Below are 91406 nucleotides of genomic sequence, written 5' to 3'. Positions count from 1 at the left end.
ATAAAAAACCTCCTATTTACATAGAAGGGCACTTTTAACATCGAACTCTCTAATTGGGGAAAATTACAATCTTATTGCATCTTTATATAAGCCAATATAACATTGACAAACAAAATGTAGAAGATTATAATTAAATTAATAATAATAGGAATTAGAGAGGAGTTCGATTACTTGGCGGTTGTCGGTGCTCCTTCTTTTTTTATATTTTTTTATATTTTTTACATCTTTATATGTTGTTTTTTTACAAAAAATAGCAAAGATACAAATTAGAAATCATATCTTTGCTAACGAGTATATCATATTTTGTTGAAATATGGGATTGTTTTTTTACTGATAGTGGTGAAAAAAGCCTAAAAGGGTATTGGTGGTTGATAAGAACGCTTTTAAAAAGCGTTCTTATCAACCTGAGCATATAAATCATCTTCACTAGAACTCTGTACCTCTTTAGGGACAGGGTTCTTTTTTGCTTCCTCAATGGTTTTAGGGGAAGTAGTTATATTATTTGTTTGCTTAGATATATTATCAGGTGTTTCCTCTATTTTTTCTATAGGTTCAGAAATGCTTACCTCTTTTGTAATACTTGTGAGAGGAAACTCTTGATGTAGTAATTTTTGAATATCGTGATCGGTAATATTTTTATAGCCGAAACGGTCTATCATATGAAGTACTAAGCTCGTTAATGAAACTTGTATTTTCTCTTGCTGATCACACCACTTATTTATTTTGTTTCTTGCTTCTTCATCTTTAATATCTTTTATCTTCCAACTAACGTTGGCTCTTGACACTGTTTATTCACCCCTTTTTAAAAAAGATTTTTTTGTTTAATATGGATAGCCCTTCCATGTTCATATCAACAGCATATTCTTTTGGAATCCATAATAACTTACAATTTACCTCTTCACAAAACTCTAGTAAATCTTCATAAAGTAAAGCTTCAAATTCTATACTTCCACCACCGTATACACAAATGAAATCGGCATCACCGGCTATTTTTTCTGTGTACTTTTCTTCAATATCTTCTAGTATTTTTTTAGCTTGAATGTATTTGCTGTTTTCTAAAAATCTAGATGCATCTTGATACAAACGGTGAGTAGGATCATTTAGGATATTCATGTATTGTTGGCGATTTAAAAGAACACGTCCGTTTGTATCTTCTTTTAATAGCTTGATAGCATCTTCAGTAGCATGTCCAACCCCACGACGTTCACCTGTACAGTTTTTTGGAATAGGATTTAAGCCTTGTGTGTAAACATATTCTGTTGTACCGTCACCAATATCAGCGTGCAAGATTTTTTTGTTTACAAAATCTTTAGGTTTGGCGTTTTCTTGGTATTGTTCATTGTATTTATTGAGAATATCGGAATCCGCTTCAATTAAAGCATAAAGTGATGGTACACCTTCTTTAGTCACTTTTACACTTTCGAATGTAATAAAAACAGTAACAGTAAGCTTACCTACGTAAACTACAACTACATGTGTATTTTCAGCGAATCGTCTCTCTAAAAACTCAGCTTTATCAACTGTATATTCACTCATAGGAATTGCTGAACTTAAATTAGATTTGATATTAATTGTAGAAGGGAGAACTCCGTCTTCTGTAAATGCGTTTTTGACAGCTTCACAAGCCATCATACCCAATGTCATAGCAACAGGGATTGTATGTTTGTGTTTTTTCCCTAATCTTATATTCATATTTTCAACGTTTGAATCAGAAGTTAGAGTTGCACTTTTTCCAATGTTATATAAGCCATTACGCTTAATGCCATTACTAGTTATATGTACTGTTAAATCATCATCTAAATTAGCGACAAGTTTTGTTAAGTTTGTTTCAGTAACAGGCGGTTGCTCTAATAAATATTGAATTACAGAAGGTTGTTTTAATTTTTCTCCATTGATCTTAGCTTTGATGCTTGCATTTCCAATATCGAAAGAGGAATCCATTTCGTAATTCTTAGTTCGTGTTTCTAATTCTTGTGTTTCATTAGCATTTGACATGTTATTCACCTCATAGTTTATTTGGTTGTTTAAATCATCCTTGAGTTAATTATACAACAAAATAAAATATAAAACAACTCTTTTTTGAATTCATTTTGAATTCTTTTTGTGGGCGGTAGACCTTTTTAGAAATAAGGTGTAAAAAAGATTTAAAATGAATTCTTTTTAGATATACTTTTGAATTTCAATTATTTTATTCAGAAAGAGAATCAAAAAGAAACTCATAATAAATTTATTTAGAATTTATTATGGATTTATATAAAGTTCATTTTAGGTTTATTTATTTTTTGTAATAAAGATTCCATTAATGAATTCAAAAAGAATTTGTTTTGTTTTTGAGGTGTTGTCTTTTTTGACTTGGAGCACATTTATCTAAGGGAGAATTGTATTTTTGTTTTAAGGGGTTAAAAGAGGCGTGGGCGTGAGTTGGATATTTTGGTAAGGGGTAAGTATTTAAATGGAGTAATTGTCTTGTGAGAGCCTTTAAAAGGCGTGAAAAAAGAGAAGTATCTACTATATGTAGATGCTTCTCTTTTTTCACGAGGGTTTAAAAGAAGTGTAATAGGCTTATCAGCCTATTTAAAATGGTGTTTTTAAAATAGTGAAGCTGGATCTTCTTTATCTTTCATGTATTGAGCAATCATGATTATTAGCATTTCTTTAAACTCTAGTTGAGGTAATTTAGTAAGAATTGCTTTGTGAATCTTTCTAAAATACTCTTCTTGTGTGAATAATTCATTTTTAATTGTTATTGTAACTAAATCTTTCTTTAAATCATTAAGTTGATCGTAATTATTTATAACTTTATCGGCAAATAATTCTACAGAAATTTTTTCATAGTAATTAAAAATTCCTTGTAGTTGTTCAAGATAACTTCTTTTGGATGATTTTTTAATTTCCATAATTTTATTTTTGTCGGTTCTTTGCAATGGAATATCTAAATTTTGTTTCAAAAAAATTCAGCCACCTTTTAAAAATATTATATTAAATTTATTTTGCTTTTATATGTTTTTAATTTTTTTTTATTATACTATAAATGTATATCAAATTAATTGATAATTGTATAGAAAAAGGAGGAAATAAGCTATGAATAATGCTGAACAAACAAGAGATGATTTTAGTGAAGCAATGTATGAACTAATGAGTAGAATATGGAAAGCGATTTTTAAGAAAAGAGAGTTATCAAAAATAAAACGTGATCCGGAAGGGAAAGAAGAGAAAGATAACGATAAAGATAAAGATAAAGATAAAGAAGGAAAAGAAAAAGAAAAAGATATTGATAAAAAAGCATTGGAAAGTATTAATAAAGAAGAATTGAATGGTAAAACAAAAAAAGTATATGAGTATTTAGAAAAAAATCCTGAAATAGCAAAACAAGTAATTTTAAAATATTTAGATGAGAATATAAAAATGCAATCTGAAGAATTTAAAGAAACTAATAACGAAGTTATTGAGGAAATACAAAAATTAAGAAAAGAAATGAATATGAATCATGAAAAAACAAATAAAACATTAGAATCAGTAAATAAAATTGAGAAAGATCTAATAGAACAACAGAAAGAAATGGAAGATTTAAAGCGAAAAGGAAAAGATATTAAAGTTGATGAAATTGAAGAGGTAAAAGAAGAGAAGAAACAAAATTCAATTTCAGATGAAATGTTAAAGATCTACAAAGAAGATTCTCAGTTTTATCAGAAACATGGAAGCCCATATGTATATTTAGAGAAGAAAGAAAATGAATATTGGAGTGAATTTGAAAAATACAATTCATTCGATAAAAAAATTCAGGCTTCACAAAAAGAAATGCTACCTAAAATGGTTGCTTTAGGATGGAATCCTGAAAAAGATAAAGAAATGAATATTGTTGTTTTTAATGTGGAAACAAATAAAAAAGAAAAATTAAAAATTGATTTATCTAATAGTGAGTATGACAATGATAAAAAAGTATTTAGTCTAAAAGACTCAAATGGAAAAGAAATTGATGGAGGAATCAAAACTTTATTTAATCAAGATAAATATAGACTTATCCCTGAATCTTTTAAAGACCATGAAAAAAATAACATGAAAAATTTAGAAGGTATCAAAGAAGTTTATACATTGAGCAAAGGAAGTAAAAATCAGAATGAATTAGAAGAAGAAAATCCGCAATTCCGTCACATGAACGCAAGTACCAAGAATATGGACAATAAATTCCTAGAATTTGCGGAAACAGGTGAAACGAATTGGGGAAAAAAATATGAAAAACCATATGAATCAAAAGAAGAAAATAATAAAGAAAATGAGAAAGAAAGAGAAGAAGAAAATGAATTAGAACTCTGATAAAATTAGAAATATTTTTCTTTAATACCACAAAGTATTCATGAATACTTTGTGGTATTGATAAAGACACCTCTTTTAAAAAGAGGTGTCTTTATTTTTTAAAATGATTCGGTTTATTAGCTTTTATGAAACTAGAAAAGATTTTGAAAAGATCTTCACGCTCAGAAATATCAAGATTGGTAATTTCAAAATATTTTTCAGCTAAAGCGCCTGTCTCAATTAAACGTCTAGCTCTCTCTTTTCTGAGGTTTTGTGATTTTTTTCTCTCAATAGATTTTTTTGTATCATGATGTAACTTTTTTAAATCTTTAATTTTCTGATCAATTTTCTTTAATTGATCATCCTTAGTTTCCATTAGAACCTTCACCGTTTAGTGAAATATTTCTTAATTTTTCTTTTGCTTGTTCTTTAAGTATATTGATCAAAGTGATTGCTGTTTGTTCGTCTTCTATTTCCCAAGACTCAAATAAGTGTTTTCCAACGTTTGTATTCTTTTGTTTTTCTAGGTTTTTCTTTTTTTGTTGGAGTTTTTTTATTTGTTCTTCAATATCATTTAGTTTCTCGTCTGTACGTAACTTTACCATGATTACACCTCCTATTTGAATTATATAGAAAAGAAATAGAGAATAAAAGAGAAATCTAAATATAAGACCACTATGAAACTTGTTGGGGGAAAAACGAAGTGGTATAATGATCACGAAGAGAAACGAGTGCCCATTTACACAGTCAGTTTCCTAACTGTTTCATGGGTAATCAAAACTTTTCCAAAGTTATGATTCAAACGTTGTCTGGCGACAATAGCCCTACGGGGGAAATGAAAGGAGGAAGAATCAAAATGAGTCTGTTTTATTTCAATGTGAGGAATATTAATAAGTCTAGTCAATCCGCTGTTGCTTCGGCTTCATATCGTAGTGGTGAGAAGTTATATTCTGAGAGAGATATGGAATTTAAGTCTTATAGAGGTAGAGAAGTAAAACCCGATTCTTTTATTCTTGCTCCTAAACATGCTCCAAAATGGGCTTATGATCGTGAAAAGTTATGGAATGAAGTTGAAAAGGTTGAGAGGAACTGGAATAGTAGATTATCACGAGAACTTTTAGTTGCACTACCTGTTGAACTTACTAATGAACAACAAAAAGAAATGCTAAAAGAATATGTTAATGGGATGTTAGTAAGTGATGGAATGGTAGCTGATATATCTATACATAGAGATCGTGAACATAATCCACATGCGCACATTATGTTGACAGTTAGACCTTTCAACGAAGATGGGAGTTGGGGGAAAAAAAGAATAAAAAATGAAGATGGAAAATGGATACATTCTGTTAATTGGAATGATAAAGAAACATTGTTAAAATGGCGTGAATCTTATGCTGAAAAAGTGAATGAATGGTATAAAAAAATGAATATTCCTGAACGGATTTCTCATGAAAGTTATGAAAAGCAAGGCCTAAATAAAATCCCTCGATTGAGACTTACAAGAGAAGAATATCAATTTGAGGAAAGGCAAAAGGAAATTTCAAAAAAAGAAGGTAAAGAATATCAGCCATCTTCACATTATGCTCAGATAAATAAAGAGATTGAAGTTGCCAATAAAAAGATAGAAATTATTGAACAAAAAGTAGTTTCGTTATCTGATTATCGTCAAAAATTTGAGAATGAAAAGTTAAATGAATTTAATCAGATTCGTAGATCAATGGATTTATCAGAGTTTGATTGGGAAGTACTTAAAAAAGTAGCTGGACGTGTCGGTGGTTTCCTTGATTATCAGAGTGCAAAAGAGAATCTAAAAAAATTAGATAATTGGAAGAAAAAAATTGATTATAAAAAACTACAAATTGATGCTGAAGAAAAGGTTTTATCAAAAGCCAAATTATCCTTTGAAAAGAATCCTAAAAGTGTTCTAGCTTATGGATTCATTCCAAATAAATTTGAAGATTTATTATTGGAAAGAACTAATGAGTTAGATAGTAAAAAAGATGAATTAAATCGAACAATTTCTTATTTTGAAACGATATATGATGAATCTTTAAGAGCCTATGAACTTCAAAAGGAATTTACTAAAGAGGAATTTAAGTTTTTATATCCTGAGTATGCACAAGAATTCGATGGATCTAATGTGGATCTTTATGATATTAAGTTTTCATACACGCAACAATTTAGAGAGAATACTATAATCCATGAATCGCTTCCTGATTTTAATAGGGATAATCCTTATTTGAATGATGAACATCATAATTTAAAAGATGTATTGAATGAATGGGATAGTGTAAATAAGGACTTGCTAATTTTAGAAAGAACTAAGACTAAAATTCAGAAGGATTATAAACACACATTTGATAATTTTAATGCGGAAAAAGTATATGATTCATCAATTAAATTTACAGCAATTAGTGAACAAATTGCTGATAAGGAAAGTAGAAAAGAAGCCTTAAAAGAAAAACTATTTAATATGATGAAAATTTACTATCCAAATATTGATGATGTAACAATTAAGGTAATCCCTCCAAAGGTTCAAAGCCAATTACTACTTCTACATTTAACAGGAGAAAGTACAGGTATATTATCTGAAGATTTATTACTACTAAAGCAAAAGAAATATAATGATAAGTCTTATGAACAAAATCATTACAGACCTTCAGATAGAAAAGGATTTGAGCCAAGAGGAAAACATGAATTTGAAGAACAAACGAATAATAATGTCGCAAGTGATTCAGGGCAATTATTTAACACTCTAATTCAAATGGCTCAAAGTCAAGAAACCAAAGATAATGATTTAGAAAGAAAACGAAAAATGAAGAAAAAAGCTAGAAAAAATTATCTTGGAGGTCATGAATTATAGGAGAGTGAAGATGAAAGGAAAAGGAAGAAATAAATTTGTTCAAATTTTATGTGGTTTAACTATAGGCGGTATACTTGGATATTTCTATGCTGGATTACTTAGAGTGCTGAAGGAACACAATAATCTTCAGGATAATTTAAAGGATTATGAGGGCACAATTCAGTTCATGAAAACAACTGATAAGCAAATGCAAATTTTATATCTTGTAGTATTAGTTATATCAATGGGCTTTGTGATTTCTAAAATGGGATTGAAAAATAAGGAATATGAGGATGCTAGTGATTTCGGGGTTCATGGTACTTCAAGATGGGGAACAATTCTAGAGTTACTTAAAGGAGGAGCAATTGCTAAAGACAGTAAATACTCCGAAAAAGACCCTTTTAAAACTTTAAAGGCTGAAAATGGGATAATTCTAGGTAGAGATATTAAAACAAAGAAGTTAATCATTGTTCATGATGAAACTACGGTAGATAATCAAAATGTAAATGTCGTGGGATCTTCAGGATCAGGGAAAGGTCAAGCTTTTGCGATAAATAATTTAATAAACAATAGAGAGAGAACCATTATTTGTACAGATCCTAAAGGTGAGTTGTATAATTTAACTCATAAAATAAAAGAAGATCAAGGTTATAAAGTATATCAAATTGATTTTATAAATTTTGAGTCTAATGCGTATAATCCGCTGGATTACGTGAAAGACGATCAAGAGGCATTACAATTAGCTAAAACAATATCAAAAAACTCTAAGAAAGATGATAAAGAGGATTATTTCTTTAATACGGCCAAAGATTTACTAGCTGGATTAATTATCTATTGTAAGAGTGAAAATCCTAATGCGAATTTACCAAAAGATGTTAAGAGGGAATTTTATCGTGTATCAGATGATGAAAATTATTTGAGAGAATTGTGTGACGCAATTGGAGAAGATCACCCAGCATACAATTTGTTGAAAGATGCCAGCATTGCTGAAGGTAAAACAAGGACAAGTATATTGTCTTCTTTTGCGCAACAAACAGGTATATTTTCACTACAAAAAGTTGCAAGAATGACTACGCATAGTGATTTTAATTTTAGGGAATTTCAAAAAGAGAAAAGTATATTGTATATAAAAATTCGTATGGATGAAAATCCGTTCACGCCATTAACAGCAACTTTTTTCGATCAATTGATAACTGTATTTTATGATATTGCTGATCGTAATGATTCTAAACTACCTATTCCATCCATCTTTTTGTTAGATGAATTTGCGAATATTGGAAAGATAGAGAAGTATGGTAGGGTTTTATCTACTTGTCGTGGGTTAGGCATGAGTATGATTACAATTATTCAAGATAATGCACAATTAGAAAATTTATATGGAAAGGAAGTAGCACGAACTATTATTAATAACCATGACTTTACGCTATTCCTAAGAACCAAAGATCCTGAGACAGCAAAATATTACTCTAATTTAGCTGGTGAGACTACAGTTCGTATGACATCCGAATCATTAAGTAGTCCGTCAGGGATGTTTAGTGGGAAGTCTTCAAGTTCTAAGTCAGTACAAGAGCAATATGTAAAACGACCTTTAATTACTGAAGGAGAATTAATAAACATAGATAAGCAAGATTGTTATGTGTTTATTTCTGGATATTACCCTTTGAAATTGAAAAAGGCATGGCAATTTGTTATCTATAAAGATTTCTTGAAAAATTATGATGAATATAGAGAAAGATATCGTTCGCTATTTAATCATAATGATAAGAAAGTTGAGGAACTAACTGATAATGAGTTAGAAAAAGATGTGAAAGTTAATTTACAAAAAGAGAAGATCGTTCAAGAACCTGAACCGCAAATGGATAAAAAAGAAGAAGTTGAGTTGAATATTCATGAGGAAAATGAAGCTGATAATTTGAATGATGATATAAATACACCTCAGTCGATAGAAAAATTGGCTAGAGATTACTTGGATGGTAAATTTACATTAAACGAATATCTACCGAGAGAAAAGATTGAGTCTATTAATATGACACTTTTTGAAGAAGAACGGGAATATGTAGATTATAGTGTAGAACTTGAAACAATTATGGAAAATGCTGATTTTTCAAGTGAAAGCATCGAATCCGTTATAAAAATTAAACAGGGTATGCAAAGTATGGAGGACAATAAAACTGAAATAGCCAAGAACGTTGAATTGGCTAACAATATTGATGATATTGAAAAGTTACTTTCACAGGACATAAAAGACATTGAAAAAGATATTGATGAAGAGTTAAACTTTTTAGTCCAATAAGAAATAGCTTTTAAAAATATCTTAAATACCCTAATTGCCTTAATTATTTTAATAGGGGTATGAAGTGAGGGGAAAGATGATTTTATGAGGGGGAAATAGTAGTGGAACAAGTTATAAAGATTGAAGAGAAACCATTTGCTTTTATTGAAGGTTGTATAAATGCATTGATTTTAGTTATTCCATTTTGGCTAATTATTGGTTTTGTTGTTTATGTAAAATTATAAACAAAACTGATGCTTTGAAAAAATGTTCAAATAAGAAAGGAAGATGAAAATGAAATATCAATTAGAGTACGATAAAGTCTTGTTAGCAAAAGACAGAATTATTTTGGAAGAAACAGGAGAGATTATTTCATCTGTTTCAATATGGATTCGTTTTGGGAAGGTATTTGATGGGGATATCTCTTGCCCTGAACATATGATTTTAGTTGATGGGGAAGAAAAGTATTTATCTGAATTGTTGAGGGTAGCGTATGATCCTAAAACAAAAGAGTTTAGTTTCTACCCTCATGATGCCATTGGCGACAATTATGAAGTTGTTGATTATACAAAAGATGTGGGAGAAGTATTTGTAGAACCTCAACCTATCAGTAAAAAAGAATTCTTCTCGATTATCGAAAAATACGGACATTTATTTGAGATGGATAATAGTTTGCAAAATTGTGCATACTCGTCTTATAAAATTGAAAGTAAGCTTTAAATTTTGGATTTTGATGTTATGAACAGTCTAACAAGACTTATATCATATAGAATTTAGGATAAAGGAGAATGAATTATAAATGGGATATACTTTAATCTTAGCGGAGAAGCAAAATCAGGCTGAAGCCTACGAGGAAGTATTCATGAATACCAAAAGAAAGAAAGGATATATAGAAATTCCAGCTTGTCCTTTGTTTCCGAATTCAGCAATTTTAACGTGGGCTATCGGTCATTTAGTAACACTTTATGATCCTGTAGATTACGATGAAAAATTAAAATATTGGAATTTAAAAGATCTTCCAATTATTCCTTCAGAATTTAAGTTTAAGGTATCAAATAATAAGGTAGAACAGTTCAATACTATTAAAAAACTAATGAAAGACGCTTCAGATGTGGTTATAGCGACCGATTCGGATCGAGAAGGGGAAAACATTGCTTATAGTATAATTCGCTTGGCAGGAGGCGGAGAGAAGCCTTTAAGAAGATTATGGATTAATAGTTTAGTTGAAAAAGAAGTTAGAAAAGGATTCGAAAATTTAAAAGATGCTAATCAATTTGTGAGCTATTACCATGAAGCGCAGGCGAGACAAGTTTCAGATTGGTTAGTCGGACTAAATGGCACACGTTTATATAGTGGATTGCTTCAAAAAAAAGGGATTAAAGGCACGTTTACAGTTGGAAGGGTTCAAACACCAACGTTAAATTTAATTTATGAGCGTGAAAAGGAAATTACCAATTTTAAACCGACTTCTTTCTATGAAATAGAGGGGTGTTTTGAAAAAGATAATCAAAGTTTTTGTGCCAAATACAAAGAAAAATTTGATTCTGAGTACCTGTTAAAAGAAAAACTAAAAGAGCATAACATATCTTTGCATTCGAAAAATACAGCGATTGTAGAAGAAGTGAAAACGGAAGTGAAAAAGGTATCTTCACCGAAATTACATTCTTTATCGAGCTTACAGGCTCTAATAAATAAAAAATACAAATATAGCCCTAAGGAAGTTTTAGAAACGGTTCAATCGTTGTATGATAAACCGTTAACCCTAGTTACGTATCCAAGAACAGATACGCCATATATTACAGAAAACGAGTTTGAGTATTTGAAAGAACATTTAAAAGAATATCAAAAAATTGCTGGTGTAGATTTTGAACCATATTCATTAGAACCCAATTCTAGATATGTAAATAATAAAAAAGTACAGGAGCATTATGCTATTGTACTGACTGAAAAAATCCCAACAGAAAAACAAATAAGTCAATTAACGGACAAGCAAAAAAATATCTATTTTGAAATTGTTCATAGCGTACTAGGAATGTTCCATCATCCTTATATTTATGAGGAAACGAAAATTGATTTGAACCTTCAAAATTTAAAGTTTGAAAAAGTAGGGAAGGTGGAAGTGAGTAAGGGATGGAAAGTCTTATTCACTACAGATCATGAAGATAGTAAAGAAGAGGATGAAAGAGGAAGTTTACCCAAACTTAATCGTGGTGATAATTGTGCGGTTGTTTTGAAAACAAAAGAAGGGAAGACAAAAGTTCCTAAAAGATACACTGAAGGTGAGCTTATTATACTCATGAAAACCTGTGGTGGAAGTAAAGTGTTAGACAAATTAGATCAAGAAGAAAAAAATGCTTTGAAAGAGACAGAAGGATTAGGTCAAGAAAGTACAAGGGGTAATATCATTGAAAATTTAAAAAAACAAGAGTATATAGAAATTAAAAATAACCGGACGTATGTTACTAAAAAAGGAGCGATTTTATGTGATTTAGTGGAAGGGACAATGTTAGCTAATCCAAAATTAACAGCGGGTTGGGAAAAATATTTAAAGAGAATAGGAAAAAATGAAGGCACAAAAGAAAACTTTATTGCCAATACAGAACGGTTTGTACAACATTTAGTTACAACCACGAAAGAACAACTAGAGGAAATGGATATGTCGGAACAGGTAGAACAAATAGCTTCTCAGGATTATTTAGCCCTTTGTCCTACTTGTAAAAAGGGACACATTGTAGAAAAAGAAAAATTTTATGGTTGTACCAATTATAAAGAAGGTTGTAAGCAAACATTTCCTAAAGAGAAATCAGGAAAGAAACTTACAAAGACACAGATAAAATCCTTATGTGAAAAAGGGAAAACTAGTAAGATAAAAGGTTTTAAAGGCAAAAAAGAATTTGCTAGTGTACTTGTTTTTAATGATGGGAAAGTTTTATTTGAATTTCAATGTAAATAGGAGGACTAAAGATGTTAGAAAAACATGAGATTTTAGGGACAGATAAATCAATTTATGAGAAACAAGGGGAACAACATTTTGATTATGAAGAAATAATTCATTTGAATGAGGATATTAATGATTATGTGCTTGATGGTTATGTAAGCATTAATAAATTTGATAAAGAATTCTTTAAACCAGTATATGTGAAAAGAGTGTGAGAAGGATGCAAAACTTTATAACAGTTGAAGATACCAATAAAAAATTAGAAAAAGGCCTTGAAGAAATTTTTAAAAATGATCGTTTTCAGCATTTACTAAAAGTAATGTCGCAATTTAAAGGTTATTCAACTAATAATACAATATTAATTATTGCTCAAAAGCCACATGCTACTATGGTGCAAGGCTTTAATGATTGGAAGAAGATTGGGAGAAGTCCGAAACAATATGAGAAAAGTATCCGTATCCTTGCTCCACAAAAGCAAAAAATAAAAGTTGAAAAAGTAGATCCTGTGACAAAAGAACCTATGCTAGATAAGAATGGTAAAGTTCAAACTGAAACTGTAGAAAGAACCGTTGGTTATAAAATGGTAAGCGTGTTTGATGTTTCCCAAACTGTAGGTAAAGAAATTCCTAAAGTGCGTGATTTTATTAAAAATAGTTTGTCAGATAACCAATCAATGGATAATTTATATAAAGATTTCTTTAAACATGTGAAGGAAACAACGCCATATGATATTAAGGAGAGTGTTACTGATCAAGGAGTTGGGGGATATTATAACAGGAACACAAATGAAATTGTAATAAGTACAAACGAAAATAAAAATACAAATGACAAATTTGCTACTTTACTACATGAATATGCACATGCGAAGTTACATCATAAAGAAAGTGAAATGAAAGACCTTCCGAGAGGACATAAGGAAGCGCAAGCGGAAAGTGTTGCTTATGTAGTTTCTAGTAATTATGGACTAGAAAGGGATGATTTTTCTTTAGGATATATAGCTACATGGGCGAAAGATCTAAACTTAGCTAAAAATGCAATTCGTGAGATTCAGGAGGTTTCAAGAGATATAATTTCTACTCTTGATGAACTACAAAAAGACAAAATTCTAGATTTCTATCAAAATAACGATAAACAATATTATGAAGCTGTAGAGTTCTTTGAAAAAGATTTAGGATTAAAACTAAGTAATAAAGAAAACCTAAATACTAATCAATTTGAATTACTTAACAAACAAAACAATATTATTCTATCAGCTAGATTAGAGCATTCACCTAAAAATGATAAATTCTATTTGAGAACCAATAAAAATATGATTATTCCATTATCTGAAGTTCATAAACAAGGAGATTACCATTTATTAAATAAAGAAATTACTAATAATAAACTAGTAGAAGCATCTCAATTTAAGCATGTTGAATCCTTGCTGGAAGTACACAAGATATCTGAGGGTAAGTATGCTGTTGCAAGTATGGGTGGAACAGACATTGTATCTAAGGAATATACAAATAGAAAAGATGCACAAAATCAATTGTTGAGAATAGCAATCTCTCAATCTTTACACAAAGAAACCGTTTTAAAGCAATACATGAAAGAACAATTAAATGAAAATCTTGAAGAAAAAGTTCAAGATATTAGAAATGATATAGATAAAAGGCTAAATGATATTAAAATAGATACCAATTTTCATGTAGGACAATATTTATCCTATGGTAGCCAAAAAGAAATACTCCTTTCAGAAAATAGTGGGAATGTAATAGGCTGGACATTATTAAAAAATAAAGAAATTCAAACTATGGATGAATTAGTTGATTATGCATTTAATAAAACTAAAAATCTACCAAGAAATAATGGATTAAGAGAAGAAATTACTAATAATGTTTATGTTGCCGAAAAAGAAAAAAGCGAGGATTTAAAAGTAATAAATTCTAAGGACGGTTGGTATGTAGGGAAGTTAGACAAATATAATGGCGTTGAAAGAGTTACAGAATTTTACTCTAGCGAAAAACAAGCTCAAAATGAATTCAATTCTTTAAAAGGGCTGGAAGATAAGCCGAAGGAAAAAGAAAAAGAGGAAGAGCTAGAATTAGAGAGATAATAAAGTAGTTTATGAGAATTATCATAAGATTAATGGAAAGGCTTACTATCGTAATAGTAAGCTTTTCTAATATTAAAATATGCTCTAATTCGGATATTTAAACATTTTTGTTTAAAAAATACACAAAAATTGTTGTTTAATTAAACACAAGATGGTACAATTTTCTTGTGATGAAAGAACGTTGATTAAATAAACATAGTCCTTTTTTTAGAAAGGACTTTTGTTATAAATTTTGTGAATAAAATACACAAAAGAGTAGGTGGAATTATGAAATTAGCGATCTCGATGAAGTCCAATTTTGCTTTTGAGAGATTAGTCGCAATTTTAGAGAATCATGAATATGGAAAGGAGGTTGAAATATATCAAAAGAATGTACAGACGGTAACTGATGTAGAGGATGTAGTTGAATTTTGGAAGGTAGATTATATTGTTGTAGATTCAAAAGTGATTGATTCAAAATCTATATGTGATTTTTTAAACAGAAATGACATTGAATTTACTGTTTTTGAATCCGATTTTGAACTAGTTATTGAACAAATATTAAACTTCTTTTCCCTACAACCCAGTGAAGAAGATCCTTTACAAATCAAAGAAGTGAATGCAAGTGTAATAGCTACTAAACCACCTGTTGAAAAAAAGGAAAAGATAATTTATCAAGAAAAGGTTGTAGAAAAAGAAGTATTTAAAACATCTTATACATCTATTCCTAATCAACTAATTGTAGTAGGCTCTATGTGGTCTGGGGCTGGTTCTACAACATTTGCACATAATTTAGCTAAAGCAATAGCTGGACGAGGATTAAAAGTATCTTATGTTGAGTATCCAGTTCTAAAACCTTACACCTTTGATTACTTGGCTATTCCTGTTAAAGAACAAGAAAAGGAACAGGAATATGTAGATGTAGCAAGAGAACTTCTTATGAATAGATCATTTAAAAAGCATGGAGCTGTATGGAATGAACATGGTGTGGATTGGTATGTAATAGATTCACGTTTAGAGCCTATAGAGTCATTTGGATACGAAGAAATGCTGAAATTTGTTTATTCGATTAACTCGACAATTACTATTGTAGATGTTTCGAATCGTTTGAATGATCCAACAGTACAAAGTTTATTACACCATGCTGATCATATTTATATTTGCATAGAGCCTGATCCAATCAAAATAGATTGGCTATCAACCATTAAGAACGGTGGAATTGATGCTGAGGTACAAAGGGAAGAAAAAAGGGCTATTGATTTCCTAAATGAGATTGAGGAAACAGAGGGAGTAACTTATCAATTTATAAATATGAAATATACAAAAAAGATTGATACTACTACATGGCTTGAATCTCTTGGAGATAAGAAACCGTTAGTTCTTTTTCCGACAATTCCTTATGAGGATTTAATAGAGTTAACGTGGAAATCTGAATTCTTATATGATAATGAGCAATATAAAATGAAAATCGAAAAAGTGCTAAAACCCGTTCTAGTACAAATATTACCTCGTCAATTTTATGAATTACCTAATAATGGTGTGAAGAAAAGGTCTAGATTCATACCTAAAATATTTTAAGAAGGGGAAGAAGAAATGAAGTTGAAAAGGAAATTAAAGGTACTATTACCTGTTTCAATGATGGTATTAGGAATTGGTACAGTGGGATCTTATGAACTAGTTTTTAAAGACAAAATTAATACAACTGATGTAATTGTTGCAAAGCAAGATATCAAATTCAAATCGGAAATTACTAAAGATGACATAAAAGTAGTTTCTGTAAGAAAAGATATAGCTGTACATGATGCGTTAAAACCTGAAGATGTACAACTTCTTTTAAATAAACATGCTTCAATTGATATTAAAAAAGGAACTCAAATTTATTCCAAATTAGTGGATACATATAATCTAATTCCAAATGAGGAAAAGGGAGAATTTATTGCTCCGATTCCTGATAGTTGGTTGTTTGCGGTTCCGGGATCATTACGAAAAACATACATTGCAGACTTTTATCTTGTGCCTGATAAAGATCAAGCTGTAATTCGTTCCCTTGTTCAAGATTCTAAGGGAAATGAAGGGAAAAATGATAAAGAGCCATTAAAAACTGATGAAGACTCAGATGTAGAAGTTATGAGGTTAGCCAAACCGATTTTACAGAATGTTCGAGTAGCTTCAGTAAAAGATAACGGAAATAAAGAGGTAACGGAAACACAAGAAGATCAGCAGAATGCTACAGGCTCAGTATCTAATATTGAAGTTATAGCTGATCAAAAAATGTTGAATAAATTAAAAGATTATACAAGTCAAGGATACAAAATTTATGTTGTCTATAAGTTTGGGAGATAACAAGAAAGGGGTTATGCAAATATGAAATTATTTGTAATGTCTTCCGATGAAGCGCTAATTAATAAAATTAAAGAACGAAAAGTTTTTACTTCGGTACAACAGATTAATGATGTTGAAAAGTCTAGTAAAGATGGATATTTATTAATTTCAGATCGTGTATTACCTTATAGTGAATTATCTACTATAGAGTTTGAAAATAAAAAGGTATTTTACATGTTAGAGAATCAATACAAACCTCAACTTGAAAGTACAGTAAAAGCAATTTGTAATAGTAAGGATATTTATTTAATTCCACCTAGATTAGTAGTAGAACAAATTGTTGATTTTATTGATCAAAATCTTAATCTAGCAATGGTACAGAAAACTAATATCATAACTTTCTTCTCTTCAGTTTCTAACATAGGTACTACTTCAACCTGTTTAAGCGTAGGAAAAGCGTTAAGCCAATATACAAATGCAAAAGTAGGAGTTTTATTACTGAATGCATGGGATAGTGGGACTGATCAACTAAATTTTAAAGGAAATTATATGGATCAGGTTAAAAGTAAGTTAGCATCTAAAACCATTAGTTCTGAACAGGAATTTCTGTCACAATTCCATATGGTTAATCCCAACCTATATATATTAGGTGGTAATCGTGATACTAAAATGGAAAGATTATTTACTAAAGAAGAAATTAACTATTTAATTGAACACTCTAAACAGACATTTGATGTAGTCTTAGTTGATGCTGGATCGCATTTTGATAATGCAAATATGGTTCAAGCATTAAATGAGAGTAATTTACGATTTTTAATTATGAACCAACAAACAAAGGCAATAAGAAAATTTAATCAATTTCATCGTGATATTTTATATCCACTTGGTTATGAAAAAGAGGATCTGTTAATGATTATTAATCAGTTCGAAGACTTATCGCATTTGCCTACTACAAAAGATATCCATAAAGATATTGATATTCCATTATTAACAACAATAGAAAAAAGTGAAAATGGTATGCTTTCTGAGATTGAACGAACTGTACTTTATGATTATGAAGATATCGGATACAAACAGTCAATTAATGCTGTTGCTAAGTCAATCGCATCCAGTGTTGATTTAATTTTTAATGATGAACTTCAATTGCCAAGAAGAAGGAAATTTTTTGGCATCCTGTAAAAAAAGGAAGGAGGTAAAATAAATGTCAACAGTAACACCGAAATTATTTGATATAAACTCCCATTTACAGGAACGTGGAGTGGCAGACGTTATTAATTACACTGTGGAAAAAGCCAAAAGTGTAAAACAAACGCATGAATTCTCAGAGGTACTAGAAATCGTCAAAAAAAGTATAGAAAATATATATGAAGACAGAGGTATTAGTTCCGATGAAAAGATAAAAAGGCAAGAAATAGAGCATAATGCAATTTTAGGTGATCATGAAGCCGAAAAGATTTTAACAAAAGAAATTGAAAAGTGTCTTAGGGAACAGAATCTACTAGATGTAAAGTATCCTGACTTCTTTGATTCGCTTGCTCAAGCGCTATTCCATGAAATTTATGGATTCGGAGCGTTTTATAAGTGGAAAAAGTATCCTGAATCAGTATCAGCATCTATCATCGGTAAAGAAATATGGTTCAAAATAAATGGTAAATTTGTAAAGCAAGAAGAAGAATTACGAGACGAGGAACATATCTATGAGATTTTTCGTGCATTGGAAGTAGGCCATAAAGGATTGAAAATTAATCATGAAAATCCAAGGGCTGAAATCGAAATGAAGGATGGAACAAGGGTTAACATTATTCGTCCACCAGCAAATTTATTCCCTGTAATTGTTTTTCGAAGATTTATAATTAAAAACTTCTCTTTTGAGGAACAAGCGAGAAGAAAAACAATTTCTTCTGAAGATGTAGAACTAATGGAAATCATATCACAGCTGTATCTTAATATGATTATAGCTGGACATGTTGAATCAGGAAAATCTACTATGTTAAAAACAATATTTGCTAGTAGGAGTCCTGAAAAGATTGCAATTTGTATTGAAACAAGTCCGGAAAGTTTTCTAAAAAAAGATTTTCCTGATCGACTCGTATATGACATGTATACCATTAATGGAAATATTGAAGATGTAATTTATTCGGCTTTAAGAACAGATCATGATTACATAATCTTCCAAGAGGTACGTGGAATTGAAGCCGATGGTGCTATGAAGGGGGCAGAAAGAGGGACAACTGGAATGATGATGACCTATCATATTACTGATCCGTCTAGAACGCCTGAACAATTAGCACAACATATTGTTGATGCATACGCAAATAGAAAGCTAGAAAATGAAATTAGACGAGTAGCAAAAAACTTAGATCTTGGCATTATTATGAAAAATGATGAACCAAAAAATGAAAAGAGATTAATGAGTATTTATGAAATTTGTTACGACTATAAAGGCGATAAAGCTTGGATCAACTATTTAATGAAATATAATGAACTGGATGAAAGATGGGAATACAATTCAGAAGTTTCCGAAGCACTGATAAAGAAAATGAAATCTGTAGATCGGAAAAAGGCTGAAAGATTTATCCAATTATTACAAGAAAGAAGTGAACGTTCACCAATAACTACAACTATAAAAGAAGAGATTATATTTTAGGAGTGAATAAGCATGATTTTGTTTATTGAAGCAATTTCTAAGATTCTTGGATACTCCCTATTCTTTTATGGTTTATGGGCTTTATTAGGTGCTCCCTTCTTACAAGGTGAGTTAGAAAAGAACTTTAGAAGATGGAAAAATAGACGAGAAATTAAAAGATGGGAAGAAGTACATCAAACAGCAAAAAGGAATGACGGAGTACACCCATTTGTTAAACATCTAGAATTACTACTTTCGAGTATCTCTAAAAATAGTAAAAAAATAAATGTGTTTAATTTCTTGTTTGCATCAATGCTTGTTTTCGTAATAACTGTTTCAGTTTTATACTTTTTGATTCATGATCTAGTGTTTGCTTTAGGTATTGGTATTACTTTTGGAATCTTACCGTATGTTGCAATTAGATATAGATTAACAATGTTACGATTAAAAACACAGTATGCATTCTTAATCGAATATCATGTTTTATTCCAAAATTATCAAAGTACCTCAAAAGATATATATTATACAATGCTAAATGCTGTAAAAGAAACAAAAAATAAAGAATTAAAGCATATCTATATGAAACTATTATCATCACTTCAAAAGGATAGAGGGAATTTAGAATTTGAAAGGGCAGTAAATGTATTTTCATATTCAATAAATTCAACATTTGCGAAACGTTTCGCAAAATTATTAAAGAAAGCACATATAGATCGTGGTGATATCACTATGTCTTTAATGGATTTAAATGCTGATATAAAGAAAAGGAAACAAGATATCCAAACTGATAAAACAAGAAAATTAGAAACAGTAATTTTAGGATATTCACCAATGGTCTTATTTCCTTTAATGATCTTTTTAGCGTATAGGATCTCAGGAGTAGTAGATTTTTGGTATGTTTTCCAACAGAAAACACCAATAATACTATTTACGATTAGTTTAGTAATGTCAATCTTTTCAGTCCTTACAGCCATTGTTATGAGTAAACCGAGAGCCGATATCTAAAATAGGAACTATTACAGCCTTAAAGTATTCTTGAATACCTAAATTGTATAATTCTAATTTTAGATATTAAATACATTTGCTAAATAGATGGGAGTGTAAAAGATGTGTCTATAGATTTATTGGTAAGTTTGTTTGTCTATCTATTGGTACTCATATTCTTTGGAATAGGAGCATATCAAACTTATGCTCTATGTACTTCTATTGAAGAACGAAAATTACAAAGAACAAAAATTGCTCAAAGTATCCAACAAAAGAAGAAAAAGTTCATTTTAGTTAATAATAAATCGAAATTCCAGCAAAAATTATCAACCGCAGAAATTAAGTATATTAAAGCTTCTCATTATCAAATTACAAGAATGGTAGTATTACTTTTCTTGGCAATCTATTACCTAGCTATTCCATATGTAACGCTAGGAGAATTTTCTGTAATGAGCCTACTTGTGGTTTGGAGTATATATCTAGCCACAGAGCCAATTTTTAAATACTCAATTATCTCGATGATAATTAATTATTTAATAACATTAAAATATCAAAAGAAAATAACAGAAGTATTTACATTGTTTGATGTTTTAAAAGCTGATTTATATTCATTAAATCCTTCACAAGAAGTTAATATATATGGAATTATTAGGGACTCTCTACCAATGTTTGAACATATTAACGGTACAATTGCTAGATTTCTTTCATTATGGAAATCTGATCCTGAAAAAGCTAAAGATGTGTTTTATGAGGATATTGGTGGGGAAGGAACAAAAGCGTTAGGAGATATTATTTTTAAAATGGATCAAACTTCAAAAGAGCAAGCATTAGAAACAATTAATGCTGAATCTAGCGTATTTGCTTTTTCTTACTATGAAGCACAAATGCAACAGAGTGGAAAACGCAAAACGTTAATGTTTGGGATTTTTACTACAACAAGTTTGTTAATCATATCATGGTTAGTTATTTATATCTTTGCCATGTTTAATGATATTTTAGGAAAAAGTCATATTTAAAGGGGGTGAATGTGCATGGAATCAGTAATTTCAAAAATATTATTAATTGCCGCAACACTTGTGGTAATTGGTGCTGTTGTATGGAATCAATTAACACCTTCAGTTCAAGGAAAAGGAACAGAAATTAAAACTCAAATTGATGGAACAAAAGTAAAATAAAAATTCAAATCATAAAGGAGAAAAAGAAAATGGAATCAGTAATTTCAAAAATATTATTAATCGCCGCAACACTTGTGATAATTGGTGCTGTTGTATGGAATCAATTAACACCTTCAGTTCAAACTAAAGGTGGAGAAGTACAGAAACAAATTACTTCTACTAAAGTAGCGCCTTAATATCTACAAATTTAAAAATAAGTATTGAGCAAACTTTTATGATAATCCATTGAATATTCAATGGATTATCATTTTATCGAGAGCATTATTTTTGAGAACATTTTATCGAGAACATTATTTTTGAGAACATTATTTTGAGAATAATAAGAGTTAAGAAGGTGTGATGTATATGTTTAAAGTGGAAAGACAAAATGTGTGCGCATTAGCTATCCCTATGACAATTGCTGAACAAGTAATCGAATATAGAAATCAGTCTGGGATGGCTGATTTAGAAGAACTTTCTACAGGATATGAAGATACAGGATATGTTGTCAAAGCAAAGGTAGTGCGTAACCTTAAACAACATATTAAAAAAGGAAAAAACAATTTAAATACAAAGGAAAGAATGTATTTACTAGAGATTTTTAATTATTTGCCGATCTGTGGAATTCAATTGAAAGTAGAACATTGGAATTTAGCTTACTTCTGTATTTGCGCTGATCTAGAACAATCTTTAAATGAAAAAGAAATTGAGAATTTAATAGAATTCATTGAGCTTGCGGAAGGTAACATTTTCCCATCTGAAGAGGAAGAAAAGAGGGAGAAAATGTTGTATTCCAAGATTTATGGTGAGGGTGGTGAAGTTACAGAAAAAGAAGAACAAGAGTATAAGAACTTACTAGAAAAGTATACAAATAACTTTTACCAAGCAATCTTTTAATAGTAAATAATTAAAATATGAAAGGGGTGTGCGTATGAATCAAGTTCTTTCATATGTATTATTGATGCCATTAATCCTTTGGTCAATTTTTCAACCAGCTTTATTTCTCAATGCATCCCAAGTCGATGAAACTATTAATTTAGCTATATATGAGACTCAAAAGAAAGCAAGTTTACAAGGGAAATATGATTCAGCTTTATATAAAGAAATGAAGGACTATCTTGTAAATATCCATCATTATAAAGCGGATCAAATAAAAATTAAGGGAACTGAAACAGTAACCACTAGAGGGGAAAAAATTTATATTGAGTTTGAAATTCCTCAACCTCCATTAACAGTTATTGATGTATTTAAGATTGATAATTCTAAGCCCTATAAGATTAAGAGAACTGTTAGAAGCGAATATACAGGGACTACATAAGGAAGAGTGATATTGTGGGAGATCTTATCAGAACTTTATTTATCGTATTAATGGCTGTTATGGGATTAACTTTGAATATGAATATTGCCACATACGCAAAAAGCTCTAAGTATTTAAAAGAGGATCTAGAGGTAGCTGTACATGATGCAAGTTTAGAATTGAAAAAAGATGAACTTGCAAATGGAAAGCTAGTGTTTGACCCTATAAAAGCAAAACAAACATTTAAAGAAAGTTTAAAAGATAACACTGGATTCCAAGAAGGGACAGATTATAAAATCCTTGAATTCCAAGTGCTTGATCAATCTAACTCCAAATTTCCAGTGAAATATAAAGCGAATACCCTGAAGTTTCAAGATACATTTCAAAACCCTACCCTAGTAGCGATAATTGAAACTACTACAAAGAAATATTTTTTAAGTAAAGAGGATCGGGTTGTTAGAAGGGTTGCTTCTTACACATATAAAGTAAAGACTCCTAATCCAATAAATCAAAATCTAGGACAATTACAAAACGTTACCGCAAATGAAAAAGGGTTAGTATTTCCATTGTCATTTACTCAAAATGTAACTTCTAATTTTAATCCTGAACGAGTTCACCCAATCACAGGAAAGGTAGAAAAACATAACGGAGTCGATATATCAGCGCCTAATATTATGAATCAACCTGTGGGGGCTGTAAAAGATGGAACTGTGACATTTGCTGGTACTATGGGTGGATATGGAAATCTAGTTATTTTGGATCATGGGAATGGTTTTGAAACTAGATATGCACATTTAAATTCTATTACTGTATCAAAAGATGCAAAAGTAATAGCTGGTCAGATTATTGGACATGTAGGATCGACAGGAGATAGTACAGGGGCACACTTGCATCTTGAAACTAGAATGAATGGACAAGTCCTTAATCCATTAAGCTTCTTTAATAAGGAATAGGGGGACGGTTAGGATATGAAACGTAAATTACTTATTTATATATGTATGGCCTTAATAGTAATGGGTGCTTCGGTGTATTGGTTTGTAAATCATAATACAGCATCAAAAGAATCCACAAAGCAAACTCAAAGTAAATTTTATATAGCCCCACCAGAAAAAGCGGGAATAAATAACGATTTAAGAAAAAAATTAGGTGTGTTTAACCGTTATGATGGTGTGAAAAAAGAGTATTTTGATCAACAATTAGAAGCTATGACAAAAAAGGAAAAATCAGTAGAAGAAGTTAAACAGGAAATATATCAATTGGAACTTTGGGAAGATGCAAATAAGAAAATACCTGAAGATGTACGATGTGGAGTAGATACAGTATATACAGCAATTTACGAAACGAAATCAAATGATTATAGCGAAATTGATAAATTAATAAAGAAAGATTTTAATGGGAAGTACGCTGATGTAAATATTTATTGGGATGATAAAAATAAGATAAATCGTATCGGTGTATTAGCCATTCAATTTATGTATCAGTAAGTAAGCTAGAACTTTGGAAGATAGAGATTTACTTGTTAAATCTCTCGATTCGAGAGTTTTAATTTTAATGTATCAAAGTTGGGAGGAAAACTATGAAAATAGACTGTGAATGTCAAGAGTGTTTAGCTGGTTTATTACAAGATTTAGCGGAGGAAAAAGGAAATTGTTTTACTTGCAAAGGGAAAGGTTATATAGTATTTGACTTTTCTAAAGAAGAGGATATTTTAAAATTTGTACAATATATCCCTGAAGGATATCATTGGCTAAAATATCATTTTGATCTTAATGAGTTGTCACAAATCGAATTAGAAAAACTAAAAGAAGTGCTTGTTAATCAATATAGGGAAACAAAAGCAATCAATTTAGATCATTTTATAAATCAAATTGATGAAGAATTATGGGACACGTTAAAACAAGAAAATACAAAAGAAGCGATTGATATGTTTGTATCAATGTATAAGGGCTGGTTAAAAACTGGTGAAATTGTATCGCCTGATGAAGAATTGGAAGTGGATCAAGAAGACATAGATGTTATGAAAGCAGTATTTCAACAATTCCATAATCTATCGGTAGAGCATTCGACTTTGAACAAGAGCAAGGAAACTATTAAATCATAAGGGGTATCCTATATGGAAAAGATAGAAATTGCAAAAGAATTACTGAAAAATAGCTTGAATATCTATATAAAGATAAAAATAGAAGAATATATTTCTCATTTTGAAGAAATTGAAGAGGGGAGTTACTTCAATAAAAAAAATCATGAGGATGATTCATTAATTCGTTTTCATAACTGTATTACTTATATCCAAGAGAAAGGGTTTGATATAAAGGGTTGGATGCTGTATGAGATCCCTATCTATTATTCCCATTGCTTTTATAACGAAACTACGGATCAAAGGTTTGATCTAATGGTATTAAATATTGGTAAGGTAATACCAGCTTATATAGATTATTCAGAAGAAAAAGATGCTAAAACAATAGAAGAAGCTATAAAAAAATACGCTGTATAGAAATTTCTAAGGGGTATTAAAATGAAAGTTATTCAATCTGATATTTTAGTAAAAGGTTATAGAAATGGAAACTGTTACATTATTATCAAAAATGAAAATGATAATTTTAATGTGTATCAATTGTTTTGTGATGTAAATAAAGATATGAAAGTCAAAGATATTAAAAAGATTATACCATCTTTAAAACACTTGCCTGATGTTGAAATTATTGTTTCTTTTCCTAACGAAAAGTTTGAAGCTTTTTTATTACTTCATGATATTGATGTTAAGAATATGAATGTATTTAGAATCGGATTAAAGAATAAACAAATCCTTCTATAGTACGGAAATTAAAGAATAAAGGAGAATAAACAAATGAAATATACCAGTGTTTTTTTTGAAAATCCTGAACAGGCAAAAACAATGAGTATTCATGAATACGATAACTTTGTAATTCAATTACAGCAAGAAGCACATATAACCCCTTCTGTTATCCGTCAGGTGTTTTTTAAAACACAATTAAATGAAGAGGAAAGAAATGTACTGGAATACACTGAAGAGGATATTTCAAAGGTAAGAACAATAGAAGGGGATTTATATAATTATTTGAAAGATAAGCACCCTCTGTTTTTGGGAGAAATAGAAGATCTATTTCATAAGGCAATGGAGAAGTACAATCCTTTTTTACCTATTGTACAAAATTTCTTAAAAGGTAAAAGGCTATATGGAAATACATATAAGGGAATTCGTATTTATAACAAGGACTACACTGAAGAGAAATATATTTTAACAAATTTATCTTTAGAGAAAATAGAACTTGTTCTTATGTTTGTTGAAAGTTTGTTTGATAAGAATCTAAACCTAGATGAACTTATTTTTTATGCATCTATGTTCTTTGATATATACGAAATGGAAGGAACAACTTTCCGAGAATTTGGGGAATCTAAGCTAGAAAATATAAATCTATCAAAAGTAAAAATATATAAAGTATGTTTGGATGCAATCCGTTCTAGACATGGAAGTCATAAAGAATTATTACTACACTCAAAGTTATTATGGGAAAACATGTCATTAGGAGTGCGGATCTTCCGAGTAATCTATTATCATGCTGAAAAATTCCTTTTAGATTCTCAAAAAAATTATCAGGAGAATCAAGTCCAATACACTGAAAAAATATATGAACTTAATCCTAATAAGGGTGAATTAGATAAAAATGTAACTATGAGTATTCAAGTGAAAATGCTAGAAAAACAAGAAATGAATAATAGTACACCTATTATGGATATTGCCTTTGAAGTGGAGGTATGGGATATAGAAGATTTAAAAAACAGGGGACTTACTATTAATATCGAACCTCCTAGCGAGCAAATAGATTTATCAGCTTATAAAGAATGCTCCGATCAATATACAGAATTTGCAATCGGATATAAATTTTCTCCTTATTTTAACAAGTGAAATTTAAAAGTTAGGAAGAGATATCATGAAACATAAAGTATTAAAAATCGCTTTGTCTTCTCTCATAGTAAGTAGCATATTTCAATATCCTGTCAAAGAAGCACATGCTGAAAAACAAACTACAAGATGGATACATTATGGTGAAATTCAGAAAGATATGCGTTGGGAAAATCCGAAAATTGTTCCCTATCCAAATCAAGAATACGGTGATTATCCTGATAGCATCGCTTATGATCAAGATGGTCAAACCGGTATTCTAAAGGCTACACGTATTAAATTAACACCAAAAGAAAAGGTACATCATAAGGATAGTATCTATCGCACAGAAACCAAAGAGTTTACAAAAACAGTTAGTAATACCTACCATACTAATGATCAATCGTTAGTGCCAAAAGAAGTGACAATTAATGAAGATGGGTATCAAGGGAAAATCCCTCTAGTGGGAAATGTCGAGTGGTCAAAAAATTGGGAAACAAATAGAACTGTTAACCTAGATGGACATTGGGAAGACAACATATTTAGAAGGTATTCGTGGCAAGCGCCAGCACCATCTAGTATATCGAAGAACTATTATGATGAAAGAAGTGGACAAACCCTTAATTTCCAAGTTCCTCAATTGGGTGATAAATATTCGGTGGATTCTAAAGGAATGTGGATACAGAGCCGAAGTGAGGGACGAGCTGAATACTATGATGGTGCTGGAAATAGTCGTTTAGGATTTATGTCATATAACCCGTATACTTATTATGGTGATATGTATAACTTCAGTGATTCTAAACCCCTTAAACCTGATACATATTACGGATTAGAGCCTGATAAGGAGAATTGGATAGTTGAGGATTGGGGATGGGATGAATGGGACGTACAAGATGCTGAAGATCCAAGATGGCATTATAAAACAGCACAGTTCGGTTATCGTTGGAAATCAGAATCGGGGAGGACTAATAGATATCGTAAAGGTGTATGGATTGATTATATAAAGCAAGTGCAAGGATATAGATATGCTCAGGAATATAGAGGAACATTTAACTTGCCTGATATTCTCAAAGATTTCACTGGAAAAGCAACTTATAAAGGTAAACTTTCTAAGGAAGTATTTGATCATTGGAATGAGTATGATACAAGCGGAAAATGGGATGTAGAAGTTGAGTATGTTGGAGATATTCGGGCGACAAACTTAAAAGCGCAATCTATTACTATTTTAGATTCAAATAACAAAGCTATTAATCATTTAGTTAAAGGCCAAGAATATAAGGCGAAAGTAGACTTTATTAATGATGGTGAATTAGATGTAAAAGCATTTAAAATAGCATTTTACCAAGACAATAAAAAGCTACAAACAATAGATATTAAGAGCATGAAAAAAGGAGAAAAGGCTACAAAATATTTTACTTTCAAGGCTGAAGATTCAGGGGATCATACATTTCGAGCAAAAGTAGACGATGAAAATGTGATTAAAGAGATAAATGAAAACGACAATGAAGTTTCCACTAACCCATATGTAAATACAGTACCTAAAATTGAATTGAAATATAACCCTAATCCAGTATTTGAAGGAGATAATGTCACTTTAGAAATGTTACCGAGTGATGAAGATCCTAGAGATAAAGAAAAGCTACAAGTTATCCTAGAAATGAAAGAGAATCAAGGAAACTGGAAGAAAGTATTTGAAGAAAAGAAAGCTATATCAGGGAAGACCTTACAATATAAAATAGATTCGATAAAAGATGGATCGTATGAATTTAAAGCAACAGTAACAGATCCTCATGGTGAAAAGGGAGAAGCGAAAGTCTCTTTTAAAGCTGAACCACTTAGTATTAAAGGGAAAGTGGATCATACAAAAGAGTGGCAAGAAATTCATAAAAAGCTAAACCATTTACCGGAGCAATTTGTATCAGGGGAAAAATTTGTTACGTCAGCCATTGTAACAAATTATCCGATTGAATTTGTTACATTAGAATTCAAAGGAATGCAAGTAAACAAACAGGATCTCATTATTAGAAAGCCTTTAAATTCAAGTCATCCAATATATAATCTTGATATTTTTGAACCATCCATGACTGATCCGAGAACGAAGTTAGAAAAAGGTAATATTTACTTCATGTTCACAGCGAAATGGAAAAATGGTATTATCAAAAGAGATATCGTTACTGTTGAGATTATAGAGGATGCTTATAATACCTTTGATTTTTATCGAACTAATTGATTGTTAAAGGAAACAGTAACTCGTTATTGTTTCCTTTTTTTATTTTATATGTATTGGAGAGGTAGGAAAAATGGATACAAACAATACAATACCTAACAAATCGTACAAAATAGATCCTGTCATGAATTATGTTTTCCTTGCAACTTACATGATATATAAGAGATCTAAGTTTACTGAATTTCTAATTATAAAACATTTTAATTACCCTACCATTACTGAATTATCAACGACTAATAAGCCTGAGTTTTTGAAAATGATGATTGATGATGTATTTAAACAGACAAATAATGTAGCATCATTAAAACCGTTTTTACAAAGTAAAAGAATGAAGGAATTGAAAGAAATCATCCATCAAGAAGTTAGTGTCTCACATAAAAGAGTCGTATTGAATGTGAGAATTGATGAAACAGAAAGACAAAGAATCAAAATGTTAGCAAAAGATGTAGAAACAGTTGGCGAAGTGATAGAAATTGCGATTGCACATTTCGTTTCCAATTGCCCTGAGAAATTATTTGATGTGATTACATTCGCTCTTATTTCTACTATTAAAGCGGAACAAACAAAATAGGTGTTTTATCTAAATATAGACTTGAAATAAAGGTTGATTGATCTTTATTTCAAGTCTATATTTTATTTTATTACTTTAATTCGCTTCAGTAATTCCATTCTTCCGATGCTCTCATACTGTGCGTTAACATGTTCTATTACAGTGTTTAAGTATTGAGATAATGCATAGAGATAGTTTTTAAAATTATTAAATGTGATATCAGGTATTGGTTTCTTTTCCTCAAGTTCCCAAAAAAGTTTCCACCAATCAAAATGTATAGGTATTGGAAAACCTAGTTTATTTAAATTTTTCTCTAAATCATCTAAATAACGCAATTGTGCTATGTTTTCTACATTACTAGCAATATACAAGGACTCTTTTTTTTCTACTTTACTTAATTCTTCAACATTATTTAGTATTCTAGGTAAAAAATAAAATGGATCAAAAGATGTAGGGACATTTGTGAATTCGCTTTGTTCAAGCATTTCCCCCATGAATAGTTTCCGTATCTTTGAAACAATTTCTTTATTATTAAAAATAACACCACATTCGTAATTATTATTACTACTAAAACTAAAATTAGCTGAACCAATGTATGCGAAATTATCTGTAATAAACATTTTCGAGTGATTGGCTTTTAGCTGTGCACACAACACGAAATTTTTAAATATTTCTTCTATCTCTAATTTATCCTCATTAGAAAAAGTCATTATTGAATATAGTAAGCTAACATCAATTCCTAAATTAGCAAGTTTAGATAACTCCTTATAAAAGGATCTTTCGTATTTATTCTTAAAATTAAAATTGTATGTTGCTATATTAATCGTTTTTGTTTCTTTTTTGCATCTTTCAAGCAAATCGTTCCACAAATTCGCTTCTTTAAAAAGAATTATTTCGCCTTCTTGAAATGGAATTTCTTTTATCATATACATTCTTCCATCCTTTTTTGAATATTTACCTACCCATAACCCTGTATATGAATTATACATGACGGTTAATCAATATTTCAAAGCAACAATATAAAGTGAACATAATGTTTTTATAAACAACTAGAATTCGGTATAATAGTTATGATTCGTCATTTTAGACATATCCCTAGATAAAAAAATAGGATATGTCTTTTTTATTTCAGAATATTCTGTTTATTTATGAGAAATCTTGTAGTAAAATTCATTGTACCCAATTCCTGTTATTATCGAATTAAGACTGTATATAGAAAGAAGGGGGATATTATGAGCATTCAGACAAAAGGAAGAGAGCAATTAATAAGATTATTGAATGAATGGTATGAAGAAATCCGTTTGTATCATGTCGAGAAATCCAATCAGTTAAAAATGAAAATAGAAGAAAATTTAAAAGAAATTGAAACAGATCAATATCTTTCACTCTATTATTCACTACTTGATTTTAGATGTAAAGTGTTAGTAGAAGGAATTAATATTACAAAGGAATCGTTTGAAAAGGTAGAAGAACTTTCGGGAATCAAGGATCAATATTTATTTTTGGCTTACTATTATCATTTCTTTAAAGCAATACATTCTACAATTTTGTCCAATTACAATGATGCAAAAGCACATTATGATAAAGCGGAAGAACTTTTAATTTATATTCCTGATGAAATCGAAAAGGCTGAATTTGAATATAGAATGGCAAGTTTTTACTATCATTCATACCAACCATTTGAAGGTATTCAGCATGTATTAAAGGCTAAAGAAATGTTTTCAAATCATATAGGATATGAAATCAATCATGCATTATGTGATAACCTATACAGTATAGCTTGTATAGATTTACGGGAATTCGGAAGGGCTGAAGAATGTCTGAATAAGGTAATAGATGTTCTTAAAAAGAATGATGAAGAACATTTGTTAATAAAGGTACGTTACAATTTAGGATGGTTATACCATATTGAAGATTTATATGAATTGGCTATTCGACATAGTTCTGAAATCGTAAATAAAATTCCGAATCATTATAAAGCATTATTTGTTCTAGCGAGAGCATATTATAAATTAGGTGATATTGAAACAGCAAAACAACATATAGAACAAGGAATGAAAAGCGCAATTCAATCAGGAAATGCAGAATATAAGCATCGTTTTGCAGTTATAAATGAATTAGTCACAGAATTACCTAAAGCACGTTTAGAACAAGTTGTTACAGATGCAATTTCTTATTTTGAAAAAGAAGGAATGTGGGATTGCGTAAAAGAATATGCCGAAATGTTGGCCATTCAATTCTATGAAACTGATGATCATGTTAAAGCAAGTAAATACTTTTATATCAGTAACAATGCAGACAAGAAACATTTGAGAAAAGGGGCGTTGAAATAATGATTAAAATAAAGAAAATTGTATTAGGCATGGTATTAGTAGGTACTTTAGCATGTAGTATCAATAGTTTTAGTAGTTTAAAACAAGCGTCACTTAATGGTGGAGAAACACCATCACCAGCAAAACCGAGTTTATCTGTTGAAATACCTAATGATTAAGTAGGGTAGATATTTTTTATGATAAATAATTAGAATATTGGCACTTGTTCTTTCTAAAAGGGAGAATAAGTGCTTTTTTAGGCTTGGGCGGTGGCACTTACTCCTTATAACCTTCTGAAAGCCTGTACAGGCGTTTCAGAAGCTAACAAGGAGATATGTGTCGCTCACAGCATTAAACACAGGGATAACTACAGAGAGTACGCTCACGCTACTCTCTGTAAGTTCCTCCTGAGTTTGCCAAGGAAGGCACATGCTGGACGAACCGGAAAAAACAAAAGATCAAAAGCGGAGAGTAGGCTAACGCCTACTTTTTTTATTTATATTATTTTTGCATTTGCACTACGCACTGTAACATACCGCAGAATCACTAAGCAAAAAACAGGTCAAAGTTTCCCCTTCGGTTTAACCTGTTTTTTGCTAAGTGATTCAGGAAAATTGGCAAGGGGCTGAAAAATTTTTATTCCGATGAAAAAAATTCGGACATAAAATTTTTTCAGCTAAAACCCTTGCCAACTTTCCTATGCGGATGTTCCATGCTTCATGTCAAATGGCAAAAATAATTCCCTTTGGGAAGATCATTTGCGTAATGCAAATGCAAAAAAAAGGAGAGAAAAAACATGAAAACATTAAAAAACATGCAAGAACAAATCTTTCAAGATCTAAAAGAATTTATGGAAAGACAAAATACTTTTGAGATCCAAGACATTGTATATCAAAAGTATGAAGCTGGATTCTTTTGTTATAAGGCTTTTGCTAAAGAAATGAATGAGGACGTGGTTATTAAACTAAATCCTTATGATGGAGAAGTAAATTTAATTTTCAAATCAGATAAAAATCAAGAATGGCATGTAGGGTATATATTAGATTCTATGAAAAATACAGAAATTATTGTTGTAAAAGAATTATGGAATCTAGAAGAATCAAAACAGCATGTGCATTTATTCACCGAATGGGATAATGCTATGGATTATACGAATCAACAAATAGAATTGTTTGCGAGTATGTGCGATCAACGTGAGAGTATTGTTGTTACAGGACAAGAGATTGAAGAAGAATTATATGAATGGATAGGGGAAGAAAATATGAATCGAAAATTAGAGATTATAGCATGTTATTTAGGATTTGAAGACGGACAAAAAAAGGAGGTGAGATAATATGTATACAGTAAAAGAAAGATCACGTACATTTATTGAACGCTTTTTTGAAGAAAAGCACATTCCAAGTGATATTTTTGTTATTAAACATAAAGGACTTACACATGTAATTGAAAATGAAATTGTTATAGATATGATTAAACAAGCACCAATAGAAGAACAAAAAGTAATTGAAAAGCAAATACGAAAAATAGATTTTTATAATAGAGATATCAATCATTACTTGGGGTTTTTAGCAAATGCATATGTTCAATATCACTATTAATAAAAAGAAAAAGGAACACGAGCATAGGGATTTTATTTTTATTGAATACGTGTGTGAAGAATGCAAGGAAGGTGATTGGAGTAGTGAAATCATACCCAAAAAGAAATGCCCGAAATGTGAAATGTATATGGACTTCATTGAACATAAATAAAAGAGTGCAAGAATCGACCCTCACACTCTAAACAGCATTGGCAAAAGGCAAGGTTGCAACTTGTCTTTTGCTATTATCTTAATAAGAATTATACTATTGGTAGTATGTAAAGTAAAGTTTCTATGAAAAGCCAAATGAAAAAATGATTTTATGGGGGAATATGCACATGAGTTTCAATCAGCATAAAACACCTAGTACAAAGCACCAATTAATATTAGGGAATGTATATTATGAATTAAGAAAACAATTAGAAATGAAGCATGTCAGTATTTTTGCGCCCTACACTGTCTATTTAAGAAATGTAAAAGGACGTTTTGGACATGCCAAACCTCAACCTGATCTTTCAGTTGTTGTTTCTGATCATAATATAGTAAGAGAAAATTGTATTGTGGGCGCACCGGATTTAATTGTAGAAGTATTATCTCATTCTAATATGGATAAAGATCTAGTGGAGAACGTAAAATTATATGAAAAGAATGGTGTAAAGGAATATTGGATACTGGATCAGTTCAAAAACAAAGCATATGTTTACAAACTTACAGAAGGTGGACAATATATAAAAAGCGAAGATTCATTTATAATAGAAAGTGATCTCCTTCAGTTAGAGTTAGATTTAGAAAAACTATTTTAAAAGGAGTGTAAAATAATGCAATTAGGAAAAGTATTTTTAGATGATGAAAAAACCGAAATTATGGTTGAGTTGATTCATGATATGGAAAACGGGAAAAAAGTTTTAAAAGGATTTGTTTATGAATTAAAAGATGAAACAGCCGATGAATTTAATTATGAAGAAAGATATGCTGATATTCCTGTATTCAGTAATGTCATGGACTATCAACCAAACCAAGATAAAGAAATTGAAGATTGGGCGGAAGAATTGGTTCAAGAGTATCAGTTGTACTTACAAAGAAAAGAAGATGAAAAACAAATGATTCAAGAAGCCTTTGATGTATTAAGTAGAACTGTGAAAGAGCCGAAGAAAAGATTAAAGCGAGCATAAAAATGGAATCTAATGATTCCATTTTTATTTATTAATATAACTAAATGTGTTTTAAATAAACATTTACTTTAAACTATATTTATTGTATGTTTTTTATATAATAAATAAGATATAAGATAGGGAATAACTGTTACAATGTAGCCTATTCTCTTATATATCAAAATAAAAAATTAACAAAGTAGGTGGTCATTATATTTAGCTTACCAAAAACAATAACTAATATTATTTTTAAACCTTTTGTGGTTACTTTGTTTGTGTCATTTATTTTTTTATGTGTAATGCCTATCTCTAATGTAGAGATAATAGACCGTTTCTTGGTGGATCTTAACCATGTGACAAATACAACTGTAACAAACTCTATTCTTAATTTGTTATGGACGGTACTTGTAAAATTTTCAATTCCTACATACAAAATTTTATTTATGGTATTTTTAAATTTAGAACTTGTAATGCCTATGCTTAAAAAATGTATATTGAAAAATTTAGCTTTGGAGAATATATCAAGTAGTTATAAAAAATGAGAATGAGATAGAAAATCTTGTTCTCATTTTTTATATAAAGGCATTGAAAATAAGCTACGCTTATTCTTTATATCAATACCCACCACCCACCCCTTTAAAATAAATGTAGTTTACATTATTTTTATCAATAAACTATATTTGTTTTATTAATAAAATATGATATAATAAGATAGTCGGTTAGATAAGCGAATTTTTGGATGTTTAAAAACGGAGGTATTCAAGAATACTTATTGGAGGGATAAGAGAAATGAGAGTTAGAAAATGTAAATCTTGTAATGGAAAAGGGTTTGTCTTTAGCAAGAGTTATTCAATCAAAGAAGATAGATTTGGTTTTGGATTACAAGAAACAGGTATAAAAATTCCTTGTTTAAAATGCTTTGGAAAAGGCGTTAAATAGAAAAAATTAATAGTTTTAGAATTTATTATGAAAGTAGTGGTTTTAATGGAAGCTGTTGATCTTAAAGAAATTCGTAAGAAAGTACATAAGTTGTCTTATGAATTATGGCGTAATTTGGATACATTAGAAGAAGCAAGCGTTCTTCACGACAATGAAGAGTATTGTAATAGCAACGAAATGAAATTATATGATGCTCTTGAAAGGTTTTTAAAAGCTGAAGGTGTATTTACTAGTAATAATTTAAATAAAAAATGAAAGGATTGATATGAGTTGATGAAATTAGAAGAATTAGAAAGGTACATGAGGTTTCTTGAAAATAATAGAGATATTTTAGGTCAAAAAATGAGAGTAGACGATATGTTGGAAGCCTTAGAAAATATGGTGAAAGAGATAAGGGATCGAGGACTTCTAGGTGAAGAGAAAAAAAGGATATTAGATGAAGGTATGATATGGAAGCATTGTTCAGATGAAGAATTGAATAAACTAAGAGAGTTCAATAGGGAGTTTTATAATGCACAAAACCCTAATAAGAACGTTAAATATCATAAGCAAGAAGCTAAGGATTTTAATTTAGAAAATATGAGTATGGAAATACCGGAAGTTATACTATCCTCAAAAGCTATTAGAGAAATGCTTACTGAACGGATTAATGAGTTTATAAGAATAGAAAAATCAGAAAATGATGGGAAATATCATGTAAAATCCAGTTTCGTTAGAGGACAAATTAATGTAATTACTACCCTTTTAGATGAAACATGGGACTATAAAGAATCGGGACAAAGTTATTTTGATTTCTTAAAATATCTTGTTAACAAGTACCAACTAGAGGGAGTATGGAGAATTAAAGAACTCTCTTAAAATCAAATTTTATTTGGAACTAGGAGGATATAAAATGAGTAAGTTTTTTAGTATATTTGGTTTCATGGTTTTAATGTTTCTTGCTTTATCATCAATGGGTGATTTATTACAACAAGCTGGATTAACGAATGAAATGGCTATACAAGAGGTGGTTTCGGGGATATTTGCTCCTTTAAGAAAGTGGTATATTGGTATACCTGTAGCTTTATGTTTATTAGGGTTTAATGCTAGTGTTCTTTATAGAATGCTTAATGGACATAGTGAAAAAAATAACGAATTTCTTAAGATGTTTGCATTAGCTGGTTTTATGATATATCTGACAGGCACAATGCTTATAGCAATACATGGTATAACGATATAAAAAGTAATTAGTTTTGAATGGAGAAAATAAATGAATTCATTATCAATCATACCAATAATGTTTCTTGGATCTTTAGCTCTATTTATATTTTTGGCAATAATAGTGAATCTAATATTTGCTATTTTGGAGAAAGAATTACCGGATGAATTAAAAATTATGCTACCAGCAATGCTTACTTGCTTAATTGTAATTTGTATTCTTCAATTTATAAAATAATTTTTTGAAAAGGTGGAATGAACATGAAAAAAATAAATAACATGAGTTTGATTGAAAGACCTATCCATAATATCAAACAGATTGATTGGGGGGCTGTTGTTTGGATTGGTGTGTTTTTTGTAATACCGATGACATTTTGGGTGTTCCCAGCACAGGCTAGAATGGGATTAATAGAAGCTATTACTTATCTATTTTCACTGGATTTTTATACAGAACCTACTGTATCAACAAATATAGTTAGTGGAATGCAAAATAAAACATATCTATTGCTTAATATTGGTAAAGTAATACTTTGGATTTGGACAATTATAATTGTATTACGATTTTTATTTAAAAAACCTAATGAAATTAAATCTTAGTATAATGGAGAATGCCAAAAGTTTTAGTGTTTGAATTTTATATCAAAAAAAACGGGGATTTTGGAGAAAGGGATGAATTATTTTGAAAGATATATATTCATTTGTAGCAAAGAAGGATAATACTGTTGTAGATTGTGATAGCTATCTATTAGAAAACCAAGAGGAAGCTGGTTATATGGCAAATACCATCTTATGTAATTATCTAGAGGTAAATGAAGAAGGAGTTAATAAAATAGAAATTTTCAAATATGATAATGTCAACTTTATGTTTATTGGGACTATAGAGAATGTGACGGAGTGAGAATATGAAAAAAGAGTTTGATATAAAAGGAAAACGTGTAAGAAATATCATCTCAAAAAATGAAGGTGTAGCCCTATGTGTAAAAACTATAAACAGAGGGTTAGATAGTGAACGTGACGTTGTTATATGGATAAGGGATGGGAAAGAACTTGAAACAGAATCCCCTATTAAAAATATGTTATTGCTAGAAACGGAATAAAATTCATTAAGAAAGGAAAAATAATCAGTGGAAGATCATAAAAGTATGTCCTTTGGTAAATGTCTAGTGTTTGGATTTGCATTTGTTTTTGCGCTTTTTGCTTATTTGTTTATAGGAATATGGATTTTTGGATAAAAGATTAAGAACACTATAAAAAGGAATGATTATATGTTTGCAAAATATGAAGCTTTTAATAACGATGAAAACAGTGGTAAATTTACTAATCGGATGCTTGCTTTAATAGGTATGCATGATTTTATTAGTAATGCAGGTAAAAAAAGTGAATATGAAAGAGGATATATTACTTCAGGTTTACTTCAGGTAGAAAGTGAGTTGTGTTTTTTATTGTCTCTTTTAACATCAAAAGAGTTAGAAGAATTTTATAAAAAAGTAAAAATAAATTGGTCTGATAATGTTGAATTTGAAGGGAATAGGCCAACTATGAAAAAACCGAAAATTTATGAGGATTTCCGTATTGATGAATTCGAATAGTGTGTAAATAAGATTCAAATGAAGGGAGCATGAAAATATGGAAAATCTAGCATTTGATTGGTTTTTACTAATAAGAATTTTTGTTTGGCTCGGTTTGGTTGTTTTAATGGGATATTTCTTCACAAAAGGATTGTCGCTCTTTTTTAAACAAGAGGAAGAACCTATTATGGGAAAAGACGTAGATAAAGTTGTAAATTATATGAAAGATAAAAATTTGAAATCTTGTAAAGTAAGCATGGATAAAAAAGAAATTGAAATATCTAGCGACAAAACCAATATAGTTAGACGTTCCAATAGACAATCACACGTACATCATTTTACTGAGGAAAAAAAACATAGAAATACTAGTGATCTAGTAGATCCCTTAATCACAGCAAGCACTATTAATAACATAATACTAGACAATGATAATGGATCGGACAAATCAAGTGGGATGTGTTCACCTGATAATTCCTCGAATAACTATAATGATAGTAGCAATGACAATAGCTCAAGTTGTGATTAATTAAAAGGACGAGGTTATATCTCCTCCTTTTAATTATGACACTAAAAATACACTAAATACAGTTTATAAAGTTGTTTATTTTAAACTATATTTAGTGTATAATGTAATTATGATATTAAAAGATTGTAGGTTCTATTAACCATAAAGTATTCATGAATACTTTATGGTTAATAGATTAAGAGTTTTATAGAACAAATGTTTACAAGATTATTAGTTAACAACATTACAAAATTAATATAAAAGGAATGTATAATATGAAACTAGTAGAAAAAAATTTACAAACTGTAACAGAAAAATCAGTAGATATGCTAAAGGCTCTAGGGCATCCCATCCGTCTTCAAATAGTACGATACCTTATTTCATGTAAGATTAGCAATGTAACTCAAATACAAACACAATTAGATATACCACAATCTACTGTATCTGTTCATCTAGCAAAATTAAAAAGTACGAGAGTATTAAAATCAGAAAGACGTGGCTTAGAAATGTATTATCAAGTAGCGGATAATACAGCAGTAGATATTGTTACATTACTTTGTAATTAAGGGAGGGATCAGTGTGAAGGATATTCTTAACATTTACACTGTGGTTTTATATAAAGACAATAAAGAGGTTGGATGCGAGGTTATATACGAAGCATCTACTAAAACTGATTCGTTTCAAGAGAAGATACATTTATGTATAAAGGGGTACAATGCGGATCGTGCTAACATACATTGTCTTGATAAAAAGACCTCTAAGTTTAATTTATTGAAGACAATTCTCACAAAAGAGTGGTTACAAATTTAATAGACTTTCCTTATATCTTTCAATGATTAAAGCGAGATCGGAGGGAGTAAAAATAGATAAGTTTATGAATGAAATATATCTAAGTATGTACCTAGAAATTATAAAAAAAGATAAAAAAAATAAAAAGCGTACAGGATTTATTCAAAAACAAGAAAACGAGAAAAGGAGAATGAGAGATGGGAAACCAAGAAACATTAGTTGTTTTGAATGAAGATCAAAAGGCGGTCACTTTAAAGAGATTAAAAGATTTATATTTTACAGCACAACAAATGCATGAATGGTTATCAAAAGATAAGTTAACAGAGGAAATGAAGGGGACACTTATTTCTTTATCAGAAAGTCATATTTCAGTTATAGCTAAAGAAACAAATTACGAATCTGACTTGGCTAGGGAACGAGAAAGACGTAGTAATGATCTTAGGAATGCAAATTTACGTATTAGAGAACTAGAAAAAAAGATGGCTGATATGAAGCCTATTGATGGTTTGAGTGAACAACTTAATGCATTAACTAATAAAATTAAAGGCTGGTGGAGAGAAATTGGATTTAATCATATTTCTGAAATGACCTTCACTGAGTATGGTGGATTGAATGTAAAGTTCGCTTTTAGTTTAACCAGACTTAGCAGAATCTTTAGCAAAAAACCAATATCAGATAAAAAAGATGAAGTAGATAAAATCCAACAATTACGTGATCGGGGATTCGTCCTTATAAAAGAAGATAACGAATTGCAATTAGTAGATAACGATACTAATAAAAAGTTATTGATAAGCTTATTGGAAGAAAGATTTCCAAGTATAAGCATAGACCGAATAGAGACATGTTTCGGAAAAAATAATCAAGAATCTCATATTCAATATGTTACAGCTTATATCGGCGAACTACATGAAATTTAAACAAAATAGTTATTTGTGCGACACGTTTCCTCATAAGTGTGCAAACACGAAATAGGAGGGTTATCAATTTGATAACAACAACTGATTGACTGAAAGTAGGAATGAAAGCCGTCAGGTTGAGCTGAAACTACTTATCTGATACTCCTACATGCAAAGCGTGATAGTAGTCACAAATTGTATGAAGCTAGGTGAAGTCGACTGAACAAAACCTAAGTGAGAAATCATATGGTAATGGATAGGTCGGGATGCTACAAAATATCTAAGGTGAGAATGTCCTAACGGACTGGCGAACTTGCGAATGTACGGGTCTAAACTATTAATACATTAGAAATGTGTATGTCGTCAATGACGACGTTATCTACCGAAAAGTAAGAGTAAATGATATGAAATTCGGAACATCTAACAATGAGGATGTAAAGATAACAGGCTTAAAGCAAGCACCTAAGGATATATGTATAGCTAGGTCAATCGGAACGTGGTAAGCAAGAAACTGTCATGAACGTCTACTAGTGGACAGATGCATATAAGGTTCTAACGAACCGAAATTGCTTCATTCTTGTGAAGGTGGGGACACAGTACCGACGAAGCATGTAACGAATGTGGAGGGATAGTCCCTAGTCTTGTTCTTTGAAAACTAAATCAACTGGATGTAACTCACAGGATCGAGTAAGATGATGTGACTTTTCGTAAGAAAAGGGAATGAATACGTTGGTGAGTACAACATTGTTTGTAATCTAGTTGCTTTAGGATAGAAGAATAAGATGGGGCGCTGTATGCGATGAAAGTCGCACGTACAGTGCTAAGCGGGGGAAAAGATGGAGATAACTTCAAAGTCTTACCTATCGCAACTTGGAAAAGGAGAGGAATGAATCATGGATACAGTAACTACGAAAGTGATTGTACCACCCGAAGCGGAGTTTAAAGGATTAAATTTTAAAATACCAAACTATTTAATTCAAGGTAGAGATGGAGATGATTATTCATTATATAGGGAAATTGAGCAGGATGAAAAGTGGGATTTTGAAGGTGAATTTGTAATAGCTTATCAGGGTAAATGTTACCTAAAGATAGCAAACGTACCTGATGAAGAACATGCAATGTCAGCTATTCGTTCTTATTGGAGAGCAAGTAAAGAAATTAGAAAATTGGATGATGTTGAACAAAATAAAAAAAATTCCACTGAAGAACACGTCAATTATATAGAAGAAAGTAAAGGGGAAAATAAGAAGATAGCATATGGATATATTTTTAATTGGGATGGTTTTACTTATAATGATTTGAAATCAGATTATTCTTTTGATGCGACAATTAAATTTAATACTCATAAATTTGAAGAGGATGCTCTTGATGGTGTAACGAATTATTTGTCTGTAAAAATTGATATAGACAATGAGAAGTTAATTACAGAAATAGACTCGAACTCTTTATTTGATAGTGTTGAAATAATTGAATTCTTTATTGATGATATAAACAGTAATTTCTACAAAATATTAAGTATCGAAGAAGGAATGACACTTCTTAAAGAGTTTTGTAGACAAGCAAAAGCGAATGAGCTTCCTTATCTTGAATTAACAGCTTCCCCAGTTGCGTTTAAATACGTAGATTAAATCTATTTTAAGCTAGGAGATAGAGAGAATGATTGAAAAGGACAATTGAATTTTGTATAAAACGTAGGGAGGAATAATTTATGGGAGTAACTTGGACTTATTTCAAACAATTTGAAATCGTAGAACATGAAGAAAATGATTTTAATGAGATGATACGATATTTTGATCAAGGCGAATTAAGATTTACTTACGCAACAAGTGGGACATTAAGAGCTGTATACGCAAATTATGGAATACATATTCCGATATATAGTCAATTTGAACCTCCAAACTCAAAGAAATTAGAATTAGTTTCTCCTGAAGATCTAGTTCATGCTTGTGAAGATGCCATAAAAGTTTTAAAAGAAGGAATTAACCCAGAATTTAAGGGTTTTGATGGTGAGAAAAGTTTGCTATGGGAATTGGATGATCTCGATGGACGAAATGGGGGAAGTAGAACCATAGTAGAATTAAATGCAAGGATAATTGATGATTTAAAGCGTATAAAATCAATTTCTAGCCAAGGATATTACATTATTGAAAATGAACAATAAATAGAAGAATCTTTGCAGAGTTTTAATCAAATTTGAATGTTATAGAAAAAAAGGCGGAAAATAATATGATGGTGGATCTTAGTTCTTGGAATGTTTTTTGTAGCTTGTTAGGTTTAGGCGCAATGTTTTTCCTTTTGCGTTTTTTATTATTCGGTTCAACTAATCACAAATCTGAAAAAAAAGAAAAGATAAATAGGCTTCGAAATTCTTCACAAAGAAGGGGGCGCAGATAATATGAATAAAGATGATATGAGAATTTCATGTGTCTATTTTTTGATATTTTTGATTTTTATGGTTATGTTTTTTGCGCTGATTTTTGAAGCCTACTGAATTAGATAGTAGGGTTTAATCAAATTTAAATTTTATTAAGAAATGGGGAGGAACAATGGATAAACTTATGACTGATTATAATAAAATAATTGAAAAATTTGGTGGCAAAATAATAAATTTAAATCTAGAAAATAAAACCTCTACAATTAATCCTCTTGACATTAATTTAAATAGTAAATTGAATAATTGTGTTGTCGAACCGTATATTGCAGAAACAGATATTAAAAGAGAGGATATTCAACTAAGCGAGTTAGCAAGATGGATGGAAAATAAAGTGAAGCATGAGGATTGAATAAAAGAGTTATTCTGTAGAATTTAATTCAATTTTAAAGATTTAAACATTAGATCCTTTGGGCGGTGGCACTTACTCCTTATAACCTCCTGAAAGCCTGTACAGGCGTTTCAGAAGCTAACAAGGAGATATGTGTCGCTCACAGCATTAAACACAGGGATAACTACAGAGAGTACGCTCACGCTACTCTCTGTAAGTTCCTCCTGAGTTTGCCAAGGCACATGCTGGACGCACCGGAAAAGAAAAAACATAAAAAAGCAAGTAGGCAAATGCCTACTTGCTATTCAAATGCTTTCGTATTTTCTTTATGGAGGGTACATATGAAACCGAAAATTAGTAATCGAAAATATTATAGACAACTAGATGAATTAAAAAAAGAAAGGACTGGATACATACATATAATTATAATCTCTCTTTCAATTATCCTCATACAAGGAAGTTTCATTTATATGTATCTAGCGGATCTAGACTCTCTTATTGCTAGAATTATTCTTTCTAGCATCATTCCTTTTATGGGACTTCTTCTCTTTTCAATTTATTATCTAGTAAAAAGTACACAACAATATAAAAAGTATATAAATAAAAATAAAAGAGTGTATTATAAAAACAAAATATAAATTACAAGGAGGATCATAATGAAAAAGCTTTTAAAATTTTTGTTGAACAATTTAATGATGGCAATAGCTATCTTATGTCCCATTGTACTTGTTTGTGTAGCTACTGTAAAAATGAATATAGATATATTGACATTCAGGCATAATATCATAACAAAACCCGAGCAAGCCCAAGAAATCATGCGGGATTTTGCTGTAGAAAAATTTACACCTTTTTTAATACTTTTTTGTGTAATAGGTTTGTTTTATGGTTTAGCAAAACTATGTAGTGTAATGGAAAAAAATGAAATTAGAAATAGAAAGTCAAATTAAGTAACAACTACTCTCATTTTCTTTATATACAAAAAACGAAAGAGATAAATCTTTCGTTTTTTTTGTAGGAAAAGATACTGTATACATCAAAGGGCTTTCCTTTCATCAAGAAACAGGTAGTATTTTTGAGTAAAGAACACTCAAAAATCTCCACCTTTGTTCACGCTGTTCACATTCTTGACGAAAGAAATTCGGCATACTTTTTGGCTTTTGCCAAGCTGAAGACCAAAAAGTTACTAAGGTTTTCTATCAGCTTGTGCAAACTATTTTAGTATGCCGAACCGCTAATCACTTCCGATCCTTAATTATTCTCTACTCTATATGTTCATACGCTAAGATCGTGCGGTTTCGTCCGCACACCACGAGCCAGCCTCTACCAAAAAGCATAAAACCCCTTTAAAGACAACGAAAAAACAATATCTTTTTATTTATATTTTTGAATTTATTTTGCTTAAACCTATACTTTTTTTAGGTCAGGTATGGTATAATAGAATCAAGGAGGTGGAGATAGGTGATTGAAATAGCAACAAAAGTTGTAGTCTTTATTGCCAGCTTTTTGGGGATTATCAATGTAAGTTTAGATATACATACCAAAATAAAGGCAAAAGCTAAAGCTAGAAAAAAAGCTAAGAAAAAGACTACAAAACAAAAAAAGTGCCAGCGTAAAGAACGCAAGCACCGATAACCATTTATCTGTGGGGAAGGTTGACAGCCAGTTCCCCACAGAAATATTATAACACACTAATCACCTAATTTTAAAATGAAGAACATCAATACATTAAAAATTAATAAAACAGATAGTGGGATACTTCTTACTAGTATCCTCTATCTTGCAACAATGGATCTTGGCAAAGTAGATAAATTTGATTTAGTAGTAATTTCTATGATTAGTTTATATATGGTATTAAGAACAATAAATTTTTTCTTAGGAAGGGATACGGATGAATTGGAAATTTAGTTCTAAAGAAGAAATGGAGAACTTTATTAAAGATGAAGTTCTCACTACTTCTGAAGTAGCCGAAATTTTGGATATTGGAAGAGATAGAGTAAATAGATTAATTCGTGAAGGTAAGCTAAAACCCTTGAAAAAAGTCGGGAGTGTGTGTTTGTTTATGCGCTCTTATATTTTAGAAAAAGAATTAGAGTATAAAAAGTTACGCTTGAAATATAGACCTTATGATTAAAATAATGGCTGTATAAAAGAGGTGTGAAATATGGTAGCTAAATATTTAACGCAGACGGAGAGAGATATTCTATTTAAAGAATTATCAAATGTACAACAAGAATATTTGACGAATTTTTTAAAAAGAGGAAAGAAAACCGCTTTTGCTAGTATATTGGCACAACAAAAAGGAGAAGGATCAGAGGAAGACTACAAGCACATTTCAACAAATTGGCGTTTAGTTGATTATATAGATGCAGGTGTTGTTACAGAGACACTAAAATGTGAATGTGGACGCTCTTTACGTTACCAATACATTGTAAAAAATTTAAAGACAAATAAAATTTTAAAATTCGGTAAAAGTCACTTTGAAGAACATACTAATATTCCAGCCGAAATAGTTAAACAAGTTATAGAGGGAATGACTAAGATAGATTATGAGTTAGATGAAATATTAATAAAACTTAGAAACAATTGGTCATTAGAAAATAATGAAGGAATTCAACTTCCATTAAATATTGAGATTCCAAGGGATATAAAGGAACATCTAGAACTCAAATTACCCTTATTAGATAAGCAAGTAAATAAATTAATAGGAATCTTGTTTGAACATACTAAGCATGAAATAAATCTTCAATCTGTTGAATTTAACAATACAGAACCTAATCAAATTTCTTTATTCGATGAAGTAATGACACTAGGGATCGAGCAGGGATTTAACACTAAGCCAATTTATAATAAAGTATTACATAATTTCTTATCAGAATCAGAAAAAAGTTTTATTAAATCTTTTATACAACAACATGAAATTATTAGTACCAGACAATTATGTGAATTCTTAATAGAACATAAAGGAAGTAACGCAAAACGTTATCTTTCGGGAAAACCGCTTATATATCCCTATGTAGCCAATTATCTAGAGAACTTAGAATATGAGGGACTTGTATTTTTCGGAGAGAATCTTGACTATAGGGATAAAACATTTATATCAATTTGCTATAATATACAAATGGTCTAATTTTATAATAAATGGAGGAATTTATAATGAAACACAAATTATTAAAAACAACGACAGCATTTTCAATTATGGGTAGTATGTTCTTTGGTGCAAGTTTATCTAGTGCAGAAACACCAGTATTTAAAGATGTACCAGCAAATCATTGGTCTACGGAAGCTATAAATGATTTAGGAAGTAAACAAATTTTTCTTGGTTATGGAAATGGCATCTTTGGTTTTGGTGATAATGTAACACGTGGTCAAGTTGCTAGAATGTTATATAACTTTTTAAAACCAGCAGATGTAGACGGAAGCTTTAGAAGTTCATTTTCTGATATTAGAGGTCATATGTTTGAAAAAGAAATTAAAGCTTTAGAAAAAGCAGGTATTATGAATGGGTACGGAAATGGTACTTTTGGCGCAGAAAACATCTTAACTCGTGAACAATTAGCATCTGTTTTGACGAAAGCATTTAAATTAAAACCAAAATCTATGACTACTTTTGATGATGTAGAAAAAAATTATTGGGCTACAGATTCAATTAGTGCGGTGCAATCAAATGGTATTTCAATAGGGATGGGAAATAACACATTCGAGCCAAAAACACTTGTGAAACGTGAACAATACGTACAATTTTTATACAATACTATGAAAAAACAGCCGGATCACAACGGAAACAATAATGAAAACAACAACGGAAACAATAACGGAAACAATAATGGAAACAATAACGGAAACAATAATGAAAATAACAATGGAAATAACAATGATGAAGTGAATTCACCATATTATGTTGCACCTCCAAAAGAGTCTTCAGAAAATAGTGCATTACGTCAAAAGCTTGGAAATTACGGTAGCTATACAGGAGTAAAGAAATCATACTTTGATAGCTTGAATCAAGATATTGCAAGCGGTAAGATCACAGAGGAAGATGCAAAGGTGAAAGCTGGAACATTAGAACCTTGGGAAGATGCAAAAATCCCTTCATTTTTACCTAAAGGAACAAAAGTTGCTGTAGAATCAGTAAACATTCAAAAATTCAATACATCTTCTAATGATTATAAAGTTATTGATAAAATGATCCAAAAAGATTATGGTGGAACTTATTTCGGAATTAATGTTTACTGGAATGCTGAAACAAAACAAAATACTGTTTCTGTATTACATGTTCAATTTATATATCAGTAATAAAGCGTTTGTATTAAGTCATTTGTACCTTTAAAACAATAAAGGGAGGAAAAGTGTAATGGACTTAAAGACAGATGAATTTTTTAAAGAAGATATTATTAATTTAAAAGATACAACTCATCAAAATAATGAAGTGGTATTCTTTTGTGAAATTGGTGAATATAGATTAGAAGTACAAGTCATTCGAAAGGATCATGAGGATTGCTTCCTACAAGTCTATAAAAAAAATAATATAGAAATTGATGTTCCTATGTGGCTTTCTCCTACAATAATTAATTTTGAAGTAAGAAAACAAAGATGGAAAGATCTAATTTCGGTTATTAATAGGCTGGAAGATATATCGTTTGAGATTAAAGAGACAGATGAATTAAGTAACGAATTCAAGATTGTAGCAAGAAATCAACCAATTATCGTAATGAAAGAAAATGAGTATAAAGAATATCAAAAGATTATTGAAGAATTAAATATAAGGAATGTCAAAGTAATCGAAAAGAGTGTCAGAGTAATTGAAGAGACAAGTGAATTAGACAATAAATTCAAGATTATAGAAGGAGAACAACTAGTTAAAGTAATAAAGCCTTAAAAGATTTTATCACTTTAACTACAAAAATAAGCATTGAATCAGATTCAATGCTTATTTTTTAGGACTTATCTTCATAATATATAAAATTTCACGTACCACTAATTTATAAATAAATAAGAAAACCAAATAATCATTAAGGGATTATTGTCATTTCAATTTTTTATATGAATCTAACCAATCATTTATTAATTGAGCAACATTAGTCGTTCCTGTTTTAATTTCATCCATTAAAAATGATAATAAAGCCCCCCACGATACTTCTTCTTCATATGGATTATGTTCATTTACATATTTTATTACCTTTTCTAATTCTTTTATACGTTTAAGATCCAAGTTTTGTTCAAGATAAGATCTAGCGTTTTCATTGACATAATCTGAATATAGAAGGCATGTTTCTAATAAAATAGCAGTTGCCATAGTTGGTGTAACATCTAGAGCATAGTTCAATTTACAAATGTTTTCATAAGTTGTTTTTGAAACACGTAAAGAAATTCTCTCTTTTGGGTAATCTTCCTTCTTTTTTACCTTTGCTAATGATGTTCTATTCAAATCACCCATATACAGAGTATTGGGGGTTCAGCCGAGATACGTGTAAAAATGGGTCATAGACTGGTTTTTATTTCCATGTTATGACCCTATTATCTTTTATACAGGTATATTCTCTTCTATTGGTTGTGGAATGTTTTGTAAATCAATCACATAATCGCCAAATCGTTTTATATGTTTCGTCATATATGGACTTAACATCACCAGATCTTCTCGTGAGAATCGATAACCTTCTCTTTTGAGTTGCCATAAAATCATGGTAATATCAACGACATTTTGAAAAATGACTGCATTGGCAACGAGATCATTATATTTAATACGTTTTTCTTGTTCTACTGGATCATTTTCAGTAATAATCCCATCCCCACCAAAGAATAACCACTTTGAAAAACCATTATATGCTTCCACTTTATTTGTACTAGCTGTAATTTGCTCTCTCAATTTCATATCTGAGATATATTTAAGAAGAAATATCGTTCGAATGACTCTGCCTAGCTCTCGAAATGCTTGGTACAGTCGATTCTTTTTACTATCACTTCTCAGTTTTCTGAGAAGTGTTGAGGGTAGTATCTTTCCAGCTTTTATAGACAAAACAACTTGAAATAAATCTTGCCAATGAGTCTCAATTAACTTCCAATCGATTACATCACTAAATAAAGGATCTATATGTTTATATTGAATATGTTTGCTTGGTCTAAAGAATTTTAAGTCTTTCCAATTCCTAATTCTAGGCATTAAATTGATTCCTAATAGATAAGAAAGTGCAAAGACAGGAGTAGACTGGCCTTGTGTATCAGCATGAATCGTATCAGGTTGGATATCTGACTTATTTTTTAGCAATCCATCAATAATATAAACAGCTTCCCAAACCCCACAGGGGATAAAATGGCTAAATAAAGCAATATAATTATCCGAAACATGATGATAAGCTATTCCTCCATAGCCCCCATATCTGATGTGGTATTCTGACAGTAAGTTTTCTTCATATAAATCGTATTTTGTTCCATCAGCGGCGGCTGTTTTTCCACTCCCCCATAGTTTTGGAAGGCTAAAGAGGTTGTATTGATTTAAAATGTCTTGAATTGAGGCATCTAATTTTTGGACACTGATATGTCTACGATTCACAAAAGAAATCATATGAGGTGTTACTATATTTCGCATATGTTTAGCGGTTTGGGCTGGCCCTAAATTACAGCCATATCCAAATGAAGTAATAATATAACGTTCAATTGGATGCTCTAATTTAGGTTCAGATCCTGAAAATGGGCCGAAATGTCTTGTACAATGAGTCCAGTGTTCAACGTTACAAAGTATATCAAGAATCGTTCGTTCCGGTAGTCGTTGTATAATTTCTTTTTCTAACATTTTACTACTCTTGGAAGACTCTTTTCGTACCAAACGTTTCAGGATTGGTTCTCCATCTTCAGTTATGATAACTTGTCCATTATTAGGATAGTTTAGGTCAACAGTTTTTGCAGCGGATGTTAGCCAAATTTTTAACCGATTAACAAAATCAGTAGGTGAGGAAGGTAATTCTAGTTCATTACAATAATCTTCAACCATCGGTTGGCATTCTTCCCATGGAAGTAATTGTTGTCTATAATCAGCATATTTCTCAGAACCTTTTACACTAAGGTCTCCCGTCTTTAATTCAGAGGCTAAATAAGAAAATATACAGATTTCAAGACGTTTACGGTAAAGTAAATTTGTGCTTTTTTCAACGCGAATTGTATGTTTCCACTGTTCACTGGCGAATGATAAATCAATATCACTAGGTAGATGTTCAACCTTACGGTTTTCGTTCTCTAATAAAAATTCCAGGGCATTTATGAGGGAATCGTCTTGAGTTGTTGAGTCAATTTCTAATAATGTGATGAGCCGAAATAATGTTTTTCTATGATTCTTATAGAATTTTTCTAAAAGTGGTAGATAATTATTTCCGTTGTATGAGGATATTGCTGTACAGTCCTGTTTTAAAAATTCTATACCACCTTTAGCTTCAAATAGCTCAGTAATTTTGCTGCCAATTTGTGTATTATCATCATGCATAGCTGTTGTTTCTAAAACTTCACTCAGTACAGAAATAAGATTTTCACTTATGGAACGATGTTGCTCCCTCAAAAGAGCAAGTTCTTCTTTTCCTTTTTTATGAATGATTCCCATCCTTTTTAGAAACATTTCTACAAGGTTATCCCTAGTTGTAATTTGTGACCGATAAATAGTTGATAACAACAGCATATATCTTTTGTGAGGAGCGAAGTCCTTTATTTCTGAAGCATCTAAAGAATTCGCTTCAGCAGCAAAGTGCTTCAATTTAGAAATTGGAATGCCTTCTAATAAATCATGAATGTTTGGAAGGAAAGACGTAATAAATGAAAGTCTGTTTTGTAAATCTTTCATATGGGGTACCGCCAGCATTTCGGAAAAAAACCACGCTAAGGATTTTTTCTATAAAAAGAGCCGTTATATTAAGAATAAAACGGCTCTTTTATACGTAAAGGACGTAAATTCATTTGCCCAGTGTCATGTAATCCTTCAAATTTGTATTCTCCAAGAAAATTGATATGTTCCCATCCTAACGGCCACGCATATGGCATTAAATCTTCTCTAAATTCTCCTCTTGCTTTTAATTCTTCTACGGCTTTTTCCATATATACAGTGTTCCACACACTTATAGCGTTAATAATTATGTTTAGTGCACTAGCTCTTTGTAACTGGTCTTGGAGAGCACGTTCTCTAAATTCTCCACGTTGTCCAAAAAATATAATTCTAGCTAATGCATTGATTGCTTCTCCTTTATTTAAACCTTTTTGAACCCGTCTCCTTACGGCTTTATTAGATATGTAATCCAGCGTAAAGAGGGTTTTCTCGATTCGTCCCATTTCTCCAAGTGCTGTTGCGAGTTTATTTTGTCTTGCATATGATCCGAGCTTCCCCATGATAAGAGCGCTAGATACTTTTCCTGTTTGAACCGAGTATGCCAACCTTCTAATATCTTCATAGTTTTCTTTTATTAACTTTACATTAATTTTTCCTTTTAAAAGTGCTTGAACATTTTCATATTCTTCTCCACCAGGTATAGAAAAAAGCTTAGTATCTGCCAAATCACGAATACGAGGAGCAAATCGAAATCCCAACAAGTGTGTTAAAGCGAAAACTTGATCTGTATATCCAGCTGTATCTGTGTAATGTTCTTCAATTTTTAAATCTGTTTCATGATGAAGAAGCCCATCTAATACATGAAGAGCATCTCGTGCATTGGTAGTAATGACTTTCACATGATAGGCAGATAGCTGATCACTTACAAATCGATAAATGGTTCCACCTTTTCCCGTTCCATAGTGTGGATTGGAATCTGCATGTAGAGAACGTACAGCAATGGATAAACGCATACCATCAGAAGAAGAAGTTGTCCCATCTCCCCAATAGGATGATAACTTTTGTTCCTTTTGGAAATTCACGAGAATAGATTGAGCGCGAACCATTGCATCATCATACATTCTCCATTGTGAAGCATTTGCCATTTGTCTATAGGAGATTCCAGGGGTAGCTTCCGCCATTTTTGTAAGACCTATATTTGTCCCCATTGCCATCAAAGTAGCTAATACAATATTCTGTTCCTCTTGATCAGGAGATTGATTGGTAGAGGCGTGGATAAATTGATCATGAAATCCAGTCCAACTGGCCACTTCTATTAGTAAATCTGTCAGTTTTATTCTGGGTAACATACTATGAAGAAGTTTACTAAATGCTTTTGCTTCTTCTGGAGTTCCTCTATCCAATCGCTCAACATGTAGTTTTCCTTGACTAATATCTACTCCTTCTAATTTCTCGCTATTTTTTGATAACCATTCTAAATGTTCATTTAATCGGTTTATTCGGTCAGTTATATAATCTTCAGCTTTTAAAGGGGCTGTAAGGCCATTTGGAATGTTTGAAACTTCGTTCCATTCATCATACGGTATAAGATAATCATCAAATGCCTTATGATGTCTACTGCCTGATACAAAAATATCTCCTGAACGAATATGATTTCTTAACTCGGTTAAAGCTGCCAATTCATAATAGTGCCGATTAATGTTTCCGTCATCATCATATACATGTTTTTGCCAACGGTTAGATACAAAGTGTAAGGGAGCGCCATGAGGCACTTTTCGTTTACCTGTTTCATTCAATTCATGAATCGTATCAAGTGCTTGTAAAACGGGTTCTCCAGATTTCGTCGCTCTAAAATGAAGACTGCGTAATAAAGTAGGTGCATATCGTCTAACATAGGAATAACGAGTATTTAACAAATCCAAATAGTCATAATTTAAAGGCCGTGATAGTTGTTTTGCTTCTTCAACAGATTCGACCATCTCATTCCATGACATTACTTCATCTAGGGCTGCAAAAGCATCTTTACCCGTTTCTTTTGCCTCAATTAGTGTCCCGCATACAGTAATAAATTGTAAAATCTTCTCGTTTAATTTTTTCCCATTTGCTTGCTGTATTTCGTCTTGTTCTTTTTTCCCTTTTGTTTGAAGATTCATCATAAGACGATCATGAATTTCAATTGCGTAATCTATAAGGTCTTGTGTAATCTCCAATAAAAATGAGACTAACATACTATATCTTTTTACTTCATTGAATCGTCTAAAAGCATATGGCTCATATTTTGATCCTAATCTAGCGAGCTGCCGAAGACGATTTGTATTAATTTTTGTGGTATCAATAGTAAGACCAATTTTTTGAACAAATTGTAATCGGTCTATTACTTTTAAAAATGATTCTGGTGAAGGCTGGGCCGGTACATCTTTTAGCCATGCTAATGGAGATTTACCATTTATAGTTGGTAAAAGTAACGCATCTAATTGATCTTTTTGTTCTTGGACCAAACCGTCATGTAGTATACTATACACTTTCTGATCTGCTTGTTGCTTTGCTTCCCAGACGATATCTTCAATCACATACATAGCTGGAAGAATGACTTTCATTTTTCGCAATGTAGATATTGTTATTTCAATTAAATAGAGGGTATTATTGTTATCCATTGCTTGTTGCACTAAAAATTGTAATAAAGTTTCTTTATATTCAGAAGAAAAATTCTGATATCCATATTCTGTTCGAATTTCCCCAAGATGCTCCCATAAAGTATTCCCACGTTTGGCATATACTAAAAATTCTTCAGGTGGAATCTGTAACTGACTCGCAACGTAAGCCACTACATATTGTGGAATGTCTTTATATTCTGTTAAGGACCAGCCAGGATAACGAATTAATGCAAGCTGAAGAGCGAACCCTAAACGATTGTATCCTCTACGGTGTTTTAATATTAAATGTAAGTCATGTTTAGAAAAAGTATGAAATGTTACCAAATCCCATTCTGTTAAACGTGATAAATCCATTAACTCATTTCGTTGTGCCTCTGACAGTAATTGTTTAACTCCCATTGTTTCCCCTTTACTCCTTTATAAGAGCTCCATTTTATTTTTTAGCTGCAGTTGGTTTGGATTTGTGTAAAGTAGTGTCGTATGGATGTTAGAGTGCCCAGCTTGATTTGCAACTTCATGAATGCTAAATCCTTTTTCAATTGCATTCGTACAGAAGAAGTGTCGTAATTGGTGTGGAGTAATAACATTGCTGTATGATTTAAAGATACGATTGACGACCGTACGGTCGAGCTTTTCTCGCTTTTTACTAATAAAAAGATACGGAGATTCATGTGCTGTACTGTATGTTTTTCGATCGATGAGATAATCTTTGATAGCACTAAGTACCTTACTATTTAGTAATACAATTCGTTGTTTACCTCCTTTTCCACTTCGAATAATACATTCCCCAGTCTGTAAATTGAAGTCATTCATTTTGATAGATAATGCCTCTGAAATACGTACTCCTGTATATGCTAGGAGAGTGGCAATTGCATAATTACGTTTGTTATTATCCTCTAACACACTTTGTAAAAACTTTTTTACATCTAATTCAACAATTTGGGTTGGAGAAGCATAGACAGTTTGAACCTTTATCATGTCTGTTTTTAAAATTACTTGATCTTGTTGACTTCCTTTCTGTATTAGAAATTCATTAAATTTAGCAAGGCTACTAATCTTGTGGTTAATGGACTTGGCGTTCAACATTTTGACATTCTTTAAATAACTAATGTACTCTAAGATATTTTGTCGGTACAATTTTGTTAATTTTCTGTCATAGGAACCTTCAAACCATTTTATGTACTGTCTAATACCTGATGTGTATCCCTGAACAGTGTTCTCAGTTTTATTCTCTTGTTTAAGATAAGAAGAAAACTGTTTTGCAACATCCATGTGATTTCCTCCGCGTCTATAAATTGTGTTGCGTCTAAAAGTATTTATTTATCGATAAATTGTGTTGCGTTAAACCCCTAGATTTATATTTATTATAACACCTAATACAACACAATTAATATTGTGTTGTATTATTTTTTGTATAAAAAAAGACACTGTATGTGTCTTGGAATAATGATATATTTTCTGATTTTTTAACTCTGATTTTCTTAGCGTGGTTTTTTTCCGAAATGCTGGCGGTACCCCATGCCCATCAACTTAAGAATTTGCACTACCCCCAAGTGTCAAAAAACGTTATTCTTTCTAAAAAGCTAGCTAGAAAGGATGACATTTTTTATGAATCTTTCAATTCAAGATGAATTACAACTATTTTCTGAAGAGCTGTATCGTCATTTAACCCCTTCTCTTTTGGAAGAACTCGCTAAAGAATTAGGTTTTGTAAAAAGAAAACGAAAGTTTTCAGGAAATGAATTAGCTACCATATGTATCTGGGTCAGTCAACGTACAGCGAGTGATTCTCTCGTTCGACTATGCAGTCAATTACACGCCGCCACAGGCACTCTTATGAGTCCAGAAGGACTCAATAAACGCTTTGATAAAAAAGCGGTTGAATTTTTGAAATATATTTTTTCTGCATTATGGAAAAGTAAACTTTGTAAAACATCAGCCATTTCAAGTGCAGCACTCACGTATTTTCAACGAATCCGTATTTTAGATGCGACGATTTTCCAAGTACCGAAACATTTAGCACATGTATATCCTGGGTCAGGTGGTTGTGCACAAACTGCAGGTATCAAGATTCAATTAGAATATGACTTACACAGCGGACAGTTTTTAAACTTCCAGGTAGGTCCTGGAAAAAATAATGATAAAACATTTGGAACAGATTGCTTAGATACCTTACGGCCGGGTGATCTGTGTATTCGTGATTTAGGATATTTTTCATTGGAAGACTTAGATCAAATGGATCAACGTGGCGTGTGCTATATATCAAGACTTAAGTTAAACCATACCGTCTATACGAAAAATCCATTTCCAGAATACTTTCGAAATGGGACAATCAAAAAACAGTCACAGTATATCCAAGTTGATTTAGAGAACATTATGCACACGTTAAAACCAGGACAAACGTATGAAATAAAAGAGTCGTATATTGGCAAGAATCAAAGATTATTTACAAGAGTAATTATCTACCGATTAACAGAGGAACAAATACTGGAACGTAGAAAAAAACAAAGCTATACCGAAAGTAAAAAGGGGATTACATTTTCAGAAAAGAGTAAACGATTAACGGGTATCAACATATATGTTACGAATACGCCTTGGGAAGTGGTTCCGATGGAACAAATCCATGATTTTTACTCCCTCCGCTGGCAGATCGAAATCATATTTAAAACGTGGAAATCTCTATTTCAAATTCATCATTGGCAAACTATCAAACAAGAGCGATTAGAATGCCATGTGTATGGAAAACTCATTGCCATTTTTATATGTTCTTCCACGATGTTTAAGATGCGCCAACTTCTGTTGCAAAAGCACAAAAGAGAACTAAGCGAATATAAAGCAATTGGGATGATTCAAGATCATCTATCCCTGTTATATCAAGCGATACAGAGAAACACCCGTATAATAACAAAGGTTTTAATCCGCCTGTTTACCCTACTAAAGAAAAATGGCCGGAAATCCCATCGATATGAGAAGAAAACTATCTTTGATATTATGGGTGTTGTCTATGAGTATAATGGATTGAGAAAACAAAAGAAAGCTGCATAAGAAAAAAATGAAACCCGTTAGGGTTTATTTCGTATGCTCATTTTTAAGAGGATTATACTGTTTAAAAGTTTGTTCATTTCAATTAATGGAAAACCGTAGAGTTTCTATCCTTAAGTTGATGGGCATGTGGCGGTACCCCCATATGAGTAATAGAAGGGCTTTTGGGAACTTCTTTAAAATAATTATAACCAGAATGTTGAGTTTCTTTTGACGTATGAAGTAATTGATCGAGTTTATCTTTTTCTATATTAGACAAACGGGCGAGAATTGTATTACAAAGACGATTATTAACCAGCGTTCTCACTCGACGTGCAAGCCGATCTAGTGTACTGAATGCTGGTAATTCATAACGTTCCTTAATTAATTCTTCAATAGAAACATTAATAAGGTCAGCGGGGTTATCCATCACTTGAGATGCTTTATATATGGCATTAGTAGCAATATGTAAAGCATCCTTCCCAAAGGGCAATACTTGCAAATGCTCACGAATTGCTTTCTGGTGTCGATATATGGACTTTGTTCGGAAGTTTGGTTCGGTTTCATTTGATATACGCAAACTCGAACGGATATGATGAATTATCACAGATGGAATATCTTTTGGACGTGGAAAATAACCTAGTCGTTGGAAAGACTTTAGCATAACTAAAAGGCTAAAGACCGGAATAGTTCCACGTGCTACTATATGGGCAAATTGGTTCTCCTCATATGTGACGGTATAAATCTCTTTCAGCTCTTTTCGAGTTAAGTTTTGTTTAAACCTTGGATAGGCTGTACGTTCAATTGAGGTCAATGTAATTCCTCCTACTATACTAAAATCAAAACTATATGTATTTTACTGTTGCATCTTACGGTACAAAGTCATTCTCGAGATACCAGCTTTCTCGGCGGCATCTGTACGGCTCATACCTTGATTAATAAGATATAAAGCGTAATCTACCTTTTCCTCATCGGTTTTTGGTCTTCCAGGATGTTTCCCTCGTTTCCTTGCAGCCTCAATCCCTTCTTTTGTCCGTTCAGAAGTTAAATCTCGTTCAAATTGAGCAATACCAGCGAAAATAGTAAACAACATTTTCCCATGTGCTGTTGTTGTATCGAGCCATGATTCCTTTAGACTTTTCAAGTGTGCTCCTTTTTGAGAAATTCGTTCCGTAATTTCAATGAGATCTTTTGTAGAACGTGATAATCGAGTTAAATCGGTTACAACGACTGTATCTTCTGGACGAAGAAATTCCAGCATACTATTTAATTCCGGCCGGTTTCGTTTTGTACCGGTTACTTTTTCGAAGAAAATACGGTCGCATTCAAATTCTTCAAGCTGTTTCTTTTGACGATCTAAATTTTGATCTAATGTAGAAACACGCATATAACCAAACTTCATATTTATCATCCCCTTCACCGACTATTGTACCAAAAACGATTAAATGGAGATATTGTTACAAATAATATTGTTACATATTTTTGTTACACTCAGTATGCAAGTTCATTAGACTAAAAGTTTATTAATAATAACCGTAACAAAAATGGTCGTTTTTGTTACGATGTAACGATAATTAATGCTCTCATAATATCATTTGTAATTTAATACGGATAATAGAAAAGGTGGTTTATATGTTGATAAGGTTCAATGTTATAATAAAAATAATCTAAAATGTATATATTGTTAAACATTTTAAATAAAAGGGGGGCATTTTTCAATGATAGAACAAATTAAACCCTTAGATCCTATTGCAATTCACCTAGGGCCCATTGCTGTACATTGGTATGGAGTTATTATTGGTATAGGAGCTATATTAGGGTTTATCTTAGCTACTCGTGAAGGGAAAAAACGCAGAATATCTTCAGATGTATTTTACGACTTAATCTTTTTAGCTTTACCTATCTCAATTATTTCAGCACGAATATATTATGTAATCTTTGAATGGAATTATTATAAGGAAAATCCAGTTGAAATTTTTGCAATTTGGCATGGTGGAATTGCAATTCATGGCGGTATTATAGGAGCTGTACTAACAACTATATGGTTTACAAGAAAACGAAACCTTTCTTTTTGGAAAATCGCTGATATTTTAGCTCCAAGCTTACTTTTTGGGCAAGCAATTGGGCGTTGGGGAAACTTTATGAATCAAGAAGCTCATGGAGGAATTGTATCTAAAAGCTTTTTAGAGTCGTTACATTTACCAGATTTTATTATCAATCAAATGAATATAAATGGTACATATTATCATCCAACTTTTTTATACGAGTCTGTCTGGAATATTACAGGTGTGATAGTATTACTCGTATTAAGAAAAGTTGATTTGAAACGAGGAGAAATTTTCCTCACTTATTTATTATGGTATTCTGTAGGAAGATTTTTTGTAGAAAGCTTACGTACGGATAGTCTCATGTTAACATCCCATATAAGAATAGCTCAATTAGTCTCAATTGGGTGCGTACTTTGTAGTATTCTTATTGTGTGGTATAGACGTAAAAAAGGATATGCACATCTACACTATACTGCTGATTAATGGAGTGAGTCGATGTAATGGAGCAACACAAAGTGAAGTCAAAAGCCCTTGAAACAGTAGATTCAAAATATATTCAGCAGCATTTAGCTAATGAAAGAACCTATCTAGCTTGGTTACGTACTGCAATTGCTATTGCTGGTTTGGGATTTCTTGTAGCTAATTTTCATTTAGCTGTTCGAAAAGAGCTTTCCTCATTAAATAATAAGATTGCTATTGGAATAGGAATTGGATCCGTTATTGCTGGAATAAGTATTATTATTGCAACCTTACAATATCTAATTAAACGTCAAAACATTCCGAGCACATACCACATTAATTGTATGGTTATCACTCTTAGTTATTGCAGTTATTTTAGCTATTTCATCTTATTTTTTACTAATTATATAATAAAATATTACCAACTACGATTTAAAAGCTAAATAAAAAACAATTTCCTGTTACTAGGAAATTGTTTTTTATTTAGCTTAGGTTTTATGTTATTCGATTGGCGATACCCCATGCCCATCAACTTAAGAAATTGGCTGTTCCTCAAAACGAAAATTGGATTTAAAACGTGTATGATTGGCCATCATCTGGTACTGAAACGGTCGAAGTGATTCCTTTTTCGCTAATAAAGCTTTTTAATTCTTCTCTTGATAAGTTCCAATGGTTCACTGCTTCCATATGGACTACAATGATTTGGGAATTAGGTGCAGCTTTGTACACCTCGTAGATATCTTCTTTATCCATGATAAGAGAACCGCCTTCAAAGAATTGATTATCTCCACCATTTACGACAATGATTTCTGGTTTATGTGTATCGAGAATTTTTTGAACCTCGTCATACCATACCGTATCTCCGGCTACATATAACATTTTTTCGCTTTGATGTTTGAAGACTATACCGCATACTAAACCAGCAAGTTTTAGTATTTCACCTCTACCGTGTTCGCCTTTTGTCTTAAGTAGTTGGATCCCTTCAAAGACTGTATCTTCCTGTAAAACCTCTACATTTTTGAAACCGGCGTTTCTTACTTCTGTCGCATCTTCTTCATTTTGGACAAATAGTTTAATGTCTTTTGGCAATATTCTTTGAGCCGCCTCGTCAAAGTGGTCTAAATGTAAGTGAGTTACGATGACTGCATCTATATTATTAATAATATTTTCAACGGGTACTGGTAAGCTAACTAAAGGATTATTTTGATCTTGTCTTGGTGAATTTGGGAAAGGTGGGTAAGTTCCTTTCTCTGCTAACATTGGATCTATTAAAAACCTTTTCCCTGCATATTCTACAACGATTGTTGCATTACGAATTTGATGTATATTCATATTTATTAACTCCTTTTTTTTGAGATTTTCTTTGAACAATGTATAGTTTATATTATTCCCAATAATGGATACACAGATTAAATAAAGTCTTTTGGTCGTTTTACTTTATTAATGAAAGGAGTTATATAAATGTTAGATAATACGGACAAACGTATCTTAGATGAACTATCCAAGAACAGTCGGTTCACGATGAAAGAATTAGGTGAGAAAGTCCATTTGACTGGACCAGCTGTTTCAGCTAGAGTGGCGAAATTAGAAGATCAAGGAGTTATTGAGGGTTATACAATTAAAGTTAATCGAGTCAAATTAGGCTGTTATATACATGCTTTTATTACAATCATTACAGAAAGCATTTTTCATCAACCTTATTTGTCATTCATAAAAACGCAAGACAAATATTTAATAAATAATTATAAAATCAGTGGAGATGGTTGTTACCTTCTCGAATGTAAATTTCCATCCATAGAATTAATGAATCAATTTCTGAAAGAATTAAACGAATATGCAAACTATAAATTATCGATTGTTATAGATAAATAGCGAACCAAAAAACAACGAAGAGTTTGCGAATAATTTTACTTATACAAATAGGTGCGTTTAAATTTGTTTAGTTATTCAATTAAAGGGAGCTTTTACAAAGTAATGAAAAAAGCCAAATTTTTCAATATAAATATTGAGAAATTTGGCTTTTTAATATGGGAATTTCCTTAACATTGTAAATCCGCATTTTCCTGACGCTACCCCATCACCATCAAGCTAGGAATACCCCATTAAGATTGTATTTTTCATCCTTTAAGTAAGGTATGTTAGAACCATTTTTATTTAAGTTCTTTATGACTATGGTTATTTTTATTTTTGCTTGTGTTTTTTACTTCTTGAAATATATTATTACTTTCTCTCTGTTCATTATGTACATCGTCTAGAGACTGATTATATGATTGCATTATTTTGTGAAAATCTCTTACCGTTAAAGGTTTTGCCTCATCCTTTAATTCATAACCTAATTGACCATTAGGCTCAAGTGTCGCTGTTTTTACATCTGCAATTTTAGAAATCCCTTGATTACGTAAACGCATTTCTAACTGATCAACTGTCAAACGTAATTTAGTTAAATTTTCAATATTAAGTCTACCATCTTCAATGACCACTTTAGATTTACCAGTAATAAATTTTTCGAAGGTATTAGACTTTAATTGAAAATACTCTAAAAGTATAACTGTAACTACAAATATAAAAGCACTAGTAACAGCCTTTATAGTACTTTTTTCTACGATGGGTTGCACAATAATCGTACCAATGGAAATCATGACAACAGTTTGTGCTAAAGTCATTTGAGATATAGATTTTCTTCCAGCAATTCTTAATAAAAGAATTCCAGCAAGAATTAAAATTAAAGATTGCCAAATAAAATTCACACGATCACCCTTCTATATGCTACATTTTTATTTTTTAGGCTGCACTTTAATTTGTAATATATACCAAATGAATTAGAGAAAATGGATTATAATATGCTAGCGTTATTTATTTAGGTATAAAAGTAATATTGTTGTTTTTCAATGAACTAGGTTTATTATTTCCATCAATGATGAAAATTAATAAATTATATAATTTATATAATTTATTAATTTAACTTACATATTAATATGTAAAGAACAATGATACATGCTAATATAACTGCTGTACCATAACCAACTAATTTTAATTACAATTTTGTATTACTCATCTTTTATAAAAAAATATGTTATAATAGATACCCATCACTATCTACCTAAAGGGATTGTATCCTTTTAAAAGACTCCTTATATATAAGGAGTCTTTTTATGTTTACTTATTATTTTATAATAAGATTGATAAGACTACATTTAAAAATACGAGTTCCGGTTGCTGTAATAACTAAATTACATACAAAAAAACCAATCCTATTACAGAAGAATTGGTTTTTTACTTATAAAGACAATTAAATATGGAACTATGCATATTTAATAATTAATTCCTAGAAATATGAATGGGCGAGTTATAATAAATAGATGAAATACCCTTTCAGTTTCCTATGAACTGTACTTTAGTCTGTTGTTGGTACGAAGTCTTTTAGTTGACTTCGTACTTTTTTGTTCACTAATGTAAATTTAAAAATATTAGTTTACTTTCACAATAACGAAAATAGTAACTCCATTCCAATTCTCCTAACATCCTTAAAATCGGAAATGTAAGTATACATTCAAAACATTTTGATATGAGATTACTTTAGGTAATTTTTAAAGCAGACTATAAACCAAAGTAATCTACAAAAAGAAGAGGTTAAGAAATATTTCTTAGCTTCTTCTTTTTGTCACTCTTACTTATTGAACCATAGAAGATAATATTACAATAAATACAGATGTATTATTCCTTAATATTGTCTCTTAATACATCAGGGAAATGAGGTGATTGATTGTATAAAAACTACAAAATAGTTTGTTAGGAAAATTTAAGAATGATGTATTTTTAGTTATAAAAGTTTTAATTTATATATAAATTCATAAAGAAGTTGATTTTATTTGTAAATTATTTTTTTAAAGAGGTGATTTTTTGATTACTAACTTGATAATGAATGGAGGCTTTGAAAGTGGCACTCTTGCCCCATTCATTACAACAAACGTGCAAGTTGTTAATACAAATAGTCATTCGGGCATCTATAGTGCAAGCTTAATTGGGGGAGAAGCTAATGCTCAGCTCATACAAGCAATCCCTATACCTCCAAATGAAAGTTTTGAATTTCTTATTTCACTTGCTAAAATTGGGGGTGCTCCAAGTCCTCCGCTTTCTATTAAGCTTGCTTATTATTATAATTCTATTTTTTTGGAACAAGGCTTAATTATAAGTATTCCATTAAATCATCTCCCGAATGGCAATCAAAGTAATTGGTTAGAGATATATCTAATTACTTCTCAGTCTCCACCTTTAGCAAATAAAGCTATTTTACTTATTTATAAAGAAGGACAAGCCGGGAGTTCCAGAGTACTTATAGACGATGTAGCTTTACAGTACGTCACAGCTCTACCGATCGGAGTAACGGGAATAACAGGAGCAACAGGACCAACCGGACCAACCGGACTAACAGGACCAACAGGAATAACGGGACCAACCGGAGTAACAGGACCAACCGGAGATACCGGACCAACAGGAGATACCGGACCAACGGGAGATACGGGACCAATCGGAGATACGGGACCAATCGGAGATACGGGACCAACAGGAGTAACGGGACCAACGGGAGATACGGGACCAACGGGACTAACCGGAGTAACAGGACCAACCGGAGTAACGGGACCAACAGGAGTAACGGGACCAACCGGAGTAACAGGACCAACCGGAGATACGGGACCAATCGGAGATACGGGACCAACAGGAGTAACGGGACTAACCGGAGTAACGGGACCAACGGGACTAACAGGAGCTACTGGTCCAACGGGAGACACTAGTTCAAGGACAGCAAACTATTTATATGTTTATGATACAACTAATCAATTAATTTCAGTAGGAAGTGCCGTTATCTTCAATACAACAGGACCTAAAACTGGATCAGCATTGACACATGTAGCAGGTACTGACAATATTGTAATTAATATGGCCGGAACATATGTAGCTGAATTTAATTTAACAGCGGTACAGGCAAATCAATTTTCTTTTGCACTAAATGGTACACCAATTCCAGGGGGACGATATGGTACATCTATAAACCGTATCCAAACCACAGGTAATGTTGCTTTCACAGTTACAACTGTCCCATCTACACTAACTTTGGTTAACAATACCTCTACAACAGGAACTGTAACCCTTTTAAATAATGGAGGAGGAGCTTTAACCGCAGTGTCTGCTAGTATAAGTATTTTTGAGATAGGATAAAACAATTCATTTTTTATTAGGAGCACGGTAGCGATTCCTTCTTTTGAGAGCCAATTATAAAAAAATAATTCAAAATATTATATATTTTCATTTAGGAGTCTCGCCAATCCAATGACATAAAAACCATGCTAAGACATTTTGGGAAGTTAAATTCTTGATTTTCGTAAGCTAAGGTTTTTCTAAGTTATAAAAAAGATAAAAAGTTTGCATTTTTTTGTAGCAAAAATGTTTATTTTTGTTACGTAAGAGGATTAGAAAAAACGACAGCATGTATATTAGATAGGTGTAATATATATGCTGTCGTTTTAAAATATGAGTTTATATTAGTATTCAATACATTAGCTAAATCTATTATTTTTTACACTTCCATAATGATTGGAAGAAGCATTGGACGACGTCCCGTTTCAGTATATAAGAATGGGCTTAACACTTCTACAAGTTTTTGTTTGATTTGTGCCCAATTTATCATTCCCTCATTTAGTAAAGTAGATATACATTCATATACAATATTCTCTATTTTTTTCATCAGTTCTTCGGAACCTCGCATATATACAAACCCTCTTGTAACAATTGCGGGAGATGAGACTAATTGCTTTTGTTTACTATCTAAATTCAAACTTATAATGATAATTCCTTCTTCAGATAGAATCCTACGATCACGTAATACAATATTTCCAATATCACCTATACCGCTTCCATCAACATACACAGGTTGAGAAGGAATAGTTCTACTACTGATTCTTGCTTCTCTTTTCGAAATTTCTAATACTTCCCCGTTATCCATAACAAAACAATTTTCTAAAGGAAGACCACACTCCATAGCTAATTCCACATGCTTTTTTAACATACGATATTCTCCGTGAATAGGCATAAAGTATTTCGGCTTTAAAAGCGAGAGCATTAATTTTTGTTCTTCCTGTGCACCATGACCAGATGTATGAATATCACTTGTTTTGTGATGAATTACATTTGCACCTACTCGGTATAACTGATTAACAATCCTGTTAATGCTTAATACATTTCCAGGAATCGGAGAGGAAGAGAGCACAACAGTATCTCCAGGGATAATTTGAATGTAGCGATGGTTTCCATTTCCAATTCGAGATAAAGCTGCCATTGGCTCCCCTTGACTTCCTGTACATATAATGGTTATTTGATGACTTGCAATATGTTTTATTTCATGTATTCCAACGAATATGTCGTCTGGAGCTTGGATATACCCTAAATCTTTTCCTATTTGAATTGTTTTTTCCATACTTTTTCCTACAACTACAATTTTACGATTATACAAAATAGAAGCTTTTACAACTTGTTGTAATCTATGAACATTAGATGCAAAAGTCGCAAATAAGATACGTCCTTGTGCTTCTGAAAAAATTTCTTTTATGGATTGTCCAACCTTTTTTTCTGACATTGAATAACCAGGAACCTCACTATTTGTACTGTCAGACAGTAAACACAATACACCTTCCTTCCCAAATTCAGCAATCTTGTGTAGGTTTGCTTCTGTACCAACAGGTGTAAAATCAAATTTAAAATCACCAGTATGTACAATATTTCCATTTGGAGTCGTTACTACTATGCCAAACGCGTCAGGAATACTATGTGTAGTTCTGTAGAACCGGACTTTCATGTTTTGAAATTCAACCTCTATTTCATCTAGAATATTTTTTATTTCAACATGACGGATACTATGTTCCTCTAATTTGCTTTTAATGAGTGCTGCGGCTAATTTCCCAGCATATATTGGTACTTGTATGCGCTTAAATAAAAAAGGGATTCCACCAATATGATCTTCATGTCCATGTGTAATGAACAGACCTTTTATTTTATCTTTATTTCTTTCTAAATACGTGTAATCTGGTATAACGTAGTCAATTCCTAATAATTCTGTTTCAGGAAATTTAAACCCAGAATCAATAATAAGAATCTCATCTTTGTATTCAACAACATACATATTTTTTCCGATTTCTCCAAGTCCACCTAAAGCAAAAATCTTTGTTTTCCCAACTTGTAATTTCTCCATGTTCCAACTCCTTTATATCTAATTATAAAAATTCCTGATTTTGAAAGAACAGTCTTCAAAATCAGGAACAGTATGAACGTTATATGTTATTTCACAATCAACACAGGATATTTTACCCTTTTTGCTACTTTGTGGCTTACACTCCCTAATACCATCTCTTGTAAAGCATTAAGTCCGCGACTCCCTAACACGACTAAATCAAAATTCCCTTTATTCGCATAATCTACAATTGTTGGTCCGGGTTCTCCGTGTAAGATTTTAATTTCGTAAGACACACCTTTCGATAACAACTTTTCTTCAATGGGCAAGAGTCTCTTACGGCGTGACAACTCTAATTCTTCTTTTCCTTGTGCATGAAGAACTTCGTTCTTTGCTTTTGAAAAATCAACCACAAATACAATTTCAACTTTACAATCCTTTATTAAAGAAGCAATTTTGACCGCTTCTTGTGTTGCACGTAAGGAATGCTCAGAGCCATCGACAGCTAATAATATTTTTTTATACATGGTTTCCACTCCTAATACTGGATTAATGAGATGAAACTTTTCTATTCGTATTATTATATACAGCTAATTTTTCTACGAGTTTTTTACTAGAAGAATTTAAATTCTGTATAGTAACGATGTTACTGTTTTCACGATATTTAATAACTACCTTATCAATAGCCCCGACTGCTGAATCATCCCAAACATGGGTATTTGAGAAGTCAATAATAATACTTCTGTTTTTAACATTGAAATCAAATGCATCTACAAAACTTTCTACTGATGCAAAGAATAATTGACCTTCTACATCAAATGTTATATAGGAGTCAATTTGTCGTTTCACTACTTGTATCTTTGAAATTTTAGCAACAAAGAATATTGCACTTAATAAAACACCAGCAATTACACCTTTAGATAAGTCGTGCGTTGCAACTACGATAATAACGGTCACTAACATAACTACTGCATCGCTTTTTGGTGCTTTTACTAAATAAGAAAATGAAGACCAATCAAATGTACCAATTGATACCATAATCATAATTCCTACTAGAACAGGCATTGGAATTTGTACAACTAAATCTCCTAATACAATGATGAGAAACATTAAAAATAGTCCTGCGATCAGCGTAGACAGTCTACCACGTCCGCCTGATTTTACATTGATTACAGATTGCCCAATCATTGCACAACCTGCCATACCACCAAAGAAACCATTGATAATATTGGCGATTCCTTGTCCTCTTGATTCTTGGTTCTTATTGCTATCGGTTCCTGTCATATCATCTACGATAGATGCTGTTAGTAAAGACTCTAATAACCCTACAATTGCTAAAGCGATTGAATATGGGAAAATAATTTGCAGCGTCTCAAACGTAAATGGTACATCTGGAATAAAGAACGATGGTAATGTTCTTGTAATCGCTCCTAAGTCACCGACTGTTCGTAAGTCTAGGTGCATAAAAATTGTAACAGCTGTTAATAATACAATCGCTATTAACGGAGCTGGAATGGATTTGATAAATCGCGGTACAATATAGACAATAGCTAATGTAATCGCAACAAATACATATGTCAGATTGGAAATACCAATAAAATGTGGTACTTGAGCCATAAAAATTAAAATTGCTAACGCATTAACAAAACCAATCATGACAGCACGTGGAATAAATTTCATTAATCTTGCTACTTTACATACCCCAAAAATAATTTGTATAACACCAGTCAAAATTGTGGCTGCTAATAAATAATTCAGCCCATGTTCTTTAACTAAAGGAACCATAAGCAATGCCATCGCACCTGTTGCCGCTGAAATCATTCCAGGACGACCACCTATAAAGGCAATAATAACTGCAATACAAAAAGATGCATATAATCCTACCATTGGATCTACACCCGCAATAATGGAAAATGCAATTGCCTCTGGAATTAATGCTAGTGCAACTACAATCCCCGCGAGGATATCTGCTCTAACATTAGAAAACCATTCTGTTTTTAATTTTTCTACCACTGTTTTATACACCTCATATCATTTATTTTGTGGCTTTTAAGTCTCATAAAAGCCGCGTTCACGATTTAATAAAAACAGTCTAACACTTATCGTCCCAAAAAGGAACCTTTTTGATACTGATTTTTCGACGCCAAGTTATGGTATGATAAAAGAAACATCTTAACTGTTAGGAGAGCATGTATGTTAATCGGATATATGAGACCATATCAAGATGATCTGAAATGCGAGGGACAACTAAAAAACTTAGAAAAAGTAAAGTGCACAAAAATCATTTCAGAGGAACATTCATCAGCAAAAAAAAGAACACATCTTAAAAGTATGATAAGTAACCTGAACCCAGGTGATAAAATAGTCGTTACAAAACTTTTTACATTGGCTGATTCAACACGCCATCTGGTGGAGTTAATAGAAAAAATTGATATGAAAGGCGCTTACTTTCAATCTCTTACTGAGGGAATCGACACAAGCAATCAAGCTGGATATCAATTCAGCTTGATTTTAAATCATCTTGTTAATTTTCAAAGTGACGTGATAAGTGAAAAAACAAAAAAAGGCTTATACGAAGCAAAACAGAAAGGAATCACTCCAGGACGCCCAAGAAAACCTGATGAAAATGTAAAACGTGCGATTGTTATGTATCAAAGTGGAGATTATAGTCTTGCTCAAATAAAAGATGAAACAGGAATTAGCAAATCCACGCTATACAGATATCTAGAAAATTAAACATTAATTATATTTGGCATTGAACCTAATTAAACCTACAAAAATTGTGTAGGAATGTAGATACTCACTATAAAAAAACAAACGATTCTTCCTCGACAGCTTGTTGAAAGAATCGTTTGTTTTTTTATAGATCTTGTTGAAAATTTCATTATATACCTATAAAGACAGCAAAAGGTCATGTAATGGAAGTTAATTCCAGTCTATGACCTATTTTTACACGTATCTCGGCTGAACCCCTATTGTGTATCGTTAAGTTTCTACGAAAACTTTCCGATAATATCTCCATAATTTCTTTTGAATGGAGAGCATAGTCACAAATATGTAAGGCAACATCTTTAACAGGTTTATTTGTAATATATGAAAGTCTGTAAATACATTCTTTGAGATCTACTGAAATTGTCGGCTTAATATCTACTTTTTTATCTTTTCTTACCTTCCTCTCTTGCTCAATCATTTCGATTCTCCTTTCAAATTTGTAATTTAAGAATTTGTACAGTGTCTTACTGTCCTAAGGAATAATATAATATATGTCCTAATTTTCAGAATTATGTTTAAGTCCCCTACTTATTGGACATACAAATAATAAAACAGTAGGGGAGAGGAAAACTGTATGAATATGTCGAAAACGGAAGCTAAAGATCTAGCTAAAAAAATAATTAAAAATGCTAAACATTATGGCTTACCATTAAAGAAAAAACCTAAAAAACAATAAAATATTCATCTATTTATAAATTCATAACTTTTTTTCTTATTCCAGCAAAATATAATATACTTAACGAAAAAATGACACTTCAGATTAACTTGTATCAATTTTTGTAGGCATCCATAATACAATAGGTATCAATCAAACAAAATGCCTATAGAAACTAATTTGAGAATCCTGAATGAATACATATTAAAAAACATCAAAAATAAACTTAATTATTGATGAAAACACCATTTTTAATAAAACACATAAAAAAAGAAGGTAACTCCTACAAATGAGTTACCTTCTTTTTAGACTGAATCATCTTTTTCATATCTAAATAATTCATCTAATGATACATTTAATCCTTTAGAAATTCGTTCTATTGTTTTTAGATCTGTACGTTTAAAATCATGATTTTTTATTTTCCCTATTTGGTTTCTATGTAGACCTACAATAGTAGCTACTTGATCTATGTTTAAATTCATTTCTAACATTAATTTATCTAGATTCCATTTTAGTTGTCCTGATCGTTCCATAGGTTCATCACTCTTTTGCTTTTCAGCACGATAATACGTAACAAGGCCTACTAATTCATCAAAAGATATATCAAGTAATTTTAATGTCATTTCTAATTTTTCTAATCGCTGATCTATACTTTTAGTGCTATTTTTTCTATCTTTCTTGTGACTTATCTGATTCTGTTCATTACTCATGCATATAATCTCCTTCCTTTATATTCATTATACTTAATAAACCTTTAAAAATAAACTACATTTGGTTTAGCTAATAACCTAATATTGTTATATTGCGTATTTTAATTTAATATTAACTTCTACACTAGATTTACAACAACAAAATAAACCATATTTAGTTTAAATATTTGTTGATTTTAAAACACATATGGTTTATTATATACCTATAAGCAATTATTTACTATATTATAAAAATACAATTAAAAAGGGGTTAGTAAAAATGAGTAAATTATTCACAAAAATTTTGATAGGTAAAAAAGCTGTAATTGGTGCAATTAGTGCTGTAGTTGTTGGTGGCGGTGTAACAACAGCAGTCGTAATGACTCAAAATAATGATGAACAAGCAAAAGATTCAAATCAAAAAAATGTAGAGAAGTACAAAAAAAGGGATCGTAATGAAAAAGAAACAGATAAAACTAAACAAGAAGAACCTCATTCTGATGTAATAGTGAAAGAAGAAAAAACTGTAGATGTTATAGAACCTGTAGAACCTTCTCTTGAAACAATCAACCATAATAACACTGAACCATCAAATAAATTAATTGTTTCCTTAGAACCTACAAAAGAACAACCTTCTACCAATAACATTGTCGAAAAGTTAGCGAGTCTGACGAAGCCCGAAGGTCTTGGCAAACCATTTAGCGAAGACAAAGGGAAACTTGATGATCTTGGCGAAAAATTTAGCGAAGACAAAGCGAAGCCTGAAAGTCTTGGTAAACCATCTAGCGAGGACAAAGTGAAGCCTGAAAATCTTAGCAAACCATCTAGCGAAGACAAAGCGAAGCCCGAAGATCTTAGCAAACCATCTAGCGAAGACAAAGCGAAGCCCGAAGATCTTGGCAAGCCATCTAGCGAAGACAAAGTGAAGCCTGAGACTAAACCTGAGACGAAGCCTGAGACGAAGCCTGAGACTAAACCTGAGACTAAACCTGAGACTAAACCTGAGACTAAACCTGAGACTAAACCTGAGACGAAGCCTGAGACTAAACCTGAGACTAAACCTGAAACAGAAAAGCCTGAGACACAAGATCCATTTTATGTAGAGCCACCAAAAACTTCAGGGTTTAATCATAATTTAAGAAGTAAGTTAGGTAGTTATGGAAGTTATAATGGAATCAAAAAATCATATTTTGATAGCTTAGTACAAGATATTGCAAGTGGAGATATTTTAGAACTAGATGCAAAAGAAGAACTGTATAAATTGGATTTATGGAATGAAAATAATATACCATCATATCTACCAAAAAATACACAAATGGGTGTAGCTGTAGTAAATGTTCAAAAATTGGGTGTTTTTGCCCATCCCCTCGAAAAGGGGGAATAAGAAAAAATAGGATGTTTTTGTAGATGGAGCGCCAGAGTTACTGTCGTGGACTGAAAAATATCATTCAATACAATTGTGCAGTACATTTTTTTAAAAATTTGTAGTAAATATTTTGGTAACAGTGATCTGTGTGACAATAGAACCGAATCATGAAATAAAGCGTTAGCGGAGATTAACGAGCAATAATAAGAGGCGTTTACTATCTTTTCAAATAAATGTTTTTGTACTTATGGTATACTATATGTACTTTCGTTTTTACGAAATCCCTAGAAAGTATGTAGAAAAGGTTCTGACTTTTTTGTTAGAACCTTTTCTTATTTTTTCGTAACAAATGCTTCTTTTAAATTTCTGATCCAAACAGCTTTATGTAAATCGGTATGAGAAATCCAATTCCCTGATTCATGAGAACCGACAAATTCCTTATAAATGGGATGCCAAATAATAAGATATGTTTCATTTTCATATTGTATCTCATCAAATTGCCGCAGCGATTTTCCTAATATATCGGATTGGCCGATAGGTATGGCCCCTTTTTCTAAAATTTCTTTAAACTGTTTCAAAGGCATCACACTCCTTAGCATAGGTATATGTATATATTTTTTAAAGATGTATTTTTTCCTCTTTTATTATAGTAAATGAAGAGTGGATATTTTAAAAATACATGTAGAAAATGCCCTCTATACATAAGGGGTGAATGTCAGCTTTGTTATATTACTATGTATATAATGAAAGATTTATTGATAGGTTGATAGGTTATTAGATAAGTAAATTAGTTATAATTAATATATAGTTTTAATTATATAAAAAACCATAATAAAGAAAGGAGTTCAATCTTCATTAGAGTGAACTCCTTCCTTTACTATATTTTATATTAAGACATAGAAGAACCTTTAAATCTTTGTTAGGGGTAAAGATTTAAAGAAAAGTTTAGCTTAATGTCATTTTACATCATTGCGTTTCTAATAAAATTGATAATTAATATTCTCATTATTAAGATTATTTAGGTGTATAATACAAAAGTATAAATGCTAACTTAAATATGTACATTAACGCTTGAATAAATATGTACATTTTCAATTGGATTCTCCATACTGACTCTGAGGTGGTTAGTATGTATATTAAGCTAGATATTCAAACAGAATTTGAGGTTAAAAGTCTTTCAGACTTACCAAATTTTAAAAAACTAATGGGGAACTTAAAAATGAAGATAAATAAAAGTCAATTAGCCAGAGAATTGAATGTGGATCGGCGTACCATAGATAAGTATTTGAATGGTTTTACACCAAAAGGGACAAAAAATAAAACATCGAAAATCGATACATATTATGAAGTGATTGCAGCTCTTTTATCTAGTGATTCTAAACAAATCTTCTACTACAAACGAGTGTTATGGCAGTATCTAACAGACAATCACGGTTTAAAATGTTCACAGTCTGCATTTCGTGCTTATATTAATAGAAAGCCTGAATTTAGAACATATTTTGATGAGGGGAAGCGTATTTTATCAGGTCATTCAGTGGGTGTCCGTTATGAGACACCTCCAGGAGAACAAGCTCAATTAGATTGGAAAGAAAGCATACGATTTGAAACCAAAAGTGGCGAAATCGTATATGTGAATGTAGCTGTACTTTTATTGTCCTACTCGAGATTTAAAGTTTTTCATTTGAATATTTCAAAATCACAAAGTGTTTTAATGTCATTTATGACAGAGGCATTTGAAATGTTTGGTGGTGTACCGAAGGTAATTGTCACGGATAATATGAAGACGGTAATGGATGAAGCTCGAACAGAACACTTTACAGGAACGATTAACAATAAGTTTGCCCAATTCGCTCAAGATTTTGGATTTAAGGTACAACCTTGTATCGCAGGGCGACCAAATACCAAAGGGAAAGTAGAAGCGCCAATGAAACTTCTAGACGAAATTCATGCTTATCAAGGAAGATTCACTTTTGAAGAATTACATGAATTTGTGCAAAAATTATGTGCAAGAATTAATCAAACATTTCATCAAGGGACTGGTAAGATTCCAGTGTTTGCCCTAAAACAGGAAAAGAATCTCCTACAACCACTCCCGAAGAGCGCGATAAGAGATTCCTATATGATTAAGCATAAACTTGTAAAAGTTAATACATCAGGCATGATATCTTACAAATCGAATCAATACTCAGTTCCAGCTGAATATCAAGGTAAAACCGTCGGTTTACAAGTATATGATAATCAAATATATGTTTATCATAACATGAAGTTAATTGTACAACATAAAATCAGCCAATCTAAGCTCAATTATAAAGAAGAACATTATAAAAAAGCATTGGCTAAGTCACTACCTAAATATCCGAACATTGACAATTTGGCGAAACAAAATTTATCAGTAATTGGTGAGGTATATAGAAATGAAGAATAGCTATCAACAATTAACAACAAACCTAGAGTATTTAAAATTAAAACAAATGGCACAACATTTAGGTGACGTAGTCGATTTTAGCATTAATAATGAATTATCCTTCGTAGAGACACTTGTTAAACTGACAAACTATGAGATTGATGTACGAGAACAAAATATGATTCATTCTATGGTGAAAATGGGCGCATTTCCTCATAGAAAGGAGGTTGATGAGTTTGATTTCGAATTCCAGCCGAGTATTAATAAACAACAAATCTTAGATTTTATTTCTCTACGTTTCTTAGAGCAACAAGAAAACATAGTATTTTTAGGACCTAGTGGTGTTGGTAAGACCCATTTGGCCACGTCTATTGGTATAGCAGCAGCTAAAAAGCGAACAAGTACTTATTTTATTAAATGTCATGATTTACTTCAAAATTTAAAACGTGCCAAGATTGAGAATCGCCTAGAATCTCGTTTAAAGCACTATACAAAATACAAATTACTTATTATTGATGAAATTGGGTACTTGCCTATTGATCCGGAGGATGCAAAATTATTCTTTCAATTAATCGATATGCGTTATGAAAAGCGTAGTACCATCCTAACGACCAATATCAACTTCAAGTCTTGGGACGAAGTATTCCAGGACCCTAAACTCGCCAATGCCATACTAGATCGTGTCTTACATCATGCCACGGTGGTCAGTATTGTAGGACAATCCTATCGAATTAAAGATCATTTTAGCAAAGAAAATGATTGATTTTGTACATGCTTAAACAAGCGAAAATGTACATGTTTATCTTGACATTTACAAATAATTCCCATTACGCACAACATAATACAAGCAAATAAAATATTGTTCATATGCATTATTCACCTTGCCCTAAAATTCTTCTTCATTCTTTGAATTATTAGCAAGATTTTCATCCTTATAACATGCAAAGAACAAAATTGTTAAAACTAAATATCCCATAATAACTACAAATATAAGATTCCACCAACTCTGTATTAATTCAGGATAAATAATTCCAGCATAACAGCATAAAAAAAGGATCACCATAAGGGTAATCGAAATAACTATAAATAATCTTTCGTAAATCCCCCTAAAAATGTTCACCTTCCTCACCTCGAATTTTTATAGTATCATTTCGGTAATTGAAATTTTAATATCTATGTTTTTTTGCGAAACACGAACATAATTAATTGACTAGATATCTATATTTCATGTTTCTAAATAGAAATAAACTTGTCATAATAATAATAAGAGACATACACTCTACAAAAAACATAATAATTCCAAAGGGAATTGTTATAATGGCAAACAATGTCTTAGTAGATAATACACATACAAACAATATTCCTCTAAATTCTCTTGCTTTTACAAGCGTTGAGATAGTGGAGTAAATATATCCAAATATAAAACCAAATAATATAAAATATGTGCTCATGTTACTATAAATAAAAGGGAATTCTCTTACGATACTGTTAATTTGCCTTACAGCAATATTAACGAAATACAAATCTGTAAAATTTTGATATAGGTAATACCAAATGAAAGCGTATAATAAGGGATAACCAAACAATCTTTTAACAAAAAATGTTCTCAATTGTAGATTCCTCCTTTTTTAAAATTATATCATATTTTGTTTATTTTTTATACATATATTGTTGAATTTATAAACATCAATTGATACTCTGAAATAGTACACAAAAAAGCGTATTTTTTCTTATAAAACACACTTAAAACTTACATATATATCTAATTATATAAAAATAATGGAAAATATTTTTTTGTAGGAAATAAAACTGTAAAAAAATTAAACAAAATTTGTTTAACAATATTGAGTGAAAAAAAGCGATTGGGGAAAAATTAAATTGGTATTTCAAAAGTTAAGTCATACACATTTATTTGAACATTACTCTTATGAGGATGTGTCGAAAGGGGGGAACTCTGTTGAAAAAATCTCTTGAAGAAATTTATAAAAAATACCCAAAGGTTAAAGAAAGAATGAACGGTGCTCTATGTCCATTGACCAATGTTGAAGATACATTTTATCAACTGTCACTTTTTATTAACGATCCTTGTTTATATTCATTTAATATGAATACATTGTATACACATTTAAAAGATAATGATCTCTTATTTGCACTACAAACTATTATTAAATTCTTTCAACAAGATACAAATTTAATATCAGAAAAAGACATATTAAAAATTTCTGAGGAAGATCTTCATAAAGAAAAAATATATAATCAAAAAATGTTCTCAGAATATTTAACTCAGAGCGGAGTTCCATATTCACAGGGGAAATTCCATACTTATTATAAACGTGGAAAGATAATTGATGCGGATATTATTATTGCTGAAACTCCATATTGGTTTGAGTCTTCAGTTATTAAATTTACAAAAAAAGAACTAAATAAAGCAACTAAAAAAAAGTAAACAGGGTTCGACTCCAATTTAACAATTCTCTAATAACAAAATATCTATATATTTCATTATTTATAATTTAAACCATATTTATTTTACATTCGTATTTGATTATAAACTATATGTAGTTTATAATCAAGTTATACTAGAATTTATAAAATTTAATAAGATGTTGGTAAATGTACTATTTTAGTATACAGGAGAAGAAATCTACAATTTAATTGTTTGAGTAATAATAGGAGAGTGATAATTTCCGAAATACATATATCATTATAATCAGAATAATAGTTTTGAACTTTGATAAGTTATAGAATAAACTACTAATTGCATTAATTCAAGTGGTAATATAAACCAAATTCTACCGACTTACATACGTAAAATCAAATTTAATACTAAATAGAAGACAAGGATTGGGGACACATGAATAAATTTAAAGCCAAAACTTATATTATTACATATCAGATTGAAGACCATACTGAAGTGCAAGAACACACAGTTAAAGCTTTCTCAGAGAAAAATATAACACTACCATTAGAAGAAGAAGTTAAAAGAAGGTTTAAGAAAAAATGTAATATTATTGCGGTAAACGAATCTAAAACTAATTAAATAAAAAAGTAAAAAGCAACCCTATCTATAAGTAGGGATTGCTTTTTACTTTTTTTCTTTTTCTTTTAAATGCTCTTGCTCTTGTAGGATTTGTTCTATGCCTTCGTAGGAAATAAAAGCGTTCCCGATTGTTTGTCCTTGATCTGTTATTTTACCAGTCACCGCACAAACAAACTCAGGTTGATGCTTTCTAATTTTAATAAACTGTTCATCATGCGTTATTTCTACTTGATCATCCTTCTTTAAACCAAATTTGCCACATAAGTCTTTTGGCAAAGTAATTCTACCTGTATGATCAATTTTTTTTAATAATGTCACCTTTTCACACCTCTATTCAGAGAAAGCTTTTATCTCTTCTAACAATACAGGATTTCCGACCTTTTGAGCAAAATCTTTAGCTTCTTTGTATTTCTTCAGAGACGTAAACGCTTCTACAATCTGTTTTTCTCTTCTTCCATTTAAATCTACTTCATCTTTTAATTCAACAACCTTTTTCCAGTCCTTATTAATATATGCAACTTCAAAATCTACATATGGACTTTTAGATTCCATTTTCTCTTGAATCTTTAATAATTCGTCACCTTTATTATTTGCCAGCATTTCATTTACAATACCTTTTACAAGAGAAGGCTTCTTATCAAATAATTTATATACCTGATCCGTTTTCTTGTATAAATTATCTAATACTTGTTGGTCTACGCTTCGAAGGTTTTCATATCCAATGTTTTCTAATGATTCAATTGCCTTCTGATTTTCGCCTATTAAAGCTGTTTGATATGCATCAAACAGTTTATCCTTTTCGTCTTGGCTCAATGGTTTATTATCAAGCTTATTCTTCTTTAAGACTTCAGCATGATACTGTTTCTTTGCATTTTGCTTATTCTTTTCCGCACTCTTACTATCATTTAAAGAAGTAAGGGCAAAATTTAAACCTATGGCTAATATTATAACACTACCTAATATGATATAGGTTTTTTTGCTATTATTTTTTTTCTTTTTCTTTTGCTGTTGCTGTTTCTTTTCTCTTTTTTTTATATCATTTTTATTACTTTTTAACTTTAAACTCCATTTTTTATCCTTAGTAACCTTTTCTTCTTCTACTTCCGTTTCTTCAGGTTCAAAGTGTTCTGATTGGATCATTTTTGTATTAACAAAATGATCTAGATCTTCAAGATCATCAATTTGTAACAAGGTTTCCGCAAATTGAATTATTTCATCACTAGGATCTATAAAGTCCGTACGGCGTGGTTTTCCATAAATTTGAGTTAATTTTGTTAGACTTAACAAAATTAACTCCTTAACGCCAATTAGTGAGTCTTTTATGTCATAAATTTTCAAATCAGTTGTTTCATAAATAACTACTTTCATCTTGTCTTCATATTCGTCTAAAACAAAATTATATTTATTCCATAAAGTTTTTGTATGCACACTATTTTTAGCTATTTGAATCATGGATGAAAAATATTTTAATTGCTCACTAAATTCTAACGATCTAAGGTATTCAAAACTTTTATATTTCTCCATGTCATAATAAAGTATTAAAGATGCATTTAATATTTGCATCTCAAATGGAACTAAATAATGTGGATCATTATCTATACTCTGTATTTTTCTTTTAAGATTTTTTTCAATAATATTAAGATCATCTTGATTTAATTCTGTTATTGGAATCCGATATTTGAGTGTATTATCTTCAATTTCTATGTTTGCTAATTTATTAATATTAACTCGCACGTTCTATCACCACCATATTTCTTAAAAAATGTTATACATCTTTATTTCTTTTAGCGTTTTAGATTGTTTTTCAATCTTAAGTTCCTCTTCTGTTTTATCTTCTAAAGTTTTAAAATCATTCAAGATCGTTGAACTAATCCCTAATCCTTGAATTAATTTCATTCCTTCTTTGGTTTTTACAAAATGGAATGAGGGTAATATTAAATCTTTCCCCTCATAAGTCATTGGAATAATTAACTCATGCACATTAATATTTTTATAATATACAATTTTAGGAGATTGTAATTTCACCTTATTCCCTTCAAATTTATAAGTTAAAAAGCATTCTGGATCATACGTACCTAGCATTGCTCCTTCTTCTTTCTTATAACAATTATTAGGATCTTCTAAAAAATCATCTTTTCCTGAACGTTCATGATGATTATTTACTATATTGACTTCTACATCATCAAAGTACGCATCTTTTAATTGTTCGGATATATCATGAGCAATAGACTTATTTGCTTCTTCAAACTCGTCCATTGTTAATTGTTTTTGATGATTTTCATATGTGTAAAATACCTTTTCTATGATGTTTTTTGCTTGTTTCATATCATTTTCGCTAAAAAATACTTTTTCATTTGTTTCTGTTTTTTTATTTGCATCCTCACAACCAACTAAAGTGGTAAATGCTAATGCACCAACAAGTATTATGTTTTTTATCTTCATAAAGTCCTCTCCTTTTATCTTCTCCTTGAAAGGTAACGTAAGGATTGTCCAATTGCTCTACTAGAACCTGTACTTGCTCCCAATTGTCCAAGTAAATGAGGAATTGCTAAGGCCAAAATAAAGAATGCAAACGCTACTGTAAATGAAACACCATGACCAAAAGCATTATTCTTTACTAGCGCCATAAAACCTAATGAAAACGTTAATGCTTGTAAACACAACGTAACACTATTATTTACAAATAATCTAATCCATAAAGAGAAGTAATTGTATTCATCATTTAGTGCTGTAGGGATCGCTACAACTCCAATGACATATAATAGTCCAAACAAAACAAATCTATACATAAACGCCAATGCGAATACAAACAAAACAAACATTACTATCAATGCAATGAAGAAACCATATAATGAACCTTTTATAAATATCATTAAAACGACTTCTTCCATTTTGATTGGTTCATACAAAACGGATTTTACAATTACTTCTTGAAATCCCAATACCCAATTTATAAATGGATCATATATACCTAATAGCACCCCAGCTGTAAGAGTCATAATCATTTTTTCGTTGATTACCAAAAAACCATCCCCATCGGGTTCTACATACCGCATGGAATAGATTTTTAATATTTGCCACATCAAGAATATAGCTAACATAGTTGAAGATAGGCTATTAAATGCATTTTTGTATTTTTTAAATTCTTTATTTCCTGTTATATCGCTTGGTTTAATTACAGTTGATTTCAAACTATCATATGTTACTTTTATTGTCCCAATAATTGATTCATAAGCCAATCCCGAAACTTTGCAAGAAACATCAAATGTCCCACAATCAAAGTAATTATCTTTGTAATCATAGTTTTTTATAAACTCTTGTTTGTCTTTATTTTTAATTTCTTTTTCAATAGCCTTTTTATTTTGATCGTAAAATTCACCTTTTTTTGCATACGCTGTAGTAAGATTAATATTCATTGTGACAAATATTAAAAGAACTATAGATAAGATCTGATACATCTTTTTTAGTTTCATAGCGGTTTCTCCTTTAACTTGCAATACTTATAAGACCCATCATGATTAAAAAGATTACAGCAAATAATGAAATTCCTTTTCTCATTATGATAGTTTTTTTAATTTCGAGAATTTCAGAATCATTAGGATCTCTTTGATACAATCTATAAAAGCCCTTTTTTTCTTTATCAAGATTTTGATCTATAGTTTTTTCAATTAAATTGTTTACCTTTTTATTTACTGAAAAGTAAAAAGTAGAAATTTTGTCTGATAGGTCATTCACAATAATCACCAGCTTTTAAGATTATTTTTCTAAACTTTTTAGATAATCATCCAAACTATTTTTTAAGACATTAATTCTATAATCAGAAACTTTATATTCTCCATTAACTTTTTCCCAATCAACAATCATTGTTAAAGTCATTACTTGCTGGGGCATTGAATCTGTTGCGTATGGATTCGAATTATAGATAGATTTATAGATTGCATATGATTTCGCTGTATTATCTCCTGTTTTCACAGCAAAAATATGATCTATATCTGTTCTTTCTAAAATAGAGTGAGAGCGACTGTCTTCAGCACCCTCACGCTCTTTTTGCTTAATTGCATCTTCAAACATTTCCTTTGCTTGTCCAGTTAACATATCCCCATGATCAGCAATACTAGACTTTTCAATAAACTCTTTTGATCTATCGTAAATAACACTAATTTCTTTTTCCTTTTTTAATTTTTCTTCTAATAAATGAATATCATTATTTATCTCTTTATTCTTTTTATAAACTGAGAAAGAATAAAGAGATGAAATAACCAGAAATAGAATTAAAAGGAAATTTATAATCGGTATTTTCTTTTGGCTTTTATTCATTTTTTTCACCTTATAACCTCATATTTTATTTATGAGTTATTCTTCCAGCACCATAATAATACTTTCCCCAATAAGGCGAAAAGACATCATCTATCTTTACACCTGAATTATTCGAATTAATCATTTTTCCGTTTCCAATGTACATTCCCACATGTGTAACAGTTTTCCCGACATAAGTTCCGGTGAAGAATATTAAATCACCAGCTTTAAGTTGCTCTTTGCTGACCCTTGCTGTTGCATGATACTGTTCTTCGGCTGTTCTTGGTAGATTAATGCCAACAGTCTGTCTAAAGTTCCATTGCATTAGACCGGAACAGTCAAATCCTGTTGGGGATGCTCCACCCCACACATATGCTTGCCCTAAGAATTTTGCCATACTGTTATACACAACGTTAGGATCAAAAATTTGATTTCCACTTCCATCTATAACTACACCGCCAGATCCTTGACCCACCGCTTGACAATTCATTGATAAACCACCTAATTCATTAGTCATATTTGTAACTATAGGAACCCAATGAATGTTTAAATTTGTAGGATCATTAGAAGCTCCAACAGGCGCATATTTATTTCCGATTTGTGGTATCGTAACAAGTCCTTGCGATATATATAATCTGAATAAGTTTCCAGCCATATAATCTAGTCCTTCATCTAGTGTTGAAAATGTACGTAAACCGCCTTTCCCCATGATTCCCCCGGGGTTATTTTTATTTTTCACAGCGTTAGATGTACCTCTTCCTGTTTCATGGAAAGCAATTGCTGTAAGAAGAACTGGATCAATATTATTTTTCCTAGCAATTTGAATAAAATCTTTCCCCTTTCCAGTAAACACACCAGCCTTTTCAAAGGCCTTCATATATACACCTTCATTTACTTGTCCCTCTGTGCACATATAACTTCCATTGCCCATATTATTATCTTGGGAATTATCTTTACTTCCAGCATCGGCAAAGAAAAAGATGGACATTAATCCGAACGTAAAAACAAGCAATAGAAAAAACGCTAAAATATACGGGTTTTTAAACAATAGATAAGTAATGTAACTTCCGTTTCTACTATTCATCTAAATCTCACCAATCTATATTGCTATATCTTCTATTTTTTTATTTTCAAACCATAATTGTTTTTCTAAAGGCGTTAGTTGTACTTCTACTTTGATTTTCTTAGACCCTGAGAATAGAATGCCTTTACCAGCCTGTTTATCCTTATCTCCTTCTCGTACAACTAAGGTCGTCTTCTCCTGTTCTGAAAACTCATGAGATAATTCTTTTTCTAGATAAGTTACCTCTTCTTGTGTCATAGGAAGATATAACCTTTGTACAGATTGACTAATAACAGCCTCACCGTAGTTTCGCTTTTCATCTTTTGCACTCATAAAATCTTTAATGGACTGTGTTGCTGGTGTAATTCCAACATTGAAGGAACGTAAGACTTTCATCATAAAGTATACATATTGCATAGCTAGTGGTACTTTAGGATCAGCAATTACATGGGCTTCATCTATATAAACTTGGGTTGACCTTTTATCTCCTTTAAGAAGCTCATATGTGGTATGAGACAGTAAATTATAATAAATAATACGTTGGACTTTTTCGTTATTATTTAAATCAAAAATATCGTAAGCAATTAAATCATTCGAAATATTTACGTTTGTATAGCCATTAAATAAATTACTATACAAACCATATGTGTATGTTTCTAATGTTGTATGGAAATTTCTAATTTCAGCATACAATTCTTTATCCTTTTCCTTATATTCATCCAACTTATTGTACAAATCTTCCATAATCGGGACATCTTTTACACCAATTTTGGTAGTATCCGTATCATAATCAATGCCTTTGTCCTTATATACTTCAATAACAATTTTAGAAATTATATCTTCTTCTAAATCTGTCATTGACGGATACATAAGCCTAAACATAGTTAATAATTGTGTGATTTTAACTAACAAAACACTTCCAGCATCAAGTTCCTCTGTAGATGAAGTAATCTTTGGAAGATCAAAGGGATTAATTCTATTACCTCCACGTAATTTGAACTTTACCCATTCTCCGCCAAGATTTTTAAATTTGCTTCCAAACTCACCTTTTGGATCAATTGCAATAACCCTTCTTCCAAATTGCCATTTACGCATCATATCAGCAAACAAATACGTAGACTTACCTGAACCTGAAATACCGATTACGAATTCATGTTTATTTAATAAATTTTCATCATCAACAATTACAACATTACCTGTTGTCATATTTTTCCCATTTACAATCCCAGTTTCTGAAAACATTTCATTTTCATGAAACGGAAAGAAATACGATACAGCTTCAGAGTTCATCATTCTGTACGTCATTTCCGGAATGGTATTATTTGCGAGAGGTAAAAAAGCACGAAATGCATCTAAAGCACGTATAGAAGGGGAATGTGCTGTACCAATTGCACCCATTCTACTTTTTATTAATGTTGTTAAATTATTCAACTCTTCTAAGGACGTGCAAGATAAATGAATGTACGTGTGAAATAGATAAATCTTATCATTAGCTGTTGCTATATCTCTTAACATTTGAATGGCTGAATCAACCTGTGCTTCAGCATCCGCTACAGTGTAAGCATCGGCATGTTGAGATTTCATTTTGATTTTATTTTGTTTAACTGATTTTGAAAGTTGTTCTTTAACTTCAGCCGAATTAAACTCCTTAATATAATAAGTAAAGCTAACGTTTTCAGATAACTCATTCAATTCTTGAATTCTTTGTTGATGGATAATAGTTTCATAGTCTAACACTAGCAACGTTCTTGTATGGTTAGACCCTAATTTCACCCCGTTTTCCATCTCCACAATATGTGAAGGAGCAATCGCTGTTAGTAATTGTTCGTTTGGATCTCCTACTGTATGAGCGAAATTGTTTTTTTCTTTTTTCGAACCAAATAATTTAGGGATTTTAAAACTATATTTCATGTACCATCTTCCTCATTAATTAATATTTTCGTCCACTTGTTTTTGAAGCTGATTAATTAACTTCTGAGCCGATTCACTTCCTAATGATATATCTAAAGAATTATGGGCACGTCCGATAATAAATTCACCAACAGACTGTGCATTATCATAATCAAGACATGTATAAATTAATTGTAGTAATTCCTCATTATTTAGTGGTTTTGCTATCAACCTTGCATGTCCAGTTAACATATTTTCAAGGTTAGCGGTTACAAGAGACGCTTTTCTTTCAATATCATTTAATGATTTTTCACGATTGTTTCCAATTGGCTGATCAATAATTACATATCGTTTTCTAGCAACCATATCTCTTGTTTTTTGAATCCCCTCAACGTATTCTTTATAGCTTTTTGTAAGCATTCGTTTTGCTGGATTCTTTTCGCCATGCGTAATATTATCCACATGAATCAAATGTTTAGATAAATTAACAGGCTGAGCCACCTGTGATATTTGAATCTCATTAACGAATTGCAATTCATTAATAAATGTTTTATAGGAAGTAAATATTTTTTGTCTCTCGTTACTACTCATTAATGATAAATTAACAGCGGATACATCTATTACTTTGACAAAACGATTATCATTTGTTTCATAGCAACTCGAAAAAATATCACGAATACCTAACTCTTTTCTTATGTCTTGATCATTTTGTTGCATATTAATGTCACCCTTTTTATAGAAAAATTCTTTATGTCTTCTTTGATATTTAAATTTCCATATCAGCCGATATTGTAAGAAAGATATATTTGATCTAATCGGGTGTTTAATTAACTGAAATGCTGTTAACGTAATCGTTGGTGTAAGACAAATTAAAGCTGTGTCTCTTGTAAGACTTCCCTGATTATAAAAAATCACCATGCCCACAATTGATATTAGTAAAGCTGGTGATACTATGACTAAATCCCAAAATGAAATTTTACCTACTAAATATTTTTTTGAATCGATATTAAGGGGAAGTTCAATTTTACCTTCCCCTTTTAATCGATCCTTTCTTTCTCTAAAGCTCTCTATCACTTTTTTTCACCTACTTTTATAGACCAGCTTTGATGTAATCAACGAATGGTTTAGCAAGTAAGAAGACTACTACGCCAGCACCACAGAATAAAAGACCTTTTTTAAATTTAGGTGCATTTTGCTCGTCACCTTGCCAAATCATTAGACCACAAACTAAACCACCAATAATGAATGCCCAAATAAATGTACTTTGCATGTCAGTAAATAGCGTTTGTAATAAATGTTGAATTCGAGTAAACATAATTTCACTCCCTCCTTAGAATAAGTTAGTAAGATCAGATAATACCTATTTTTAAATAAAATAACCAAAAAGGGTATAAAGGATTGATTTACAAACCCAATTGCGATCTTCAGGCTAAATTATACCCTTATTACCCCAAATAGGCAATAAGGGTATAAAAATTTTTATAATTTTTATTTCTATTAAAAATAAAACCATTATTTTCTCATTAATAAGGTTCTATATCAGTTTCGTACCGAAACCTGTTGCCGTATAGTAATTCGTCCTTCCCTTCATGCAAGGGGCATTAAATTTTTGAATCATTGTGTTTCGTTTATGCTTTCACGTCGCTCCGCAATTTGCATTGTAAGTTTAGCAAATTTCTACACTTGTAAAAGCCCAACTCAACATCAATTCTAAAAAATTTAATACTATTCCCTTGCATTCCGATCACTTCTCATTACGTATAAGGCAACAGGTAACAGAGAAAAACCTATCAACACTACTACGAAAAGAGGAAATTTTATGTTCTTATCACAATTATCTTTTTATCAATTAGAGATTAAAAACACATCCCCGAAAGAAGCTATTACAAGCTCTACAACTGAATCATTTTATGCTTATGGAAGTGCATGGTTAAAAGCCTGTAATACTATTAGCAATTTTTTACAACAAAACAATTATAAAAAAGATGATTTAAATATTGTATTCAATGAAGACCCAAAGAATGAAGTTTATCGTTATACTTGGTCAGGAATTCACAAGTCTAGTTTCAAAAAACTTGAAATTACTATTATTTATACTCAATTCGCTGATACAGAGGACTTTTACAGAGAGTGTACATGCTGTAATAAAGTTATGTTTGAAGGATATTGTATACACGAGGGACTAGAATATTTTTGTTCTGATAAATGCTTACATACACAATACACGCCTGATGAATATGAGGAAATGCATGAAGATGATTATGCTTACTGGACAGTATGGCTTGAATAAACAATTAATTCCGTTGAATTATAGGTTAATAAAATTCAGACCCAAAATGTAAAGGAGGAAATAAAATGTATTTTGACTATGAAATACGATTGAAAGTTGAAAGGGAAAGACAACGAATTATTAAACTTTTAAAAGAAAAGGGTATTTCACAAAATTCGGAAGGTAAAAGAGTCACCAACTTAACTCTTTTGTCATTAAGTTTAATAGAAAACAAATTACTAACAAATAGTAAGTAAAGCGTCAAAAATCTAACAAAACATTTAACATAAGACCTGCGGTAGTATGTCAACTGAAAAACAAAAGAATTTTTAGTTATCAAAGGCCTATTTACTAAAAAAAGACATCACGAAACTAAACCAGTAACGTATGTAATTTACTGGAAATTAATTGAAAGGTAGCGATGACAAGTTTTATGTCACACTTTCACGCACCTTTCTGGCGTAAAGAGTTGGTGACTACGTAGTAGCGCATCCACCAATCGCACAAGTTTTCTTGCGGTTAGAACGAGTGCACGTTTGTGTTGATGTTTTGGTACTTCATTATATTTTTTTACGTAATATTCTTGATAATCAGATACGTGCCTTCTTACTGAGTTGGCGGCTTCAACTAAGTAATACCGCAAGTAATGATTTCCATTACGGGATAACGAAGTGTTTTCTGCGGTGAATCGACCAGACTGGTGCGTACGCCAATATAATCCGGCATATTTTGCTACCTTGGTTTCATCATCAAATCTTTCGATTTGACCAATCTCAGCGATAATACCGGCGGCGAATACAGGACCAATTCCAGGAATGGACTCAAGTGTTTGCGTTAATCCAGCCATGATTCGCTTAATGGATTTTTCTAGTTCTTTGATTTGCTGTTGATAGGTACGAATCACCGCAATTGATGTTCCTAGAAGAACATCGATTGAGTCTTCTACGACCTTATCCAAACGATAGGAAGAGCGAACAGCCTTTTGAATGGTCGATGCGATACATTTTGGGTCACCGAATCGGTTTTTCCCTTTCTTTTGTAGGAACTCAGCGAGTTCCTCTAAAGGCATGTCAGCTAATTCTTCTAGACTGAATTTTTCAAGAAACAGTTCCATCATGGCGTTGCCAAAGATAGAAGAATCCACTTCTTGTGAGAACGTATTACATTTATAACTTAGGTGTTGGAGAAAATGTTGTTTTTCCTTTGTCAACATTCTAACGAGCTGATAACGAGATCTTGTTAATTGCTGGAGTGCCACATACTGACTTTCTTTTACGATGGACATTTGATTCCGTCCAAATCGTAAGTAATCAGCGATGACAAAGGCATCAATCTCATCTGTTTTATCCATGTCAGAATAGCTTTTCTTGAAATTTGCAATTTGTTTTGGATTCATCAGAAATACCTTTGCCCCAAACCGTTGTAAGTCTTCATCATAATGAAGAAACATAGATGGATGAAAACTATAAACAGATGTGGATTCTAGACCGATTTTAAAAGTTTCAATTTCTTGGTTGGCTATACACTGTAACACTCGCTCTTTGAGCGCTGTGGCACCTGGCAAGTCGTTGTTGACCGAAAAGGAATCTAGCTTTTTCCCTTCACCATTTAAAATACAAGCTTTTATATCAAACGAACTTACATCTAAACCAACAAATAATCTCATGTAAGAGACCTCCCTTCTATTTAGAATCATTCCTCGGACGTCTCGAGATATCTCTAGTGTGCACGCCGACCAACAACCTCGTGTATGAGAGCTAGTCCTGAATCGAAAGCCGCCCTAGAGCTACTAACATCTAGGTTCGAGGGTCAGGCTGCTCAGCCTGCGAGTAGGGAGTCCCGCACGTTCACTGAGAAACACTCTTAATTATGTGGTAAGTCCACAGGAGCGGTAAGAATTGTCCCAAATGATCCTAAGACCATTATCTAGAAATATCTTGAGACGTCCAAGAGTTATTTTACAGGTCTCTCATGAAAGTAAAAAAATTAAGTTTAAACATACTATACGAGGGAGTAGTTAACATGAAACAAGGACAAGAAGAATTATTGCATAAATTTCAAACAATTTTACTGGAACTTAGTTATGAATGTGAGGTAGATGATACTTTTCATAATACAATTATTAATCTAAATGCTTTTAGTAGATGTATTGATGAAATAGCATCAGATATTTCAATAGATAGAACAATAGCTAAAAAGATTAATAACCAAACTTACAGTAACTCATTAATTAATAAATTATTAATATATCTAAAAACAAAATTCTCAAACCTTATGACCCACAATAGATAATTTATAAAAAATTATTATCATGGAGGAATTTTATATGTGTATCCCAATAGTAGTTCTAGTAGAATATGATTTTTATAATGACGGAACAGGAAGCAAAGTCTATTTATTCAAAGATATCAATAATGCGATAATATTTGCTAAAAGAGAAGCAAAAACATATCTAGAAGATAATAGCCTTACTCTAGAAGACTTTAAAGGGCAACATGATACTCTAGACATTATGGAAACAAATGATAGTTATTATTTCAATTCATGGAATGATAAAAATTGTGATAAATACAATATTGTTGTCTATGAACAAGAATTTAAAGATAAAACAACGAAACTAATAAACTAACTACCTATATTTAATATACACAAGGCATAGATTGAGTTCAAAATCTTCTATGCCTGTTGTATACCTTTCTTATTCCAAAGAAGGGCTATATACCCCCGAAGAAGTGGCGTGTAAAGGGGCAAAATATTTTTAATCGCTGTGTTTCGTTTATGCTTTTATGGCGTTCCACAATTCGCATTAGCATTATAGCAAATTGTGGAACTTGTAAAATCCCAACTCAACATCAACTCTAAAAACATTTGTGCTATTCCCTTGACACGCCACTGGAGAAATCCTTTTATGTAGATCCTACTCAAAAAATCCCTCTTAACATATAAAGCTAAAAATCTTGTAAAGAACGGGTAGTATTTTTTGAGAAACCATTCAAAAAATCTCCACACCTTACTCTTTACAAATTTTTTTCGACTGGGTTATCAGCTATCACCAAGCTGATAACAAAATAGGGGGTGATGATCATCACAGCTTGGATTAACTAGTATACCCTGTCGAATCGCTAGTTTAACGTTCATAAATAATATTTTATTCGATAATAAAATACGGAAGTTCTCGGGGGCTTAGCCCACCGAACCCCCACCCAATGCTTCCACAAAATAGTAAGGGAAAAGCATTTTTCTATACACTATATTTCTATTTAAAATGACAAGAGGTTTAAAAGAAATCCAAAATGAATTCTAACTGAATTTAAATTAACAATCCAAAGGAATTCATTTTGAATTTAACACTTTATTTTATTGAATCGCATTCTTCATTTCATCAATTTCTTTAAATAATATGCCTATTTCTGTCCAATCCCATTTTGCATCTAAGTAGATCTTAGCTACTTTCCAATTGTCTTCTGTAATGTCTTCTGTAATATATTTATTTAGCTTTTTTTCATAAAAACGAATCTTTTCTTTAATAGTTTCAGTAGTCACTTGTATGCTCTCACTGTTTTGATGCAACTCTTTATTAGTTTGTACTTCTTCATCTTTAAGTTTTTGTTCTTTAAGCCACTCAGGAACAATATCTTTCTTTCCGTATGATGGTTTAAGAGAGTTTGGTTTTTGTTGAGACTTTGGTTTCTGTAATTGTTTTCTTTCTTCAAGATACGCTTGCTCAACATTTTCAATATCAGAAAAAGATTTCATTCCTTGCGATACCCATTTCTTGATAATACCTTTTATAGTAGCTATGTATTTATCAGTCTTCATGTCACTGATTCTTTTAATTGCTTCATTCACTATATCTTTTCCATATGTAGTAGTTAAATTATTTAATTCAATCTCTACATATTTTGATGGTGAACTTACAATAGCAAATTTAAAAAAGTCGATAGGAGATAGATCTATACTTACATACTTACTAAAATAATTTAATAAATTATTAAGTTCTTTAGTATTATTAATAGGATTCTGTGGAGAATCCTTTAAAGGTTTCTGTAGAGAATCCTTTACTAAAGGATTCTGTGGAGAATCCTTTAGTTCGTTTTTAGGTCTTCCACCCTTTATAGCATAGAACTTTCCTGATGATTTATAGTCTTTTTTCCAGTCACGTACTTTTTCTAAAGGCTTTGTTAAAAGAGTAATGTCATTACAAGGGTAACGATAAATAACTATATTCATAGGCTTATGTCCAGCTCTTGCATGTTCTCCTTGATATTCTACTAAATCAACTAAGCCATATTCCCATAATGGAATAAGTATCTTTTGACGAAAATACTTTTCTTTACGGTCTAAAGCTTCCCATAAACTAGAAAGCGCTCTTGGAACTCTATCATATTCTCTATCTTTATCTCTACGATCAGCCATTGTATACATTTTTAAATAATCACAGTAAGCGGATTCTCCTAATTTATCTATCCAATCCATTGCGGTTATAAAATGTTGGTTTGGTAGTCTTAATTCTTCTTTTGGGACATGTCCCTGAGTAATAAAGGTAGGCGTTTGGCCTACTAGTTGTGTTTCAGACAT

At 31.2% G+C, this 91406-nt stretch carries 100 protein-coding genes and 2 pseudogenes; 70 read left to right on the top strand and 32 right to left on the bottom strand.

The features are described from left to right. Window positions 1-383: 383 nt before the first annotated feature. The 3 genes from ACXKY9_RS28250 to ACXKY9_RS28240 form a co-directional block, all read right to left on the bottom strand. Window positions 384-785: a hypothetical protein gene (locus ACXKY9_RS28250; protein WP_000085281.1), complete on the bottom strand. Its 402-nt coding sequence runs from the start codon at window positions 783-785 to the stop codon at window positions 384-386. 7 nt (window positions 786-792) lie between these two features. Then, complete coding sequence (locus ACXKY9_RS28245) at window positions 793-1995, bottom strand: ParM/StbA family protein (RefSeq protein ID WP_000063563.1); 1203 nt, start codon at window positions 1993-1995, stop codon at window positions 793-795. Window positions 1996-2588: 593 nt separating this feature from the next. Beyond that, on the bottom strand, window positions 2589-2948 hold the full coding sequence (locus ACXKY9_RS28240) for a hypothetical protein (protein ID WP_000812484.1): 360 nt from the start codon (window positions 2946-2948) through the stop codon (window positions 2589-2591). A gap of 133 nt (window positions 2949-3081) precedes the next feature. On the opposite strand from ACXKY9_RS28240, the gene ACXKY9_RS28235 reads away from it, so the two are divergent. After that, the gene (locus ACXKY9_RS28235; protein ID WP_002134101.1) at window positions 3082-4314 is read left to right on the top strand and encodes a hypothetical protein; all 1233 of its coding nucleotides are present in this window, start codon (window positions 3082-3084) and stop codon (window positions 4312-4314) included. Window positions 4315-4405: 91 nt separating this feature from the next. Here ACXKY9_RS28235 and ACXKY9_RS28230 read toward each other — a convergent pair whose 3' ends face one another. Further along, window positions 4406-4669, bottom strand: coding sequence for a hypothetical protein (locus ACXKY9_RS28230; protein WP_000448102.1), 264 nt, complete (start codon window positions 4667-4669; stop codon window positions 4406-4408). Further along, window positions 4659-4898 (bottom strand): hypothetical protein, encoded by a 240-nt coding sequence (locus ACXKY9_RS28225; protein ID WP_000240013.1) that lies wholly within the window; start codon window positions 4896-4898, stop codon window positions 4659-4661. Before ACXKY9_RS28225 ends, ACXKY9_RS28230 begins: the two co-directional genes overlap by 11 nt. A 161-nt stretch (window positions 4899-5059) precedes the next feature. On the opposite strand from ACXKY9_RS28225, the gene mobQ reads away from it, so the two are divergent. The 25 genes from mobQ to ACXKY9_RS28100 all read left to right on the top strand — a co-directional run bounded on the left by mobQ (window position 5060) and on the right by ACXKY9_RS28100 (window position 29504). Next, the gene (gene mobQ, locus ACXKY9_RS28220; RefSeq protein ID WP_013555058.1) at window positions 5060-7156 is read left to right on the top strand and encodes a MobQ family relaxase; all 2097 of its coding nucleotides are present in this window, start codon (window positions 5060-5062) and stop codon (window positions 7154-7156) included. A gap of 10 nt (window positions 7157-7166) precedes the next feature. After that, window positions 7167-9428, top strand: coding sequence for a VirD4-like conjugal transfer protein, CD1115 family (locus ACXKY9_RS28215; protein WP_000676587.1), 2262 nt, complete (start codon window positions 7167-7169; stop codon window positions 9426-9428). Between the two features lie 101 nt (window positions 9429-9529). Continuing rightward, window positions 9530-9652, top strand: a complete 123-nt coding sequence (locus tag ACXKY9_RS28210) for a hypothetical protein (protein WP_000438633.1) — start codon at window positions 9530-9532, stop codon at window positions 9650-9652. 49 nt (window positions 9653-9701) lie between these two features. Continuing rightward, window positions 9702-10127: a hypothetical protein gene (locus ACXKY9_RS28205; RefSeq protein WP_000877081.1), complete on the top strand. Its 426-nt coding sequence runs from the start codon at window positions 9702-9704 to the stop codon at window positions 10125-10127. Between the two features lie 79 nt (window positions 10128-10206). Beyond that, window positions 10207-12360: a type IA DNA topoisomerase gene (locus ACXKY9_RS28200; RefSeq protein WP_000542404.1), complete on the top strand. Its 2154-nt coding sequence runs from the start codon at window positions 10207-10209 to the stop codon at window positions 12358-12360. Window positions 12361-12371: 11 nt separating this feature from the next. Next, complete coding sequence (locus ACXKY9_RS28195; protein ID WP_000890312.1) at window positions 12372-12560, top strand: hypothetical protein; 189 nt, start codon at window positions 12372-12374, stop codon at window positions 12558-12560. Between the two features lie 5 nt (window positions 12561-12565). Then, the gene (locus tag ACXKY9_RS28190) at window positions 12566-14440 is read left to right on the top strand and encodes an ArdC family protein (RefSeq protein ID WP_001178926.1); all 1875 of its coding nucleotides are present in this window, start codon (window positions 12566-12568) and stop codon (window positions 14438-14440) included. A gap of 267 nt (window positions 14441-14707) precedes the next feature. Then, window positions 14708-15997 carry a hypothetical protein gene (locus ACXKY9_RS28185; RefSeq protein WP_002134102.1) on the top strand — a complete coding sequence of 430 codons (1290 nt, stop codon included), beginning with the start codon at window positions 14708-14710 and terminating at the stop codon, window positions 15995-15997. Between the two features lie 15 nt (window positions 15998-16012). Beyond that, entirely contained in the window at window positions 16013-16762 is a 750-nt protein-coding gene (locus tag ACXKY9_RS28180) for an SAF domain-containing protein (protein WP_000769510.1), read from the top strand. Window positions 16763-16783: 21 nt separating this feature from the next. Further along, complete coding sequence (locus ACXKY9_RS28175) at window positions 16784-17920, top strand: P-loop NTPase family protein (protein ID WP_000765660.1); 1137 nt, start codon at window positions 16784-16786, stop codon at window positions 17918-17920. 22 nt (window positions 17921-17942) lie between these two features. After that, window positions 17943-19388 (top strand): ATPase, T2SS/T4P/T4SS family, encoded by a 1446-nt coding sequence (locus tag ACXKY9_RS28170; RefSeq protein WP_000109011.1) that lies wholly within the window; start codon window positions 17943-17945, stop codon window positions 19386-19388. Window positions 19389-19400: 12 nt separating this feature from the next. After that, complete coding sequence (locus ACXKY9_RS28165) at window positions 19401-20372, top strand: hypothetical protein (protein ID WP_000600039.1); 972 nt, start codon at window positions 19401-19403, stop codon at window positions 20370-20372. A gap of 104 nt (window positions 20373-20476) precedes the next feature. Then, window positions 20477-21367: a hypothetical protein gene (locus tag ACXKY9_RS28160; protein WP_000020776.1), complete on the top strand. Its 891-nt coding sequence runs from the start codon at window positions 20477-20479 to the stop codon at window positions 21365-21367. 15 nt (window positions 21368-21382) lie between these two features. Then, window positions 21383-21526 carry a hypothetical protein gene (locus ACXKY9_RS28155; RefSeq protein WP_000446562.1) on the top strand — a complete coding sequence of 48 codons (144 nt, stop codon included), beginning with the start codon at window positions 21383-21385 and terminating at the stop codon, window positions 21524-21526. A 29-nt stretch (window positions 21527-21555) separates the two neighbouring features. Next, window positions 21556-21702 (top strand): hypothetical protein, encoded by a 147-nt coding sequence (locus ACXKY9_RS28150; RefSeq protein ID WP_000446561.1) that lies wholly within the window; start codon window positions 21556-21558, stop codon window positions 21700-21702. A 169-nt stretch (window positions 21703-21871) separates the two neighbouring features. Continuing rightward, window positions 21872-22402 (top strand): hypothetical protein, encoded by a 531-nt coding sequence (locus ACXKY9_RS28145; protein ID WP_000477383.1) that lies wholly within the window; start codon window positions 21872-21874, stop codon window positions 22400-22402. A gap of 34 nt (window positions 22403-22436) precedes the next feature. Then, window positions 22437-22823 (top strand): hypothetical protein, encoded by a 387-nt coding sequence (locus tag ACXKY9_RS28140; RefSeq protein WP_001077597.1) that lies wholly within the window; start codon window positions 22437-22439, stop codon window positions 22821-22823. Window positions 22824-22837: 14 nt separating this feature from the next. Further along, complete coding sequence (locus tag ACXKY9_RS28135; protein WP_000502628.1) at window positions 22838-23755, top strand: M23 family metallopeptidase; 918 nt, start codon at window positions 22838-22840, stop codon at window positions 23753-23755. A 15-nt stretch (window positions 23756-23770) separates the two neighbouring features. Then, the gene (locus ACXKY9_RS28130) at window positions 23771-24286 is read left to right on the top strand and encodes a hypothetical protein (RefSeq protein WP_000823706.1); all 516 of its coding nucleotides are present in this window, start codon (window positions 23771-23773) and stop codon (window positions 24284-24286) included. A 92-nt stretch (window positions 24287-24378) separates the two neighbouring features. Beyond that, complete coding sequence (locus ACXKY9_RS28125; RefSeq protein ID WP_000686751.1) at window positions 24379-24903, top strand: hypothetical protein; 525 nt, start codon at window positions 24379-24381, stop codon at window positions 24901-24903. A gap of 12 nt (window positions 24904-24915) precedes the next feature. After that, window positions 24916-25296 (top strand): hypothetical protein, encoded by a 381-nt coding sequence (locus tag ACXKY9_RS28120; protein WP_000411023.1) that lies wholly within the window; start codon window positions 24916-24918, stop codon window positions 25294-25296. Between the two features lie 21 nt (window positions 25297-25317). Continuing rightward, complete coding sequence (locus ACXKY9_RS28115; RefSeq protein ID WP_000864768.1) at window positions 25318-25617, top strand: hypothetical protein; 300 nt, start codon at window positions 25318-25320, stop codon at window positions 25615-25617. A 33-nt stretch (window positions 25618-25650) separates the two neighbouring features. Beyond that, window positions 25651-26730 carry a hypothetical protein gene (locus tag ACXKY9_RS28110; protein ID WP_000878056.1) on the top strand — a complete coding sequence of 360 codons (1080 nt, stop codon included), beginning with the start codon at window positions 25651-25653 and terminating at the stop codon, window positions 26728-26730. Between the two features lie 25 nt (window positions 26731-26755). Continuing rightward, window positions 26756-28936, top strand: coding sequence for a CARDB domain-containing protein (locus tag ACXKY9_RS28105; RefSeq protein WP_000681204.1), 2181 nt, complete (start codon window positions 26756-26758; stop codon window positions 28934-28936). 70 nt (window positions 28937-29006) lie between these two features. Next, the gene (locus ACXKY9_RS28100) at window positions 29007-29504 is read left to right on the top strand and encodes a hypothetical protein (RefSeq protein WP_000380666.1); all 498 of its coding nucleotides are present in this window, start codon (window positions 29007-29009) and stop codon (window positions 29502-29504) included. Between the two features lie 62 nt (window positions 29505-29566). On the opposite strand, the gene ACXKY9_RS28095 is transcribed toward ACXKY9_RS28100, so the two are convergent. Next, the gene (locus ACXKY9_RS28095; protein WP_000588790.1) at window positions 29567-30409 is read right to left on the bottom strand and encodes a phospholipase D-like domain-containing protein; all 843 of its coding nucleotides are present in this window, start codon (window positions 30407-30409) and stop codon (window positions 29567-29569) included. Window positions 30410-30715: 306 nt separating this feature from the next. On the opposite strand from ACXKY9_RS28095, the gene ACXKY9_RS28090 reads away from it, so the two are divergent. The 29 genes from ACXKY9_RS28090 (at window position 30716) to ACXKY9_RS27950 (ending at window position 48055) form a co-directional block, all read left to right on the top strand. Next, on the top strand, window positions 30716-31816 hold the full coding sequence (locus tag ACXKY9_RS28090; protein WP_000027439.1) for a response regulator aspartate phosphatase: 1101 nt from the start codon (window positions 30716-30718) through the stop codon (window positions 31814-31816). Continuing rightward, window positions 31816-31974: a Phr family secreted Rap phosphatase inhibitor gene (locus ACXKY9_RS28085; protein WP_000590519.1), complete on the top strand. Its 159-nt coding sequence runs from the start codon at window positions 31816-31818 to the stop codon at window positions 31972-31974. Before ACXKY9_RS28090 ends, ACXKY9_RS28085 begins: the two co-directional genes overlap by 1 nt. 617 nt (window positions 31975-32591) lie before the next feature. Next, window positions 32592-33128: a hypothetical protein gene (locus ACXKY9_RS28080; protein ID WP_000854242.1), complete on the top strand. Its 537-nt coding sequence runs from the start codon at window positions 32592-32594 to the stop codon at window positions 33126-33128. A 1-nt stretch (window position 33129) separates the two neighbouring features. After that, window positions 33130-33393 carry a hypothetical protein gene (locus ACXKY9_RS28075; RefSeq protein ID WP_002134110.1) on the top strand — a complete coding sequence of 88 codons (264 nt, stop codon included), beginning with the start codon at window positions 33130-33132 and terminating at the stop codon, window positions 33391-33393. Between the two features lie 317 nt (window positions 33394-33710). Next, entirely contained in the window at window positions 33711-34175 is a 465-nt protein-coding gene (locus ACXKY9_RS28070; RefSeq protein ID WP_000009553.1) for a Uma2 family endonuclease, read from the top strand. 15 nt (window positions 34176-34190) lie between these two features. Continuing rightward, window positions 34191-34544, top strand: coding sequence for a hypothetical protein (locus tag ACXKY9_RS28065; RefSeq protein WP_001175925.1), 354 nt, complete (start codon window positions 34191-34193; stop codon window positions 34542-34544). A gap of 768 nt (window positions 34545-35312) precedes the next feature. Then, a complete protein-coding gene (locus ACXKY9_RS28060) occupies window positions 35313-35462 on the top strand; it encodes a hypothetical protein (RefSeq protein ID WP_001266018.1) in 150 nt (49 codons plus the stop codon). Window positions 35463-35489: 27 nt separating this feature from the next. Then, on the top strand, window positions 35490-35717 hold the full coding sequence (locus tag ACXKY9_RS28055; protein ID WP_002134113.1) for a hypothetical protein: 228 nt from the start codon (window positions 35490-35492) through the stop codon (window positions 35715-35717). A gap of 18 nt (window positions 35718-35735) precedes the next feature. Next, window positions 35736-36320: a hypothetical protein gene (locus tag ACXKY9_RS28050; RefSeq protein ID WP_000762947.1), complete on the top strand. Its 585-nt coding sequence runs from the start codon at window positions 35736-35738 to the stop codon at window positions 36318-36320. Window positions 36321-36354: 34 nt separating this feature from the next. Then, entirely contained in the window at window positions 36355-36681 is a 327-nt protein-coding gene (locus ACXKY9_RS28045; RefSeq protein WP_000032713.1) for a hypothetical protein, read from the top strand. 57 nt (window positions 36682-36738) lie between these two features. Continuing rightward, complete coding sequence (locus ACXKY9_RS28040; RefSeq protein ID WP_154214506.1) at window positions 36739-36897, top strand: hypothetical protein; 159 nt, start codon at window positions 36739-36741, stop codon at window positions 36895-36897. Between the two features lie 17 nt (window positions 36898-36914). Next, complete coding sequence (locus ACXKY9_RS28035) at window positions 36915-37256, top strand: hypothetical protein (RefSeq protein ID WP_003274323.1); 342 nt, start codon at window positions 36915-36917, stop codon at window positions 37254-37256. Window positions 37257-37338: 82 nt separating this feature from the next. Further along, complete coding sequence (locus ACXKY9_RS28030; protein WP_000653194.1) at window positions 37339-37557, top strand: hypothetical protein; 219 nt, start codon at window positions 37339-37341, stop codon at window positions 37555-37557. 4 nt (window positions 37558-37561) lie between these two features. Continuing rightward, window positions 37562-37756, top strand: coding sequence for a hypothetical protein (locus ACXKY9_RS28025; protein WP_000711343.1), 195 nt, complete (start codon window positions 37562-37564; stop codon window positions 37754-37756). Between the two features lie 168 nt (window positions 37757-37924). Continuing rightward, entirely contained in the window at window positions 37925-38248 is a 324-nt protein-coding gene (locus ACXKY9_RS28020) for a hypothetical protein (RefSeq protein WP_000457467.1), read from the top strand. A 37-nt stretch (window positions 38249-38285) separates the two neighbouring features. Further along, complete coding sequence (locus ACXKY9_RS28015) at window positions 38286-38753, top strand: hypothetical protein (RefSeq protein WP_000429070.1); 468 nt, start codon at window positions 38286-38288, stop codon at window positions 38751-38753. Window positions 38754-39007: 254 nt separating this feature from the next. Beyond that, window positions 39008-39298: an ArsR/SmtB family transcription factor gene (locus tag ACXKY9_RS28010; protein WP_000779680.1), complete on the top strand. Its 291-nt coding sequence runs from the start codon at window positions 39008-39010 to the stop codon at window positions 39296-39298. A 13-nt stretch (window positions 39299-39311) separates the two neighbouring features. Then, complete coding sequence (locus ACXKY9_RS28005; protein ID WP_000651811.1) at window positions 39312-39542, top strand: hypothetical protein; 231 nt, start codon at window positions 39312-39314, stop codon at window positions 39540-39542. Between the two features lie 176 nt (window positions 39543-39718). Further along, window positions 39719-40438, top strand: coding sequence for a hypothetical protein (locus tag ACXKY9_RS28000; RefSeq protein WP_000528045.1), 720 nt, complete (start codon window positions 39719-39721; stop codon window positions 40436-40438). 872 nt (window positions 40439-41310) lie between these two features. Continuing rightward, the gene (locus tag ACXKY9_RS27995) at window positions 41311-42045 is read left to right on the top strand and encodes a hypothetical protein (protein WP_000381993.1); all 735 of its coding nucleotides are present in this window, start codon (window positions 41311-41313) and stop codon (window positions 42043-42045) included. A gap of 80 nt (window positions 42046-42125) precedes the next feature. Then, entirely contained in the window at window positions 42126-42578 is a 453-nt protein-coding gene (locus ACXKY9_RS27990; protein ID WP_000539299.1) for a hypothetical protein, read from the top strand. A 385-nt stretch (window positions 42579-42963) separates the two neighbouring features. Continuing rightward, window positions 42964-43200 (top strand): hypothetical protein, encoded by a 237-nt coding sequence (locus ACXKY9_RS27985; protein ID WP_000359617.1) that lies wholly within the window; start codon window positions 42964-42966, stop codon window positions 43198-43200. 320 nt (window positions 43201-43520) lie between these two features. Continuing rightward, window positions 43521-43817 (top strand): hypothetical protein, encoded by a 297-nt coding sequence (locus tag ACXKY9_RS27980; protein ID WP_000802836.1) that lies wholly within the window; start codon window positions 43521-43523, stop codon window positions 43815-43817. Window positions 43818-43835: 18 nt separating this feature from the next. After that, entirely contained in the window at window positions 43836-44126 is a 291-nt protein-coding gene (locus tag ACXKY9_RS27975; protein ID WP_000734830.1) for a hypothetical protein, read from the top strand. 511 nt (window positions 44127-44637) lie between these two features. Then, window positions 44638-44811 carry a hypothetical protein gene (locus ACXKY9_RS27970; RefSeq protein ID WP_000569597.1) on the top strand — a complete coding sequence of 58 codons (174 nt, stop codon included), beginning with the start codon at window positions 44638-44640 and terminating at the stop codon, window positions 44809-44811. 256 nt (window positions 44812-45067) lie between these two features. Next, on the top strand, window positions 45068-45310 hold the full coding sequence (locus ACXKY9_RS27965) for a helix-turn-helix domain-containing protein (protein ID WP_001104068.1): 243 nt from the start codon (window positions 45068-45070) through the stop codon (window positions 45308-45310). Window positions 45311-45340: 30 nt separating this feature from the next. After that, window positions 45341-46306, top strand: a complete 966-nt coding sequence (locus ACXKY9_RS27960; protein ID WP_000226086.1) for a DUF3895 domain-containing protein — start codon at window positions 45341-45343, stop codon at window positions 46304-46306. Window positions 46307-46332: 26 nt separating this feature from the next. Continuing rightward, window positions 46333-47472, top strand: a complete 1140-nt coding sequence (locus ACXKY9_RS27955) for an S-layer homology domain-containing protein (RefSeq protein WP_002134241.1) — start codon at window positions 46333-46335, stop codon at window positions 47470-47472. A gap of 58 nt (window positions 47473-47530) precedes the next feature. After that, on the top strand, window positions 47531-48055 hold the full coding sequence (locus ACXKY9_RS27950) for a hypothetical protein (RefSeq protein ID WP_000364598.1): 525 nt from the start codon (window positions 47531-47533) through the stop codon (window positions 48053-48055). 147 nt (window positions 48056-48202) lie between these two features. On the opposite strand, the gene ACXKY9_RS27945 is transcribed toward ACXKY9_RS27950, so the two are convergent. The 4 genes and pseudogenes from ACXKY9_RS27945 to tnpI all read right to left on the bottom strand — a co-directional run bounded on the left by ACXKY9_RS27945 (window position 48203) and on the right by tnpI (window position 54906). Then, entirely contained in the window at window positions 48203-48604 is a 402-nt protein-coding gene (locus ACXKY9_RS27945; RefSeq protein WP_228161175.1) for a hypothetical protein, read from the bottom strand. Between the two features lie 96 nt (window positions 48605-48700). Then, window positions 48701-51013: pseudogene (locus ACXKY9_RS27940) on the bottom strand (Tn3 family transposase); the annotation flags it as partial. A 56-nt stretch (window positions 51014-51069) separates the two neighbouring features. Next, entirely contained in the window at window positions 51070-54033 is a 2964-nt protein-coding gene (locus ACXKY9_RS27935) for a Tn3 family transposase (protein WP_000538375.1), read from the bottom strand. An 18-nt stretch (window positions 54034-54051) separates the two neighbouring features. Next, window positions 54052-54906 (bottom strand): TnP I resolvase, encoded by an 855-nt coding sequence (gene tnpI, locus ACXKY9_RS27930; protein WP_000382147.1) that lies wholly within the window; start codon window positions 54904-54906, stop codon window positions 54052-54054. Window positions 54907-55242: 336 nt separating this feature from the next. On the opposite strand from tnpI, the gene ACXKY9_RS27925 reads away from it, so the two are divergent. Beyond that, window positions 55243-56679 carry an IS4-like element IS231C family transposase gene (locus ACXKY9_RS27925; RefSeq protein ID WP_001053969.1) on the top strand — a complete coding sequence of 479 codons (1437 nt, stop codon included), beginning with the start codon at window positions 55243-55245 and terminating at the stop codon, window positions 56677-56679. 139 nt (window positions 56680-56818) lie between these two features. Here the strand turns inward: ACXKY9_RS27925 and ACXKY9_RS27920 are convergent. Then, window positions 56819-57469: pseudogene (locus ACXKY9_RS27920) on the bottom strand (DUF4158 domain-containing protein); the annotation flags it as partial. A gap of 42 nt (window positions 57470-57511) precedes the next feature. After that, on the bottom strand, window positions 57512-58057 hold the full coding sequence (locus tag ACXKY9_RS27915; protein ID WP_016090227.1) for a recombinase family protein: 546 nt from the start codon (window positions 58055-58057) through the stop codon (window positions 57512-57514). Between the two features lie 316 nt (window positions 58058-58373). On the opposite strand from ACXKY9_RS27915, the gene lgt reads away from it, so the two are divergent. Together lgt and ACXKY9_RS27905 are read left to right on the top strand one after the other, a co-directional pair. Next, window positions 58374-59186 carry a prolipoprotein diacylglyceryl transferase gene (gene lgt / locus ACXKY9_RS27910; RefSeq protein WP_016090228.1) on the top strand — a complete coding sequence of 271 codons (813 nt, stop codon included), beginning with the start codon at window positions 58374-58376 and terminating at the stop codon, window positions 59184-59186. A 17-nt stretch (window positions 59187-59203) separates the two neighbouring features. Then, the gene (locus tag ACXKY9_RS27905; RefSeq protein WP_044157326.1) at window positions 59204-59605 is read left to right on the top strand and encodes a YidH family protein; all 402 of its coding nucleotides are present in this window, start codon (window positions 59204-59206) and stop codon (window positions 59603-59605) included. Window positions 59606-59732: 127 nt separating this feature from the next. Here the strand turns inward: ACXKY9_RS27905 and ACXKY9_RS27900 are convergent, their stop codons facing one another. Continuing rightward, on the bottom strand, window positions 59733-60494 hold the full coding sequence (locus tag ACXKY9_RS27900; RefSeq protein ID WP_016090230.1) for an MBL fold metallo-hydrolase: 762 nt from the start codon (window positions 60492-60494) through the stop codon (window positions 59733-59735). Between the two features lie 129 nt (window positions 60495-60623). Between ACXKY9_RS27900 and ACXKY9_RS27895 the strand changes: the two genes are divergently transcribed. Next, window positions 60624-61034 carry an Lrp/AsnC family transcriptional regulator gene (locus ACXKY9_RS27895; protein ID WP_016090231.1) on the top strand — a complete coding sequence of 137 codons (411 nt, stop codon included), beginning with the start codon at window positions 60624-60626 and terminating at the stop codon, window positions 61032-61034. Window positions 61035-61312: 278 nt separating this feature from the next. Here ACXKY9_RS27895 and ACXKY9_RS27890 read toward each other — a convergent pair whose 3' ends face one another. Then, window positions 61313-61909 (bottom strand): DUF421 domain-containing protein, encoded by a 597-nt coding sequence (locus ACXKY9_RS27890; RefSeq protein WP_016090232.1) that lies wholly within the window; start codon window positions 61907-61909, stop codon window positions 61313-61315. A 1153-nt stretch (window positions 61910-63062) separates the two neighbouring features. On the opposite strand from ACXKY9_RS27890, the gene ACXKY9_RS27885 reads away from it, so the two are divergent. Next, the gene (locus tag ACXKY9_RS27885; protein ID WP_140159928.1) at window positions 63063-64379 is read left to right on the top strand and encodes an NTTRR-F1 domain; all 1317 of its coding nucleotides are present in this window, start codon (window positions 63063-63065) and stop codon (window positions 64377-64379) included. Window positions 64380-64737: 358 nt separating this feature from the next. Here ACXKY9_RS27885 and rnjA read toward each other — a convergent pair whose 3' ends face one another. The 3 genes from rnjA to ACXKY9_RS27870 form a co-directional block, all read right to left on the bottom strand. After that, entirely contained in the window at window positions 64738-66405 is a 1668-nt protein-coding gene (gene rnjA / locus ACXKY9_RS27880; RefSeq protein WP_016090464.1) for a ribonuclease J1, read from the bottom strand. An 86-nt stretch (window positions 66406-66491) separates the two neighbouring features. Next, complete coding sequence (locus ACXKY9_RS27875) at window positions 66492-66911, bottom strand: universal stress protein (protein ID WP_016090463.1); 420 nt, start codon at window positions 66909-66911, stop codon at window positions 66492-66494. A 22-nt stretch (window positions 66912-66933) separates the two neighbouring features. After that, a complete protein-coding gene (locus ACXKY9_RS27870; protein ID WP_016097422.1) occupies window positions 66934-68397 on the bottom strand; it encodes a SulP family inorganic anion transporter in 1464 nt (487 codons plus the stop codon). Between the two features lie 180 nt (window positions 68398-68577). Between ACXKY9_RS27870 and ACXKY9_RS27865 the strand changes: the two genes are divergently transcribed. Continuing rightward, window positions 68578-69120 carry a recombinase family protein gene (locus tag ACXKY9_RS27865; RefSeq protein WP_016097421.1) on the top strand — a complete coding sequence of 181 codons (543 nt, stop codon included), beginning with the start codon at window positions 68578-68580 and terminating at the stop codon, window positions 69118-69120. A gap of 175 nt (window positions 69121-69295) precedes the next feature. Here the strand turns inward: ACXKY9_RS27865 and ACXKY9_RS27860 are convergent, their stop codons facing one another. Beyond that, window positions 69296-69574 carry a hypothetical protein gene (locus ACXKY9_RS27860; protein ID WP_228161257.1) on the bottom strand — a complete coding sequence of 93 codons (279 nt, stop codon included), beginning with the start codon at window positions 69572-69574 and terminating at the stop codon, window positions 69296-69298. Window positions 69575-70116: 542 nt separating this feature from the next. Then, window positions 70117-70521, bottom strand: coding sequence for a helix-turn-helix domain-containing protein (locus ACXKY9_RS27855; protein ID WP_000064262.1), 405 nt, complete (start codon window positions 70519-70521; stop codon window positions 70117-70119). A gap of 259 nt (window positions 70522-70780) precedes the next feature. Between ACXKY9_RS27855 and ACXKY9_RS27850 the strand changes: the two genes are divergently transcribed. Then, a complete protein-coding gene (locus ACXKY9_RS27850; protein WP_015382527.1) occupies window positions 70781-71884 on the top strand; it encodes a hypothetical protein in 1104 nt (367 codons plus the stop codon). Window positions 71885-72198: 314 nt separating this feature from the next. Here ACXKY9_RS27850 and ACXKY9_RS27845 read toward each other — a convergent pair whose 3' ends face one another. Beyond that, a complete protein-coding gene (locus ACXKY9_RS27845) occupies window positions 72199-72450 on the bottom strand; it encodes a hypothetical protein (RefSeq protein ID WP_002133690.1) in 252 nt (83 codons plus the stop codon). A 545-nt stretch (window positions 72451-72995) separates the two neighbouring features. On the opposite strand from ACXKY9_RS27845, the gene istA reads away from it, so the two are divergent. The 4 genes from istA (at window position 72996) to ACXKY9_RS27825 (ending at window position 77310) form a co-directional block, all read left to right on the top strand. Then, window positions 72996-74291 (top strand): IS21-like element IS232 family transposase, encoded by a 1296-nt coding sequence (istA, locus tag ACXKY9_RS27840; protein ID WP_000275580.1) that lies wholly within the window; start codon window positions 72996-72998, stop codon window positions 74289-74291. Next, window positions 74281-75033, top strand: a complete 753-nt coding sequence (istB, locus tag ACXKY9_RS27835; RefSeq protein WP_000798699.1) for an IS21-like element IS232 family helper ATPase IstB — start codon at window positions 74281-74283, stop codon at window positions 75031-75033. Before istA ends, istB begins: the two co-directional genes overlap by 11 nt. A gap of 1194 nt (window positions 75034-76227) precedes the next feature. Further along, window positions 76228-76716: a hypothetical protein gene (locus ACXKY9_RS27830; RefSeq protein ID WP_000749015.1), complete on the top strand. Its 489-nt coding sequence runs from the start codon at window positions 76228-76230 to the stop codon at window positions 76714-76716. Between the two features lie 408 nt (window positions 76717-77124). Beyond that, window positions 77125-77310: a hypothetical protein gene (locus ACXKY9_RS27825; protein ID WP_001031864.1), complete on the top strand. Its 186-nt coding sequence runs from the start codon at window positions 77125-77127 to the stop codon at window positions 77308-77310. 45 nt (window positions 77311-77355) lie between these two features. On the opposite strand, the gene ACXKY9_RS27820 is transcribed toward ACXKY9_RS27825, so the two are convergent. Genes ACXKY9_RS27820 through ACXKY9_RS27775 form a run of 10 tightly spaced genes read right to left on the bottom strand, consistent with a single transcriptional unit; the run spans window position 77356 to window position 85874 of the window. Beyond that, window positions 77356-77628 carry an AbrB/MazE/SpoVT family DNA-binding domain-containing protein gene (locus ACXKY9_RS27820; RefSeq protein ID WP_000173533.1) on the bottom strand — a complete coding sequence of 91 codons (273 nt, stop codon included), beginning with the start codon at window positions 77626-77628 and terminating at the stop codon, window positions 77356-77358. 12 nt (window positions 77629-77640) lie between these two features. Beyond that, on the bottom strand, window positions 77641-79044 hold the full coding sequence (locus ACXKY9_RS27815; protein ID WP_001265610.1) for a hypothetical protein: 1404 nt from the start codon (window positions 79042-79044) through the stop codon (window positions 77641-77643). A 21-nt stretch (window positions 79045-79065) separates the two neighbouring features. Next, window positions 79066-79752 carry a hypothetical protein gene (locus ACXKY9_RS27810; RefSeq protein WP_000694786.1) on the bottom strand — a complete coding sequence of 229 codons (687 nt, stop codon included), beginning with the start codon at window positions 79750-79752 and terminating at the stop codon, window positions 79066-79068. Between the two features lie 14 nt (window positions 79753-79766). Beyond that, window positions 79767-80783 carry a conjugal transfer protein TrbL family protein gene (locus ACXKY9_RS27805; protein WP_000768556.1) on the bottom strand — a complete coding sequence of 339 codons (1017 nt, stop codon included), beginning with the start codon at window positions 80781-80783 and terminating at the stop codon, window positions 79767-79769. 13 nt (window positions 80784-80796) lie between these two features. Then, window positions 80797-81054 carry a hypothetical protein gene (locus ACXKY9_RS27800; protein ID WP_002083864.1) on the bottom strand — a complete coding sequence of 86 codons (258 nt, stop codon included), beginning with the start codon at window positions 81052-81054 and terminating at the stop codon, window positions 80797-80799. A 12-nt stretch (window positions 81055-81066) separates the two neighbouring features. Then, entirely contained in the window at window positions 81067-81627 is a 561-nt protein-coding gene (locus tag ACXKY9_RS27795; RefSeq protein WP_001043540.1) for a hypothetical protein, read from the bottom strand. Between the two features lie 25 nt (window positions 81628-81652). Next, window positions 81653-82690 (bottom strand): C40 family peptidase, encoded by a 1038-nt coding sequence (locus tag ACXKY9_RS27790; protein ID WP_001088572.1) that lies wholly within the window; start codon window positions 82688-82690, stop codon window positions 81653-81655. Between the two features lie 15 nt (window positions 82691-82705). Further along, window positions 82706-84580 (bottom strand): VirB4 family type IV secretion system protein, encoded by a 1875-nt coding sequence (locus ACXKY9_RS27785; RefSeq protein WP_000877615.1) that lies wholly within the window; start codon window positions 84578-84580, stop codon window positions 82706-82708. Between the two features lie 15 nt (window positions 84581-84595). After that, window positions 84596-85633, bottom strand: coding sequence for a TraC-like domain-containing protein (locus ACXKY9_RS27780; RefSeq protein ID WP_000572916.1), 1038 nt, complete (start codon window positions 85631-85633; stop codon window positions 84596-84598). Window positions 85634-85649: 16 nt separating this feature from the next. Then, on the bottom strand, window positions 85650-85874 hold the full coding sequence (locus tag ACXKY9_RS27775; protein ID WP_000495110.1) for a hypothetical protein: 225 nt from the start codon (window positions 85872-85874) through the stop codon (window positions 85650-85652). Window positions 85875-86378: 504 nt separating this feature from the next. Here ACXKY9_RS27775 and ACXKY9_RS27770 point away from each other — a divergent pair. Beyond that, complete coding sequence (locus ACXKY9_RS27770) at window positions 86379-86849, top strand: hypothetical protein (protein WP_000480048.1); 471 nt, start codon at window positions 86379-86381, stop codon at window positions 86847-86849. Window positions 86850-86914: 65 nt separating this feature from the next. Further along, entirely contained in the window at window positions 86915-87085 is a 171-nt protein-coding gene (locus tag ACXKY9_RS27765) for a hypothetical protein (RefSeq protein ID WP_000273458.1), read from the top strand. 179 nt (window positions 87086-87264) lie between these two features. Here ACXKY9_RS27765 and ACXKY9_RS27760 read toward each other — a convergent pair whose 3' ends face one another. Continuing rightward, the gene (locus tag ACXKY9_RS27760; RefSeq protein WP_001236345.1) at window positions 87265-88494 is read right to left on the bottom strand and encodes an IS110-like element ISBth166 family transposase; all 1230 of its coding nucleotides are present in this window, start codon (window positions 88492-88494) and stop codon (window positions 87265-87267) included. Window positions 88495-88850: 356 nt separating this feature from the next. Here ACXKY9_RS27760 and ACXKY9_RS27755 point away from each other — a divergent pair, with 356 nt between their 5' ends. Both ACXKY9_RS27755 and ACXKY9_RS27750 read left to right on the top strand, forming a co-directional pair. Further along, a complete protein-coding gene (locus ACXKY9_RS27755) occupies window positions 88851-89120 on the top strand; it encodes a hypothetical protein (RefSeq protein ID WP_000809080.1) in 270 nt (89 codons plus the stop codon). A gap of 34 nt (window positions 89121-89154) precedes the next feature. Further along, window positions 89155-89457 (top strand): hypothetical protein, encoded by a 303-nt coding sequence (locus ACXKY9_RS27750; RefSeq protein WP_000334981.1) that lies wholly within the window; start codon window positions 89155-89157, stop codon window positions 89455-89457. A 728-nt stretch (window positions 89458-90185) separates the two neighbouring features. On the opposite strand, the gene ACXKY9_RS27745 is transcribed toward ACXKY9_RS27750, so the two are convergent. After that, a complete protein-coding gene (locus tag ACXKY9_RS27745) occupies window positions 90186-91406 on the bottom strand; it encodes a replication initiation and membrane attachment family protein (protein WP_000005319.1) in 1221 nt (406 codons plus the stop codon).

Source organism: Bacillus sp. 2175, assembly GCF_057812155.1.
This window is presented reverse-complemented; position numbering and strand designations above follow the sequence as displayed.

Coding starts and splice junctions, on each gene's coding strand:
- ACXKY9_RS28050 (WP_000762947.1), top strand. CDS start 35,736: ATGAAATTAGAAGAATTAGAAAGGTACATGAGGTTTCTTGAAAATAAT.
- ACXKY9_RS28065 (WP_001175925.1), top strand. CDS start 34,191: ATGCAATTAGGAAAAGTATTTTTAGATGATGAAAAAACCGAAATTATG.
- ACXKY9_RS27765 (WP_000273458.1), top strand. CDS start 86,915: ATGTATTTTGACTATGAAATACGATTGAAAGTTGAAAGGGAAAGACAA.
- ACXKY9_RS28130 (WP_000823706.1), top strand. CDS start 23,771: ATGAAACGTAAATTACTTATTTATATATGTATGGCCTTAATAGTAATG.
- ACXKY9_RS27865 (WP_016097421.1), top strand. CDS start 68,578: ATGTTAATCGGATATATGAGACCATATCAAGATGATCTGAAATGCGAG.
- ACXKY9_RS27770 (WP_000480048.1), top strand. CDS start 86,379: ATGTTCTTATCACAATTATCTTTTTATCAATTAGAGATTAAAAACACA.
- ACXKY9_RS27810 (WP_000694786.1), bottom strand. CDS start 79,752: ATGAAGATAAAAAACATAATACTTGTTGGTGCATTAGCATTTACCACT.
- ACXKY9_RS27755 (WP_000809080.1), top strand. CDS start 88,851: ATGAAACAAGGACAAGAAGAATTATTGCATAAATTTCAAACAATTTTA.
- rnjA (WP_016090464.1), bottom strand. CDS start 66,405: ATGGAGAAATTACAAGTTGGGAAAACAAAGATTTTTGCTTTAGGTGGA.
- ACXKY9_RS27985 (WP_000359617.1), top strand. CDS start 42,964: ATGGATAAACTTATGACTGATTATAATAAAATAATTGAAAAATTTGGT.
- ACXKY9_RS28090 (WP_000027439.1), top strand. CDS start 30,716: ATGAGCATTCAGACAAAAGGAAGAGAGCAATTAATAAGATTATTGAAT.
- ACXKY9_RS27845 (WP_002133690.1), bottom strand. CDS start 72,450: ATGCCTTTGAAACAGTTTAAAGAAATTTTAGAAAAAGGGGCCATACCT.
- ACXKY9_RS27875 (WP_016090463.1), bottom strand. CDS start 66,911: ATGTATAAAAAAATATTATTAGCTGTCGATGGCTCTGAGCATTCCTTA.
- ACXKY9_RS27950 (WP_000364598.1), top strand. CDS start 47,531: ATGGACTTAAAGACAGATGAATTTTTTAAAGAAGATATTATTAATTTA.
- ACXKY9_RS28225 (WP_000240013.1), bottom strand. CDS start 4,898: ATGGTAAAGTTACGTACAGACGAGAAACTAAATGATATTGAAGAACAA.
- ACXKY9_RS27925 (WP_001053969.1), top strand. CDS start 55,243: ATGAATCTTTCAATTCAAGATGAATTACAACTATTTTCTGAAGAGCTG.
- ACXKY9_RS28025 (WP_000711343.1), top strand. CDS start 37,562: ATGAAAAAAGAGTTTGATATAAAAGGAAAACGTGTAAGAAATATCATC.
- ACXKY9_RS28185 (WP_002134102.1), top strand. CDS start 14,708: ATGAAATTAGCGATCTCGATGAAGTCCAATTTTGCTTTTGAGAGATTA.
- ACXKY9_RS28145 (WP_000477383.1), top strand. CDS start 21,872: ATGTTTAAAGTGGAAAGACAAAATGTGTGCGCATTAGCTATCCCTATG.
- ACXKY9_RS28165 (WP_000600039.1), top strand. CDS start 19,401: ATGATTTTGTTTATTGAAGCAATTTCTAAGATTCTTGGATACTCCCTA.
- ACXKY9_RS28170 (WP_000109011.1), top strand. CDS start 17,943: ATGTCAACAGTAACACCGAAATTATTTGATATAAACTCCCATTTACAG.
- ACXKY9_RS28115 (WP_000864768.1), top strand. CDS start 25,318: ATGAAAGTTATTCAATCTGATATTTTAGTAAAAGGTTATAGAAATGGA.
- mobQ (WP_013555058.1), top strand. CDS start 5,060: ATGGGTAATCAAAACTTTTCCAAAGTTATGATTCAAACGTTGTCTGGC.
- ACXKY9_RS27760 (WP_001236345.1), bottom strand. CDS start 88,494: ATGAGATTATTTGTTGGTTTAGATGTAAGTTCGTTTGATATAAAAGCT.
- ACXKY9_RS27895 (WP_016090231.1), top strand. CDS start 60,624: ATGTTAGATAATACGGACAAACGTATCTTAGATGAACTATCCAAGAAC.
- istB (WP_000798699.1), top strand. CDS start 74,281: ATGAAGAATAGCTATCAACAATTAACAACAAACCTAGAGTATTTAAAA.
- ACXKY9_RS27825 (WP_001031864.1), top strand. CDS start 77,125: ATGAATAAATTTAAAGCCAAAACTTATATTATTACATATCAGATTGAA.
- ACXKY9_RS28035 (WP_003274323.1), top strand. CDS start 36,915: ATGAACATGAAAAAAATAAATAACATGAGTTTGATTGAAAGACCTATC.
- ACXKY9_RS28140 (WP_001077597.1), top strand. CDS start 22,437: ATGAATCAAGTTCTTTCATATGTATTATTGATGCCATTAATCCTTTGG.
- ACXKY9_RS27775 (WP_000495110.1), bottom strand. CDS start 85,874: ATGTTTACTCGAATTCAACATTTATTACAAACGCTATTTACTGACATG.
- ACXKY9_RS28080 (WP_000854242.1), top strand. CDS start 32,592: ATGAAAACATTAAAAAACATGCAAGAACAAATCTTTCAAGATCTAAAA.
- ACXKY9_RS27975 (WP_000734830.1), top strand. CDS start 43,836: ATGAAAAAGCTTTTAAAATTTTTGTTGAACAATTTAATGATGGCAATA.
- ACXKY9_RS27915 (WP_016090227.1), bottom strand. CDS start 58,057: ATGAAGTTTGGTTATATGCGTGTTTCTACATTAGATCAAAATTTAGAT.
- ACXKY9_RS27785 (WP_000877615.1), bottom strand. CDS start 84,580: ATGAAATATAGTTTTAAAATCCCTAAATTATTTGGTTCGAAAAAAGAA.
- ACXKY9_RS28060 (WP_001266018.1), top strand. CDS start 35,313: ATGAGAGTTAGAAAATGTAAATCTTGTAATGGAAAAGGGTTTGTCTTT.
- ACXKY9_RS28100 (WP_000380666.1), top strand. CDS start 29,007: ATGGATACAAACAATACAATACCTAACAAATCGTACAAAATAGATCCT.
- istA (WP_000275580.1), top strand. CDS start 72,996: ATGTATATTAAGCTAGATATTCAAACAGAATTTGAGGTTAAAAGTCTT.
- ACXKY9_RS27955 (WP_002134241.1), top strand. CDS start 46,333: ATGAAACACAAATTATTAAAAACAACGACAGCATTTTCAATTATGGGT.
- ACXKY9_RS28055 (WP_002134113.1), top strand. CDS start 35,490: ATGAAAGTAGTGGTTTTAATGGAAGCTGTTGATCTTAAAGAAATTCGT.
- ACXKY9_RS27990 (WP_000539299.1), top strand. CDS start 42,126: ATGGGAGTAACTTGGACTTATTTCAAACAATTTGAAATCGTAGAACAT.
- ACXKY9_RS28235 (WP_002134101.1), top strand. CDS start 3,082: ATGAATAATGCTGAACAAACAAGAGATGATTTTAGTGAAGCAATGTAT.
- ACXKY9_RS28195 (WP_000890312.1), top strand. CDS start 12,372: ATGTTAGAAAAACATGAGATTTTAGGGACAGATAAATCAATTTATGAG.
- ACXKY9_RS28075 (WP_002134110.1), top strand. CDS start 33,130: ATGTATACAGTAAAAGAAAGATCACGTACATTTATTGAACGCTTTTTT.
- ACXKY9_RS28015 (WP_000429070.1), top strand. CDS start 38,286: ATGGAAAATCTAGCATTTGATTGGTTTTTACTAATAAGAATTTTTGTT.
- ACXKY9_RS27995 (WP_000381993.1), top strand. CDS start 41,311: ATGGATACAGTAACTACGAAAGTGATTGTACCACCCGAAGCGGAGTTT.
- ACXKY9_RS28155 (WP_000446562.1), top strand. CDS start 21,383: ATGGAATCAGTAATTTCAAAAATATTATTAATTGCCGCAACACTTGTG.
- ACXKY9_RS28125 (WP_000686751.1), top strand. CDS start 24,379: ATGAAAATAGACTGTGAATGTCAAGAGTGTTTAGCTGGTTTATTACAA.
- ACXKY9_RS28085 (WP_000590519.1), top strand. CDS start 31,816: ATGATTAAAATAAAGAAAATTGTATTAGGCATGGTATTAGTAGGTACT.
- ACXKY9_RS28230 (WP_000448102.1), bottom strand. CDS start 4,669: ATGGAAACTAAGGATGATCAATTAAAGAAAATTGATCAGAAAATTAAA.
- ACXKY9_RS28120 (WP_000411023.1), top strand. CDS start 24,916: ATGGAAAAGATAGAAATTGCAAAAGAATTACTGAAAAATAGCTTGAAT.
- ACXKY9_RS27905 (WP_044157326.1), top strand. CDS start 59,204: ATGGAGCAACACAAAGTGAAGTCAAAAGCCCTTGAAACAGTAGATTCA.
- ACXKY9_RS27745 (WP_000005319.1), bottom strand. CDS start 91,406: ATGTCTGAAACACAACTAGTAGGCCAAACGCCTACCTTTATTACTCAG.
- ACXKY9_RS27935 (WP_000538375.1), bottom strand. CDS start 54,033: ATGGGAGTTAAACAATTACTGTCAGAGGCACAACGAAATGAGTTAATG.
- ACXKY9_RS28200 (WP_000542404.1), top strand. CDS start 10,207: ATGGGATATACTTTAATCTTAGCGGAGAAGCAAAATCAGGCTGAAGCC.
- ACXKY9_RS28070 (WP_000009553.1), top strand. CDS start 33,711: ATGAGTTTCAATCAGCATAAAACACCTAGTACAAAGCACCAATTAATA.
- tnpI (WP_000382147.1), bottom strand. CDS start 54,906: ATGGATGTTGCAAAACAGTTTTCTTCTTATCTTAAACAAGAGAATAAA.
- ACXKY9_RS28245 (WP_000063563.1), bottom strand. CDS start 1,995: ATGTCAAATGCTAATGAAACACAAGAATTAGAAACACGAACTAAGAAT.
- ACXKY9_RS28180 (WP_000769510.1), top strand. CDS start 16,013: ATGAAGTTGAAAAGGAAATTAAAGGTACTATTACCTGTTTCAATGATG.
- ACXKY9_RS27805 (WP_000768556.1), bottom strand. CDS start 80,783: ATGAAACTAAAAAAGATGTATCAGATCTTATCTATAGTTCTTTTAATA.
- ACXKY9_RS28010 (WP_000779680.1), top strand. CDS start 39,008: ATGAAACTAGTAGAAAAAAATTTACAAACTGTAACAGAAAAATCAGTA.
- ACXKY9_RS28150 (WP_000446561.1), top strand. CDS start 21,556: ATGGAATCAGTAATTTCAAAAATATTATTAATCGCCGCAACACTTGTG.
- ACXKY9_RS28175 (WP_000765660.1), top strand. CDS start 16,784: ATGAAATTATTTGTAATGTCTTCCGATGAAGCGCTAATTAATAAAATT.
- ACXKY9_RS28000 (WP_000528045.1), top strand. CDS start 39,719: ATGGGAAACCAAGAAACATTAGTTGTTTTGAATGAAGATCAAAAGGCG.
- ACXKY9_RS27980 (WP_000802836.1), top strand. CDS start 43,521: ATGAAACCGAAAATTAGTAATCGAAAATATTATAGACAACTAGATGAA.
- ACXKY9_RS27750 (WP_000334981.1), top strand. CDS start 89,155: ATGTGTATCCCAATAGTAGTTCTAGTAGAATATGATTTTTATAATGAC.
- ACXKY9_RS27795 (WP_001043540.1), bottom strand. CDS start 81,627: ATGAATAAAAGCCAAAAGAAAATACCGATTATAAATTTCCTTTTAATT.
- ACXKY9_RS28205 (WP_000877081.1), top strand. CDS start 9,702: ATGAAATATCAATTAGAGTACGATAAAGTCTTGTTAGCAAAAGACAGA.
- ACXKY9_RS28105 (WP_000681204.1), top strand. CDS start 26,756: ATGAAACATAAAGTATTAAAAATCGCTTTGTCTTCTCTCATAGTAAGT.
- ACXKY9_RS27965 (WP_001104068.1), top strand. CDS start 45,068: ATGAATTGGAAATTTAGTTCTAAAGAAGAAATGGAGAACTTTATTAAA.
- ACXKY9_RS28190 (WP_001178926.1), top strand. CDS start 12,566: ATGCAAAACTTTATAACAGTTGAAGATACCAATAAAAAATTAGAAAAA.
- ACXKY9_RS27960 (WP_000226086.1), top strand. CDS start 45,341: ATGGTAGCTAAATATTTAACGCAGACGGAGAGAGATATTCTATTTAAA.
- ACXKY9_RS28095 (WP_000588790.1), bottom strand. CDS start 30,409: ATGATAAAAGAAATTCCATTTCAAGAAGGCGAAATAATTCTTTTTAAA.
- lgt (WP_016090228.1), top strand. CDS start 58,374: ATGATAGAACAAATTAAACCCTTAGATCCTATTGCAATTCACCTAGGG.
- ACXKY9_RS28045 (WP_000032713.1), top strand. CDS start 36,355: ATGAGTAAGTTTTTTAGTATATTTGGTTTCATGGTTTTAATGTTTCTT.
- ACXKY9_RS28110 (WP_000878056.1), top strand. CDS start 25,651: ATGAAATATACCAGTGTTTTTTTTGAAAATCCTGAACAGGCAAAAACA.
- ACXKY9_RS27855 (WP_000064262.1), bottom strand. CDS start 70,521: ATGAGTAATGAACAGAATCAGATAAGTCACAAGAAAGATAGAAAAAAT.
- ACXKY9_RS27790 (WP_001088572.1), bottom strand. CDS start 82,690: ATGAATAGTAGAAACGGAAGTTACATTACTTATCTATTGTTTAAAAAC.
- ACXKY9_RS28040 (WP_154214506.1), top strand. CDS start 36,739: ATGTTTCTTGGATCTTTAGCTCTATTTATATTTTTGGCAATAATAGTG.
- ACXKY9_RS27850 (WP_015382527.1), top strand. CDS start 70,781: ATGAGTAAATTATTCACAAAAATTTTGATAGGTAAAAAAGCTGTAATT.
- ACXKY9_RS27860 (WP_228161257.1), bottom strand. CDS start 69,574: ATGATTGAGCAAGAGAGGAAGGTAAGAAAAGATAAAAAAGTAGATATT.
- ACXKY9_RS28020 (WP_000457467.1), top strand. CDS start 37,925: ATGTTTGCAAAATATGAAGCTTTTAATAACGATGAAAACAGTGGTAAA.
- ACXKY9_RS27900 (WP_016090230.1), bottom strand. CDS start 60,494: ATGAATATACATCAAATTCGTAATGCAACAATCGTTGTAGAATATGCA.
- ACXKY9_RS28215 (WP_000676587.1), top strand. CDS start 7,167: ATGAAAGGAAAAGGAAGAAATAAATTTGTTCAAATTTTATGTGGTTTA.